Annotated in this window: 109 protein-coding genes, 1 tRNA gene and 3 pseudogenes (2 of these 113 running past the window's edge); 67 read left to right on the plus strand and 46 right to left on the minus strand. The window is 64.7% G+C overall.

Annotated features, from left to right (window positions below; all coding sequences use genetic code 11):
• Together ABIB91_RS03830 and ABIB91_RS03835 are read left to right on the plus strand one after the other, a co-directional pair.
• A pseudogene (locus tag ABIB91_RS03830) lies at positions 1-409 on the plus strand (VOC family protein) (its annotated part extends 335 nt beyond the left edge of the window); the annotation flags it as partial.
• Between the two features lie 192 nt (positions 410-601).
• Positions 602-2,716 carry an acetate--CoA ligase family protein gene (locus tag ABIB91_RS03835; RefSeq protein WP_354159824.1) on the plus strand — a complete coding sequence of 705 codons (2,115 nt, stop codon included), beginning with the start codon at positions 602-604 and terminating at the stop codon, positions 2,714-2,716.
• A 77-nt stretch (positions 2,717-2,793) separates the two neighbouring features.
• Here ABIB91_RS03835 and ABIB91_RS03840 read toward each other — a convergent pair whose 3' ends face one another.
• Genes ABIB91_RS03840 through ABIB91_RS03850 form a run of 3 tightly spaced genes read right to left on the minus strand, consistent with a single transcriptional unit; the run spans position 2,794 to position 5,870 of the window.
• Positions 2,794-3,612 (minus strand): enoyl-CoA hydratase/isomerase family protein, encoded by an 819-nt coding sequence (locus tag ABIB91_RS03840; RefSeq protein WP_018452966.1) that lies wholly within the window; start codon positions 3,610-3,612, stop codon positions 2,794-2,796.
• 15 nt (positions 3,613-3,627) lie between these two features.
• The gene (locus tag ABIB91_RS03845; RefSeq protein WP_027567948.1) at positions 3,628-4,788 is read right to left on the minus strand and encodes an acyl-CoA dehydrogenase family protein; all 1,161 of its coding nucleotides are present in this window, start codon (positions 4,786-4,788) and stop codon (positions 3,628-3,630) included.
• 17 nt (positions 4,789-4,805) lie between these two features.
• Positions 4,806-5,870, minus strand: a complete 1,065-nt coding sequence (locus ABIB91_RS03850) for an acyl-CoA dehydrogenase family protein (protein WP_354159821.1) — start codon at positions 5,868-5,870, stop codon at positions 4,806-4,808.
• Between the two features lie 250 nt (positions 5,871-6,120).
• Between ABIB91_RS03850 and ABIB91_RS03855 the strand changes: the two genes are divergently transcribed.
• Positions 6,121-6,906 carry an SDR family NAD(P)-dependent oxidoreductase gene (locus tag ABIB91_RS03855; protein WP_219684836.1) on the plus strand — a complete coding sequence of 262 codons (786 nt, stop codon included), beginning with the start codon at positions 6,121-6,123 and terminating at the stop codon, positions 6,904-6,906.
• A gap of 201 nt (positions 6,907-7,107) precedes the next feature.
• On the opposite strand, the gene ABIB91_RS03860 is transcribed toward ABIB91_RS03855, so the two are convergent.
• Together ABIB91_RS03860 and ABIB91_RS03865 are read right to left on the minus strand one after the other, a co-directional pair.
• Positions 7,108-7,380, minus strand: a complete 273-nt coding sequence (locus ABIB91_RS03860; protein ID WP_196236584.1) for a GlsB/YeaQ/YmgE family stress response membrane protein — start codon at positions 7,378-7,380, stop codon at positions 7,108-7,110.
• Positions 7,381-7,411: 31 nt separating this feature from the next.
• A complete protein-coding gene (locus tag ABIB91_RS03865; RefSeq protein ID WP_354159819.1) occupies positions 7,412-7,993 on the minus strand; it encodes a YidB family protein in 582 nt (193 codons plus the stop codon).
• A 158-nt stretch (positions 7,994-8,151) separates the two neighbouring features.
• Here ABIB91_RS03865 and ABIB91_RS03870 point away from each other — a divergent pair, with 158 nt between their 5' ends.
• Both ABIB91_RS03870 and ABIB91_RS03875 read left to right on the plus strand, forming a co-directional pair.
• Positions 8,152-9,153: a 2-dehydropantoate 2-reductase gene (locus ABIB91_RS03870; RefSeq protein ID WP_354159817.1), complete on the plus strand. Its 1,002-nt coding sequence runs from the start codon at positions 8,152-8,154 to the stop codon at positions 9,151-9,153.
• Positions 9,154-9,189: 36 nt separating this feature from the next.
• Positions 9,190-9,405 carry a hypothetical protein gene (locus tag ABIB91_RS03875; protein ID WP_354159815.1) on the plus strand — a complete coding sequence of 72 codons (216 nt, stop codon included), beginning with the start codon at positions 9,190-9,192 and terminating at the stop codon, positions 9,403-9,405.
• 115 nt (positions 9,406-9,520) lie between these two features.
• Here the strand turns inward: ABIB91_RS03875 and ABIB91_RS03880 are convergent, their stop codons facing one another.
• Positions 9,521-10,153, minus strand: coding sequence for a hypothetical protein (locus ABIB91_RS03880; RefSeq protein ID WP_219684833.1), 633 nt, complete (start codon positions 10,151-10,153; stop codon positions 9,521-9,523).
• 207 nt (positions 10,154-10,360) lie between these two features.
• Between ABIB91_RS03880 and ABIB91_RS03885 the strand changes: the two genes are divergently transcribed.
• The 7 genes from ABIB91_RS03885 (at position 10,361) to ABIB91_RS03915 (ending at position 16,438) form a co-directional block, all read left to right on the plus strand.
• Positions 10,361-11,878, plus strand: coding sequence for an AMP-binding protein (locus tag ABIB91_RS03885; RefSeq protein WP_354159813.1), 1,518 nt, complete (start codon positions 10,361-10,363; stop codon positions 11,876-11,878).
• A gap of 26 nt (positions 11,879-11,904) precedes the next feature.
• Positions 11,905-12,543, plus strand: a complete 639-nt coding sequence (locus ABIB91_RS03890; protein WP_354159811.1) for an RraA family protein — start codon at positions 11,905-11,907, stop codon at positions 12,541-12,543.
• Between the two features lie 135 nt (positions 12,544-12,678).
• The gene (locus ABIB91_RS03895; RefSeq protein WP_354159809.1) at positions 12,679-13,602 is read left to right on the plus strand and encodes a hypothetical protein; all 924 of its coding nucleotides are present in this window, start codon (positions 12,679-12,681) and stop codon (positions 13,600-13,602) included.
• A 20-nt stretch (positions 13,603-13,622) separates the two neighbouring features.
• The gene (locus ABIB91_RS03900) at positions 13,623-13,994 is read left to right on the plus strand and encodes a cupin domain-containing protein (RefSeq protein WP_106941607.1); all 372 of its coding nucleotides are present in this window, start codon (positions 13,623-13,625) and stop codon (positions 13,992-13,994) included.
• 47 nt (positions 13,995-14,041) lie between these two features.
• Entirely contained in the window at positions 14,042-14,998 is a 957-nt protein-coding gene (locus ABIB91_RS03905) for a tripartite tricarboxylate transporter substrate-binding protein (RefSeq protein WP_354159807.1), read from the plus strand.
• Positions 14,999-15,095: 97 nt separating this feature from the next.
• Positions 15,096-15,172, plus strand: a tRNA-Arg gene (locus ABIB91_RS03910).
• A gap of 126 nt (positions 15,173-15,298) precedes the next feature.
• Entirely contained in the window at positions 15,299-16,438 is a 1,140-nt protein-coding gene (locus ABIB91_RS03915; RefSeq protein WP_354159805.1) for an amidohydrolase/deacetylase family metallohydrolase, read from the plus strand.
• A 6-nt stretch (positions 16,439-16,444) separates the two neighbouring features.
• Here ABIB91_RS03915 and ABIB91_RS03920 read toward each other — a convergent pair whose 3' ends face one another.
• Genes ABIB91_RS03920 through ABIB91_RS03930 form a run of 3 tightly spaced genes read right to left on the minus strand, consistent with a single transcriptional unit; the run spans position 16,445 to position 17,943 of the window.
• Positions 16,445-17,041 carry a TlpA family protein disulfide reductase gene (locus ABIB91_RS03920; protein ID WP_354159803.1) on the minus strand — a complete coding sequence of 199 codons (597 nt, stop codon included), beginning with the start codon at positions 17,039-17,041 and terminating at the stop codon, positions 16,445-16,447.
• Positions 17,034-17,495, minus strand: coding sequence for a DsrE family protein (locus ABIB91_RS03925; RefSeq protein ID WP_354159801.1), 462 nt, complete (start codon positions 17,493-17,495; stop codon positions 17,034-17,036). Before ABIB91_RS03925 ends, ABIB91_RS03920 begins: the two co-directional genes overlap by 8 nt.
• Before the next feature lie 19 nt (positions 17,496-17,514).
• Positions 17,515-17,943 (minus strand): DoxX family protein, encoded by a 429-nt coding sequence (locus ABIB91_RS03930; RefSeq protein WP_354159799.1) that lies wholly within the window; start codon positions 17,941-17,943, stop codon positions 17,515-17,517.
• A gap of 103 nt (positions 17,944-18,046) precedes the next feature.
• Between ABIB91_RS03930 and ABIB91_RS03935 the strand changes: the two genes are divergently transcribed.
• The gene (locus ABIB91_RS03935) at positions 18,047-18,931 is read left to right on the plus strand and encodes a LysR family transcriptional regulator (protein WP_354159797.1); all 885 of its coding nucleotides are present in this window, start codon (positions 18,047-18,049) and stop codon (positions 18,929-18,931) included.
• A gap of 18 nt (positions 18,932-18,949) precedes the next feature.
• Here the strand turns inward: ABIB91_RS03935 and ABIB91_RS03940 are convergent.
• Positions 18,950-20,096 (minus strand): annotated as a pseudogene (locus tag ABIB91_RS03940) (acyl-CoA dehydrogenase family protein).
• A 121-nt stretch (positions 20,097-20,217) separates the two neighbouring features.
• On the opposite strand from ABIB91_RS03940, the gene ABIB91_RS03945 reads away from it, so the two are divergent.
• Complete coding sequence (locus ABIB91_RS03945) at positions 20,218-20,916, plus strand: alpha/beta hydrolase family protein (protein WP_354159795.1); 699 nt, start codon at positions 20,218-20,220, stop codon at positions 20,914-20,916.
• Positions 20,917-20,920: 4 nt separating this feature from the next.
• Here ABIB91_RS03945 and ABIB91_RS03950 read toward each other — a convergent pair whose 3' ends face one another.
• Complete coding sequence (locus tag ABIB91_RS03950) at positions 20,921-21,895, minus strand: ketopantoate reductase family protein (protein WP_354159793.1); 975 nt, start codon at positions 21,893-21,895, stop codon at positions 20,921-20,923.
• Positions 21,896-22,049: 154 nt separating this feature from the next.
• On the opposite strand from ABIB91_RS03950, the gene ABIB91_RS03955 reads away from it, so the two are divergent.
• The 3 genes from ABIB91_RS03955 to ABIB91_RS03965 all read left to right on the plus strand — a co-directional run bounded on the left by ABIB91_RS03955 (position 22,050) and on the right by ABIB91_RS03965 (position 26,055).
• The gene (locus ABIB91_RS03955) at positions 22,050-22,853 is read left to right on the plus strand and encodes an enoyl-CoA hydratase-related protein (protein WP_354159791.1); all 804 of its coding nucleotides are present in this window, start codon (positions 22,050-22,052) and stop codon (positions 22,851-22,853) included.
• Between the two features lie 162 nt (positions 22,854-23,015).
• The gene (locus ABIB91_RS03960) at positions 23,016-24,002 is read left to right on the plus strand and encodes a TRAP transporter substrate-binding protein (protein WP_007599336.1); all 987 of its coding nucleotides are present in this window, start codon (positions 23,016-23,018) and stop codon (positions 24,000-24,002) included.
• Positions 24,003-24,018: 16 nt separating this feature from the next.
• Positions 24,019-26,055 (plus strand): methyl-accepting chemotaxis protein, encoded by a 2,037-nt coding sequence (locus ABIB91_RS03965; RefSeq protein WP_354159789.1) that lies wholly within the window; start codon positions 24,019-24,021, stop codon positions 26,053-26,055.
• 46 nt (positions 26,056-26,101) lie between these two features.
• Here ABIB91_RS03965 and ABIB91_RS03970 read toward each other — a convergent pair whose 3' ends face one another.
• Positions 26,102-26,986: a LysR family transcriptional regulator gene (locus tag ABIB91_RS03970; protein ID WP_354159787.1), complete on the minus strand. Its 885-nt coding sequence runs from the start codon at positions 26,984-26,986 to the stop codon at positions 26,102-26,104.
• A gap of 114 nt (positions 26,987-27,100) precedes the next feature.
• Between ABIB91_RS03970 and ABIB91_RS03975 the strand changes: the two genes are divergently transcribed.
• The 4 genes from ABIB91_RS03975 to ABIB91_RS03990 are packed head-to-tail and all read left to right on the plus strand — an operon-like array spanning position 27,101 to position 31,110.
• On the plus strand, positions 27,101-28,465 hold the full coding sequence (locus ABIB91_RS03975) for an FAD-dependent oxidoreductase (RefSeq protein WP_354159785.1): 1,365 nt from the start codon (positions 27,101-27,103) through the stop codon (positions 28,463-28,465).
• 33 nt (positions 28,466-28,498) lie between these two features.
• A complete protein-coding gene (locus tag ABIB91_RS03980; RefSeq protein ID WP_354159783.1) occupies positions 28,499-29,503 on the plus strand; it encodes an ABC transporter substrate-binding protein in 1,005 nt (334 codons plus the stop codon).
• A 16-nt stretch (positions 29,504-29,519) separates the two neighbouring features.
• On the plus strand, positions 29,520-30,293 hold the full coding sequence (locus tag ABIB91_RS03985) for an ABC transporter ATP-binding protein (protein ID WP_354159781.1): 774 nt from the start codon (positions 29,520-29,522) through the stop codon (positions 30,291-30,293).
• On the plus strand, positions 30,286-31,110 hold the full coding sequence (locus ABIB91_RS03990; RefSeq protein ID WP_354159779.1) for an ABC transporter permease: 825 nt from the start codon (positions 30,286-30,288) through the stop codon (positions 31,108-31,110). The genes ABIB91_RS03985 and ABIB91_RS03990 overlap by 8 nt, the downstream gene beginning before the upstream one ends.
• A gap of 111 nt (positions 31,111-31,221) precedes the next feature.
• Here ABIB91_RS03990 and gtdA read toward each other — a convergent pair whose 3' ends face one another.
• Positions 31,222-32,262, minus strand: coding sequence for a gentisate 1,2-dioxygenase (gene gtdA, locus ABIB91_RS03995; protein ID WP_007599349.1), 1,041 nt, complete (start codon positions 32,260-32,262; stop codon positions 31,222-31,224).
• A gap of 90 nt (positions 32,263-32,352) precedes the next feature.
• Here gtdA and maiA point away from each other — a divergent pair, with 90 nt between their 5' ends.
• Positions 32,353-32,985 carry a maleylacetoacetate isomerase gene (maiA, locus tag ABIB91_RS04000; protein ID WP_354159776.1) on the plus strand — a complete coding sequence of 211 codons (633 nt, stop codon included), beginning with the start codon at positions 32,353-32,355 and terminating at the stop codon, positions 32,983-32,985.
• On the plus strand, positions 32,975-33,487 hold the full coding sequence (locus ABIB91_RS04005) for a MarR family winged helix-turn-helix transcriptional regulator (RefSeq protein ID WP_354159774.1): 513 nt from the start codon (positions 32,975-32,977) through the stop codon (positions 33,485-33,487). The genes maiA and ABIB91_RS04005 overlap by 11 nt, the downstream gene beginning before the upstream one ends.
• Positions 33,488-33,602: 115 nt before the next feature.
• Here ABIB91_RS04005 and ABIB91_RS04010 read toward each other — a convergent pair whose 3' ends face one another.
• The 4 genes from ABIB91_RS04010 to ABIB91_RS04025 form a co-directional block, all read right to left on the minus strand.
• Complete coding sequence (locus ABIB91_RS04010; RefSeq protein ID WP_354159772.1) at positions 33,603-35,216, minus strand: benzoate-CoA ligase family protein; 1,614 nt, start codon at positions 35,214-35,216, stop codon at positions 33,603-33,605.
• The gene (locus ABIB91_RS04015) at positions 35,213-36,352 is read right to left on the minus strand and encodes an FAD-dependent monooxygenase (RefSeq protein WP_219684556.1); all 1,140 of its coding nucleotides are present in this window, start codon (positions 36,350-36,352) and stop codon (positions 35,213-35,215) included. Before ABIB91_RS04015 ends, ABIB91_RS04010 begins: the two co-directional genes overlap by 4 nt.
• 269 nt (positions 36,353-36,621) lie before the next feature.
• Entirely contained in the window at positions 36,622-37,476 is an 855-nt protein-coding gene (locus ABIB91_RS04020; RefSeq protein WP_354159770.1) for a cysteine rich repeat-containing protein, read from the minus strand.
• Between the two features lie 151 nt (positions 37,477-37,627).
• Positions 37,628-38,629, minus strand: a complete 1,002-nt coding sequence (locus tag ABIB91_RS04025) for an NADP-dependent oxidoreductase (protein WP_354159768.1) — start codon at positions 38,627-38,629, stop codon at positions 37,628-37,630.
• A 208-nt stretch (positions 38,630-38,837) separates the two neighbouring features.
• Here ABIB91_RS04025 and ABIB91_RS04030 point away from each other — a divergent pair, with 208 nt between their 5' ends.
• Together ABIB91_RS04030 and ABIB91_RS04035 are read left to right on the plus strand one after the other, a co-directional pair.
• Positions 38,838-40,133 (plus strand): dicarboxylate/amino acid:cation symporter, encoded by a 1,296-nt coding sequence (locus tag ABIB91_RS04030; protein WP_354159766.1) that lies wholly within the window; start codon positions 38,838-38,840, stop codon positions 40,131-40,133.
• Positions 40,134-40,145: 12 nt separating this feature from the next.
• The gene (locus ABIB91_RS04035; protein WP_354159764.1) at positions 40,146-41,069 is read left to right on the plus strand and encodes an amino acid ABC transporter substrate-binding protein; all 924 of its coding nucleotides are present in this window, start codon (positions 40,146-40,148) and stop codon (positions 41,067-41,069) included.
• 362 nt (positions 41,070-41,431) lie between these two features.
• Here the strand turns inward: ABIB91_RS04035 and ABIB91_RS04040 are convergent, their stop codons facing one another.
• The 4 genes from ABIB91_RS04040 to ABIB91_RS04055 all read right to left on the minus strand — a co-directional run bounded on the left by ABIB91_RS04040 (position 41,432) and on the right by ABIB91_RS04055 (position 45,009).
• A complete protein-coding gene (locus ABIB91_RS04040; RefSeq protein WP_007599358.1) occupies positions 41,432-41,797 on the minus strand; it encodes a nuclear transport factor 2 family protein in 366 nt (121 codons plus the stop codon).
• Between the two features lie 166 nt (positions 41,798-41,963).
• Entirely contained in the window at positions 41,964-42,314 is a 351-nt protein-coding gene (locus tag ABIB91_RS04045; protein WP_007599359.1) for a RidA family protein, read from the minus strand.
• Positions 42,315-42,429: 115 nt separating this feature from the next.
• Positions 42,430-43,347: an extracellular catalytic domain type 1 short-chain-length polyhydroxyalkanoate depolymerase gene (locus tag ABIB91_RS04050; RefSeq protein ID WP_354159762.1), complete on the minus strand. Its 918-nt coding sequence runs from the start codon at positions 43,345-43,347 to the stop codon at positions 42,430-42,432.
• 3 nt (positions 43,348-43,350) lie between these two features.
• Positions 43,351-45,009, minus strand: coding sequence for an FAD-binding dehydrogenase (locus tag ABIB91_RS04055; protein ID WP_354159998.1), 1,659 nt, complete (start codon positions 45,007-45,009; stop codon positions 43,351-43,353).
• A 292-nt stretch (positions 45,010-45,301) separates the two neighbouring features.
• On the opposite strand from ABIB91_RS04055, the gene ABIB91_RS04060 reads away from it, so the two are divergent.
• The 5 genes from ABIB91_RS04060 (at position 45,302) to ABIB91_RS04080 (ending at position 49,593) form a co-directional block, all read left to right on the plus strand.
• Positions 45,302-45,823 (plus strand): Clp protease/crotonase-like domain-containing protein, encoded by a 522-nt coding sequence (locus tag ABIB91_RS04060; protein WP_007599362.1) that lies wholly within the window; start codon positions 45,302-45,304, stop codon positions 45,821-45,823.
• Positions 45,824-45,932: 109 nt separating this feature from the next.
• Entirely contained in the window at positions 45,933-46,127 is a 195-nt protein-coding gene (locus tag ABIB91_RS04065; RefSeq protein ID WP_219684563.1) for a hypothetical protein, read from the plus strand.
• Between the two features lie 24 nt (positions 46,128-46,151).
• The gene (locus ABIB91_RS04070) at positions 46,152-46,742 is read left to right on the plus strand and encodes an SCO family protein (protein ID WP_007599364.1); all 591 of its coding nucleotides are present in this window, start codon (positions 46,152-46,154) and stop codon (positions 46,740-46,742) included.
• A gap of 91 nt (positions 46,743-46,833) precedes the next feature.
• Positions 46,834-47,769, plus strand: coding sequence for a transporter substrate-binding domain-containing protein (locus ABIB91_RS04075; protein ID WP_354159759.1), 936 nt, complete (start codon positions 46,834-46,836; stop codon positions 47,767-47,769).
• 180 nt (positions 47,770-47,949) lie between these two features.
• Complete coding sequence (locus tag ABIB91_RS04080) at positions 47,950-49,593, plus strand: lysine--tRNA ligase (RefSeq protein ID WP_354159757.1); 1,644 nt, start codon at positions 47,950-47,952, stop codon at positions 49,591-49,593.
• 124 nt (positions 49,594-49,717) lie between these two features.
• Here ABIB91_RS04080 and ABIB91_RS04085 read toward each other — a convergent pair whose 3' ends face one another.
• Positions 49,718-50,464: a carbonic anhydrase gene (locus ABIB91_RS04085; protein WP_354159755.1), complete on the minus strand. Its 747-nt coding sequence runs from the start codon at positions 50,462-50,464 to the stop codon at positions 49,718-49,720.
• A gap of 139 nt (positions 50,465-50,603) precedes the next feature.
• Entirely contained in the window at positions 50,604-51,257 is a 654-nt protein-coding gene (locus tag ABIB91_RS04090) for a S24 family peptidase (protein ID WP_354159753.1), read from the minus strand.
• Between the two features lie 290 nt (positions 51,258-51,547).
• Between ABIB91_RS04090 and ABIB91_RS04095 the strand changes: the two genes are divergently transcribed.
• The gene (locus tag ABIB91_RS04095) at positions 51,548-51,892 is read left to right on the plus strand and encodes a DUF952 domain-containing protein (protein ID WP_354159751.1); all 345 of its coding nucleotides are present in this window, start codon (positions 51,548-51,550) and stop codon (positions 51,890-51,892) included.
• The gene (locus ABIB91_RS04100; RefSeq protein WP_007599377.1) at positions 51,889-52,986 is read left to right on the plus strand and encodes a quinone-dependent dihydroorotate dehydrogenase; all 1,098 of its coding nucleotides are present in this window, start codon (positions 51,889-51,891) and stop codon (positions 52,984-52,986) included. Before ABIB91_RS04095 ends, ABIB91_RS04100 begins: the two co-directional genes overlap by 4 nt.
• Before the next feature lie 100 nt (positions 52,987-53,086).
• Here the strand turns inward: ABIB91_RS04100 and ABIB91_RS04105 are convergent, their stop codons facing one another.
• The 5 genes from ABIB91_RS04105 to ABIB91_RS04125 form a co-directional block, all read right to left on the minus strand.
• Entirely contained in the window at positions 53,087-54,418 is a 1,332-nt protein-coding gene (locus ABIB91_RS04105) for an MATE family efflux transporter (RefSeq protein WP_354159749.1), read from the minus strand.
• Between the two features lies 1 nt (position 54,419).
• The gene (locus tag ABIB91_RS04110) at positions 54,420-55,154 is read right to left on the minus strand and encodes an MBL fold metallo-hydrolase (protein ID WP_354159747.1); all 735 of its coding nucleotides are present in this window, start codon (positions 55,152-55,154) and stop codon (positions 54,420-54,422) included.
• 78 nt (positions 55,155-55,232) lie between these two features.
• The gene (locus tag ABIB91_RS04115) at positions 55,233-55,535 is read right to left on the minus strand and encodes a DUF6460 domain-containing protein (RefSeq protein WP_354159746.1); all 303 of its coding nucleotides are present in this window, start codon (positions 55,533-55,535) and stop codon (positions 55,233-55,235) included.
• A 285-nt stretch (positions 55,536-55,820) separates the two neighbouring features.
• On the minus strand, positions 55,821-57,698 hold the full coding sequence (locus ABIB91_RS04120) for an ATP-dependent DNA ligase (protein WP_354159744.1): 1,878 nt from the start codon (positions 57,696-57,698) through the stop codon (positions 55,821-55,823).
• Complete coding sequence (locus tag ABIB91_RS04125; RefSeq protein WP_035993976.1) at positions 57,695-58,732, minus strand: ligase-associated DNA damage response exonuclease; 1,038 nt, start codon at positions 58,730-58,732, stop codon at positions 57,695-57,697. The genes ABIB91_RS04120 and ABIB91_RS04125 overlap by 4 nt, the downstream gene beginning before the upstream one ends.
• A 65-nt stretch (positions 58,733-58,797) precedes the next feature.
• On the opposite strand from ABIB91_RS04125, the gene ABIB91_RS04130 reads away from it, so the two are divergent.
• The 4 genes from ABIB91_RS04130 to pdeM all read left to right on the plus strand — a co-directional run bounded on the left by ABIB91_RS04130 (position 58,798) and on the right by pdeM (position 64,527).
• Positions 58,798-59,724 carry a methyltransferase domain-containing protein gene (locus ABIB91_RS04130; RefSeq protein ID WP_354159742.1) on the plus strand — a complete coding sequence of 309 codons (927 nt, stop codon included), beginning with the start codon at positions 58,798-58,800 and terminating at the stop codon, positions 59,722-59,724.
• A gap of 114 nt (positions 59,725-59,838) precedes the next feature.
• A complete protein-coding gene (locus ABIB91_RS04135; RefSeq protein WP_354159740.1) occupies positions 59,839-61,068 on the plus strand; it encodes an ABC transporter substrate-binding protein in 1,230 nt (409 codons plus the stop codon).
• A gap of 157 nt (positions 61,069-61,225) precedes the next feature.
• Positions 61,226-63,802, plus strand: a complete 2,577-nt coding sequence (locus tag ABIB91_RS04140; protein WP_354159738.1) for a ligase-associated DNA damage response DEXH box helicase — start codon at positions 61,226-61,228, stop codon at positions 63,800-63,802.
• 53 nt (positions 63,803-63,855) lie between these two features.
• Positions 63,856-64,527 carry a ligase-associated DNA damage response endonuclease PdeM gene (pdeM, locus tag ABIB91_RS04145; RefSeq protein ID WP_051058445.1) on the plus strand — a complete coding sequence of 224 codons (672 nt, stop codon included), beginning with the start codon at positions 63,856-63,858 and terminating at the stop codon, positions 64,525-64,527.
• A 238-nt stretch (positions 64,528-64,765) separates the two neighbouring features.
• On the opposite strand, the gene ABIB91_RS04150 is transcribed toward pdeM, so the two are convergent.
• Positions 64,766-65,629 (minus strand): LysR family transcriptional regulator, encoded by an 864-nt coding sequence (locus tag ABIB91_RS04150; protein WP_085384958.1) that lies wholly within the window; start codon positions 65,627-65,629, stop codon positions 64,766-64,768.
• 99 nt (positions 65,630-65,728) lie between these two features.
• On the opposite strand from ABIB91_RS04150, the gene ABIB91_RS04155 reads away from it, so the two are divergent.
• On the plus strand, positions 65,729-66,640 hold the full coding sequence (locus tag ABIB91_RS04155; protein ID WP_354159736.1) for a DMT family transporter: 912 nt from the start codon (positions 65,729-65,731) through the stop codon (positions 66,638-66,640).
• Positions 66,641-66,652: 12 nt separating this feature from the next.
• The gene (locus tag ABIB91_RS04160; protein ID WP_354159734.1) at positions 66,653-67,426 is read left to right on the plus strand and encodes an MBL fold metallo-hydrolase; all 774 of its coding nucleotides are present in this window, start codon (positions 66,653-66,655) and stop codon (positions 67,424-67,426) included.
• 144 nt (positions 67,427-67,570) lie between these two features.
• Here ABIB91_RS04160 and ABIB91_RS04165 read toward each other — a convergent pair whose 3' ends face one another.
• From ABIB91_RS04165 to ABIB91_RS04180, 4 genes and pseudogenes are all read right to left on the minus strand, one after another.
• Positions 67,571-68,341 (minus strand): TIGR02186 family protein, encoded by a 771-nt coding sequence (locus tag ABIB91_RS04165; RefSeq protein WP_354159732.1) that lies wholly within the window; start codon positions 68,339-68,341, stop codon positions 67,571-67,573.
• On the minus strand, positions 68,338-69,255 hold the full coding sequence (locus ABIB91_RS04170) for a sulfite exporter TauE/SafE family protein (protein WP_275174587.1): 918 nt from the start codon (positions 69,253-69,255) through the stop codon (positions 68,338-68,340). The genes ABIB91_RS04165 and ABIB91_RS04170 overlap by 4 nt, the downstream gene beginning before the upstream one ends.
• 279 nt (positions 69,256-69,534) lie before the next feature.
• Positions 69,535-73,011 carry a hypothetical protein gene (locus tag ABIB91_RS04175; protein ID WP_354159730.1) on the minus strand — a complete coding sequence of 1,159 codons (3,477 nt, stop codon included), beginning with the start codon at positions 73,009-73,011 and terminating at the stop codon, positions 69,535-69,537.
• A 364-nt stretch (positions 73,012-73,375) separates the two neighbouring features.
• Positions 73,376-73,525 (minus strand): annotated as a pseudogene (locus ABIB91_RS04180) (PadR family transcriptional regulator); the annotation flags it as partial.
• 117 nt (positions 73,526-73,642) lie between these two features.
• Here ABIB91_RS04180 and ABIB91_RS04185 point away from each other — a divergent pair.
• From ABIB91_RS04185 to ABIB91_RS04195, 3 genes are all read left to right on the plus strand, one after another.
• Positions 73,643-74,557: an enoyl-CoA hydratase/isomerase family protein gene (locus ABIB91_RS04185; protein ID WP_354159728.1), complete on the plus strand. Its 915-nt coding sequence runs from the start codon at positions 73,643-73,645 to the stop codon at positions 74,555-74,557.
• Between the two features lie 276 nt (positions 74,558-74,833).
• Complete coding sequence (locus tag ABIB91_RS04190; protein ID WP_354159726.1) at positions 74,834-75,274, plus strand: winged helix-turn-helix transcriptional regulator; 441 nt, start codon at positions 74,834-74,836, stop codon at positions 75,272-75,274.
• Positions 75,275-75,376: 102 nt separating this feature from the next.
• Positions 75,377-76,369 (plus strand): NADP-dependent oxidoreductase, encoded by a 993-nt coding sequence (locus ABIB91_RS04195; protein ID WP_354159724.1) that lies wholly within the window; start codon positions 75,377-75,379, stop codon positions 76,367-76,369.
• Positions 76,370-76,525: 156 nt separating this feature from the next.
• Here the strand turns inward: ABIB91_RS04195 and ABIB91_RS04200 are convergent, their stop codons facing one another.
• Complete coding sequence (locus ABIB91_RS04200; protein WP_007599404.1) at positions 76,526-77,116, minus strand: PadR family transcriptional regulator; 591 nt, start codon at positions 77,114-77,116, stop codon at positions 76,526-76,528.
• Positions 77,117-77,315: 199 nt separating this feature from the next.
• Here ABIB91_RS04200 and ABIB91_RS04205 point away from each other — a divergent pair, with 199 nt between their 5' ends.
• From ABIB91_RS04205 to ABIB91_RS04220, 4 genes are all read left to right on the plus strand, one after another.
• Positions 77,316-77,702, plus strand: a complete 387-nt coding sequence (locus tag ABIB91_RS04205) for a nuclear transport factor 2-like protein (RefSeq protein WP_354159722.1) — start codon at positions 77,316-77,318, stop codon at positions 77,700-77,702.
• A 38-nt stretch (positions 77,703-77,740) separates the two neighbouring features.
• Positions 77,741-79,531: an acyl-CoA dehydrogenase C-terminal domain-containing protein gene (locus ABIB91_RS04210; protein ID WP_354127137.1), complete on the plus strand. Its 1,791-nt coding sequence runs from the start codon at positions 77,741-77,743 to the stop codon at positions 79,529-79,531.
• A 68-nt stretch (positions 79,532-79,599) separates the two neighbouring features.
• Positions 79,600-80,808, plus strand: coding sequence for an acetyl-CoA C-acetyltransferase (locus tag ABIB91_RS04215; protein WP_354159719.1), 1,209 nt, complete (start codon positions 79,600-79,602; stop codon positions 80,806-80,808).
• 19 nt (positions 80,809-80,827) lie between these two features.
• On the plus strand, positions 80,828-83,041 hold the full coding sequence (locus ABIB91_RS04220; RefSeq protein ID WP_354159717.1) for an FAD-dependent oxidoreductase: 2,214 nt from the start codon (positions 80,828-80,830) through the stop codon (positions 83,039-83,041).
• Between the two features lie 70 nt (positions 83,042-83,111).
• Here ABIB91_RS04220 and gstA read toward each other — a convergent pair whose 3' ends face one another.
• The gene (gene gstA, locus ABIB91_RS04225; protein ID WP_007599415.1) at positions 83,112-83,726 is read right to left on the minus strand and encodes a glutathione transferase GstA; all 615 of its coding nucleotides are present in this window, start codon (positions 83,724-83,726) and stop codon (positions 83,112-83,114) included.
• A gap of 126 nt (positions 83,727-83,852) precedes the next feature.
• On the opposite strand from gstA, the gene ABIB91_RS04230 reads away from it, so the two are divergent.
• The 3 genes from ABIB91_RS04230 to ABIB91_RS04240 all read left to right on the plus strand — a co-directional run bounded on the left by ABIB91_RS04230 (position 83,853) and on the right by ABIB91_RS04240 (position 86,501).
• On the plus strand, positions 83,853-84,347 hold the full coding sequence (locus tag ABIB91_RS04230) for a MarR family winged helix-turn-helix transcriptional regulator (RefSeq protein WP_354159715.1): 495 nt from the start codon (positions 83,853-83,855) through the stop codon (positions 84,345-84,347).
• A gap of 99 nt (positions 84,348-84,446) precedes the next feature.
• Entirely contained in the window at positions 84,447-85,817 is a 1,371-nt protein-coding gene (locus ABIB91_RS04235; RefSeq protein WP_007605054.1) for a glutamate--cysteine ligase, read from the plus strand.
• A gap of 111 nt (positions 85,818-85,928) precedes the next feature.
• On the plus strand, positions 85,929-86,501 hold the full coding sequence (locus ABIB91_RS04240; protein WP_354159713.1) for a PAN domain-containing protein: 573 nt from the start codon (positions 85,929-85,931) through the stop codon (positions 86,499-86,501).
• 160 nt (positions 86,502-86,661) lie between these two features.
• On the opposite strand, the gene ABIB91_RS04245 is transcribed toward ABIB91_RS04240, so the two are convergent.
• Genes ABIB91_RS04245 through tldD form a run of 3 tightly spaced genes read right to left on the minus strand, consistent with a single transcriptional unit; the run spans position 86,662 to position 89,483 of the window.
• A complete protein-coding gene (locus ABIB91_RS04245) occupies positions 86,662-87,228 on the minus strand; it encodes a nucleotidyltransferase family protein (protein WP_354159995.1) in 567 nt (188 codons plus the stop codon).
• A gap of 54 nt (positions 87,229-87,282) precedes the next feature.
• Positions 87,283-88,059, minus strand: a complete 777-nt coding sequence (gene lepB / locus ABIB91_RS04250; protein ID WP_007599422.1) for a signal peptidase I — start codon at positions 88,057-88,059, stop codon at positions 87,283-87,285.
• Positions 88,056-89,483: a metalloprotease TldD gene (tldD, locus tag ABIB91_RS04255; RefSeq protein ID WP_354159711.1), complete on the minus strand. Its 1,428-nt coding sequence runs from the start codon at positions 89,481-89,483 to the stop codon at positions 88,056-88,058. Before tldD ends, lepB begins: the two co-directional genes overlap by 4 nt.
• A gap of 149 nt (positions 89,484-89,632) precedes the next feature.
• On the opposite strand from tldD, the gene ABIB91_RS04260 reads away from it, so the two are divergent.
• Together ABIB91_RS04260 and ABIB91_RS04265 are read left to right on the plus strand one after the other, a co-directional pair.
• Positions 89,633-89,857 (plus strand): DUF433 domain-containing protein, encoded by a 225-nt coding sequence (locus ABIB91_RS04260; RefSeq protein WP_354159709.1) that lies wholly within the window; start codon positions 89,633-89,635, stop codon positions 89,855-89,857.
• Between the two features lie 4 nt (positions 89,858-89,861).
• Complete coding sequence (locus ABIB91_RS04265; protein WP_354159993.1) at positions 89,862-90,185, plus strand: DUF5615 family PIN-like protein; 324 nt, start codon at positions 89,862-89,864, stop codon at positions 90,183-90,185.
• 11 nt (positions 90,186-90,196) lie between these two features.
• On the opposite strand, the gene ABIB91_RS04270 is transcribed toward ABIB91_RS04265, so the two are convergent.
• On the minus strand, positions 90,197-90,742 hold the full coding sequence (locus ABIB91_RS04270) for an invasion associated locus B family protein (RefSeq protein WP_354159707.1): 546 nt from the start codon (positions 90,740-90,742) through the stop codon (positions 90,197-90,199).
• 448 nt (positions 90,743-91,190) lie between these two features.
• Between ABIB91_RS04270 and coxB the strand changes: the two genes are divergently transcribed.
• From coxB to ABIB91_RS04315, 9 genes are all read left to right on the plus strand, one after another.
• Positions 91,191-92,030, plus strand: coding sequence for a cytochrome c oxidase subunit II (coxB, locus tag ABIB91_RS04275; RefSeq protein WP_007599432.1), 840 nt, complete (start codon positions 91,191-91,193; stop codon positions 92,028-92,030).
• A gap of 87 nt (positions 92,031-92,117) precedes the next feature.
• Complete coding sequence (ctaD, locus tag ABIB91_RS04280) at positions 92,118-93,743, plus strand: cytochrome c oxidase subunit I (protein WP_007605061.1); 1,626 nt, start codon at positions 92,118-92,120, stop codon at positions 93,741-93,743.
• A 60-nt stretch (positions 93,744-93,803) separates the two neighbouring features.
• A complete protein-coding gene (locus ABIB91_RS04285; protein ID WP_219684755.1) occupies positions 93,804-94,748 on the plus strand; it encodes a heme o synthase in 945 nt (314 codons plus the stop codon).
• Positions 94,745-94,921 carry a cytochrome c oxidase system small membrane protein gene (locus ABIB91_RS04290; protein WP_007599435.1) on the plus strand — a complete coding sequence of 59 codons (177 nt, stop codon included), beginning with the start codon at positions 94,745-94,747 and terminating at the stop codon, positions 94,919-94,921. Before ABIB91_RS04285 ends, ABIB91_RS04290 begins: the two co-directional genes overlap by 4 nt.
• Before the next feature lie 5 nt (positions 94,922-94,926).
• The gene (locus ABIB91_RS04295) at positions 94,927-95,577 is read left to right on the plus strand and encodes a cytochrome c oxidase assembly protein (protein WP_354159704.1); all 651 of its coding nucleotides are present in this window, start codon (positions 94,927-94,929) and stop codon (positions 95,575-95,577) included.
• 78 nt (positions 95,578-95,655) lie between these two features.
• Entirely contained in the window at positions 95,656-96,552 is an 897-nt protein-coding gene (locus ABIB91_RS04300) for a cytochrome c oxidase subunit 3 (RefSeq protein WP_007599437.1), read from the plus strand.
• Between the two features lie 99 nt (positions 96,553-96,651).
• On the plus strand, positions 96,652-97,053 hold the full coding sequence (locus ABIB91_RS04305) for a DUF983 domain-containing protein (RefSeq protein ID WP_007599438.1): 402 nt from the start codon (positions 96,652-96,654) through the stop codon (positions 97,051-97,053).
• The gene (locus tag ABIB91_RS04310; protein WP_354159702.1) at positions 97,050-97,811 is read left to right on the plus strand and encodes an SURF1 family protein; all 762 of its coding nucleotides are present in this window, start codon (positions 97,050-97,052) and stop codon (positions 97,809-97,811) included. Before ABIB91_RS04305 ends, ABIB91_RS04310 begins: the two co-directional genes overlap by 4 nt.
• Positions 97,812-98,140: 329 nt before the next feature.
• Positions 98,141-98,506: a nuclear transport factor 2 family protein gene (locus tag ABIB91_RS04315; RefSeq protein ID WP_354159700.1), complete on the plus strand. Its 366-nt coding sequence runs from the start codon at positions 98,141-98,143 to the stop codon at positions 98,504-98,506.
• 94 nt (positions 98,507-98,600) lie between these two features.
• On the opposite strand, the gene ABIB91_RS04320 is transcribed toward ABIB91_RS04315, so the two are convergent.
• On the minus strand, positions 98,601-99,941 hold the full coding sequence (locus ABIB91_RS04320; protein ID WP_354159698.1) for a histidine kinase: 1,341 nt from the start codon (positions 99,939-99,941) through the stop codon (positions 98,601-98,603).
• A gap of 85 nt (positions 99,942-100,026) precedes the next feature.
• Between ABIB91_RS04320 and ABIB91_RS04325 the strand changes: the two genes are divergently transcribed.
• The 5 genes from ABIB91_RS04325 to ABIB91_RS04345 all read left to right on the plus strand — a co-directional run bounded on the left by ABIB91_RS04325 (position 100,027) and on the right by ABIB91_RS04345 (position 105,369).
• A complete protein-coding gene (locus ABIB91_RS04325; protein ID WP_007599443.1) occupies positions 100,027-100,671 on the plus strand; it encodes a response regulator transcription factor in 645 nt (214 codons plus the stop codon).
• A gap of 587 nt (positions 100,672-101,258) precedes the next feature.
• Positions 101,259-102,677 carry a threonine synthase gene (gene thrC, locus ABIB91_RS04330; RefSeq protein WP_354159696.1) on the plus strand — a complete coding sequence of 473 codons (1,419 nt, stop codon included), beginning with the start codon at positions 101,259-101,261 and terminating at the stop codon, positions 102,675-102,677.
• A complete protein-coding gene (locus tag ABIB91_RS04335) occupies positions 102,674-103,963 on the plus strand; it encodes a M16 family metallopeptidase (RefSeq protein WP_007599446.1) in 1,290 nt (429 codons plus the stop codon). Before thrC ends, ABIB91_RS04335 begins: the two co-directional genes overlap by 4 nt.
• Positions 103,964-104,003: 40 nt before the next feature.
• A complete protein-coding gene (locus ABIB91_RS04340; RefSeq protein WP_007599447.1) occupies positions 104,004-104,591 on the plus strand; it encodes a GNAT family N-acetyltransferase in 588 nt (195 codons plus the stop codon).
• Between the two features lie 121 nt (positions 104,592-104,712).
• On the plus strand, positions 104,713-105,369 hold the full coding sequence (locus ABIB91_RS04345) for a hypothetical protein (RefSeq protein ID WP_354159991.1): 657 nt from the start codon (positions 104,713-104,715) through the stop codon (positions 105,367-105,369).
• 215 nt (positions 105,370-105,584) lie between these two features.
• Here ABIB91_RS04345 and ABIB91_RS04350 read toward each other — a convergent pair whose 3' ends face one another.
• The 5 genes from ABIB91_RS04350 to ABIB91_RS04370 form a co-directional block, all read right to left on the minus strand.
• On the minus strand, positions 105,585-106,070 hold the full coding sequence (locus ABIB91_RS04350) for a F0F1 ATP synthase subunit B family protein (protein ID WP_354159694.1): 486 nt from the start codon (positions 106,068-106,070) through the stop codon (positions 105,585-105,587).
• Positions 106,071-106,075: 5 nt separating this feature from the next.
• On the minus strand, positions 106,076-106,642 hold the full coding sequence (locus ABIB91_RS04355) for a F0F1 ATP synthase subunit B family protein (RefSeq protein WP_007599450.1): 567 nt from the start codon (positions 106,640-106,642) through the stop codon (positions 106,076-106,078).
• Between the two features lie 59 nt (positions 106,643-106,701).
• Positions 106,702-106,932 (minus strand): F0F1 ATP synthase subunit C, encoded by a 231-nt coding sequence (locus ABIB91_RS04360; RefSeq protein WP_007599451.1) that lies wholly within the window; start codon positions 106,930-106,932, stop codon positions 106,702-106,704.
• Positions 106,933-106,985: 53 nt separating this feature from the next.
• A complete protein-coding gene (locus tag ABIB91_RS04365) occupies positions 106,986-107,735 on the minus strand; it encodes a F0F1 ATP synthase subunit A (protein WP_007599455.1) in 750 nt (249 codons plus the stop codon).
• 114 nt (positions 107,736-107,849) lie between these two features.
• On the minus strand, positions 107,850-108,224 hold the full coding sequence (locus ABIB91_RS04370) for an AtpZ/AtpI family protein (RefSeq protein ID WP_007599457.1): 375 nt from the start codon (positions 108,222-108,224) through the stop codon (positions 107,850-107,852).
• Here ABIB91_RS04370 and ABIB91_RS04375 point away from each other — a divergent pair.
• From ABIB91_RS04375 to ABIB91_RS04385, 3 genes are all read left to right on the plus strand, one after another.
• Positions 108,105-108,542 (plus strand): hypothetical protein, encoded by a 438-nt coding sequence (locus ABIB91_RS04375; protein ID WP_354160007.1) that lies wholly within the window; start codon positions 108,105-108,107, stop codon positions 108,540-108,542. The genes ABIB91_RS04370 and ABIB91_RS04375 overlap by 120 nt on opposite strands.
• A 73-nt stretch (positions 108,543-108,615) precedes the next feature.
• The gene (locus ABIB91_RS04380; protein ID WP_354159690.1) at positions 108,616-109,152 is read left to right on the plus strand and encodes a hypothetical protein; all 537 of its coding nucleotides are present in this window, start codon (positions 108,616-108,618) and stop codon (positions 109,150-109,152) included.
• Between the two features lie 135 nt (positions 109,153-109,287).
• A complete protein-coding gene (locus tag ABIB91_RS04385; RefSeq protein ID WP_035995416.1) occupies positions 109,288-109,767 on the plus strand; it encodes a secondary thiamine-phosphate synthase enzyme YjbQ in 480 nt (159 codons plus the stop codon).
• Positions 109,768-109,894: 127 nt separating this feature from the next.
• Here ABIB91_RS04385 and ABIB91_RS04390 read toward each other — a convergent pair whose 3' ends face one another.
• Positions 109,895-110,731: the 3' portion of an MFS transporter gene (locus ABIB91_RS04390; protein ID WP_354159688.1), read on the minus strand. It continues 789 nt past the right edge of the window; only the last 837 of its 1,626 coding nucleotides appear in the window; its start codon lies beyond the right edge, outside the window — the gene reads right to left on this strand; the stop codon is at positions 109,895-109,897.

The raw sequence follows: 110,731 nt of genomic DNA on the forward strand, positions 1-110,731 counted from the left end.
CTATCACGGCGTGCAGCTCCACCCCCGCGACTGCCGCGCCGCTTTCATCGAGTTCAACCACACCGAAGGCAGCGACGACATTTTGGGGCCGTATCCACCTGCCGGCCCTGACTGGCAAAAATTCATCCGCAAGGACGTGACGCAGGCGCTGACGAGCGTGGAGATGCAGAGCCCGGATCCGCAAGGGCTGGCGGAGCATTGGGGCAAGATCATTGGGGTTGCGCCGAGTGGCGATGCCGAATTGAAGCTGCCCAATGCGACATTCCGCTTCGTGAAGGGCGTCAGCGAGATCATGAGCGCACTGGAGTTTCAGGTTGCGGATGCGGCGCGCGTGCTGCATGCCGCCAGGGCCAAGGGGCTCGCGGTTGCCGGCAATGAGTTTCTGCTGGGCGGAGTGACGTTCCGGCTGGTTGATTGTCTGATAGTGATCCGTCACCCTGAGGTGCTCGCCTCTTCGGCGAGCCTCGAAGGGCGACGGTCACCAGCGGGGCCGTTCGTCCTTCGAGGCTCCCGATGGGGCGCTCAGCGCCCCATCACTCGCACCTCAGGATGACGGGGTGGGAGAGCGCGGTGGGCCAAGAACAAGAAAAGGTATCACGTCGTGCCGCATCCGCTCGATAGCTTCTTTGCACCCGCGAGCATCGCACTGATCGGCGCCTCGCGCGATCATGAGAAGATTCCGGGCCGGCTGCTGTCGATGTTGCGCAAGAACGAGTACCCCGGACAAATCTATCCGGTGAACCCGAACTATGCCGAGATCGACGGGCTCATCTGCTACAAATCGATCACCGACGTCAGCGCGCCGATCGATCTCGCAATCATCCTCATTCCCGCCCGCGCGGTGCTTGCCGCGCTCGAGCAATGTGCCGCCGTCGGCGTGAAGAACGCCGTGATCATCTCCTCCGGCTTTGCCGAGGAGGGCGGGGAGAGCGCGGCGATGCAGGACGCGATCGCGGCGCTGGCGAGACGCACCGACATGCGGATTTCCGGCCCGAACGCCGAGGGCTTTTTCAGCCAGGTGCAGCGCGTGGCCGCGACGTTCAGTCCCGCCGTGGACGTCAAGTCGGGCGTGGTGCCGCTGGTCGCCACGACGAAGCGGATCGGCATCGTCGCGCAGAGCGGCGGCATCGGCTTTGCCTATTATCACCGCGCCAGCGCGCTCGGCATTGCCGTGAGCTATGTCGTCAGTGCCGGCAACGAATCCGATCTCGGGGCCGGCGAGTTCCTGGACTACATGGTGCAGGATGCTTCCACCGACGTGATCCTGCTGTTCATCGAAGGCATTCGCGACGTCGACAAGTTTCTCGCGGCAGCGCGGCGGGCCGCCGGCCTGAAAAAGCCAGTCATCGTGACAAAAGTCGGCCGCTCCGGCGCCGGGACGCGCGCGGCCGCCTCGCACACCGCGAGCATGGCCGGATGGTCGGCGGCCTACGACGCGGTGTTCGCCAAATATGGCTTCATCGTCTCCAACGATCTCGACGAGGCGCTGACGATCGCGGCGGTGCTTGCGAGCAATCCGTTGCCGAAAGGCGATCGCGTCGCCGTCGTTACCGTCTCCGGCGGTGCCGGCATCTGGGGCGCCGATGCCGTGGCGCTGCAAGGCCTGCAGGTGCCGGAGCTATCCGAAAAAGTCCAAGCGCAGGTCAGGACGCTGATGCCCTCCTACGGCACTGCGCGCAACCCGATCGACGTCACCGCGCAGGGCGTGACCTCGGGCGGCTTGCAAAAGAGCGTCGATGTGCTCACCGCATCCGACGAGATCGACGCGATCCTGGTCGTGCTGTCGCTGTCGAGCGAGATCCGCAAGCCCTTTAGGGAAGCCGAGCTGACGCCGGTGCTGGCAGCGCAGCACAAGCCCGTGGTGTTCTATTCCTACACGGTGCCGTCCGATTTCGCCCGGCGCGAGCTTGCCAAATCCGGCGTCGTGGTGCTCTCGGGCCTCACCCATGTCGGCGTCGCGATGCGGCAACTCGTGGACTACGCCAAGTTCAAGCTCCAGAAACCGTTGGACGTTGCGCAAGTCCCCGTGCGGGACATCTCTGCGCACCTGCAATCGCCGGCGCTCTCGGAAGCCGACAGCAAGGCGTTGCTTCGCGCCGCCGGCATCGCGCTGCCGGATGAAGTCCTGGTGAAGGACAAGGGCGGGCTCGACGACGCCGTCGCCCGCGTTGGCTTTCCGCTGGTGCTGAAGATCCAGTCGCCGGACATCGCGCACAAGAGCGAGGTCGGCGGCGTGCGCGTCAATATCACCACAAAGGGCGAAGTGTTTCTGGCGTTCGAGGCGCTGCTCAACAACGCGCGCAAGCACAGGCCTGAGGCAGCCATTCAGGGCGTGCTGGTCTGCCCGATGGCGAAGCAGGGTGTCGAGATCATCGTCGGCACGATGACGGACAAGACGTTCGGGCCGATGGTGATGGTGGGCCTTGGCGGCATCACGACAGAGCTATTCCGCGACGTCGTCTATCGTCCGGCGCCGGTCAGCGCAGAAGAAGCCGGCGCGATGCTGGCGCGCTTGAAAGCCGCACCGCTGCTGACAGGATTTCGCGGGGCCGCGATGGCGGATGTCGCGGCACTGTCGCAGTTGATCGCGGATATCTCTCTGCTTGCCGCGCAGCATGCAGAGGAGATCGCGGAGATCGAGCTCAACCCGGTGCTGGTGCACGCCGAAGGCCAGGGCGTGACCATCGTGGATGCGCTGGTGGTGGGGCGGAGATAACAGTCACAATTAACGCCTTCGCCGGGACGACATGGGAAGTTGTGGCGGCGCCAAAGTGATCCGGCCAAAAGTCGGAATCACCGCCCCCTGAAATTCGCCACGCGCCGCTCTTCCGTGGCCTTCACGCCTTCCTTGAAGTCTTCCGTGGCGCGCAGCCGGGTCTGCTCCTCGAGCTCGTGATTGGTCGCCGCCATGACGCGATCGGCGAGGCCAGCGCGCATGGTGGCGCGGGTGGAGACGAGGCCCAACGGGGAGCATTCGGCGATTTCTCCGGCGAGCTTCAGTGCGGCTGCCTTGACCTGGTCCTGCGGCACGAGTTCGTTGGCGAGGCCCCATTTGAAGGCCTCTTCGCCGGTGACGCGGCGGCTGGTGTAGAACATCAGCTCGGCGTTGTTCTTGCCGATCAGCTCGGGCAGCGTCACGGTCAGGCCGAAGCCGGGATGGAAGCCGAGTTTTGTAAAGTTCGCGGAGAAGCGCGCTTCGGGGCAGGTGACCCGGAAGTCCGCCGAGACCGCGAGGCCCAATCCGCCGCCGATGGCGGCGCCCTGCACGGCCGCGACGATCGGCTTCTTGGCGCGGAAGATGCGCACGGCCTGGATGTAGAGGTGATTGATCGCGCCGAGGCTGTCGGCCGGATCGCCCTTGGCCGTCTTATCGGCTTCGCGCGCCTCTTGCGCCTGCCGTGCAGGGTCCTGGAAATTGGCGCCGGCGCAAAACGCCTTGCCCTGCGCCGACAGCACCGAGGCGCGAATCTCGATGTCGCGATCGAACTCGTCGAGCGCGTCCGCGATCTGGTTGATCAGCGAAATGTCGAAGAAGTTGAGCGGCGGGCGGCGTATCTCGATGGTGCCGACGTGACCAACTTTTTCGACGCCGATATCTTTATAGGTGCTCATGATGTCCTCGAAGAGTTAGCGCAAACCAAGCCCGCGGGCGATGATGCCGCGCAGCACCTCGGTGGTGCCGCCCTGGATGGTGAGTTTCGGCGCGGTCTTGATGGCGAAGTCGAGCTGCCGCTCCAGCGTCTCGCGGTTGGTCGCGGTCTCCTCGACGAAGGCGGCGAGATCGCGCACGCGGTGCGGCAGCTGCTGCTCCCACACCGTGCCGATGTCCTTGACGATGGAGGCTTCGACGACCGGCTCCTTGCCGGCCTGCAGCATGCCCGCGACCGAGACCGACATGCGCCGCATGGTGTGGAGCTGCGCCACCAGCCGGCCGATGCCTTCGGCACTGCGGGTATCAGGATTGGGGCCGACCGCGCGAACCAGCTCGGTCAGCACGTAATAGGTCTCCAGGAAACGCTCGGGGCCCGAACGCTCATAAGCGAGCTCGCTCGTCGCCTGCTTCCAGGCGCCGTCGACTTCGCCGAGCACGTGATCGTCGGGTACGAAGAAATCGGTGAACACGACCTCGTTGAACTCGTACTGGCCGGTGATCTGGCCGATCGGGTTCACCTGGATGCCCGGCTGCTTCATCTTGACCAGGAACTGCGTCAGGCCGTGACGGCGGTTTTCATTGGTCGGCTGCGACGTCCGGAAGATCGCGATCATGTAATCGGCGATGTGCGCCGACGAGGTCCAGATCTTGGTGCCGTTGATGAGATAGCCGCCGTCGGTCTTGGTCGCGCGCGTCTTCGCGGCGAACAGGTCCGAGCCGGAGTTCGGCTCGCTCATGCCGATCGCGAAGCAGATCTCGCCGCGGCAAATGCGCGGCAGGATGTCCATCTTGATGTGCTCGGGCGCGTACTTGATCAGCACCGGCCCGCTCTGGCGGTCGGCAACGAAGAAGCGCCGCGTCGGCGCGTTGGCGACGCGCATCTCCTCGGTCACCACGTAACGTTCGAGGAACGAGCGCTCCTGGCCGCCATATTTTTTCGGCCATGTCATGCCGAGCCAACCCTTGGCGCCGACCCGGCGTGAAAATTCCGGCGCGTCGGTGTCTTCGCGGTTGGGCTTGTGCGGATCGAAGGTGCCGGCGGCGATCTCTTCCGCGAGGAAGGCGCGCACTTCCTTGCGCAATTGCTCGCATTTCTCGGGCAGGCGGATCGGATCGAAACGGAGGGCAGCGGTCATTGTTGTCTCGTCCCTGATCAGCGCGAAGCCACGAGCGGCCACAATTCGTCGGCGCCGCGGTTGGCAATGAGCTTGCCGAGCTCGACGGCCCAGTGGCTTTCCGAACCGAAATCGTCGCGCCAGGCCAATGCCCGCAGCGAATAGCGGTGCAGGATGTGCTCCAGTGTGAAGCCGATCGCGCCATGGACCTGATGCGCAATGGCGCCGCCCTTTTCCGCGGCTTCCGCGCAGCGGATTTTTGCCGAGGCGGCTTCGAGGTAGACCGCGTCGTCGAACGATCTTGCGTTCGCGATGGCATCGGCGGCCGAGGTCGCCGCGGCAAGAGCGGCAGCCGACTCGCCGGCGAGGCGGGCGAGATTGTGCTGCACCGCCTGGAATTTGGAGATCTTCTTCTCGAAGGCGACGCGCTCATTGGAATAGCGCACGGAGATGTCGAGCATCGATTCTAGCGCGCCCGCGATCTGAAGGCTGCGCGCGACGCCGCCCATCAGCATCATTGTGGTCTGGTCAAAGCCCTTCGGTGCGGGCTTGATGGCGACGGGCTGCACCTTGTCGAGTGTGACGGTGTCGCTGTGGTCGTAGCCGACATTGAGTCCGGTCTCGATCCGACCCTTGCTCGCGTCGACCAGCGCGATCGAGGCGCCGTCCTTGCCGTGGGCCAGCACTGCGAAGTGCTTTGCCGCCTTTGCGAACGGCACGCCGCGGGCACGGCCGGAGAGCGCGCCGTCGGCATCGCGGGTGATGCGATCCTTCGGCGACGCCGGCAGCACCGTCATCTCCCCCTCGGGGGATGCGATCTTCGCCTGCGCCAGCAGCCAGCCGGCCAGCATGGTTTCGGCCAGGGGAACCGCGACCGCGAAACGGCCGGCGGCGTTCAGCAGCGCAAAGCCGTCGGCAAGGCTCGCGCCGGAGCCGCCGAGATCGTCCGGCACCCAGGCCAGCGGCAAACCGGCCTCGTTCAGCGCGTGCCACAGAGGCGCCCGCCACGAATCCTTCTTGTCGTTGTTGACGGTCTGCGGATCGGCGAGATCGGCGAAGATTTTCTCCGCGGTCTCGACGACGATATTGTCACTCTCCGCCACAGCGTTCCCCGTGTTTTGCCATTGGCGCATCCGGCCCCGTGGGGCTGGGCGCGCAGGTTCTTCTTGCGCCCGATGATCCGAAAAAGCCATGGCCCTGACAAGCGTTGATCGCAGGTCAACCTGCGGCGCGGGCATGGGCGCAAGGGACTATAGAAGGCTAATTCCGCTTAGCGGAGTTTGCTCGATTTGCAGGGCGCGGCAAACTCGCTAAACAGGACGTCGATATTCAATCAAGGGGAAGGAAAGCCGGATGGCAAAGGACAGTTTGTGCGCAATCGTGACGGGGTCCGCCTCCGGCCTGGGTGCTGCGACCGCGGAAATTCTCGCACGGAGCGGGGCGCGGCTCGTCATCAACTATTCCTCGAGCGAGAGGGAAGCGGAGGCGACCGCGGAGCTTTGCCGCAAGGCGGGCTCACCGGAAGTTCTGGTCGCGCAGGGCGACGTCTCGAAGGATGACGATTGCCGCAAGATCGTTGCGGCAGCTGGCGGCTGGGGCCGGCTCGACGTGCTCGTCAACAATGCCGGCACCACCAAGCATGTCGCCCATGCCGATCTCGACGGATTGTCTGCGGAAGATTTCCAGCGCCTGTACGGCGTCAACACCATCGGCCCGTTTCAGATGGTGCGCGCGGCGCGCAGCCTGCTCGAGGCCGGCGCCAAGGCCTCTGGGCGGCCGTCCGCCGTGGTCAACATCTCCTCGGTCGCCGGCATTAGCGGTGTCGGATCGTCGATCGCCTATGCCGCGAGCAAAGGCGCGCTCAACACCATGACGCTGTCGCTGTCGCGTGCGCTGGCGCCGCTGATCCGCGTCAACACGGTATGTCCCGGCTATATCGATACGCCCTGGTTCACCAAGGGCCGTGGCGAGGCGGGCGCCAAGCAGGTGCGCGACAGCGTCGTGGCGAAGGTGCCGCTGAAGGTCGCATCATCGGCGGAAGACATCGCCCAGCTCGTCTGCTTCCTGGCGATGCCGGCCTCCAGCAACATGACCGGCGAGGTCGTGCGCATGGATGCGGGGATGCATTTGGTGACGTGAGGGCGCGCGGCTAGCGCGGCAAATACAACTGTCGTCCCGGCCTAGTGCGCAATTGCGCACGGGGGGCCGGGACCCATAACACAAGAGGTAGCGAGGCGCGAAACCGGGAATTGCCAGTCTTCGCCAAATTTAATTCGGTGGCTATGGGTCCCGGCCTTCGCCGGGACGACACCGAGTATGTTGATAGCTCACACTGGCGTGCTACCCCTTGATCACGCCGCTCGCGACCAGCCGGTGCCAGATGAAGAGCACCACCACGGCGCCGATGGTGGCCATGATGAATCCCGCGCCCTGGTCGGGACTGTAGTGCCCGATGGCCTGGCCGATGAACGTCGCGAGAAACGCGCCGGCGATGCCGAGGATGGTGGTGAGGATGAAGCCGCTCGGATTGTTCGGTCCCGGCGCCAGCCAACGCGCGATGAGGCCGGCGACGAAGCCGACGACGATGATCCACAACAAGCCACCCATGCTCATGTCCGTGCTCCCCTCGTTTGACTAAACTAAATCAGACTCTGCCCGCGATCTCTTGCTCGGTCGGCAGCCGTCCGTCCGGCGTCAGATGATCGACCACCTGCGGCAGATATTGGCTGAGGCCGGAGAGCAGCTCGTCACGCGACAAGCCGCTCTGGGCCGACAGGCTCTCGATCTGGTCGGCGCCGAGCGCATTGGCGAGATCGCCTGGTGCGATCGCCTTGTTCTCGCCCTTGCCGACCCAGGTATTGGCGGCGTCGCCATGACCGCTCTGCTGGAGCTGGTTGAGGAGATCGCCGAGACCGCCGCTGAGCACGCTGCCGGCCGCGCCGCCCGCGAGCAGGCCGCCAAGGCCACCCTTCAACAGGTCACCGAGGCCGCCGCCAGCGCCTGCATTCACCGACGGGGGGAGATGCGTCGGCGTCGGTGCCGGGGACGGCTGCGGCGCGCTGCCGGTTTGGTTGCCGCTCAAATGCTTGAATGCCTTCCAGGCGAGCAGGCCAAGGAGCGCCATGGTCATTGGCGACATGCCGCCGCTGGATGAGGATTGTGAACTCGGCGTGCTTGGGCCGCGCGGGCCGTTCTGCATGCCGTTGAGGACGTCGAGCAAACCCATGGCGTTCTCCCTTGGCGCTTTCTTGCTGGTAACAAGCCCCGATCGAAAACATATGAGGCCGTCATGACGGTTACAAGGCGATTGCGCCGCAACTGCGGGAATGGGCAGCAGGCAGCGCCTCTGCTATCGAGGGCAGACCGTTAAGGAGACAAGCCAAGGTGGTTACGGATCGACCGATCGTGGTGGCCGGCGCAGGCGCCATCGGATGTTTCGTCGGCGGCACCCTGGCGGCTGCTGGCCGCCGCGTCGCGTTCCTGGTGCGGCCGCGGGTGAAGGCCGAGATCGAGCGGTTCGGCCTGCTTCTGACCGATTTCGACGGCTCCGAGAAGAAGATCGGCGCGGGCCAACTCGCGCTGTCGGAAGATCCCGCGATCTTCCACAGCGCCGGCATCGTGCTGGTCACGGTGAAGAGCGCCGACACAGCCGGTATCGCGGACCAGATCGCGCAGCATGCGCCGCAGGAGGCCGTCATCGTCTCGCTGCAAAACGGCGTCGGCAATGTCGCGGTGCTGCGCGAGCGCCTCGGCGACCGCCGCGTGCTCGCCGGCATGGTGCCTTTCAACGTGGTCGCGATGGACGAGGGCCGCTTCCACCGCTCGACCTCCGGCGACATTCATGTTGGTCAAGATGATACGAACACGGCCGCAGCGCTGTCGGTGCCGGGGCTCACCATGCGCGCGAGCCGTGACATCATCGGCGTGCAATGGGGCAAGCTGATCATCAATTTGAACAACGCGCTCAGCGCCTTGTCCGACATGCCGCTCGCCGCGCAATTGGCGAACCGCGACTGGCGACGGCTGTTCGCCGATCAGATGGCGGAGGGGCTGGCTGCAATGAGGGCTGCCGGCATCACACCGGTCTCGGCGACGCCAATCCCGTCGTCCTGGACGCCCACCTTGCTGAGACTGCCCGATCCGATTTTCAACCTCATCCTGGGAAGGACCATGAAGATCGATCCCGAGGCGCGTTCCTCGATGTGGCAGGATTTGAAGCAGGGCCGCAAGACCGAGATCGACTATCTCCAGGGCGCGATCATCGCGCTCGCCGAGCAGAACAATGTCAACGTGCCGCTGTCGCGCCGCATTGTTGCGCTGATCAAACAGGCTGAGGCCGCGGGCAAGGGTCCGCCGCGGCTGACGCCGCAGCAGATTCGCGGGTAACGCATGAGTGCAAGCTGCGCGACCGGAGGAGCAACGATGAAGCGTCATCTGATGATCGGATTCGCGTTGGCCGCGCTCTGCGCCGCGTCCTCGGTCGCGGAGGCCCGGCCGCCGACGGTCATGAACTCTCCCGGCTATGACAGGCGATTGCAGGAGAGCCGCTCGCAACTGGGCAGTTCTCCGACGACAACGGCGCCTGCGAATTCCCCGGTAGCTCAACCGAAGCGCAGCAAGAAGAAGCCTCTGAACTGAGGATGTAAGCGCGATCTCCATCACACCCGTCATTGCGAGCGCAGCGAAGCAATCCAGAATCCCCACGCGGAAAGACTCTGGATTGCTTCGCTGCGCTCGCAATGACGGCGGTGACTCAGCCCTTCTTCGCGGGCTTGCTCGGCGTCGGGCTGAACAGCTTTTTGATGTCGTTCAATCCATCCGACAGCCGCGGCCATTCGCAGGAGAACGAGCCCTTGGTGCACGGGGCGCCTTTCGGCCGCGGTCGCGCGTCGCCGATGGCGGCCTGCTGGACCTTGGGCCGCTCGACCGGCACCGGCACGCGCTCGACCTCGGTTCGCAACGCGACCCGCTGGAGCTGCTGCACCTGTTGTTCCTGCTGCTCGCGCTGCTGGCGCGCGGTGGCCTGCGCGGCTTCATTGCTGCGGCGCTGATTTGCGAGATAGGCGGTGTAGGCTTCGTCGATCTTCTTCTGCTCCTCCGGTGTCGGATTGGGGCCGGCGATGTCGAAGGTGCGGTCCTGGAGGAAGTCGTAATAGGAATAGCCGCCGCCAGCCTTGCGCCGGCCGGCGAATTTGGCGTTGCAGTCTGCAAGCGCAGCCGTCTTCTCGGATTTGGTCGTCGCTTTCTCGGCGGCGTCGGCGCAGGCCTCGAAGTCGACAGGCGCGCGCTTCCACCATTGTGCCTGGGCATGCGACGGCGCCAGCAGGAAAAATCCTGCTGCGGCAGCGACAAGCGCCGCACGACGCGATGCAACTACGTCCGACATTCTACGAGAGCATTCCTTGCAAACTCAACCCGAACTGAGTCGGACTGATTTTTGCCCCTTTATGGCCGGCTTGTCACCCATGGAACCCGGGAATTTCATGGCTGCGATGCTGACATTTTTTGCTTGACGTGGCGCAGGAGTCACAGCGTCACTTCATCCTGCGCTCGCCTCATTGGCGACGCCAAGAAAACGAAGTGGAAACGCCTGATGCTGCTGCCCCTGTCCGATGTGCCACGCTGGTACGCCGAGCGCAAACCGCAAGGCACGATCGCCGTCCGTCACGGGCAGGATACGCTGACATGGGACGCGCTCGAACGCGGCGCCAACCGGCGCGCACGGGCGTTCATGGCCAAGGGCGTCAGGCCCGGCGATTTTATCGCAATCGGTTTGCCCAACGGCAATGCGTTCTTCGAGACCTCGTTTGCGGTGTGGAAATGCGGAGCGACGCCGACCTCGCTGTCATGGCGGCTGCCGCGCGGCGAAGCCGCCGCGGTGCTCGATATCCTGAAGCCGGCGCTGGTGGTCGGCGGCGAAGCCGATTGGAATGCGCCGAACCGTCTGCCCGCGGATTTCATGCCGGAAGGGTTTTCGGACGAGCCGCTCACCGCACCGGTGGCGCGCTATTGGAAAGCGATGACCAGCGGCGGATCGACCGGGCGGCCGAAGGTGATCCTCGATCACCAGCCGGCCGTGATCGACACGGTCGCCGCGCCGCCGCTCAATATTCCCTTTGGGGTCTCGCTGCTCAATCCCGGTCCGCTCTATCACAATGCGCCGTTCATCGTGTCGCATTACGCGCTGTTCACCGGCGGCCAGCTCACCGGCCTCGTCAAGTTCGACGCCGAGGAGGCGCTGCGACAAATTGCGCGCGAGCGCGTGCAATGGGTCAATTTCGTCCCGACCATGATGCACAGGATCTGGGCGCTGCCGGAGCACGTGCGCAACGCCTACGACGTGTCGAGCCTGCAGACCGTCTTCCACATGGCCGCTCCGATGCCGCCATGGCTGAAGGAGAACTGGATCGCCTGGCTCGGGCCTGAGCGGATCTGGGAGCTCTATGGCGGTACCGAGCGACAAGGCTCCTGCATCATCTCCGGCACGGAATGGCTGACGCACAAGGGCTCGGTCGGCAAGATCGGCGAGATGGCGCGCTTGCGCATCATCGGCGAGGACGGCAACGACGTCGCGCCGGGCGAGAGCGGCGAGATCTATTTCCTCAACAATGACGGCAAGGATGCCACCTATCACTATCTCGGTGCCGAGCCGAAGCGCCGCGCCGACGGCTGGGAATCGCTCGGCGATATCGGCAGGCTGGATGCGGAAGGCTATCTGTATCTCGGCGACCGCCTCGCCGACATGGTGCTGCGCGGCGGCGCCAACATCTATCCGGCCGAGGTCGAAGCTGCCGTCTCCGCCTGTCCGGGCGTGCGCTCCTGCGTGGTGGTGGGATTGCCCGATCCGGAATTGGGCCAGCGCGTGCACGCCATCATCGAGCCGGAGGGCGGTGCGGACGGTCAGGCCATCGCCGACGGCATGGCGGATTTTTTGAAGGACCGGCTCAGCCGCTACAAGCATCCAGAAACTTTTGAGATCGTCACCGCCCCGCCGCGCGACGATTCCGGTAAAGTGCGCCGCACGCTGTTGCGCGACGAGCGCGCAGCATGGATGAAGGAGGGGTGCGCCTTCCGGATCTGGCCGGCGAAGGCGCGGACGCACGCCGAGTAAAAGAATTCACGGGAAGGACTGAGATTATGACCATCACCATTGCTGCGAACGCTGTGCCGAAGCCGCCGGCCGAGATCATCGAAGGTTTTCGCGGTGCGCCGACCTCGGTCATTTCGGACAATCTCGGCCGGCTGCCGGGCGCAGTGGGACTCAAGCCCTATCATCGCGGTGCCAAGCTGGTGGGCACGGCCTTCACGGTCCGCACCCGTCCCGGTGACAATCTCGCCATCCACCGCGCGCTCGAATTGGTGGGCCCCGGCGACGTCATCGTGGTCGATGGCGGCGGCGATGAGACCCGCGCTCTGGTCGGCGAGATCATGAAGAACATCGCGCAGTGGCGCAAAGCCGAAGGTTATGTCATCGACGGCGCGATCCGCGACGTCGCGGCGTTCGCGGCCGATGACTTTCCCTGCTACGCTCGCGCCGTGATCCACCGCGGCCCCTACAAGAACGGCCCCGGCGAGATCAACGTGCCTGTGACCATCGGCGGCAGCGTGATCTCGCCCGGCGACATCGTCGTTGGCGACGAGGACGGCGTGGTGTCGTTTGCCGCCGCCGGTGCCGCAGCGCTGCTGGACGCCGTGCGCGCCCAGGTCGCGCGCGAGGAGGAGACGCTGAAGGCGATCCGCGAGGGCCGTTATCAGAGCTCGTATGGCAAATCCTGATCAACGCGAGGCTTTAGTCAAGCAATGGTCGGCTCGATCGCACGTCGATGTTGGCCATTGCCTCTTCAAAAGTGATCCCACAACTTTGTTTCGGTCAGACTTGCTTCATGCTTTTTGCTGCTGGGGATACTTCGAGTGACGAGGAATTACGCGATCGTCCTGCCTAGCTTCTTCGTTCTGCTGGTCTCTGGCAGCAACGAGGTTGGTTCGTGGAAGATGCCGCCTTTTGGCTCCGGCCGCGGGGCAGCGCCCATTTTCAATCGCGATCGCGTCACTGATAGTCATCTGGCAGTCGAGGTCGCTTCCACCGATACAGAGCGACGACTAACTGAAGGGGTCTACGCAAAAGCCAACGGTCTCCCTCCAGGTGAGGTGGAAAAGCGCTTTGCGGCAAGTGGAGTCCTGCGCTGTCCTGGTGGAGATAGCAGCGCTCAAGTGACTGGTGCGCGCGACGTGATTACCACGGCGGCTCACGCGTTTCGGGACCTTTGCAAACCCCATACGTCACCTGACAAGTGTATCTTCGAGTACTATCTCGGAGCCGAGAGGCGTACCATTCCTCTGTCATCGACCCTATGGATGGGCACATGCGTTGAGAGTGCGCCCAAGGCGATTGTCAGCGATTGGGCAGTGGCAAAGCTCGAGTCTGCCGCGGAAGTGACGCCTTACGAGATCAATGAACGGACTGAAAGTGTGGTCGAGCTGGAGCGTGTCCTGGTGGTTGTCGGTTACGACATCGAAGCCACGGGAAAGAGGGACAGGTACGGCCCCTTCAACAAGACGATTCAGGAGTGCCAGATACGCGACGTAAGGGACTGGTCGATATTCGAAACGAGCTGCGAATTCACAGTAGGGGCATCAGGTAGCGCTTTGTTTCGTCTGTTGGACGGTCGAATGACTCTGTTCGGCGTCCTTAATGGAGACTATCACGACAAAGAATATTGCCCACGAGGCAGCTGCGAGTTCAAGAGCCGGCATTGGTCGAGCGTGTATGTTACCGTGAAGGGTGAGTTCAAGGACCGCCTTCTGGCCGCCGTGAGCCAGTCTGCTGCAAAATAAAGCGTAAAGGGGAGAACGGCGTGAGCCAGAAGGACGAATTCCACAATCTCGACGATACCGGCGACGGATTGTTTCGCGAACTCGCGGCAGGCGTGACCACGCGCATCTTCTCCGGCGAGCAGGCGATGCTGTCGGTGGTGACGCTGGCGCCGCATGCGCAAGGCACGCTGCACCATCATCCCGAGGAGCAATGGGGCGTGCTGCTCGACGGCTCCGCCATCCGCGTCCAGGGCGATGAGGAGATTGCGGTGAAGAAGGGCGATTTCTGGCGTACGCCCGGCAACGTGCCGCACACCATGCGCGCCGGCCCCGACGGCGCCCGCGTGCTGGACATTTTCAGTCCGCCGCGGCCAGAATACCGAAAAGCGGGATCCGGTTTCGGGACGACCTAAAGCGCCAAGAGCAAAAAGCCGGGCACGAGAAAACAGGGGAGGGGACCATGACGATCACACGACGCGCGCTGCTCGCTGCGCCGGCTATTCTCGCGATGAAGCCGGCGTTGGCGCAGGCTTCGAAAATCACGCTGGTGGTGCCGTTTCCGCCGGGCGGATCGACCGATGCGATGGCGCGGCTGCTTCAGAGCCATCTGCAGACCAAGCTCAACCGCATCGTCATTGTCGAGAACAAGTCGGGCGCCGCCGGCGCGCTCGGCGCTGCGCAGGTCGCCAAGAGCCCGCCTGATGGCTCGACGTTCCTGGTCACCTTCGATTCCCACGCGGTGATCCCCTCCATCCTCGACAAGCCGCCGGTCGATGTCGAGCGCGAGCTGATGCCGGTGTTGCTGGTCGGCACCGCGCCTTACGTGATCGCCGCCGGTGCGGGCCGTCCCTACAAGACCTTCGCCGACGTGGTGGCGGCCTGCAAGGCGACGCCCGGCGCTGTGAAATATGCCTCCGTCGGCATCGGGACGCTCGGCCATCTCGCCATGACCGTGCTCGGCAACAAGGCGGGCGTCGAGATCGCGCACGTGCCCTATCGCGGCGGCGGCCCCGCGATGAACGACGTGCTCGGCGGCCATGTCGATCTGATCGCGGGATCGGCGGCGCTGGTCGCAGCCCAGCTCGGCACCAACATGCTGCGTCCGATCCTGCAGCTCGGCCGCGAGCGGCTGCCCGGCCTGCCGGATACGCCGACCGCGATCGAGGCCGGCTTCCCGGATTTCGAGACGCTGGCCTGGTGGGGCATCTTCGCGCCCACCGGCACGCCGCCGGACATCGTCGCAGCCCTCGCGACGGCGTCCAAGGAGATCCTGAGCGAGCCCGCCACCGCCGCCCAGCTCAAGGAAACGCAGCAGATGACGCTGCTGCTCGAGGATGGCCCCGCCTTCAAGACCTTCTTCGACAAGCAGGTCGCCATTTGGGGCAAGGTGGTCAAGGACAACAATATCAGGGCGTGAGATGACCGGCAGCCCTCCGCATTGAGCAACGCGGAGGGCTTCCGATCTCCCCTCCGCTTTGATATGAAGCCCCGGTAACCCGCTCTGCGGGTTCCGCGGTCCCGTAGCTCAGCCGGATAGAGCGACGGTTTCCTAAACCGTAGGTCGGAAGTTCGAGTCTTCCCGGGATCGCCAGTTTTTCAGTGAGCAATCGTCGCGTTTGCCACGCTTGTCGGCGCAAAAATTGCTAGAAGCATGAAGCTTCCTTCCTGGCCCGGGCTGACTGCCAGCCCCGCCTCGCTGCCATATCCGGAGACGACAATGCCCTTCGACTTGATCCTGCGCGGCGGCCGTGTGGTCGATCCGTCCCAGAAGCTCGATGCCGTGACCGATGTCGCCTTTGCGGGCGGCAAGGTCGCGGCCGTCGGCACCGGGCTCAAGGCCGATCCGGGCACCGATGTGCGCGACGCGTCACGCTACATCGTTACGCCGGGGCTGATCGATCTTCACACCCATGTCTATTGGGGCGGTACGTCGCTCGGCATCGATGCCGAGGAATTTTGCCGCCTCTCCGGCGTCACCACCGCGGTCGATACCGGCAGCGCGGGGCCCGGCAATTTCGCGGGCTTCCGCAAGCATGTGATCGAGCCGAGCCAGGTCCGCATTCTCGCCTATCTGCACGTCTCGCATGCCGGCATTTTCGGCTTCTCGCACCGGATCATGGTCGGCGAGAGCGAGGAGCTGCGGCTGATGAATCCGATCGAGGCGGCCAAGGTGGCCGATGCCAACCGCGACCTCATCGTCGGCATCAAGGTGCGCGTCGGCCTGCACTCCTCGGGCACCTCGGGCGTCGTGCCGCTCGACATCGCGATCGAGGTTGCGAACGAGGTCGGCATGCCCCTGATGGCGCATATCGATCATCCGCCGCCGAGCTACGAGGAGGTGCTGGCGCGCCTGCGCCCCGGCGACGTGCTCACCCATGCGTTCCGGCCCTTCCCCAACACGCCCGCGACCGCGCAGGGCACGGTAAAGCGGGCGGTGCTCGACGCGCGCGAGCGCGGCGTGCTGTTCGACATCGGCCACGGCAAGGGCTCGTTCGCGTTCAAGACCGCACGCGCCATGCTCGCCAACGGCTTCTATCCGGACACCATCTCGTCCGACATCCATCAGCTCTGCATCGACGGCCCGGCCTTCGACCAGGTCACGACCCTGTCGAAATTCCTGTGCATGGGCATGCCGCTGTCCGACGTCATCGCAACCTCGACGGTCAACGCCGCGATGGCGCTGCGGCGCCCCGAGCTCGGCAGCCTCAAGCCGGGCAGCGTCGGCGACGCCACGCTGATCTCGGTGAGGGAAGGCCAGTTCGACTATGAGGACGTCGTCGGCGAGCACCTGATCGGCGACCGCAAGATCGTCTCCGAGGGTGTCGTGATCGGCGGCCGCTGGTGGCATCCGAATTGAGCGGCGCTAGCCTCGCTCGCGATAGAATTGCAGCAGCCGCGCGCCTGCCGGAGAAAGCCAGTCGGGCGCACCGGCGATGTAGCCCTCGACGTGACCGCTTGTTCCAACGAGATAGGTGATGGGCATGCCGACGAGGGAGAATATCGCCGTCGATGCTTCGGCCGCCGCGCCATAGGCGTCGATATAGCAAGCGAGGTTCTGCACGGCGAGGCCGCCGAGAAATGTGCGGATCTTGCGCAGGTCTTTGGTATCGGTGCAGATCGCGACAACGTCGAGCCGGTCCGACCGTGATCCCGCGAGACTTGCGAGCACAGGGAGGTCGAGCCGGCAGGCCGCGCACCAGGTCGCCCAGAAATTGACGAGGGTGATGCGGCCCGGCTGCGCGCTCAACGCGACGTCCTTCCCGCCAATGTCTTGAACCCTGAGCGTTGGCATCGACGCGCGCGGCCGCACCAGCGTGAACTGACTGCGGCCGGCCTCGAACACCGGTGGCCAGCCTTCCTGCGCATGGGCCGCGCGCAAGGAGGCAACAAGCGCCGGCGCGGCCATCATGATCGATCGCCGCGACGGCAATGGACCGCTTTCGCGCGCGGTCTCACGCATGGATATAGGCCCAGCCCTTGAGCTGCAGATCGACCACGCGGCCGATCCCGAACGGCACGAGGATGGCACCTGCTATCAGCGGAATCGAGACCTGCTCCTTGGCTTCGGCGATCGCTTTTGACGATGCGCACATGCTGTAGGCGAGGTTTGGCAGCGACTGCCGCAGCGCCGCGAGCGGCTCGACCAGCGGAGTCCTGTCCGCCCGAAAGACGTCGATGCCCTTGCCGTTGGCGACGACCTCGATCAGCAATCTCGCACCCCTGTCCGCAAAGTGCTTCGAGAGGTTAGCCGAGTAGCTGATCGCATGACCCATCACATAGGGCTCGTTGCTGTCGATCAGGATCACGACGCCCTCGGTGAAACGATCCTCCTTGGCCGCGGCGGTGCCGCCGGCCGTGAGGATCGCAGTGCCGGCGAGCAGGCCCCTGCGGGACCATCCGCTGGCGGAGATCATGGTCGCGGCGTTCAGCTGTTCAGAACTGACGCGGCGCGATCGGCGCCTTGCGGTCGCGCCCCCACAGCACGAACAGGCTGAGCGCGAGCAAAAGGACGTTGAGCGGCGTGACGGGCGCCTCGCCGCGCGAGATGTGGAAGACGAGCGCCAACACCTGCAACATGGAGCAGCCCAGCGCGGCCAGCACCGTCAGCCGGGGCAGGACCCGCGTCAGTGCCGGCAGCAGGATGCCGATTCCGCCGGCGAGATCGACCAGCCCGATGAACCGGACGAACGTTGCGGAATACTGGCCGGCCCAAGGCATCATCGCGGCAAGTTCTGGAATCGGCGTCAGCAGCTTGACCAGCCCGGCCGCGGTGAAAACGAAAAAGAGCAGGCCCTGTGCGATCCAAAGGCCGATACGAATGGCGCGGCCGGGGGAGGCAGTCTCGAAGGCGGTGGTGGACACGGTGGTTCTCCAAATGATGACGGTCGCCACCATTTGATAGTTTCTTCATATTTGATCATTATGTGTCCCGGGATTAGTTCATTTCCTGGGTGTTGATGGTTTCATGGATTCCTTGGTCAGCATGAGGGTGTTCTGCCTGGTCGCCGAGCTGAAGAGCTTCGCGACCGCGGCGCAACGCCTGCGCATCTCGCCCGCGATGGCAAGCAAGCATGTGATGCAGCTCGAGAAGCGGCTGGGCACGCGACTGCTCAACCGCACCAGTCGGCGCGTCAGCCTGAGCGAAAGCGGAGCGCTCTATTTCGAGCAGGCGCGGCAGATGCTCGACTCGCTCGACGAGGTCGAAGCCGCCGTCAGCAATGCGACGGTCGTTCCGCGCGGCACGCTGCGACTGACTGCGCCGGTGTGGATGGCAAACGCGATCTTTGTGGGCATGCTGGCGGACTACCAGGCGAGCTATCCCGAAGTGCGCCTCGACGTCGATCTCAGCGGACGGATGGTCAATCTGGTCGAGGAGGGATTCGATCTGGCGCTGCGCGCAACGGCAGCAATCGACGAAGCGCTGATCGCGCGTCCCATCACCAAGGTTGCGTTCCATATGGTCGGCGCGCCCGCTTATCTCGATCGCGCGGGTCGCCCGACCAGGCTTGCCGATCTCGCCGGGCAGGCGATGCTGCACTACGCGCTGTACCCGGGTGAAAGCTTCTCCTTCGAGGGCGAGCACGGCACCGAGACCGTCAAGCTCAATCCGGTCCTGCGCAGTGGCAATGAAACGCTGCTGCACATGGCAGCGCTCGAAGGCATGGGCCTCGCCTTCCTGCCGAAATGGCTGGTCGCGGAGGATCTCGCCGCCGGCCGCCTCGAGCACGTCGTGCCCGGGCAGGTCATCTTCGAGGGCAAGCTGTTCGCGGTCTATCCGAGCCGCAAATATCTCTCTGCGAAGGTGCGGACCTTCATCGACTTTCTCGTGGCCGACCCGCGGATGAAATAGCCGCTCACAGCGATCTGATTACAGCGACCTCGCGATCAACAGCTTCATGATCTCGTTCGTGCCGCCATAGATCTTCTGGATGCGGGAATCGATGAAAATGCGCGAGATCGGATATTTCTGCATGTAGCCGTAGCCGCCGAACAGCTGGAGGCATTCGTCGGCGGTCTCGACCTGCTTCTCCGAGCACCAGTATTTCGCCATCGATGCCGTGACGGTGTCGAGGTCCTTTGCGACCAGCCGCTCGATGCACCAGTCGACGAAGACGCGCGCGATCATCGCTTCGGTCTTGCGCTCGGCGAGCTTGAAGGCGGTGTTCTGGAAATCCATCAGCGGCTTGCCGAAAGCCTTGCGCTCCTTGGTGTAGTCGACGGTGAGCTTTATCGCGCGTTCCATCGCGGCGACCGCGCCGACCGCGAGCGCGAGGCGCTCCTGCGGCAATTGCTGCATCAACTGGACGAAGCCCTGGCCTTCCTCGCCGCCGAGCAGGTTCTCCGGCGGAACCGCGACGTTGTCGAAGAACAGCTCGGACGTGTCGGAGGCATGCAGGCCGATCTTGTCGAGGTTGCGCCCGCGCTTGTATCCATCCGCGCCTGAGGTTTCGACCACGATCAGCGAAATGCCCTTGGCGCCGACATCGCCGGTGCGCGCGACCACGATGACGAGATCGGCGGCCTGGCCGTTGGTGATGAAAGTCTTCTGTCCGTTGATGACGTAGGAATTGCCCTGCTTCCTGGCGGTGGTCTTGACGGCCTGCAAATCCGAGCCGGTGCCGGGCTCGGTCATGGCGATGGCGCCGACCATCTCGCCCGAGGCCATCTTCGGCAGCCAGCGCTTCTTCTGCTCCTCGGAGCCGTAATTGAGGATGTAGTGCGCGACGATGGCGCTGTGCACGGAGACGCCGGTCGTCAAGCTCCGGCACCGTGCTTTCGAGGTCGTCGAGTACGGCGGCATCATAGGCGAAGGTCGCGCCGAGGCCGCCATATTCCTCCGGCACGCTTGCCAGCAGCGCGCCCATCTCGCCGAGCCCGCGCCAGGCAAAGCGGTCGACCATCTTCTGCTCGCGCCATTTTTCGGCATGCGGGGCCAGATCCTTGGCAAGATACTTCCGGAACTGATCGCGGAAGATTTCGAGCTCTTCGGTCATCCAGGAGGAGCGGTAGGACATGGTCACCTCGGTCAATGCGGCGTTCCGGCTTGGTTAGGCCAGCCTTTGGCGGCAATTATTGTGTTTTCAGGCTGTGCCGGTGACGCTACCAAGGCGACCGGAGCAGCGTCTATCGGGATCATTGATTGTGGCTGTCAAAACGCAAACCGTCAAAACCCAAGAGCTCAAGCTCGACATCGCGCGCATCGGCACGGTCTCGGCGATCCTGACACAGCCGGACCATGCGCGCGCCTGTTACGTGCTGGCCCATGGCGCCGGCGCAGGGATGCGGCATGCATCGATGGACAAGATTGCGGAGGGGCTCGCTGCTCGCGGCATCGCGGCGTTCCGCTTCAATTTTCACTACATGGAGAACAAGCTGGGCCGTCCCGACCAGCCGGCGGTCGCCCATGCGACGATCCACGCGGCAGCCGAGGAAGCCGCGCGGCTCTGCCCCGGTGTGAAGCTCGTTGCGGGCGGAAAATCCTTCGGTGGACGCATGACCTCGCAGGCGCAGTCCAAGACTCCGCTGCCTGATGTCAAAGGGCTCGCCTTCCTCGGTTTTCCCCTGCACGCCGACAAGAAGCCGTCGACGGAGCGCGCCGAGCACCTGGCCCGTGTCGAGATCCCGATGCTGTTCCTGCAAGGCACCCGCGACGGGCTCGCCGATCTCGGCCTCCTCAAGCCCGTCATCGCCGCTCTTGCCCCGAAGGCGACGCTGCACGAGGTCGAGGGCGGCGATCACTCCTTCGCGGTGCTGAAGAAGTCCGGCCGCACCAACGAAGAGGCGCTGACAGAGGTGCTTGATACGCTCGCGGTCTGGATCGACAAGCTCGCCTGAAATCTCACGCCGAATATAGCCCCTTGTCGCGCGCCTTCTGGATCGCCAGCGCGGCAATGAGATCGAGGGTCGGCGTCGACAGGCCGGCGGTGCGCGCGAAGGCTTGGGGCGCCTTCACCAGGACGTCGATCTCCATGGCGCGGCCGAGCTCGTAGTCCTGCAGCAGCGACGGCTTGTGATTGGGCGCGGGACCACTGCGGCTCACGCGCTTGACCTCGGGGATGAAATGCTGGGCGATCTCGTTGGCCTCGTTCAGCATCCGCGGGATGACCTCCGCGAACGCAGGATCGTCGCGCACGCCGCGCGCGGTCTGGCCGGTGAGCAGGCACAGCACCGACAACGACATGTTGGTCAGCAGCTTTGACCAGATCGCCTCGCGGATCTCGGCAACCGGCGGCGATTCCAGCCGCGCGTCGGTGAAGACACCGCGCAGCGTCGTGATGCGCTCGCAATTGCGGTCGTCGCATTCGCCGATCAGCAGGCGGTTGCGGTCCGGCGTCAGGTTCTGCACCACGCCAGGCGCGATCACCTCGTTGGAGGAGAAGACCACGCCGCCGACGATCCGCTCTTTCGGGATGCAGGCGCGCAAGCGCCCGCCCGGGTCGAGGAAGGAGATGTCCGGCGGGGTCGGGTGCCGCGGCGGCAGGCCGATCCCGTACCACCAGGGAATGCCGTTCTGCGCGAACACAATCGCGGTGTCGTCCTGCAGCAGCGGCTTGAGGCTGGAGACCAGCCCGGTCAACGCGGTTGCCTTCAAGGTGCTGATCACGACGTCCTGGGGGCCGAGTTGGGCCGGATCACCCGAGGCGTTCACCTTGGCGGAGACCTCGGAATCGCCGACGCGCAGCTTGAGGCCGTTGGCCCGTACCGCCTCCAGGTGCGCGCCGCGCATTACGCACGAGACCTCGTGGCCGGCGCGGGCCAGCCTGACCGCGAGCTGGCTGCCGACGGCGCCCGCGCCGAAAATGCAGATGCGCATGTGATGTCCGTCCCTGATCCCTTGATGCCGCCCCGCGACAGCATGACACAAGCCGCCATGCGATGGACGCGGCTGCCCTACGCTCGAAAGATATGGATCAAGGTGCGGAGCCTCGGCCATAGTACGCGCCAAACAAACGAGCGGAGGAACACCGATGACCGACAGCCCCGTCCTGTGGACCCTGGATGCGCGTGGGGTTGCGACCGTCACGTTGAATCGGCCCGAAGTGAACAATGCCTATGACGGTGCATTGATCGCGGGCGTGCTCGCGGCCATGGACGATCTCGGCAGCAAGCCCAACCTTCGCGTGGTCGTGCTCAAGGGCAACGGCAAGCATTTCCAGGCCGGCGCCGACCTCAAATGGATCAACGGCGTGCGGCCGCAATCGAGCGAGGCGAACGAGGCCGCGTCGCGTGCGACGTTCGAGGCCGTGCAGCGGCTCAACACGCTGCCGATCCCGACGGTCGCGCTGGTGCAGGGCGGCTGCTTTGGCGGCGGCACCGGCGTGATCGCAGCCTGCGACGTCGTGATCGCGGCCAACAACGCCCTGTTCTCGATCACCGAAGTGCGCTGGGGCCTCACGGCGGCGATCATCATCCCGCAGCTCTGCGATGCCATTGGTGTACGGCAAGTCCGCCGCTACGCGCTGACCGGTGAACGTTTCGGCGCCGAGGACGCCCGCCGCATCGGCCTCGTCCACGAGGTGGTGCCGCTCGCCGAGCTGGAAGCCGCCGGCGCGAAGGTGGTCGAGCAGTTGCTTGCCAACGGACCTGAAGCGATGGCCGAGACCAAGCGGCTGGCACTGGAGAGCTCGTTCGGCGGAATGGCGGTGGACGATGCCGCCTACGAGCGGCTCGTGCACCTGCATTCGGTCAAGCGCCAGAGTGCGGAAGCCGCGGAGGGGCTGGCGTCGTTCGCGGAGAAGCGCGCGGCGAATTGGAGTGGCGGCAAGGCCTGAGCGCGCCGCTCAGCAGCAACCCGATACGACCTGCATCGTGCACCTTCCCCAAATCCTGCACGCGGGATCGATTCGAATCCCCGTAATTCCGCGGGGCCATCCTTAAGAGTTCAATCATTCCCGACCATTATGGTTACGACAATTGTCACGCCATGGTGTCGGATGCACAGAGAAGTTCTGGGATTTTGGAAGGCCGGATCGATCGTCGCGGCGGCAACACTGCTGGTCCTGCATCCGGTTGCCGCTTCACCTCGGCTGGTCTCTCTGGCGTTCAATTCCCAGTTGGGGAGCCCGCAGCAGATCGGGGCGGATGAGTTTCGCCAGAAGCTGGTGGCATTGCCCGGCAAGCCCATCGTGATCGACCAGCGCGCCACCAATGCAGTCGGTAGCGAGAACGCCATTCTCGCCGCGACGCAGGCCGGCGCCGTCGATATGGCGGTGCTGTCGGGTTCGGTGGTCAGTGCGGTCGTCCCCGAACTCGGCGTGTTCGACATTCCCTTCCTGTTTCGCGATACGGCTCACGCCAAGGCCGTGGCGCAAGGTCCGGCCGGCGCGGCAATCGCCGCCAAATTCGGCGATAAGGGGCTGACCCTGCTGGCGATTGGCCGACAGGGCTTCCGCAACGTCACGAATTCCAAGCGGCCCGTTCGCAGCCCCGACGATATCAAGGGTCTGAAGATTCGCGTCATCCCGAACCCGATCTATCAGATGACGTTCAAGGCGCTCGGTGCCGAAGTGGTCCCGATGGAATTTCCGCTGGTCTATACCGCGCTCAAGGACGGCCGGCTCGATGGGCAGGAAAATCCCGTGCCGACCATTGCCGGCTCCCGTCTCTATGAAGTCCAGAAATACCTCACATTGACCGGCCACTTCTTCGCGCCGATCGTGTTCATCGCCAACCGCGCCATGTTCGAGCAGCTCACTCCGGCCGACCAGGCAACACTGATCGCGCAGGCAAAGGCGGGGGCGGAGGCGACATGGCAGGCGAAGCTCGATGCCGCGGCGCTCGAGCAGGTGCGCAGCGGCGGCATGGACGTGATCGAGAAATTCGATCGCCAACCCTTCGTCGACGCGGTCAAGCCGCTCGATCAGGAATTCGAGAAGCGGTTCGGCAAGGATCTGCTCGCCACCATCCGGTCCACCCAGTAAGAATTTCGGGATTCCCATGAAATTATCGCACATGATGTCCCGGGTCGGTGTCCGTCCGCGGGTGTTTGGCGGTTTCGCGCTGGTTCTGAGCTTCCTGGTCCTGCTCGCGGGCTTCGCCGTGGTTCAGGTCGAGCGGATCGGCGGAACGGTCAATGACCTCGTGACCAGCGCGGCTGGCGACGCCGGCATGTCGCAGGCGCGTGCCGCGCTCTTGGAAGCGAACTCGGCGGTCGAGAAATTCATCCGGACCTGGAATGTCGGCGACAAGGATGCCGCAGCCAAGGCGATCGACGGCGTGGGCAAACTGGCCGATCAGGCCGATCGGCAATTCGGCAAACTGCAAGCGATCGCGGAAGGCATCGGCCCGGTCAAGACGGCGCTGGAAACCTATCGTTCGTCCTTCACCGCGGCGGCAGATGCCGCGGATCGGCTGCGCGCCGCCACCACGAAGACCGACGCCCAGGGCGCGGCCGCCGGCCTCAATGTCGGCGGCATTCAGGTTGCGCTTGCCAATCGCCCGGAAGATGCGGAACGGCTTGTCAACCCGATGCGCCTGGCCGGCGTCGTCGACGCGCTGCGCGTCACCGTGATGCGCTATGGGTCCACTTTGTCGACGGGCGATGCCGACGACGCCAAGCAGGCGTTGTCCTACGCCCAGTTGGCGATCGCAGACACTGAGGCTGAGCTGGCGACGGCGGACGCCCCCAAATTGAAGACGCTGGTCGCAGCACTCAAGACCGCGATCGCCGCCGACACGACGGCGCTCGAAGAGGTCATCAAGGTTGCCGCCGATCTGCGCGCCAGGCAGGCCGAATTGAAGAAGGCGAGTGCGGCGATCGACGATCAGGTCAACAAGATCAATGCGAAGCTCGGCACCATGCGCGCCGAGCAGGGTGACAAGACCTCGGCAGCGGTCGATCAAACCAAACAGACCGTCATCGCGACTGCGGCCGGCGCGCTGCTGCTGGGAGCGGTGCTTGCATGGCTCATCGGCGCCAGCGTATCCGGCCCGATTCGCGGCATGACGGACCGAATGCAATCGCTGGCGGCAGGCGAGCTCGATGACCCCATTCCGGGCGGCGAATCGCGCGACGAAATCGGCCGCATGGCGCGTGCCGTCGAGGTCTTCCGCGAAAATGCACTGGCGGTTCGTCGCATGGAAGGCGAGGCCACGGCGCAGCGCGAAGCCACCGAGGCCGACCGTGCCCGCATGATGTCTGATCTTGCCGGCCGCTTCGAGCAGGGCATGCAGGGGGTGATTGCCGGTGTCGGTGGTCGCGCCGACGACATGGGGCGTAGCGCCGAGGAGTTGGCAAAGGTCGCCGAGCGCGGTCGCGGGCTCGCCGAAGCGGTCGCGACCCGCGCCGAGCAGGCATCGATGAACGTGCAGACCGTCGCCTCCGCCACCCAGCAGCTCGCGGCCTCGATCCGCGAAATCTCGAGCCAGGTGCACCGCTCCGTCGCGGTCTCGAACCGGGCGACCGACGAGACCAACCGCACCTCCGATTTGATCCATGGGTTGTCGGATGCGGCTGAAAAGATCGGTACCATCATTCAATTGATTCAGGCCATCGCCAGCCAGACCAATCTGCTGGCGCTGAACGCGACCATCGAAGCGGCGCGCGCCGGTGACGCCGGCCGGGGCTTCGCGATCGTCGCCAGCGAGGTCAAGAGTCTCGCGACCCAGACAGCGCAGGCGACCGAGCAGATCGCCAGCCAGATTGCGACGATCCAGAGTGCCACCGGCCAATCGGTCGAGGCGATCAAGCAGTTCGGCACCACCGTCAAGGAAATGGCCGACATCGCCACGGCGATCGCGGCGGCGGTCGAAGAGCAGGGCGCGGCAACGGGCGAAATCGCGCGCAATGTCGAAGAGGCGGCCAACGGCACCACGGCGGTGACGCAGGAAATCGGTCAGGTGCGCGCGGTGGCGGGCGAGACCGACGCCGGTGCCGAAGCCGCTCTTACGGTCGCAGCGGCCCTGAAGCAGCAGGCGGATTCAATGAAGTCGAACGTTGACGATTTCCTCCACACCATCCGCTCGGCGGCCTGAATTCCCGGAGAAACCGGCGATCCCGCGGGTGCAAACCAAACCGGCCTTACAGCACCGGCAGCAGCGAGCTCTTCAATTCGCGCAATAGCGCCTGAACCGCTGCGGCCTGGACCCGTCGCTCTGGAATGGTTGCCTTCACCCATAAATCCGGGATTGGAAAATCCGGCAACACGACCTGCAACGTGCCTTGACGTAGGGCCTCTTCCGCAAGGTAGTGCGAGATGAAGGCGATGCCGTTGCCGGCGATCGCGCTTTTCACGAGCACGTGGCCCTCGTTCGAACTCAACAGCGGCCGGACCTGAACCGTGATACGGTCGCGCGGCCCGTCGAACACCCAGTCCGGACCGGTGGGAAGAAAACTCAGGCAACGATGATCGACCAGATCGCGCGGATGTCGCGGCACGCCGTGCGCCCCGAGATAGGCCGGCGACGCGCACAACAAGCGCTTCAATCGGCATAGGGGCTCGTCGACCACACCGCCGAACGAATGCGGAAACGCGCCGATGGCGATATCGAAGCCTTCGGTCACCGGATCGACGGGACGGTCGATCAGGACGATCTCGAGCTTCAGCTTCGGGTTTTGAGTCTGGAAGGTGCTGAACACATCGGCAAGCCGGGCGATGGTCAGCGATGTCGGTGCCTTGATACGCAAATGATCGATAAGATCATGGCCTTTCTCGCCCATGCGCGACAGGAGATCGCCGACATCGGCGACCACGCTCCGCGCCCTCTGGACATATTCCTGACCCGCCGCGGTCAGCCGCAATTGCCGCGTCGAGCGATGAAACAGCGGCGTGCCGATCCGCGCCTCCAATTGGGTGACCCGCTTTGCGACCACCGAAGTTGCGACGTTGAGCTTTCTTGCCGCGGCGGAAAATCCGGCCGCGTCTGCGGTGGCGAGGAACGCCTGAAGGTTTACCAGGATGTCCATTTTCGGCCTTTCGCGATTCGAGAAAGGTGATCGCTTATTTTGGTAGATTGTAGCCCCACTTGCGTTAATTCATAGTCCGGCCCAAGCAAGAGATTTTCAGGGACGGGACGCGCCATGCAGGCCACCACGATCGAAGAACCGGCGCGCCATGTGCCGCTTTACGGCGAATATGAAGTCGTCGTCCTCGGCGGCGGTCCGGCCGGCATCGTGGCGGCGGCCTCAAGCGCGCGCGCGGGGCGGAAGACGCTCTTGATCGAGCGCTACGGCTTTCTTGGCGGCATGGGCACTGCCGCAGGCGTCACCAATTTCTGCGGCCTGCACGGCAATGTTTACGGCGAGGCCCACCGGCTGGTGCAGGGCATGGCGTCCGAGCTGCTGGCGCGGATCGATCATTTGAACGGCCTCAACGCGCCGCATCTGATCCTCGGCAAGGTCTTCGCCCAGGCCTACGACACCGCCGCCTACAAGATCGCGGCCGACCAGCTGCTCGCCAGCCACAAGGTGCACATCCTTTTCCACGCGCTCGGTGCCGGCGTCGTGATGGGCGATAACAGCCGCATCGATGCGCTGATGGTCGAGACCAAGGCGGGCCGGCAGGCGGTGCGGTCGGAGATCTTCATCGATTGCTCCGGCGACGGCGATCTTGCGGTGTGGGCCGGCGCGCCGTTCGAATTCGGCGACGAGCACGGTCATCCGATGTATCCCTCGATGATGCTCCGTCTCAACGGCATCGATCCCGCGAAGGCGGGCGATGCCTGGCGCACCATCCCGCAATTGATGGAGCAGGCCACCGCCGCCGGCACCCACACATTCCCGCGCAAGAGCGCGATCGTGCGGCCGCAAAAGTCCGGCATCGAATGGCGGGTGAATTTTACGCAAGTGGCGCGCGAGGACGGCCATGCCATCAACGGCATCGAGCCTGACGATCTCACCCGCGGCGAGATCGAGGGCCGTAAGCAAGCGCTGGCTGCGTTCGAATTCCTGCGCACCGTGCCGGGCTTTGAAAAATCCTACATCGTCGACCTGCCGCCGCAGCTCGGCATCCGCGAAACCCGCCGCATCAATGGCGGCTATCAGCTCAGCGGCGAGGACGTGCTCGGCTGCGCCTCGTTCGAGGATTCCATCGGGGTCAATGGCTGGCCGATCGAGGCCCATGTCCCCGGCGACGTCGTCTTCACCTTCCCGCCGATCCCGGAATCGCGCGGCTATAACGAGCTGCCTTACCGCATGCTGGTGCCCGAAGGTGTCGACAATCTGCTGGTCGCCGGCCGCTGCGCCTCGATGACCCATGAGGGCCAATCAGCGGCCCGGGTCTCCGGTGCCTGTTTCGTGATGGGGGAGGCGGCCGGTTCCGCCGCCGCGCTGGCGCTCTCCGGAAACCGGATCCCGCGTGACATCCCGGTTGAAAAGCTGCAGGAAACGTTGAAACAACAGGGCGCCTTCATCGGACGGGACCAGCCCGTGCCCGAGGGCCTGTAACCGACTGCAAGATAACGACGGCGAGGAAACGAAATGACCGGGATTGTGCGGCTCGCGCTAGCTAGCCTGATGGCGATCACAGCGATGGGCACGGCCCGAGCCGAGGACGCGCTGAAGGCCAGGATCGGCGTGCTCAGGCTGTCCTCCTCCGCGCCCGTCTTCATCGCGCAGGACAAGGGCTATTTCCGCGAGGCCGGCCTCGACGTCGAGCTGAAATTCTTCGACGCGGCGCAGCCGATCGCGGTGGCAACGACCTCGGGCGACATCGATTTCGGCGTGACCGCCTTCACCGCCGGCCTTTACAATCTCGCCGGCAAGGGCGTGCTGAAGGTGATCGGCGGCATGAGCCGCGAGAAGGCCGGCTATCCCCTGATCGGCTATTTCGCCAGCAACAACGCCTATGCGAGCGGTCTGAAGACGCCGAAGGACCTCGCGGGCAAGCGCGTGGCGATGACGCAGGTTGGCTCGTCCTTTCACTATTCGCTCGGCCTGCTTGCCGACAAATACGGCTTCAAGCTTGCCGACGTGAAGATCGTGCCGCTGCAATCGCTGTCGAATGCCGCGGCCGCGCTGAAGGGCGAGACCGTGGATGCAGCGCTGCTGCCGATCTCCACGGCGCGAAAGCTGATGGACGACGGCGGTGCGAAGTTTCTCGGCTGGGTCGGCGACGAGACACCCTGGCAACTGGGCGCGGTGTTCGCTTCACCGAAGACGCTGACCAACAAGGTGCTGGTGACGAAGCTGCTCAGCGCTTTGGCAAAAGCCGACCGCGAATATCACGACGTCATCCTTGCCGCGATGAAGGACGGTATCGCCCCGATCAACGACAAGACAAAGCCACTGCTGGAGATCATCGCAAAATATACCAATTTGCCGGTGGAGCAGGTGGTCGGCAACTGCGCCTATATCGATCCTGACGGCAAGCTGGATGTGAAGAATGTCGACAACCAGATCAAATGGCTCCAGGAGCAGGGTTTTGCCGACAAGGGCTTCGACGCGAACGCGATCATCGCAAAGGACTTTGTGAAGGCGGATTGAGAGTAGAACGCAACGCATGGACCTGATCGCCAACCACATCACCCATCGCTTCGGCGAGCTCGCCGTGCTCGACGACGTCTCGTTCACCGTCAGCGCGGGCGAGGTGGTGGCGATCGTGGGGCCCTCGGGCTGCGGGAAGAGCACGCTGCTGTCGATCCTTGGTGGGCTGTTGCTGCCGACCTCCGGCGCGCCCGAGCTGCGTGGATCGCCGCCGGCGGACAGTCTCAATCCGCTCACCTTCGTGTTCCAGGACTTTGCGCTGCTGCCCTGGGCCAATGTAGAGGAGAACGTCGAATTCCCGCTGCTGCACACCCAGCTCTCGCCCGTGCAGCGCCGCGCGCTGGTCGACGACGCCTTGCGCCGCACCGGCCTGACCGATTTTCGCAAAACCTATCCAAAGCAGCTTTCCGGCGGCATGCGCCAGCGCGTCGGCATTTCGCGCGCGCTCGCGGTCAGGCCGGCCATTCTCCTGATGGACGAGCCGTTGTCGGCGCTGGATTCGCAGACCCGCGAACTGCTGATGGAGGATTTCGTCCGGCTGCTCGCCGATGGCGGCATGGGCGCGGTCTATGTTACCCACAATCTCGAGGAAGCGGCGCGGCTCGCCGACCGCATCGTGGTGCTGTCGCGGCGTCCTGGCCGCATTCGCGAGGTCGTCACCGTGCCGATGACGCGCACTGAGCGCGGTGACATTGCAGCCCGTGAAAAGCTGCTCGCGCTTCAGAACCAGATCTGGTCGCTGATCCGCAACGAGGCGATCGATGCCGAGCGCGAGGTTCAGCATGCTTGATCGCGCTCCGGCGGGACCATCTGCGAAGGATGAAGCGGTCCGACGCGTCCGCTTTCGCGGCGCCGGTTTCGTGCCGGCGAGCAGCCGCTTCGGCGGCTGGATCGCGCTCGCGCTGCTCATTGCGGTCTGGCAGGCGGCGGGCAGCACCGGCCTCGTCAATCCGCTGTTCCTGCCGCCACCATCGGCGATCGCGCGGGCGATCTACCAGCTCGCGATCTCGGGCGCGCTGTGGCAGCACCTTTCCGCGTCGCTCCTGCGCATCGGTGTCGGCTGGCTGCTCGGCACGGCGGCCGGTGTCGCGGTTGGCTTTGCCATCGGCCTGTCGCGGCTGGCGCGCAGCGTCGGCATCACCTTCATCTCGGCGCTGTTCCCGATCCCGAAGATCGCGCTGCTGCCCCTGTTGATCCTCTGGCTCGGCATCGGTGAAGAGCCGAAGATCGCGACCATTGCGCTCGGGGTGTTCTTCTCGACCGCGATCTCGGTCTATAGCGGCGTCGACGCGGTGCCGCGCAACCTCATCCGCATGGCGCAGAGCTTCAACGTGCCGTTCGCCACCATCGTGCGCAAGGTGGTCTGGCCGGGCGCGCTGCCCGCGATCCTCGCCGGCTTCCGCATCACGTCGTCGGTGGCGCTGCTGCTCGTCGTCAGCGCCGAGATGATCGGCGCGCAGTACGGCATCGGCGCGTTCGTGCTTCAGGCCGGCAATTTGATGCAGACGGATCAGCTGCTCGCGGGCGTGGTGATTTTATCGGTGTTTGGGTTGATCGTGGGGCGGGTGATCAACTGGCTGGAGATACGGCTCTTGCACTGGCGATAGCCGCAGTCACTGCAGCCGTAGGGTGGGTTAGCGAAGCGTAACCCACCACCTTGTGTCGCCGTGGAGAAACCGATGGTGGATTACGCCTTCGGCTAATCCACCCTACGACATTCACGCATTCCCGCGATCTTCCCGGAACAAATCCAGCTTCTGCTGCACGGGTCGATCCGAGAAGCTGAACAGCACTGCATCCATGTCCGCCTCGTGCGTGACCCATTGCCAGCTCGGCACCACGAACAAATCGCGCGGGCCCCATTCGAAGGTCGAGTCCCCGATGCGGGTACGGCCGTGGCCTTCGATCGGACAGAACACCGTTGCGTCCGTCGAACGATAGCGCGCGGTCTTGAAGCCCTTCGGCAGCAACTGGATGAACGTGCCGATGGTCGGCATCGCGAAGTCGCCGGTCTCGGGGTTGCTGAATTTCAGCTTCAGCCCGTGACAGGCGTCCCACTCCTGGCTCGTGCGGGCTTTCTCCAGTGCCTCGCGCGTGTAGGCATAGGGATAGCTGAAGATCGGCGAGGTCTTCGAGCTTCGCTTTACGTCGACCGGCAGCAGATTGTGGCCGTAGCGCGCAAAGCTGTCGCCGGCGGGCCTTGTAATCTTTTGCTGATCCTCGTTGGAGCCTTCCGCGAAGGAGCAGTCGAAGAACTGCACCAGCGGAATGTCGAGACCGTCGAGCCAGAACATCGGCTGGTCGGTCTCGTTGGAATGATCATGCCAGGTCATCGACGGCGTGATGATGAAGTCGCCGGGCTCCATCGCGGTGCGCTCGCCGTCGACCGCGGTGTGGGCGCCCTTGCCTTCGAGCACGAAGCGCAGCGCCGATTGGCTGTGCCGGTGCGCGGGCGCGACGTCGCCGGGCACCACCATCTGCACGCCGGCATAGAGCGACGTGGTGATTTTCGACTGCCCGCGCAGGCCGGGATTTTCCAGCACCAGCACGCGCCGCTCGGCTTCTTTCGCCGTGATCAGCTTGCCGGCCTCGGTCATGTAGTCGCGGATGATGTCGAACTTCCACAGATGCGGCCGGCAGGCGCTCTTCGGCTCCGGCGTGATCAAATCGCTCATGACCGTCCAGAGCGCGGTGAGGTTCTCGCCGTCGATCTTCTTGTAGAACGCCTCGCGTTCCGGCGTCTTGGTCACGGCTTCCATGGTGCGGCTCCCGTCGTTTTGTTGATTGACAGTATACTTACGATCTAGGTAGCGTCAACGTGCGAACAAGAACGAAACGGGAGGTTTCCGATGAAGCTGCACGGCTATTTCCGCTCCAGCGCCGCCTACCGGGTACGGATCGCACTGAACCTGAAGGGTCTCGGTGCCGAGCACCTGCCGCATCACCTTCGTAAGGGCGAGCAATGCGCGCCGGCCTATCTCGCCATCAATCCGCAGGGCCTGGTGCCCGCGCTCGAGAACGATGCGGGCGCAGTGCTGACCCAGTCGGTCGCCATCATCGAATGGCTCGACGAGACCCATCCCAACCCGCCGCTGTTGCCGAGGGATGCGTTGCAGCGCGCCAAGGTGAGGGCGTTCGCGCTGGCGATCGCCTGCGACACTCACCCCGTGCAGAATCTGAAGGTGCTGGCGCGGCTGCGCGAGCTCGGGCTCCCTGAGGAAAAGGTTCAGGACTGGGCGGCCTGGGTCAACCGCGAGGGGCTTGCGGCCTGCGAGACGCTGATCAGGGCCGAGCCGGGCCCGTTCTGCTTCGGGCATGCGCCGACGCTCGCCGATCTCTGCCTGGTGCCGCAGCTCGCCAATGCGCGCCGCTTCGGCGTCGACGTCTCGGCCTATCCGCGTCTGCTCGGGGCGGAAGCCGCGGCCAAGGCGCTGCCGGCGTTCGTCAACGCCGCGCCGGAGAAGCAACCCGATGCCGAGTAAGCCTGCGCCTCCGATCACGATAGACGCGGTCTATGCCGCGCCGGGCTATCTGTTCCGGCGCATGCAGCAGATCGCGGTCTCGATCTTCATGGAGGAATGCAAGGCGTTCGACCTCACGCCGGTGCAATACGCGGCGCTGATCGCGATCCACACTCACCCCGGTATCGACGCGACGCGGCTGTCCGCGGTGATCGCCTTCGATCGCTCCACGCTCGGCAGCGTGATCGAGCGGCTTCAGGCCAAGGATTTCGTCGAGCGCAGGCCGGCGCCGGAAGACAAGCGGATCAAGCTGCTCTATTTGACCAAATCAGGCGCGGCGATCCTGCGCGACATCATTCCCGCCGTCGAACGCGCCCAGGCGCGGATGCTCGAGCCGCTCAAGCCGGCGGACCGTAAGGCGTTGATGGGGCTCCTGGTGCAGCTCGTGGATCTCAACAACGAAGCGTCGCGGGTGCCGCTCCGGGCCGAGGACGCGCTGGAGCATCTGGGGAAGGCGCCTTAATCCTGGTTGTCATTCCCCGCGAAGGCGGGGAATCCAGTACGCCGCAGCTTCTCTGCATAACTCGCCGTCTCGGAGTACTGGATCGCCCGCCTTCGCGGGCGATGACAGCGGAGGCTCACATCCGCAACAGCGCCTGCCGGTCGATCTTCCCCGTGCCGGTCTTCGGCAGCTCGTCGATGAAGATCACCTCGCGCGGATATTTGTACGGAAGCAGCTTGCCCTTCACGTAATCCTGCAGCCTGCGGGTCGCTTCGCTTTGATCGGCCGCGCGGCTGTTCATCACCACGACCGCCTTCAGGGTCATGCGCCGGTCCGGCAGCTCGGCGGCGAACACCGCGCATTCGCGGATGTCCGGGTGGTCGGCGAGGCACAGCTCGACCTCGAGCGGGTAGACCCACTGGCCGGAGATCTTGATGAGATCGTCGGCGCGGCCGCGGAAGAAGTGAAAGCCGTCGGCATCGCGGACGAAGCGGTCGCCGGTGTAGATCCAGCCGCCTTCGCGGATGGTCTCGGCGGATTTGTCCGGCCGGTTCCAGTATAGCGGCGTGTTGGAATCGCCGCGCACCCACAAGATGCCTTCCTCGTCGTCGGCGACATCGCGGCCGTCCTTGTCGCGCAGCGCGACCTCGTAGCCGGGCACGCGCAGGCCGGCGGCGCCAAGCTTCTTCCGCTCGGGACGGTTGGAGAGATAGATGTGCAGCACCTCGGTCGAGCCGAGGCCTTCGACGATCTCGAGACCGGTGAGCGTCTTCCAGCCGTTGAAGACGTCGGCCGAGAGCACCTCGGCGGCCGAGAGCGCCATGCGCAGGGACGAGAAGTCGGTCCTGTCGGCCCCCTCGGCCTTGGTCAGCGCTGTATAAAGCGTCGGCAGGCCGAAGAAGACCGTCGGCTTGTACTGCTCGATCGCCGAAAAGATCGCCGCGGGCTTCGGCTGGCCCGGCAACAGCAGCGTGGTCGCGCCCGCGGAGAACGGGAAGGTGATCGCGTTGCCAAAGCCATAGGCGAAGAAGATTTTCGGCACCGAGAAGCAGATGTCATTCGGCGTCAGCTTCAAGACGTTCTGCGCAAAGGCGGCCTCACTATAGGCCATGTCGTGCTGGAGATGCACGATGCCCTTGGGCCGGCCGGTCGATCCGGACGAGTACATCCAGAACGCCATCTCGTTGCGATGCGTGTCGGCTTCCGCGAGCTCAGTCGGCAATTGCGGGAGCCAGCCGGCGGCAGAGACGGCGTTCGGTGCGGCGTGATCGCCCACAGCGCCATTGACGACGACCAGGGTGTGCAGGGCCGTGTCCTTGCACGCCTCGGCGTTGAACCGTGCACAGAACTCGGCATCCGCCACCGCAACAGAAGCGCCGGAATCGGCGAGATAGAATTGCAGCAGATCCGGCGGCGTCAACGTGTTGATCAGCAATGGCACGAAGCCGGCGCGCACCGCGCCGAGGAACGCGGCCGGATAGGCCGGGGTATCGTCGAGGAACAGCAGCACGCGGTCGCCGCGCTTGAGGCCGAGCGAGGCAAAGCCGTTGCCCCAGCGGCAGGCTTCCGCGCAGAGCTCCGCGTAGCTGCGCGTCCCCGCGGGGCCAATGAGTGCGAGCTTGTCGCCGCATCCTCTCGCGAGATTGTCGAACAGCACGCGGCTGGCATTGTAGACCTGCGGAACGGAAAAGCCGATCTCGCGCGCGCCCGCGCAGTCGGCGGGCACCTGATCGTTAATCTGCTCGCTCATGCCTCGTCCCCACCGTTCTTGGCGGCTTCGTAGCGCGCCATGAAAGCCGGCGACATCGCGCGCAGGCGGGAGTCGTCGATGCGGCCCGAACGGGTGATGTAGCTGTAGGCAAAGTCCATCAGGCCCTGCTGCATATGCTGAGCAAAGTGCTCGTACCAGAAAGCGCTGGTCCGCGCGGCGTTGACGAGCTTCTGCACCACCGGCTTTCGCGCGGCCTGGTAGCGATGCAGGGCAGTGGACAGGTGCGCATCCGACTCCAGCGCCTTGACCAGCGCAATGGCGTCCTCGATCGCGAGCCGCGTGCCCGAGCCGATCGAGAAATGCGCCGAGTGCAGCGCGTCGCCGAGCAACACCATGTTCTTGAACGACCAGTGCTCGTTCCAGACCCAGGGGAAGTTGCGCCAGACCGATTTGTTGGAGACCAGCGAGCGGCCGCCGAGCGTGTCGGCGAACACCTCCTCGCAAACACCCTTGGACTGCTCGACGTCCTTGTAGGCGAAACCGTAGGCCTGCCAGGTCGCATGATCGCATTCGACCAGGAACGTGCTCATGGTCGGTGAGTAGCGGTAGTGGTGGGCGTTGAAGGCGCCGCGGTCGGTCTTCACGAACGTCTGCGACAGCGTGTCGAAGCGCTTCGAGGTGCCGTACCAGACGAACTTGTTCGAGGAGTAGGACAGCGAGGTGCCGAAATCGCCCTCGAAGGCGCGGCGCACCAGCGAGTTCAGCCCGTCGGCGGCGACGATCAGATCGTGGCCGTTGAGCTGATCGATCGCATGAATCGGAGTGTCGAAGCGCGGGGTGACGCCGGCATCGAGCGCGCGCTGCTGCAGGAACCGCAACAGCTCGAGCCGGCCGATCGAGGAGAAGCCGACGCCGTCGATGGCGACGCTGTCGCCGCTCAGGTTCAGGGTGATGTTCTCCCAGCTCTCCATATGCGGCGCGATCGCGTCGACCGTCTCGGGGTCGTCGGCGCGCAGGAATTCCAGGGCTTGGTCCGAGAACACGACGCCAAAGCCCCAGGTCGCGTCGGCCGGGTTCTGTTCGAACAGGTCGACTTGATCCTCGGGGTGACGCTTCTTCCAGAGATAGGCGAAGTAGAGCCCACCGGGCCCCCCGCCGATCACGGCGATCCGCAACGTCTGTCCTCCCTGATTGACAGTATACTTACTATCTAGGGGTAGACTAATGTGCTCGGGTCGCCCGCGCCAGCGGAATTATCGGGAAGGCGCGCGGCACGCCGAAGCTCACGTCCGGACGCGCGTTTGGCGCGTGTCCGAAGCAGTGACCTTGCGAAGCATAGCCAAACCGTGGCGGCTTGGCCATCCGCCCCGTCAGACGCAGCGCTTCACGTAGACCCCGTCCACCAGCACCCCTGGTAAAGCGGACCACCGGATGGCACGCTTCTCTAGCGTGCAGCGAACGGCGCCAGCACGTCCTTGCAGGCGGGCGACAGCGAGGCGGCATTGTTGGCAACGCATTGGATGATCCGACCGCCACCTGGCGCCACGCTGCCGCACAGCGTGCGGACATCCTCGCGACATGCGGACTGGACGATGAACAGCTCTTCGCGCGGCCGCAGCGGGCGCAGCACGATCACGGCAGGCGGGGCTGCCGGTGCAGCTGCCGCAGGAGCTGCGCCCGCAGGTGCCGCCGTTGCTGCCGCGCCACCGCCGGCCGCGGCGTTCACGGCCTTCTCGCAGGCCGGCGAAACCTTTGCCTTGTTCTTCTCCAGGCATTCGAGCGCAGGCGCGCCGCCCGGCGGCACGCTGGCGCACACCTTGGGATAATCGCCGCGGCACGCGCTCTTGACGGCAGCGACCTGCGCGCTGCTCGGCTGTTTGGCTGCAGCGGCGGCTGCAGCAGCCTTGGGCGCGGCCGCCGCAGCCGGCTTTGCGGCGGGAGCGGTTTCAGCCTTCGGCGCGGCAGGCGCGGCCTCCGCCTTGGGTGCGGCCTCCTTGGGTGCAGCCTCGGTCTTCGGCGCGGCTTCGGTCTTCGGCGCCGCAGCAGGCTCGACCGCGCGAACCGCGGTTTGGCATCCCGATGACAGGCTGGACATGTTCTTCTGCAGGCATTGATAGGCTTCCACGCCGCCGGGCGTGACGCTCGAACAGTGCGCCATGAAGTCCGAGCGGCATGCGGAGCGGATCGCGCTCTTCTGCGCCTCGGTCGGTGCCTGTGCGAATGCGCCTGCTGCAGTTGCGAACAGAGCCGCCGCCAGCAACGCCCCGCGTGCCGGCGCATGTTTCAACGTGTTGAACATCTGAGTGAATCCTGCCCTGTCGGTAACGCCGACTTTTTTTCAAAAGTGATGCAAACAATCGTCGCGGGTGATGCCGCGCGCTACATCATTGGCCGCCGCGACCTCTACCGCAAGTAGATATTGGCGTTGCAATTGCGACGTAACTAGGTCGTCAGAGCTTGACCATCCGCTTGCCGCGGTTCTCGCCCGCCAGCAATCCGATCAGCGCCTTCGGCGTGTTCTCGAGGCCGTCGATGATGTCCTCCTGCACCTTCAGTTTGCCGGACGTGACCCAGGCCTGGAGATCGGCGAGCGCATGCTGGCTTTCCTTCATGTAGTCCATCACGATGAAGCCCTGCATGACGAGCCGCTTCACCACGATCAGGCCGGGCACGCCGCGTGGGCCGTGTGCCGAGGGCGCGCCGTCATATTGCGAGATCGCGCCGCAGCACGCGATGCGGCCGTAATTGTTCATCTGCGGCAGGCAGGCTTCGAGAATGTCGCCGCCGACATTGTCGAAATAGACGTCGATGCCGTTCGGAGCCGCCGCGCGCAGCGTCTTGAACACCGCGCCGTCCTTGTAGTCGACGGCGGCATCGAAGCCGAGCTCGGAGGTCAGCCAGTTGCATTTGTCGGCGCCGCCGGCGATGCCGACCACGCGGCATCCCTTGATCTTCGCGATCTGCCCGACAATCGAGCCGACCGAGCCCGCGGCCGCGGAGACTACGACCGTCTCGCCCTCTTTGGGCTTGCCGATCTCCAGCAGGCCGAAATAGGCTGTGAGGCCGGCGATGCCGAACACGCTGAGCAGATGCGTCATCGGCTCGAGCTTCGGCATCTTGGTGAGATGTTTGGCGGGCACTGCCGCCAACTCCTGCCAGCCGGTGTCGCCGAACACGATGTCGCCCGGCGCAAGCCCCGACGCCTTCGAGCTGATGACCTCGGCGATGGCGCCGCCGGCCATCACGCTGTTGGCTTCGACGGCTGAGCGATAGGTCGCGCCGTGCATCCAGGCGCGGTTGGCGGCGTCGAGCGAGATGTATCGCACGCGCAGCAAGGCCTCGCCGTCCTTCGGCTCAGGTACCGCGCCTTCGACCAGCTTGAAGTGCTCGGGGCCGAGCTTGCCGCTTGGCTTTTCCACCAGAAGAATCTGACGATTGACGCTGCCGCTCATGATGTTTCCCCTCGGTCGCTTGACGATTATTGATGCAGCTGCCGCAAGAAAAACGTGCAAGCCGCTTTCGTTGTGCGCTGCATGCAGGCTAGATCGCGGGCGCCAGTTTCGCAATGGGAACATCCGCCCCGACGATCGCACGCCAAGCGTGTTGCGCAGCCGTCATATCTGCGACATCATGAAGCGATCGGTGTAGCGGGGGTGTTCAATGTCGAACAGGTTTACGCAATTCATTCTGGTGGCGATGGTGCTGGGCATCATCATGGGCGCGGCGATCTACAATTTCCTGCCCGACACGCGGGGCGACTGGGCCTCGTCCATCAACCTGATCGCCGTGATCTTCCTGCGCCTGATCAAGATGATCATCGCGCCGCTGGTGTTTGCAACCCTGGTCGGCGGCATTGCTCATATGGGCTCGGGCTCCAAGCTCGGCCGCATCTTCGCCAAGACCATGGGCTGGTTCGTCAGCGCCTCTTTCGTCTCGCTGATGCTTGGCCTCGTGATGGTCAATCTGCTCCAGCCCGGCGCGAATTTCCCCGGTACGCTGCCTGACAAGGCGCAGTCGACCGGCCTGCCGGTTTCCGCCTTCTCGATCGAAAAATTCCTGACCCATCTGATCCCGACCTCGATCGCGGATGCGATGGCGCAGAACGAGATCCTGCAGATCGTGATCTTCGCCGTGTTCTTCTCGGTGGCGATGGGCTCGATGCCCGAGCGCTCCAAGCCGATCCTGGCGCTGATCGACGACATCGGCCACATCATGCTCAAGGTGACGGGCTATGTGATGCTGTTCGCGCCGTTCGCTGTCTGGGCCGCCATCACCGCGACGGTTGCCAAGAACGGCCTGCTGGTGCTCTGGAAGCTCATCGTCTTCATGGGCGGCTTCTATCTCTCGCTCGCACTGCTGTGGGGCATCCTGGTGGTCGTGGGCTTCATCGTGATCGGGCCGCGCTACGCCCATCTGCTGAAGCTGATCCGCGAGCCGCTGATGATCGCGTTCTCCACCGCAAGCTCTGAAGCGGCCTATCCGAAAACCCTGGAGGGGCTGAACAAGTTCGGTGCTTCGTCGCGGATATCGAGCTTCGTGCTGCCGCTCGGCTATTCCTTCAATCTCGACGGCACGATGATGTACTGCACCTTCGCGAGCATCTTCATCGCGCAGAGCTATCACATCGACATGCCGCTCGGCACGCAGCTCGCGATGCTGGCGACCCTGATGATCACCTCGAAGGGCGTCGCCGGCGTGCCGCGCGCCTCCCTCGTGGTGATCGCCTCGACGCTGTCGCAGTTCGGCATCCCCGAGGCGGGGCTGTTGATGATCATGGGCATCGACACCTTCCTCGACATGGGCCGCAGCGCCACCAACGTGATCGGCAACACGCTCGCGACCTCGGTCGTGGCCAAGTGGGAAGGCGAGCTCGGGCCCGAGCACGAGCTTGGACCGAGCGATGCCGTGCCGGGGGACATGATTCCCGGCGAAGTGCCTGCGATGGCCGGCCATTGATTGGAGTGCATCATGCGCCTTTCAATGGCGATATCGGGCGGCCTCTTGCTGGCAGCGTGCCAGCTGGCCACGGGTGCCTCCGCCCAGACGACCGGCGGCAGCGAAGGGCTTAGCCCGACGCTGTCAGCCATCAAGACCGCGCACACCGTGCGGCTCGGCTATCGCGAGAGCTCGCCGCCGTTCTCCTTCCTCGACCAGGCCAACCGGCCGATCGGATACAGCCTCGAGCTCTGCGAGGCTGTCGTCGAGGAGATCGGCGTCGAAGTCGACGATCCCAATCTGAAGATCGCCTACGTCAAGGTCACCTCCGATGACCGCATCGACGCCGTGCTCCAGAACAAGATCGATCTGGAATGCGGCTCGACCACGGCTAATGCCGAGCGCGCCAAGCGTGTCGCCTTCTCGCCGCTGATGTTCGTCGCCGGCACCAAGCTGATGGTGCCGAAGGCCTCCAGCGTCCAGTCACTGACTGATCTGAAGGGCAAGACCATCGTGGTGACGAAGGGCACCACCAACGAGCAGGCGATCCAGGCGGCCGACAAGAAGTCCTCGTTGGGACTGACCATCGTTGTCGGTGCCGATCACGAGCAGTCATACCAGATGCTCGTCGACGGCAAGGCCGATGCGTTCGCGACCGACGACATCCTGCTGTCCAGCCTGATCGTGCGCCACAAGGCACAGGACAAGTTCCGCGTCACCGGCGATTACCTGTCCTACGACCCCTACGGCATCATGTTCCGCAAGGGCGAACCGCAACTGGCGGCGGTGGTCGACCGTACCTTCCGCAAGCTCGGCTCCAACCACGACCTCGTTCCGCTCTACAACAAATGGTTCACCGCACGGCTTCCGACCGGCGAGCGGCTGAACGTGCCGATCTCGCTGCAGCTGGAGGAAGCCTTCAAGGCGATGGACGATTCCGCGAGCGCGAATAACTAGCGCTTGTGCGACGAGCGCCGCTGCGTCCTCTCTCCTTACAAGGCAGGGCAATTGCATATCGGGTGCACGATGCGGCCGCATCGGCAGTGGGCTCCCTCTCCCGCTTGCGGGGGAGGGCTGGGGTGGGCTGGGGTGGGCTGGGGTGGGGTGTCTCCGCGTCGGGATTGCTGAGAATTGCGCAGGATGTCCCTGTGTGGTGAAGAGCCCTCACCCGCCCCGCGCGGGACGATGCTGCGCATCGCCCGGGGCGCCGGCCTCTCCCGCAAGCGGGAGAGGCGGAGCAAGCCCGCGGTCCTCGTGAAATCCATATGCGATTGCCCTGCCTTACCAGCGGAGAGGGCGCAGCAACGATCAGCGCGCGCTCACGCGCCGGCGGGCACCTGGTCCAGAAATCCCGTGATGCTCCTGATGCGGCCGTCCTTCAGCACGGCGAAATCCGTCCCCTTGATCGGGCTGTCGATGCCATCAGGACCAAGGCCCCAACTGAAGCGGACATGGTCGCCGTAGCCGTTGGGCTCGCCGATCAGCTTGAACTTGAAATCGGGAAAGCGCTGCTGCACGCCTGCGATCAGCGCATCGACGCCGTCATGGCCGTCGCCCTTCATCAGGGGATCGACATAGCTCGCATCCGCCGTCCAGTTCTGGCTCAGCAGTTCGCGCCGGCGATCGGCTGCACGTTCGTTCCAGAGGTCGATATAGCGGCGGGCGATGGTGATCGGGTCGGTCATTGTCGTCTCCTTCGATGGCGCCGTGTCGTTCGGCTGACATGACTATCGAAGGTTTGCGCGCGCTGATCGATTACCTCGGAGGTCATGCGCATGATCCGGGAAAGTGTGAAGCGGTTTCCCGATCGGATCATGCGCCGACAAGCGCGCGCAAATGTTTGTCGCGAACTTACTTCGCCGCAGTGACCATGATTTCGACGGTGTATTGTGCTGCCGCGAGCTTGGCTTCGACGGTGGCGCGTGCCGGCGTGTTGCCGGGCGAGACCCAGGCGTCCCACACCGCATTCATCTCGCCGAACGTTTTCATGTCGGTGATGTAGATCGTGGCCGAGAGCAGTTTCGACTTGTCGGTGCCGGCCTTGGCGAGATGGCTGTCGATGGTCGCCAGGATGTCCTGGGTCTGCTTCGTCACGCTTTCGCCGGCGGCGTTGTTGGCGACGACACCGGCGAGATAGACGGTGTTGCCGTGCACGACGACCTGGCTCATGCGCGGGCCGGTTTCAAGACGCTGAATGCTCATTGGGAGTCTCCTTTGAATGGCGGCCCTGTCTAGCGCAGCGGCTTGCCCTGTGCCACCCCAGGCACGCATGCGTTGCCAGGCACGCATGCGTCGGTGGCCATGCATGCGATGCACTTCAAGGAAACCGGCCGAAGAACGTCCAGATCGTCTCGGCGGCGTCGATGTCGCCGTTCTGCGTCCCGAGCAAGCTGGTTGCGACCTTCGGAAAGCGGGCATCCGGAGAAAATCCGGGCATGCGGTGACCGCCTTGATTGATGCGATAGAGCACGACGTCGTGCCCTCCAGGACAGCGCGAGGAGATCCGTGTCACCGTGGACTGGTCTGCGGGCGCCCTGTCGGGCAAATCGGTCATGTCGGAATTATCGGTCTCGCAGCCGTTGAGCTTGCGCCAGAACGCAAGCGTCTCGTCGGTGGACCAGAAGCCGTCTGCGGCATAATAGCTCGATCCGCGGCCGCCCTCGTAGGGGACCAGCGGATCGGCGGTGCCGTTCATCAGCAGCATAGGCAGCGGCCGCGACGGATGGCATGTGACTGCGGCCTCATCCGTGAGGTTCATGCTCACGCTCGCGCCGGCAGCAAAGAGATCGGCGCGGGCGCAAACGAGCGTCATGGCCATGGCGCCGCCATTGGAGATGCCGGTGACATAGACGCGGCGAGGGTCGGCGGTGCCGTTCGCCACCATCGTCTCCACGAGCTTTGCGATGAAGGCGACGTCGTCGGTGCCCGCGGGCGGGCCACGGAGCGCCGGTCCCGCCTTGGTCCTCGCATCGACCCATGCGTGGTTGAGGCCATCAGGAAAGACCACCGCAAACCCCTCGCGCTTTGCGACCTGCGGCCACGCCGTCCGCGTCATCATGTCGGCGCCGCGCTGGGTCTTGCCGTGCAGCACGACCACGAGCGGCACCAGCCGCTTCGCCGGCAATTGCACAGCGTAGGACCGCTTCACGCCGTCGATATCGATCGTATCGGCGGACGCAGCCGGGGCGGCGGCCAATGCCGCAACAAACGCCGCGATACGCAGCCGCCGCCGCATGATCTAGCCCACGGCCTGCGCCGCGGCGCGGCCTGCATTGCGGCCCGAGAACAGGCAGCCGCCGAGGAAGGTGCCTTCCAGCGAGCGATAGCCGTGCACGCCGCCGCCGCCGAAGCCGGCGGCTTCGCCCACTGCATAGAGGCCGGGAATGACGCTGCCCTCCTCGCCGAACACGCGCGAAGAGAGGTCGGTCTCGAAACCGCCCAGCGTCTTGCGGGTGAGGATGTTGAGCTTGACCGCGATCAGCGGCCCTTGCGCGGGATCGAGGATGCGGTGCGGGGAGGCGGTGCGGATCAGCCTGTCGCCGATATAGCGCCGCGCATTGTGGATGTTCATCACCTGCGCATCCTTGACGTAAGGGTTGGCGATCTCACGGTCGCGCGCCTCGATCTGCATCTTGATGTGCTCGAGCTTGAGGAGGTCGCTGCCGGCCAGCTTGTTCATGGCCGCAACGAGATCCTCGATCTTGTCGCGCACGATGAAGTCGACACCATGGCTTTTGAACGCTTCCACCGGCGCCGGTGCGCCCTTGTTGGTGGCGCGCTTGATTGTCATGCGCCAGCTCTTGCCGGTGAGGTCGGGATTCTGCTCCGAGCCCGACAGCGCAAACTCCTTCTTGATGATGCTCTGGGTCAGGATGAACCAGGAATAATCGTAGCCGGTGGACATGATGTATTGGAGCTGGCCGAGCGTGTCGGAGCCGGGAAACAACGGCGCCGGCAAGCGCGTGCCGGTGGCGTCGAACCACATCGAGGAAGGGCCGGGCAGAATGCGGATACCGTGGCGCGGCCAGATCGGTGACCAGTTCTGGATGCCTTCGACATAATGCCACATGCGGTCGCGGTTGATCAGCCGCGCGCCTGATTTTTCGGTGATGCCGATCATGCGGCCGTCGACATGCTCCGGCACGCCGGAGATCATGAATTTGGGCGGCGCGCCGAGCCGCTTCGGCCAGTTCTGCCGCACCAGCTCGTGATTGCCGCCGATGCCGCCGGACGCCACGATCACGGCTTGCGCCTTCAACGCAAACTCGCCGACGACGTTGCGCGATGAGCTCTTGCCGCGCTCGACATTATCCGGGGCGAGAATGGCGCCGCCGACGCCATCCACCGTGCCGTTGGTGATCGAGAGCGCGTCGACGCGATGGCGGAACCGAAAGCTCAGCCGGCCGCTCCTGACGGCCTCGCGCGCACGGCGCTCGAACGGCTCGACGATGCCGGGCCCGGTGCCCCAGGTGACATGAAAGCGCGGCACCGAATTGCCGTGGCCCATCGCATCATAGCCGCCGCGCTCGGCCCATCCGACCACGGGAAAGATGCGATGGCCCATCGCGCGCAGCCACGCACGCTTCTCGCCGGCCGCGAACGCCACATAGGCCTCGGCCCATTGCCGAGGCCAGAAATCCTCGTCGCGGTCGAAGCCGGCGGTGCCAAGCCAGTCCTGCATCGCAAGGTCGAAGGAGTCCCTGATGCCGAGCCGGCGCTGCTCCGGCGAATCGACCAGGAACAATCCGCCGAACGACCAGAACGCCTGGCCGCCGAGCGACTGCTCGCCCTCCTGGTCGACCACGATCACGCGCTTGCCGGCGTCCGCGATCTCGGTTGCGGCCACGAGGCCCGACAGTCCTGCGCCGACAACGATGACGTCAGTCTCTTCAGCCATCTGTTCGGCCATATGTTTCCCCCTCCATGTGTTCCCCCTCCACAGGTTCCTCCCTGTAGTTGCCCGGATTGAAGCCGGCGGTTGCAACTGAGATCAAGGGGACGGCGCGTAAGACATCGTTAACTTGTTCCACTTCGGGAAAAAGACCGGCTGAGTGCAGCGCCGGCGCAACACTGGATTTGAATTTGTTTTGAGCGAGCCGGCATGCCTAGACAAAACCGCGGTTACGACGGACCCTAGCAGGGCATCACCACCTGACACACAGATTCGAATTCGACTGGGGCGGGGGCCAATGAAGTTTCTGACGGGGTTGCTTGCGGCGGTTCTCCTGATCGCGAGCATGGGCGCTTCTCACGCGGTGGTTCGGATCGCGGATGACCGCGGCGGCCGGATCGGAACCTACGTCGACAAATACCAGGACCTGCGACAGTCGGGCGACACCGTCATCATCGACGGTCTCTGCGCCTCTGCCTGCACCATCGTCCTCGGCGCCATCCCGCCCGACCGCATCTGCGTGACGTCGCACGCGACATTGGGCTTCCACGCAGCGTGGGATTTCGGCAGCAACGGCCGTGCCGTCACCAATACCGAAGCGACCCAGATGCTCTATGCGATGTATCCCTCGCAGGTGAAGCGCTGGATCAATCAGCGCGGCGGGCTCACCCCGCATATGCTGTTCCTGAAGGGCCGGCAGCTCCAGGCCATGTACAAGCCCTGCTACCTCGACGCGCAGGCCTCGGCCAACAAGCCGTCGCGCGCGCCACTCCCGCAAGCGGATCGGCTCGAATCCGCCCGGGGCCAGCTCTTGCACTGACGTCCTCGGCCTGACGGGATTCTTTGCCAGCCAGTGCTGCCTTGCCCGCAGGCGGGGCAAAGCTTATCTGAACGCTCGGGAAACTCACGTTTTCACCCCGATCGTTGTCATGGCTCAACCACTGCACCCCGCCCATCCTGTATCGGACAATTCGCCCACTGCCGGCCGGATGCCGTTCGTGCTGCTGTTGGCGGGTGCCGGCGTCGGCGGCCTGGTCGTGCTCGGTGCGCTCGCGCTCTGGTTCCACTATGGCAGCCAGGTGTTCTTCGAAATGATCAGGACCGGTTTTGCCGCCTGCTTCTGACCCGCGACAGGAAGTTTTCCGCCCATGAGCTCCACCGCCCGTCCGCTGGTGATCGCGACCGCCTTCGCCGCAAGCCTCGTCCTCGGGCTCCTGATCGTATTCTGGGCCATGGGCGGGGTCAGCAAGGTGGCGCAGCCGGCCGCGATCGGCGGCCCGTTCCAGCTCACCGACCAGAACGGCAAGCCCGTCACCGACAAGAACCTGAAGGGCAAGCCGACCTTGATCTTCTTCGGCTACACCCATTGCCCCGATGTCTGCCCAACCTCGCTGTTCGAGATCTCGGAAGTGCTGCGCGCGATGGGCAAGGACGCCGACAAGGTCAACGCCGTCTTCATCTCGGTCGATCCCGAGCGCGATACGCCGGGGACGATGAAGGATTATCTGTCGAGCTTCGACCCGCACCTCGAAGGCCTCAGCGGCGATCCTGCCGAGACCGCCAAGGTGATCACCTCCTACCGGGTCTACGCCAAGAAGGTCCCGACCAAGGACGGCGACTACACCATGGACCATACCGCGCTGATCTATCTGATGGACCGCGACGGCCGCTTCGTCTCGCCGTTCAACCTGAAGCGCACGCCGGAAGAGGCCGCGGTGGACTTGAAGCGGTATCTGTAGGCTCCCTATTCGCCGCAATCCGCGCTCGCGTTCCCGGCCGGATGGGCTATAAGGCCCTCCGATCCCAACGAAAATCGTTCATTTTCAGCCGATGGCTCCATCGCAACAGGCGAAATCGTCCAAATCCGCCCGTGGCTTGCTGACCGGGCTGGTCGTCGGCGTCTGCCTGCTCGCTGCCGCGCCGTGCGCGCAGGCGCAGGCTCCGGCCAAGCAGCCCCCCGTGGCGCCGCAAGCCTCACCTCAGGTCGCGCCGCAAGCCGCACCCCAGGCCGTGCCAGGCTTCTGGGACCCACGGCGGCGGCCGGAGCGGCCGGACCTGTCGCGCCTGACAGTGATCCGTTTCCTGACCGAGACCGACTATCCGCCGTTCAACTATACCGGCGCCGACGGCAATCCGGCCGGCTTCAACGTCGACTTCGCCCGCGCGCTGTGCGAGGAGATCAAGGTCACCTGCACGGTGCAGATGCGCCGCTTCGAGACGCTGGTCGATGCACTCGCCTCCAACCGGGGCGACGCCATCATCGCCTCGATGGCGGTGAGCCCGCAGCTCCGCGCCCGGGTCGACTTCACCGATCCCTATTACCGCGTGCCGGCGCGCTTCGTCTCGCGCAAGGACGCGGTGATGCCGGAGATCCGGCCCGAATATCTCGAAGGCAAGAAGGTCGGCGTCATCGCCGGGTCCGCGCATGAGGCCTATCTCAAGGCGATGTTCACCGACGCCGAACTGCATCCTTATCCCAACGACGACGCCGTGCGCGGCGCGCTTCGCAAGGGCGAGGTCGATTTCATCTTCGGCGACGCCATCGCGCTTGCGTTCTGGATCAACGGCACCGATTCCGGCGATTGTTGCGCCTTCTCCGGCGGTCCCTTCGTCGAAAGCCGCTTTTTCGGCGAAGGCATCGGCATCGCGGTGCGCAAGGGCAACGACGTGCTGCGCCAGGCCCTGAACTGGGCGATGTTCCGCGTCTGGGAAAAGGGCCGCTACACGGATCTGTGGCTGCGGTACTTCTCGGTGAGCCCGTTTTAGTTCGCTGCCTCCTCGTTGTCATTGCGAGGAGCGCAGCGACGAAGCAATCCAGAGTGCTTCTGCGCGAAGATTCTGGATTGCTTCGCTTCGCTCGCAATGACGGTGGGTGCGGTTGCACCGTCTCGCAAAATTGCATTCTGCCCGGAAATCGCTATTTTCCGCGGCCCGGAGGCCCCTTAGATGTCCGTTATCGATCTTGCCGCGAACCCGAGCGATCTGCGTGCGCTCGCCGAACAATCCAACGCCTGGCCGTTCGAGCAGGCGAAGGCCATTGTCGCGCGGCTGAAGAAAAGCCCGAAGGACGAGGTGCTGTTCGAGACCGGCTACGGGCCATCAGGCCTGCCGCATATCGGCACCTTCGGCGAGGTCGCGCGCACCTCGATGGTGCGGCACGCCTTTCATGTGCTGACCGAGAACAAGATCAGGACCCGCCTGCTCGCGTTCTCCGACGACATGGACGGGTTTCGGAAAGTGCCCGACAACGTCCCCAACAAGGAGATGCTGGCCGCGCATCTCGGCAAGCCGCTGACGCGCGTGCCGGACCCGTTCTCCAACGAGTACCCGTCGTTCGGGCACCACAACAATGCGCGGCTGCGCGCCTTCCTCGATCATTTCGGCTTCGACTACGAATTCGCGAGCTCGACCGACTATTACACGTCCGGCCGTTTCGACGCGACGCTGCTTAAAATGCTCGCGGCCTACGACAAGGTGATGGCGATCATCCTGCCGACGCTCGGCCCCGATCGCCGCGCGACCTATTCGCCGTTCCTCCCCATCAGCAAGACCACGGGTGTGGTGCTGCAGGTGCCGATGATCCGCCGCGACGTTGCGGCCGGCACCGTGACCTATCTCGATCCCGATACCAACCAGGAAGTCGAGACGCTGGTCACCGGCGGCAACGTCAAGTGCCAATGGAAGGCCGACTGGGCGATGCGCTGGGTTGCGCTCGGCGTCGATTACGAGATGGCCGGCAAGGATTTGATCGACTCGGTCAAACTCTCCGGCGCGATCGCGAGGGCACTCGGCGCCACGCCGCCGGAGGGCTTCAACTACGAGCTCTTTCTCGACGACAAGGGCCAGAAGATTTCGAAGTCGAAGGGCAACGGGCTGACCATCGACGAATGGCTGCGCTACGCCTCGCCGGAATCGCTGTCGCTGTTCATGTATCGCGAGCCGAAGGCGGCCAAGCGGCTGTATTTCGACGTCATCCCGCGCAACGTCGACGACTACCAGCAGTTCATCGACGGCTTTGCGAAGCAGGACGCCAAACAGCAGCTCGGCAATCCGGTCTGGCATGTCCACAGCGGCCATCCGCCGAAGTTCGATATGCCCGTCACGTTCCAGCTCTTGCTGACGCTGGTGTCGTCGTCGAATGCGGAGAATGCCGAGACGCTGTGGGGTTTCATTGGCCGCTATCGGCCCGGCGTGAGCCCGCAGACGCATCCCAAGCTCGATGCGATGGTCGGCTATGCCATCAACTATTATCGCGACTTTGTCGCGCCGACGAAGACGTTCCGCGAGCCGACCGAGACCGAGCGCGCGGCGCTGCAGGATTTGCGCGATGCATTATCGCAGCTGCCGCAGGACGCCTCGGCCGAGGACATCCAGAATGTCGTCTACGAGATCGGCCGCCGCGAGCCGTTCCTCGATCCGGTCAAGAAGGGCAAGGACGGCCGTCCCGGCGTGACACTCGACTGGTTCAACATGCTCTATCAGGTGTTGCTCGGCCAGGAAAAGGGCCCGCGCTTCGGCTCCTTTGTCGCGGTGTATGGCGTGCAGAACGCGGTGAACATGATCGACGGCGCGCTGGCGCGGAGTGCGTGAGGCGGTTGTAGCGAACGCGTAGCCCGGATGAGCGAAGCGACATCCGGGGTTTTCGCTAGTTAGCCGCACCAGCGGTCCCGGATGTCGCTTCGCTCATCCGGGCTACGGACCTTCAGCCCCCCGCTCAGGTCGACCGCAGCACGTAGCGCCGGTTATCCTTCTGCACCGGGCGCGCGTTCATCGGGTAGAGCTTTGCGAATGCGGCGACGTCGGTGGCCGACACCTGGATGGGGGTCGTCAACAACAGCCACTCGACCACTTCTGAGCAAGGCGGCGTCGTCAGCGAGCCGGGATAGCGGAAGTAGCTGAGCCTCGTGGGCAGCATGGCGTGGGGATCGATGGTCGAATCCGCCTTCACGGCGGGGCCTTCCGCGGCCGGCATGGTCTTGACGATCTTGCCGAAGGCAGGGTTCGGCTTGCCCTCGGCCATCAGCACGCCGACCACGGCGAGCCCGCCGGCATCGTTGCGGTGAACGAAATGCGCCTCCATCGGAAAATTCTTGCCGCCGATCATGTGCTCGCTCGGCCGGTGGAAATGCACCTGGAGCAGCTTGTATTTGACGTCGCCGAGCGTGAGCGTGCTGCCCTCGGTGAAGTTGAGCTGGATCGTGTGCCCGTTGTTGACGATGGTGTCGGCGCTCTTGCCCCAGTTCAGCTTCAGCGCGGGCAGTTGCGATTTGACCGTCGCCTCGATGTCGATCGGCGATTGTTGCAGGCCGACCGCGCAGGCCTTGTTGGCCGCGTCGAGATCGCCCCATTTGGCGCCGGCGCCTTCATAACTCCAATGCGCACCTTCGGCGGCGAAGGCCGGCTTGCAGAGCGGACAAAGCGCAAGACCTGCGAGGGCCTTCAATGCGTGACGGCGATCCATCATATTCCCCCTGACATGAATTTGCTCGGCAATGAGTGGCCGCAACCTATGCGAGAGAGACGCTGAGTCGCAAGGCTGCCTGCGGCGGATGCGGCGCGGCTGACATCATCGCCCGGTCACGACGCCAAGCGAGACGCGATCACTGGCTTGCCCACACGATCCGCGCGATCCAGCCGACCTCGCTCACCGCCATCCTGCGCTCGGCCTGGGAGGCATCGAGCGGCTGCAAATCCACAGCCTTTGCGGTGCGGCGCTTCAGCGTCGCCACCGTCACCTCGCCCGCCTTAGTCTTCACCACCACGCGATCCCCTTTACGGATCGGCACGCCGGGCGCGACCAGGATGATATCGCCGTCGCGATAGGCGGGCGCAAGCGCGTCGCCGGAAATCTGCAGCGCGAAGCTGTTGTTGCCCTCGGCGGCGGGAAGGGCAAATTCGCTCCATCCCTTGCCGATGGGAAAGCCGGACTCGTCGAAGGCGCCGCTCGCGCCCGCCAGCGCCAAGCCGAGCAGCGGCACCGAGCGGCCGCCGCCTGCCTCATCGCCGACCAGCCTGGCAAAAATGTCGATCGAGGAATCTGCCGCCGCCAGCGCTTTCGCGATCGATTCGGTCGAGGGCCAGCGCTCGCGGCCGTCGGAGGTGACGCGCTTGGACTTGTTGAAGGTGGTGGGATCGAGCCCGGCGCGCTTGGCGAGGCCCGACGGCGACAAGCCGGCGCGCGCCGCCAGCCGATCCAGCGCGCCCCAGATCTGGTCGTGAGTGAGGATCCTCTGCGCTTTGGCCTGCCTGACCATGAAAGGTCCAGCCCGTCGCAACTCAGGAAAACTATCCTCGAATCAACCGGTTTTCCGCTTTTTGCGCAAGGGGCGCGCTGAGCGCGTTTTCAAGCGAACCGGTTACCGGTTCGCACCAGGAAACGCGTCAAAGCAGGAATTTGGCGCTCCGCTTCGATTTCATCGGAACGGAAATGGCTCTAAGTCTTGAGTTCGGAGGGGGCGGCCATTACGGTCGCGCCCGGGTTTCAGGGACCCGCACGACCCAAAAACCCCAAAAGACTCAACGAGCAAACAGGGCTGCGTAAGCGGTGGTCAAGATCTACAAAATCTGTCCGGCCTCGGCCTGGCGCGAGGCGGAACGGCAGGGTGTCTACCGCGGCAGCGCGGACGATTCGCGCGACGGATTCATCCATTTCTCGACCGCCGTCCAGGTTCCCGAGACCCTGCAGAAGCATTACGTCGGGCAGCGCGCGCTGTTCCTGGTCGAGGTCGACGGCGATGCGCTCGGCAGCGCATTGCGCTGGGAGCGTTCGCGCAATGAGGAGCTGTTTCCGCATCTCTATGGCGAACTCGATCTCGGTGCGGTGATTGCCGTGATGAACCTCAACACGCGCTCCGACGGTGGCCACGATGTTCCGGAGCTTGCCCCGTGATCCGCGCTTTCGACGCTCTCTCGCTGCCGGTGTTGCGTTGGCTCGATCCGGAGGATGCGCATCGCCTCGCGATCCAGGGCCTGCGCTTCCTGCCGCCGGGCAAGCCGCACGCTGACGATCCCAAGCTTGCGGTGCGTGCGTTCGGGCTCAACTTCCCCAATCCGATCGGCATGGCAGCAGGTTTCGACAAGAGCGCCGAAGTGCCGGATGCGCTGCTGCGGCTCGGCTTCGGCTTCGTCGAGATCGGCTCGGTGACGCCGAAGCCGCAAAGCGGCAATCCGCGACCGCGGCTGTTTCGTCTGGAACGCGACGAAGCCGTGATCAATCGCATGGGCTTCAACAATGACGGCGCGGAGACAGCGCTGCGCAGGCTCGCGGCGCGCGCGCAGCACGGCGGCATCGTCGGCGTCAATGTCGGCGCCAACAAGGATTCGCCCGACCGCGTCAATGACTACGTCAAGCTGATCGAGACCTTTGCGCCGGTCGCGAGCTATTTCACCGTCAACGTTTCCTCGCCGAACACGCCGGGCCTGCGCAATCTGCAGGAAGGCGCGCTGCTCGACGATCTCCTCGCCAGGGTGATCGACGCGCGCGAGCGGGTGCGGCAAAAGGCCGGCGACACGCCGGTGCTGCTCAAGATCGCGCCGGATTTGAGCCTCGCCCAGCTCGACGACGTCGTGCAGGTCGCACGCTCGCGCCGGGTCGACGGCATGATCGTGTCGAACACCACGATCGCGCGACCGAGCACGCTGCGCGAGGAGATGCGCGCCAAGGAGCAGGGCGGCCTGTCCGGCCGGCCGCTGTTCCGGCTGTCGACGCGGATGGTCGCGGAAACCTATGTGCGGGTCGAGGGCGCATTCCCCCTGATCGGCGTCGGCGGTGTGGACTCGGGCGGCGCCGCGCTGACGAAAATCCGCGCCGGCGCGAGCCTGATCCAGCTCTATTCGTCGCTGGTCTACAAGGGCCTCGGCCTCGTCGACGAGATCAAGCGCGATCTCGCCTCGACCCTATTGCGCACCGGGCGGGATTCTCTCTCCGAGATCGTCGGCTCCGACGCCGCCACGTTGACGGCGGAAGCCTGGCCGGGGATGTAGCTCTTCGCCGCGTAGCCCGGATGGAGCGAAGCCCAATCCGGGATTCTATCCGCGGACGCGAAGGTCCCGGATTACGCTTTCGCTCCATCCGGGCTACGCGTTACAGCGACTGCTTCGAAAACGTCTTCCTGTACAGCGCCGGATAGCGCGCGGCCTGCAAGCCGCCGCGCGAGACGTAGGAGGCGATCAGCGCGCTCCACAGCCCGGCATTGCCGAACGATTGCAGCGCCCACCATGTGGCGAGGAAGATCGCGAGCGAGGCCAGCATCAGATTGCGCATCTCGCGCGCCCAGGTCGCGCCGATATAGATGCCGTCGAAGCCGAAGGCGAACACGCCGGGAATGGGCGCAAGCACGACGAACGGCAGGAATTCCCGGGCGCCGCGACGGACGGCTTCGCTCGCCGTCATGAAATCGATCAAGTTCGGTCCGAACAGCGCAAACAGCGCGGACACGACCAGCGCGAAGCCGAGCCCCCATAGCAGCACCAGCCGGGTCGAATCCGCAAATCCCCTGGCGTCGCGTGCGCCAAGCGTACGGCCGCAAAGCTGCTGGGCTGCGTTCGCAAGACCGTCGAGGAAGAAGGCGCTGACCAGCAGAAAATTGTTGAGCACGGAATTGGCGGCCAGCGTGACGTCGCCAGCCCGCGCGCCCTTGGCGGTGAAAAACAGAAACACCGCGATCAGCGCCGCGGTGCGGATCAGGATGTCGGAATTCACCGCCAGCAGCCGCATCAGCTTGGCCCGGTCGAACAGCTCTGCGTATGGCACCGCGAACCCACCGTCCGCATAGCGGCGGCAGACCATCATGCCGAGCCCGAATCCGGCCGCTTCGGACAGCAGCGCGGCGATCGCAGCACCCGCGATGCCGGTGTCGTAGACCAGCACCAGCAGGATCGTCGCCGCCGCGTTGACGAGATTGATGACAATTTGGAGCGCGAGCGCCGGATTGGCGTGGGCCTGGCCGACCAGCCAGCCGAGGATGACATAGTTGGCGAGCGCCAGCGGCGCCGACCAGATCCGGATCACGAAGTAGGTTTTCGCCGCGCGCGTAACGCCTTCGCTGCCGCCCATCAGGTCGAACAGCCCGGCGGCCAGCGGCAGTTGCAGCACGATCAGGGCTACGCCGATCAAGCCGGCGACGATGAAGCCGCGCACCAGGATCGCGGTCAGCTCGCGCGTCTCGCCGGCGCCGAGCGCCTGCGCCGTGAAGGCGAGCGTGCTCATGCGCAGGAAGCCGAACAGCCAGAACAGGCAATCGAAGATGACGGACGCTATTGCGACGCCGCCGAGCAGCGCGGCATCGTCGAGCCGGCCGATCGCGGTGGTCGAGACCACCCCGATCAACGGCGTGGTGAGGTTGGCGACCATCGCCGGGCCTGCGATGGCGAAGACCTGACGGGAACCGATCTTCAAGTGAACGGGTGCGTGCATGTCAGAACACGAGCACCATGCCGTCTTCGGCGGCGAGATGGGCGATGTCGTCGAGGCGCGACAGCACGTCTTCGCTCATATGGGTGAGGACGAGGCGTTTTGCGCTAATTTCGGGCAGGTGCTGTTCCAAGGTCTTCAGGCTGAGGTGATTCTTGACCACCTTCTCGTACATATAGGCTTCGGCGATGAAAAGATCGGCGCCATGCGCCAGCGGAATGAGCGTCTCCGTCCATTCGGTATCGGCGCTGTAGGCCAGCGTGCGGCCCTCGGCCTCGATACGATAGGCGAGGAACGGTCCGCCGGATTCGCCGTGCACGACCGGATAGGGCGTCACCGTCACCGCGCCGAAGCTTTGGCTCTGCCCGGGCGCGAGCTCGACGACCGACAGCTCGAAGCGCCGGTCCGTCTTGGAGGAATGCTCGAACAGAGCCTCCATCACCGTACGCAGCCGCGTCTCGATGCCTTTGGGGCCGGCGATGGTGAGCGGCCGCGTCCGCCGCGAGAATTGCGCGTCGAGGAGGACAAACGGCAGCCCGGCAAAATGGTCGCCGTGGAAATGCGTGATCAGGATGAGATCGATCTCATTGCAGTCGATCTCGAGTCGCTTCAGCGCCGGCAGAGCCGACGCGCCGCAATCGATCAGGAAGTTGGCCTCGCGCCCCGAGACGTGGAAGCAGGTGTTGAGCCTGCCGCCGGATCCGAAGGCGTCGCCGCAGCCGACAAAGCGCAATTGCATCGGCCGCCGGCTCCCTAGAGCATGATCCGGAAAAGTGTGAAGCGGTTTTCCGACAAGATCATGCTCAAAACTAACGACTTACCTGCGCGGCGCACCGAAAACGCGCATCAGCAGCCAGATCGGAATCACGATGACAGCGCCGAGCAGAAAGTAGCGCCACAGCCAGTTCACGGTGTCGAAGCCGAGATCCCACAAACGCTGGAACAGAAGACGAATGCTTAAGATGATATTCCAGGGATCGAAGCCGATCGCCGTCAGCACGACGCCGACGAGGATCGAGAGCAGCACCAGGCGAAACGCGACCGCCAGCGGCGAGCCGCCGAGAAAGCGGTTCAGGCCATCAGCGCGGCCGGCCGGCAAATCTCTGACGTCGTGGGCCATCTCAAACTCCTCAGGGGATTCGACTCTATCATAGGGCAAGGCGGGGGACATGGGGAACCCGCGATGGCGCGTCAATCGGCTTACGGGATTTTAATTCGGGCAGGGCGGGTACGCCTTCGTTGCGAGATGATCGTGCCGCAGGCTCGCTGCAACCTCTCCCGCTTGCGGGAGAGGTCGCGCCGAAGGCGCGGGTGAGGGCTCTCTCCTATTGGGGATTCCCAATGGGGAAACACCCTCTCCCCGACCCTCTCCCGCAAGCGGGAGAGGGAGCGCACCTAGTACGCCTCACGCCTCAATCTCCGCCGCCTCCGCTTTCAGCATTTTTTCCAGCGTTTCGAGCCGGTCGGCATCCCGCGGCGGCTTGTCCCAGCGTAAGCGGCTGATGCGGGGGAAGCGCATCGCGACGCCAGATTTGTGCCGCGGCGAGCGCTGCAGCCCCTCGAAGGCGACCTCCAGCACCAGGCCCTTGTCCGGCTCGTGCACGACGTGGCGGACGGGGCCGAATTTTTCGGTGGTATTGCGACGCACGAAGCGGTCGATCTGGAGCAGCTCTTCGTCGGTGAAGCCGAAATAGGCTTTTCCGACCGGCACCAGCTCGTCGCTGCCCGCGCCTGCGGTCCAGACGCCGAAGGTGTAGTCGGAATAGTAGGACGAGCGCTTGCCGTGGCCGCGCTGCGCATACATCAGCACGGCGTCGATGATGTGCGGATCGCGCTTCCACTTCCACCACTGTCCCTTCGGCCGTCCCGGCAGATAGGGTGCATCGCGCCGCTTCAGCATCACGCCTTCGACGGCGTCCGCGTCCTCGCCCGCACCGGCGCTCGCGGGATCGGCGCGTGCGGCGGTCAGCGCCTCCCAGCTTGCGAAGGCGACGGTGGGCGACAGATCGATGCGGGGATCGTCAAGCTTGCCGATGAAGGTCTCCAGCCGTTCGCGCCGCTCCGCAAAGGGTAGCTCGCGCAAATCGTTCTCGTCGTCGCCGAGCAGATCGTAGGCGCGCAGATGAATCGGAAACTCCTTGATCAGCTTCGGAGACACGAGCTTGCGGTTGAGCCGTTGCTGCAGAACATTGAAACTCTGCACGCGCCCTTCGCGCAGAATCAGAAGCTCGCCGTCGATGGCGCCGGGCATGCGCAATGACGGCACGAGGTCCGGAAAGCTGCCGGTGATGTCCTCGCCGGTGCGCGAATAGAGCCGCGCCGTGATGTGGCCGTGCTCGTCTCGGCCGGCCACCGCCTGCACGCGGATGCCGTCCCATTTCCATTCGGCGATGTAATCGGCGGGATCGAGCGCGGCGAAATCGGTGTCCTCGATCGCGTGCGCCAACATCACCGGGCGGAACGGGGCGGGATCGCGATTGACCGGCTTGTCGCCGCGGCCTTCCAGCCAGGCGAACAGGTCGAGATAGGGCGGCGCGAGACCGGGCCAGATCAGCTCGACCTCATGCGGGTCCTTGTCACCGAGTGCCGCGGCCGCGGTCTTGGCCAGCCGCGCGGAGATGCCGATGCGCAACGCGCCGGTGACGAGCTTCAACAGGGCCCAGCGGCCGGTCTCATCCAGCTCGTCGAGCCAGCGCTCGAGCTGTTTTGGCAGCTCGGTCTTGCCGAGTGTGCGCAGCGTGGTGACGACCTCGGTCAGCGTCGGCGGCGGTGGATTGTTGTGGTTGCTCGGATGGAGCGCATCGCTGGCATCTCGCCCGCGGTACCCCCCTCCCTGACCCTCCCCCACAAGGGGGGAGGGAACGGTGAGGTTCGTGCATCCATCACTTTGGGAATCGCTGTTCGCTCTCGCGCTCACTGATAGCGCCGCGCGCAACTGCGCTCCCTCCCCCCTTGTGGGGGAGGGCGGGGGAGAGGGGTAGCCCGGAAAAGATTCGTCCTTGTGTGCATTCCGCTTCGGCCACATCAGCGCCACCGTTTCCGAGAGGTCGCCGACATAATCGTAAGACAATCCGAACAGCACCGGATCGGTGCGCGACGCGATCAGATCTCGGATCAGCGCGGGCTTGGCGTGCTTGAAGCTCAGCGCGCCGGTCAGCGCGGCCAGGGCATAGCCGCGATCAGGATCGGCGACCTCGCGAAAATAACTTGTGATCAGCCGCAGCTTGTTGTTGCGGCCGGGCTCGTAGGCGAGGCGGTCGAGAAGTTCGGCGAAGCGGTTCATGCTTCGGCCTCGTCAGCGAGCGGCGTCTCGGTCTCCTCCTCGTCGCCATAGCCGACCAGATCGAGCGGCCGTGCCTGCAAACCCTTGCTTTGGCACCAATGCACCAGCGCGTCTTCCTGGCCGTGGGTGACCCAGATCTCGCCGGCGCCGGTCGCGGCGATCGTGGCGGTGAGGCCGTCCCAATCGGCGTGATCCGAGATCACCAGCGGCAGCTCGATGCCGCGTTGCCGCGCGCGGGCGCGCACCCGCATCCAGCCGGAGGCGAATGCCGTGACTGGATCGGGAAACCGCCGGGTCCAGAGATCGGACGTCGCAGAGGGCGGCGCCAGCGTGATGGTGCCGGCAAGTGCCGCCTTCTTGACGCCCTTCACCGGCCTGAGATCGCCGAGCTCGATTCCGCGGCTCTGATAGTAATGCGTGATCTTCTCCATCGCGCCATGCAGATAGATCGGCACGTCGTAACCCGCTTGGCGCAGCAGTGCGATCACGCGTTGCGCCTTGCCGAGCGAATAGGCGCCAACGAGATGCGCGCGCTCCGGAAACAGCGCCACCGATGCCAGCAGCTTCTTGACCTCGTCGGCGGCATCGCCATGGCGAAACACCGGCAGGCCGAACGTCGCCTCGGTGATGAAGACGTCGCAGGGCACGAGCTCGAACGGCGTGCAGGTCGGGTCGGGTGCATCCTTGTAGTCGCCGGAGGCGACGATGCAGGTGTCCTTGCAGGTCACCGCGACCTGCGCCGAACCGAGCACATGGCCGGCCGGGTGAAACTTCACGCTGACATCGCCGAGCCGGATCTCCTCGCCATAGCGGATCGCCTGCGTCGAGCCGGCGAAATTCTCGCCATAGCGCAGCCGCATCATGTCCAGCGTTTCCTGCGTCGCCAGCACCGCGCCGTGGCCGGCGCGGGCATGGTCGGAATGGCCGTGGGTGATCACGGCCCGCTCGACCGGCCGGACGGGGTCGATATGGAAGCCGCCCGGCTTGCAGCATAGGCCGGCGGCAACTGGCAGCAGGATGTCTTGCGGACGCATGCCTGTTATATAGGTTGCGACCCCGCGTCTTCGAGTCATCACCGCTTCGTTCCCTGGTTCCCCCAATGCCCCTGCGTCTGTTCCTGACCTCCGGCGATCTCATGGCCGACCGCCGCTTCGAGTTCGCGCGCGACCTCCAGCTCAAGGGTGATCTGGCGGCCGCCGCCGACCTGCTGGAGCAGACCATCGAGCTTGCGCCGAATTTCACCTCGGCCTGGTTCACGCTCGGCGAAATCCGCGCGCAACTCGGCGAGCGCGACAAGGCCATTGCGGCCTTTCGCAAATCGCGCGAGTCCGACCCGGGCGATCAGCACGGCGCTCATCTGCATCTGATACGCCTCGGCGATGCGCAATTGTCGGAGATGCCGAAGGCCTATGTGCAGGCCTTGTTCGATCAATACGCGCCGCGCTTCGAGCACGTGCTGATCAACGATCTCGGCTATCGCGCGCCGTCGCTAATCTTCAAGGCAGTGGTGGCCGCCCGCGTCGCCGCGAAGAAGCCCGCCCTGTTCAAGCGCGCCGTCGATCTCGGATGCGGGACGGGGCTCGCGGCCGCCGCCTTCGCAAAACAGGTCGACCAATTCATCGGCATCGACCTGTCGCCCGGCATGGTCAAGGAGGCGCGCGCAACGGGCCTCTATGCCGAGCTCGAAGTCGCCGACATGATCGAAGGCCTGCGCAGCAGGAGCGAGGCGAGCGCAAACCTCGTCGTCGCTGCCGATGCGTTCGTCTATCTCCCCGATCTCGCGCCAGTGCTCAGTGAGGCCAGGCGCGTGCTCGCGCCCGGCGGCGTGCTTGCGTTCACGCTGGAGACCCATGACGGCAGCGGGATCGTTCTCGGCGAAGGCCTGCGCTATGCCCATTCGGCGGAATATGTGCGCGATGCGATGGCGCAGGCCGGCCTCAAGGTCCTCACATTGGAGCGGGCCTCGCCACGCACCGAGAACAATGAGCCGGTGCGCGGCCTCGTCGTGGTCGCCGAGAAAACTTGAGTCTAGGCGCTATAAGCGGCGCTTTAAGCGTCATTGCGTCGCAAAGCCGTGACTTCCCACTTGCGAGCCGTGCGGCGATGCCAGCACAATGCGCGCACCAGGGAGAAACGAACAATGACGAAGAATCCATCGCGGCGCGATTTCAGCGCCGCCGCGCTCGCGACCATCGCGGCATCCACCTTGCCCGCGCCCTATGTCTGGGCCGCGGAAAAGAAATACGATGCCGGCGCCAGCGACACCGAGATCAAGATCGGGCAGACCGTGCCGCATTCCGGCCCCGGCTCGCTCTACGGCGTGCTCGGGCGCGTCGGCGAAGCCTATTTCCAGATGCTGAACGAGAAGGGTGGCATCAACGGACGCAAGGTCAAATTCCTCACCATGGACGATGCCTACAGCGCGCCGAAATGCGTCGAGGCGACGCGGCGCCTGGTCGAGCAGGAGGAGGTGCTCGCGCTCTACGGCTCGCTCGGCACCGCGCCGCAGACCGCCGTGCACAAATACCTGAACTCGAAGGGCGTGCCGCAGCTGCTGCTCAACACCGGCGCGTCGAAGTGGAATAATCCGAAAGAGTTCAAATGGACCATGGCGGGCCTGCCGCTCTATCCGACCGAGGCGCGCATCCTGGCGCGGCACGTCGTCAGCGTGAAGCCGAACGCGAAGGTCGGCATCCTCTACCAGAACGACGATTTCGGCCGCGACTTCCTCGGCCCCTTCAAGAAGGTTCTGGAAGATGCCGGCGGCACCGCCAAGGTGATCATGGAGCAGACCTACGATCTGACCGATCCGACGGTTGATTCCCAGCTCATCAACCTCTCGAAGTCGGGTGCGGACGTCTTCTACAACATCTCCACCGGCAAGGCGTCGTCGCAGTCGATCCGGAAAGTGGCCGAGCTCGGCTGGAAGCCACTGCAGCTGCTCTCGGCCGGCTCGACCGGCCGCTCGATCCTCAATGCAGCGGGCCTCGAGAACGCCGCCGGCATCGTCGCCATCCGCTACAACAAGGAAGTCGGCCTGCCCAAATGGGAGAAGGACCCCGACGTGATGGCGTTCGAGGAGCTGCGCAAGAAGTACACGCCGGCGATCGATCAAGACAACACCATCGCCTTCGCCGGCTACGGCCAGGCCGTCACCATGGGCGAGATTCTGCGCCGCTGCGGCGACGAGCTCACGCGCGCCAACGTGCTGAAGCAGGCCTCCAACCTCAAAGGCTTCCACTCGCCTTATTTCCTCGACGGCGTCACCTACGACTACACACCTGACGACTACACGCCGATGAAGACGCTCTTCATCTCCACGTTCACCGGCAAGGACTGGGACATCTCCGACAAGCCGATGTCGGAGTAGGGGCGGGCGGGATGCTGTAGGGTGGGCAAAGGCGCACTTGCGCCGTGCCCACCATCTCTCCATGCGTTTGGGTGCACATGGTGGGCACGCTTCGCTTTGCCCACCCTACGGGACCTCCCCCTCGACGAACCCACCCCCACGGCTTACCTGTGATGCCGTGCCGCCCCGCATCCGCAAATCTCCGGCCGAACCTGCCGCGCTGCTGCCCGACCACTTCCAGGCGTGGTTCGCAGCCCGCGGCTGGTCGCCCCGCGCGCATCAATTGGCGCTGCTGGAGAAGGCGCGCGAGGACCGGTCCGCACTGCTGATCGCGCCCACCGGCGCCGGCAAGACGCTGGCGGGATTTCTGCCGACGCTGGTGGAGTTGAGTTCTGCGCCCAAAGCTTCGGCGAAATCGGTGATCTCCACCGGCCGCAGTCTGCAACGCACCGGCGGCCTGCACACGCTCTACATCTCGCCGCTCAAGGCGCTCGCGGTCGATATCGCGCGCAACCTCGAGCGTCCCGTCGCCGAGATGGCGCTGCCGATCAAGATCGAGACCCGCACCGGCGACACGCCGACGTCGCGGCGGCAGCGGCAGCGACGCTATCCGCCTGACATTTTGCTGACGACGCCCGAACAACTCGCGCTGCTGCTGTCCTCAGACGACGCGCCGTTCCTGTTCTCCTCGCTGAAGCGCATCGTGCTCGACGAGCTGCACGCGCTGGTGACGTCCAAGCGCGGCGATCTTCTCTCCCTCGGGCTGGCGCGGCTGTGGCGATTGGCGCCGCAGATGCGCGCGATCGGCCTGTCGGCGACCGTGGCCGAGCCGGAATCGCTGGCGCGCTTCCTGGTGCCGCAGCCCGGCGGCAAGGAAGCGGCCGCCGACATCGTCATTGCCGGCGGCGCGGCGCCGCCGCTGGTCGAAATGATGGACACGCGCGAGCGCCTGCCCTGGGCCGGCCACAGTGCGCGCCATGCGCTTCCCGAGATCTACGAGCTGATCAAGGCGAACAAGACCACGCTGGTTTTCGTCAACACCCGCAGCCAAGCCGAGATGCTGTTCCAGAATCTCTGGAGCATGAATGATGACAATCTCGCCATTGCCCTGCATCACGGCTCGCTCGACGTTGCCCAGCGCCGCAAGGTCGAAGACGCGATGTCGGCGGGCAAACTGCGCGGCGTGGTCTGCACCTCCTCGCTCGACCTCGGCGTCGACTGGGGCGACGTCGACCTTGTCGTCAATATCGGTGCGCCCAAGGGTTCCTCCCGCCTGATGCAGCGCATCGGCCGCGCCAACCACCGGCTCGACGAAGCCTCGCGCGCGGTGCTGGTGCCGGCGAACCGCTTCGAGGTGCTGGAGTGCCGCGTCGCGATCGACGCCATCGCGGAGAATGCGCAGGACACGCCGCCGCTGCGGATCGGTGCCCTCGACGTGCTGGCCCAACACGTTCTCGGCTGCGCCTGCGGCGAGCCATTTTTCTCCGACGAGCTCTACGACGAAGTGCGCACCGCCGCACCTTACGCCGATCTCACGCGGCAGGATTTCGACGACGTGGTCGATTTCGTCGCCTCCGGCGGCTACGCGCTGAAGACCTATGAGCGCTTCGCCCGCATCAAGCAGGACAAGGAGGGGCGCTGGCGCGTCGCCAATCCCAAGGTGCGGCAGAGCTACCGGATGAATGTCGGCACCATCGTCGAGGACGACATGCTGAAGGTGCGGCTGGTTCGCTCGCGCGGCGGTGGTCAAGGAAAAGCAGGCGGGTCGACGGGCGTGATCGCGCGCGGCGGCAGGCTGCTCGGCGAGATCGAGGAAGCCTTCATCGAAGGCCTCAGCCCGGGCGACACCTTCGTGTTCTCAGGCGAGGTGGTGCGCTACGAGACCCTGGTCGAGGACCAGGTCTATGTCTCGCGCGCCAACGACAAGGACCCGAAGGTGCCGTCCTATATGGGCGGCAAGTTCCCGCTCTCGACCTATCTCGCCGAACGGGTCCGCCGCCTGCTCGATGACGGGCGCGCGTGGGGCGCCTTGCCGGAGCAGGTGCGCGACTGGCTGTCGCAGCAAAAGGACGTCTCGCGTGTGCCTGAAGTGCGCGAGCTGCTGGTCGAGAGTTTTCCCCGCGCCAACAAGCACTACATCGTCTGCTATCCCTTCGAAGGCCGTCTCGCGCACCAGACGCTGGGCATGCTGTTGACGCGCCGGCTGGAGCGTGCCCGCGCCCGACCGCTCGGCTTCGTCGCCAACGAATATGCGATCGCGGTCTGGGCGCTCGGCGACCTGTCCTCCATGATCCGGGACGGCAGGATCGACCTCGATGCGCTGTTCGACCCTGATATGCTCGGCGACGACCTCGAAGCCTGGCTTGCCGAATCCGCGCTGATGAAGCGCACGTTTCGCAATTGCGCGATCATCTCCGGCCTGATCGCGCGCCGTCACACCGGCGAGGAGAAGAGCCGCCGCCAGGTGCTGTTCTCGACCGATCTCGTCTACGACGTCCTGCGAAAACATCAGGCCGACCACGTGCTGTTGCGCGCCGCGCGGGCCGATGCCGCCACCGGCCTGCTCGATCTGCGCCGCCTCAGCGACATGCTCACCCGCATCCAGGGCCACATCACGCATCGGGAACTCGACCGTGTCTCCCCGCTCGCGGTCCCCGTGATGCTGGAAATCGGCCGCGAGTCAGTCTATGGCGAAGCGGGAGACGAGCTCCTGGCTGAAGCCGCCGACGAGCTGGTCAAAGAGGCGATGGGATAACAGCAGGTTTTGACGTGACGGCAGGCGCGCTGGTTTCAGGAGATAACGAGGACATGCGCGTTTCGAATGTCAGCATCAGCAGCGTGACGTTCGTGGCCGATCTTTCCGGGGCACTGTTCTGGGAAGAGCAGCGCCTGCTCGTCGTCTCCGACCTGCATCTGGAAAAAGGTTCCAGCTTCGCCATGCGCGGCGTGCTGCTGCCGCCTTACGACACCATCGCGACGCTCGGTCGTCTCGCTGCTGTCATCTCCCGCCATGATCCCCGAATCGTCATCGCGCTCGGCGACAGCTTTCACGATCGCACCGCGCATGGACGGCTGTCGGCGGAGGATCGCGACGCGGTCGCTGCCTTGCAGGCCGGCCGCGACTGGATCTGGATTTCGGGCAATCACGATCCGGCGCTGCCGCGTGATCTCGGCGGCACCGTCGCCGACGAAGTCGCGATCGGCCCGATCACCTTCCGCCACGAGCCGACCGGCGCGGGCGGCGAGATCGCCGGCCATCTCCATCCCAAGGCCCGCGTCTCCGCGCGCGGCCGCTCGATGGAGCGCCGCTGTTTCGCCTGTGATGGGATGCGCGCCGTGATGCCCGCCTTCGGCGCCTATGCCGGCGGCCTCAGCATCCGTGACGTGGCGTTTGCAAAGATCTTTCCAAAGAACGGTTTTGTCGCGCATTTGCTCGGCGACCGCCGCGTCCATGCGATTGCGGCGTCGCGGTGTTATTGACTAGCTATCGCTTCGATCGGGCTGAACCCTCTCACCACGCGCACACTGCGCTCCCTCCCCCCTTGTGGGGGAGGGCAGGGGAGGGGGGTAGCCCAGGAAAAGTTGCGCGTTGGCGTCGCGCAAACGCGTGTGCGAATCGAGATAGTCCCCGTGTGGTACCCCTCTCCCTAACCCTCCCCCACAAGGGGGGAGGGAACGTACCGGTCTCGCAGCCGCAGATCGCGACTATCGCAACGGTTCACGCCGCCTTCGCCTGCACGTCATCGCAGAACTCTGCCAGCCGATCGGCGAGCCGCAGCGTCGCGGGACTTGCGCCCGGCGCGGCCATCAACGCCACCTCGGTCCGGTTGATTGGCGCAAAGCCGTCCTTTGCGGTCAGCACGCGGTGGTCGGACTGGATCGCCATCTCCGACAGGATGCTCAGCCCCATGCCGGCGGCAACGGCGGCCTGGATGCCGGCGAGGCTCGATGACGTGTAGGACATGTGCCAAATGCGGCCCGCGCTTTCCAGCGCGTGGATGGCGCCGGCGCGGTAGAGGCAGCCGAGCGGAAAGCCGATCAGCGGCACCGAGGCGACATCGGCGTGGATCGGATGGCTCTTGCTGGTGACCCAGTGCACCTGCTCCGGCCACACCGCGATCGCGCCCTTCTCACCGGCTGCGCGCTTGAACAGTGCGAGGTCGAGCTCGCCGCGATCGAGGTCCCGCGCCAGGTTCTTGCTCTGATCGGCGCGCACATCGAGCCGCAGGCCCGGATGCGAACGCGAGAAGGCGCCGAGCAGTTTCGCCAGCCGGTACGCCGCAAAGTCTTCGGGGATGCCGAGCCGGATCGCGCCTTCGCCGTCGGGCTGGCGCAGCACGTCGCGGGCCTCTTCCGCAAGCGACAACAGCCGCCGCGCATAGGACAGCAGCCGTTCGCCGGCTTCGGTCGGGCGAACGTCCTTGCCGTCACGATGCAGCAGGACCTGGCCGACATCCTCCTCCAGCCGCTTGATCTGCTGGCTGACGGTCGATTGCGTGCGATGGACGCGCTCGCCGGCGCGGGTGAAGCCGCCGGCATCGACCACCGAGACGAAGCTGCGCAGGAGCTCCAGATCGAGCATGGATGCCTCCATTCGAAAATCCACTGACTAGAAGTTAATCATTTAATTTCCAAATGACAAGCCGGCTCCCTAGATCGAGGGCTCAGGAGAATGTCCCTCATGTCGCTCGCCCCCTCGCTTGCCGCTTCCCGCAGCCGCTTCAATACGCTGCCGCTCGCCATCGGCGCGTTCTGCCTGCTCTGGAGCTACGCCTTCGTCGCCGGCAAGATCGGCGTAACCCATTGCCCGCCGCTGATCCTCCTCGCGGCCCGCTTCTCGCTCGCCGGCATCCTGATCCTCGGTGCCACGCTGGCCCGCGGCAACGACTGGTCGCTGTCGTGGCGCGATGCCGCGATCTTCGCCGCGCTCGGCGTTGCCAACAACGCGCTCTATCTCGGCCTCGGCTACACCGGGCTGCAATCGGTCTCCGCCGGCCTCGGCGGCCTGATCGTGTCCGCCAATCCGGTGTTCACGGCGGGCCTCGCCGCGCTTCTGCTCGGCGAAGGCATGACGTGGCGCAAGGCGAGCGGCCTCCTGCTCGGGATCATCGGCGTGACCTTGATCGTCTGGCACCGCCTGTCGGTCGGCACCGACTCGCTGCACGGCATCGTGTTCACGCTGGCCTCGCTTGCCTCCCTCGTCGCTGGCACCATTTTGTTCAAGCTGCTCGCGCCAAAGGGCTCGTTGTGGATCGGCAATGGCGTGCAGAATCTCGCCGCCGGCATCGTGCTGACGCCGGTGGCGCTGACCTTCGCCGATATTCATGCCATCGACCTCACGCTGGGCTTGATCGGCGCCTTCGCCTTCCTCGTGCTCGGCGGCTCGATCATGGCGTACTGGCTCTGGTTTCATCTCCTGAAAGTGTGTGGCGCGACGGCCGCCAGTGCCTATCATTTCCTGATGCCGCCGCTCGGCATGCTGTTCGCGTATCTCGTGCTCGGCGAGCATGTCGAGGCCCGCGATCTGCTCGGAATCATCCCGGTCGCACTTGGCATCTATCTGGTGACGCGGCCCGCAAAATCCGTCTCGTAACAGGAGTCCATCATGCCCATTTCCATCACCCTGATCGGCGGTCCCACTGCGCTGATCGAGATCGATGGCTTCCGCCTGCTCACTGACCCGACCTTCGATGCGCCCGGCGCCTATCAACTGCCGCATGTGAAGCTGGAGAAGACGATTGGACCCGCGCTGAAGGCCGACGCAATCGGCCCGGTCGACGCGGTCCTGCTCAGCCACGACCAGCATTCCGACAATCTCGACAATTCCGGCCGCGACTATCTGCTTAAAGCGCCGCGCGCGCTGACGACCGAGGCCGGCGTCAAGCGCCTGGGCGGCCATGTCGAAGGCCTCGCGCCATGGGCGACCTCGCATCTGAAAGACGGTGACGGCAATACGCTGACGATCACCGCCACGCCCGCGCGTCACGGCCCGGCCGGCATCGAGCCGTTGTCGGGCGACGTCATCGGCTTCGTGGTGTCGTCGAGCCGGACCGACACCACTTCGGTTTATATCAGCGGCGACACCACCTGGTTCGACGGCGTCGCCGAGGTCGCGCGCCGCTTCAAATGCGGCGTGGTGATGCCTTTCGCCGGCGCCGCGCAAACGCGCGGGCCGTTCCATCTCACCATGGACACCAACGACACCATCGAGACCGCACGCGCCTTCCCCGATGCGATGATCGTGCCGGTTCATACGGAGGGTTGGGCGCATTTCCGTCAGAACGGCGAGGATCTGCGCAAGACGTTTGATGTGCTGGGTTTTGGCACAAGGCTGCGATTGCTGGAGCCGGGGGTGCCGACCGTGGTGCAGGCGCCGTAGCCCCAACTGTCATGCCCCGGCTTGACCGGGGCATCCAGTACGCCGCGGCGGTAGTTGTGAGAGCGAACTGCCTAACGCCAGCCTCTGGAATACTGGGTCGCCCGGTCAAGCCGGGCGACGACGAGAGGAGAGAGCGTAGTTCCCTCAATCCTTCCTGAAAACAATCGACGCCATCCAGCCCGTCATCAGCGCCATCGCGGCGGTGACGAGGCCGTAGATCAGCCCGTTCTGGCGCGCCGTCGTCGCGACGAACTGCTCGAAGCCGACCTTGACGATCTCGAACGCGGTCTCGGTCTTGCCGATGAACGCGCCGTCGGCAAACAGCTTGATCTCCACCTCATAGGTGCCGATCGGCACCTCCGCGGGCAGTGGAATGCCGGTGCGGAACAGGGTCGGTGTCAGGAACGTCACCGCGCTCGGATCCTCGCGGTAGAGACCGCGCTGGGTGCGCAGGCGGATGAAGGCGGAGCGGAACGCGTCGTTCGGCACCACATCGGCATAGTCGCCGCTGACGCGTTGGGTCAGCAGCACGTTGTTGAGCCCGATCTGCTGGCGTCGCGCGATCTCGGGCGAGGTTATGACATCGAAGGAGCGGTTGGCGAACAGCGCGAGATAGCTCGGCACCTCCAGAAACTGGCGGTAGTCGGTGTTGATCCAGATCCCGAAGGTACGCTCCTTGCGCCGCGTCACCATGTCGGCGCGCGGGCCCATCACGGTGACGACGAGATCGTAGCTCTTGCGGTCGACGGGCGTGGAGGCGTCCTTCTCGACCGAGCCGAACAGCACGAGCTCCTCGCCGGAATAGTTCGGAGTCACCGTGACGCGATGGTTGGAGACCGACACGATCAGGCGCTCGGCCCGTGCGGCGGAGCCGAGCAGCAGGACAACCAGGACTGCGAGAGCTGCGCGCATCATCCGTTCACCCCCAGCTCGCGAATGGTGAAGAGATCCTCTGGCCGGATCACCAGCTCGATGGCGAAGCGGACGCCGACCGAGAGGATCAAGAGGCCAAGCAGCAGCCGCAACTGCTCGCCGCGGATCTTCTGGCCGGCGCGGGCGCCGAATTGGGCGCCGGTGACGCCGCCGACCATCAGGATCAGCGCCAGCACCGCGTCGACCAGATGATTGGTCACGGCATGCAGCAGGGTCGCAAACAGCATCGTGACCAGCGTCAGGACCATCGACGTCCCGATCACCGTCGAGGTCGGCACCCGCAGCAAATAGATCATGATCGGCACCAGGATGAAGCCGCCGCCGATGCCCATGATGGCGCCGATGAAGCCGATCAGGATGCCGACGATCACGACCGGAATGACCGAGAGGTAGATCTTGGAGCGCTTGAACCGCATCTTCAGCGGCAGGCCATGGATCCAGTTATGCGTGCGTCGCGGCGGCACCGCGCCGCGCCGGGTCCGCATCAGGGCACGCAGGCCTTCGGAGAACATCAGGCTGCCGACGGTGGTGAGCAGCACGACGTAGGACAGTGCGATCATCAGATCGAGCTGGCCAAGCGCGCGCAGCTGCGTGAAGGTCCACACCCCGAGAGCCGTCCCGGTTACGCCGCCGCATAACAGCACGCTCGCCAGCGCCGGGTCGATCGCGCGTCGCCGCCAATAAGCGAGGGCGCCGGAAAAGGACGAGGCCGCGATGTGGCTTGCGACGGAAGCGACCGCGACCGCCGGCGTGATGCCGATGAAGATCAAAAGCGGCGTCATCAGGAAGCCGCCGCCGATCCCGAACATGCCGGAGACGAAGCCGACCGCCGCGCCCATCGCCAGCACGAGGAAGACGTTGACCGGAAGATCGGCGATCGGGAGATAGAGCTGCATCGAGAGACCACGCTTCCGGCGAGACGGATCGATTGCGCGGAATGCTCGCAGGAGAGCAGAACGATTGCCGCGTCCCTCAATAGCGGAATTCGACGGCGGGCGGGACCAGGAATTTCGGGCGTGGTGAATGGGGGTGTCGGCGGCATCGACGCTTTAGCTCCTCACCCTGAGGAGCCTGCGCAGCAGGCGTCTCGAAGGGCGAGGCCCGGATCAAGAGGCGGGCCTGCATGGTTCGAGGCGCGCGCAAGAGCGCGCTCCTCACCATGAGGGGAGAGGGCCTCAGTGCGCCGCCGACGCCGACTTCTTGCTCGCGACCGGCTTCGGCGCAGGCTTCGCGTTGGCCTGCGGGGCGCTGTCCCAGCCGCCGTTCGGGGCCGCAACGTTGACGGCGTCGTCGGGCTGCGGCTCGGCGCTGAAGGTCTGGATCGCGAGCTTGGCGGCGGCGAGCGATTGCGGGTCGAGCCGCTTGGCGACGTCGTCGCGCTTGGTTGCTGCGTCGGCGTCACCCTGGGTGGCGGCGAGTGTGAACCATTTGTAGGATTCGGCGAGGTTCTGTTCGACGCCGATGCCGCGGGCATAGAGGATGCCGAGGTTGAACTGGCTGTCGGCGACGCCGCGATCGGCGGCCTTCCGGAACCACAGTGCCGCGCTCTTGTAATTGGCGCCGCGTCCGCCGCCGTCGGCATCGAGCACCGCGAGGTTGTGCATCGCCTTGGCGTTGCCGCGCTCGGCGGCTTGCGTGTAGTAGCGGCGGGCGATGTCGGCGTCCTTCTTCACGCCGAGACCCTTTTCGTAGAGTGTCCCGAGGCGGAAGGTTGCGGGCACCACGCCGGCCTGTGCCGCGCGGTCGTACCATTTGGCGGCTTCGTCGTAATTCGCGGCCACGCCCTTGCCCTCGGCAAAGCGCACGCCGATCTCGTAGGCCGCGGTCGCATCGCCCTTCATCGCGGCGGTGCGCAAGCCGGGGCCACCGATGCCGTCAGGCAGCTTTTCGCTCGGCGGCACCTGGATCATCGCGAGTTTCGCACGGCTCGTGCCCGACAGCGCGCCGGTGACGTCGCTGGAGGCCGCAGGCGGGGTTGGCGCCGCGGTTTGCGGGATTTCGACCGAAGCGGTGCCGCTCGGGCTCGTCACGGGCCCCGGCGCGGCATTGTTCTGCGACTGTTTTCCGATCGGGGTCGGCGAGGTCATCGACGGCGTGACCTGCTCGGGCGTGGCGGGCTTGTTCTCGACCGGCGGCGGAGCCTGCGGCGCGGGCGCGGGTGACGAATTCTCCATCGCCTGCGGCGACGGCGACGGGCTGCTGCCATCGAGCAGGTTCATCGCCATCTTGAAGGTGCCGAGCACGATCACGACCACGCTCGCGCCGACCAGCAGCGAGCGGATCTTCGAGGTGATGGTCGAGCCACCTTCCTGGCCCTTGTCCTTGGCGCGGGCGATTGCGGCCTTGGCGCCACGGGCCGGCTTCTCGGGCGGCTGCGCGGCGGCGGCCTGGGCTGCGCGGCGCGCGGCGGCGATGAAGCTCGACGACGACACCGGCTCCTTCGGCGCGGCCGGGATTTCGCTGATTGCGCTTTCGGACGCGGCAATGCGCTCGGAAGGCGTGGCGATGCGTGCACCCGGCCGGGTGCCCGGCTCGAGCGGATGATCCGGCGGCAGTTCGGGCGCAAGCGCGGCGCGCGTGGGCGCCGTATGCGGCTCCAGGATTTCGCTGATCGCGCGTGGCGGAAGCGGCGGTGCCATCGGCATCGGCATCGGCGGCGGCGGCGCCGCCGGCGCGGCGGCATGGAATTCGCGCGGCGCGGCGGCGAAGGCGGCTTGCGCCGCCTGCGCGGCGGCCGGATTGGGCAGCTCGGGCTTCGGATCGTATTTCGGGTGCTGCTGTTGCTGCGGCCGCGGCTCGTGCGCCATCGGCGCGGGCGCCATGGGAGCGGCCATCGGCATCGGCTGCGGCGCTGGGGCGGGCGGCGCGGTGCGCACATTGCGCAGATCGCCCTCGATCATCGAGAGACGATCGACCACGTGGCCAAGTGCGTTGTGGACGGCCTCCAGCGAATCCTGGGTGGTCCGGTTGGTCTCGGCCTGACTGAAGCGGATGTCGGAGAGCTCGCGCTTGACGAGATCGACCATGCCGGACTCGGAAGGCGGCGTGGAGTTGCGGCTCTCGGCCAGCGCGGAATAGGTCGCCTGCTGCCGCTCCAGGTGGCGCAGGATGTCGTGCAGCCCGTCCTCGACGCGGCTGAAATTGCCGTTGCGCGGATCGGAGGCGGCCTCGAGCCGCTCCAGCAGATACGAGACCCGCTGTTCAAGATGAGCAAAGGTCGAAGCCGAGTCGTTGCCGACCTGCATGCGATCGAAACGGTCGGACAGGGCGCGGATCGCGCTTTCGAGCTGCTCGCTGCTCTCGGACGGCTGAGGGCGCTCGCGCGTTTCCAGAGCGGCGGTGAGCGCGGCGATGCGCTGCTCCAGCACCGCAAAACTGTCGCCTTGGCCGGACGCGCGGGTGACCTGGTCGACCTTGGACGACAGCAGCTGCACGTCGTCCGAGAGCCGTGCCAGCGCATCGTTGGAGGCGACGTTGGAGACGATGCCGCGCAGCGCCGAGATCGCGCCCTCGAGCTGGCGGACCGTCGAGGGATCGTCATTGGCGCGCAGGATCAGATCGAGCTTGGCGCCGAGATTGCGGATCGCCTCGTCATAGCCGGTGAGCTGCTCGGCCGGCGTCAGCGTGCGGAGCACCTGCTTGATCTCGGACAGCGCGTGCTCGATGCCGGACAGGACCTGACCGTCGGTGCCGTTGGAGCGGGTCTCGTCGATGCGCCGATGCAGCGAGCGGATCTCGTTCTCGATCGATTCGATCGCCCGGCGCGGCATCGCCTCGGTGATGGCGTTGCGGATCTCCGCAAGCTCGCTGCGGAAACTGTTGATCGCCTGCTCGGTATTGTCAGGACGCTGGAGCGATTCGATCTGGCTCGTGATCTTGAGCAGATGGCGCTCGAGCGCGGAGAAATCCGGCCCCGGCTGCGGTGGCGGCGGAGCGTAGGCAGGCGGCGCGGGGGGCGCGTAAGGAGCTGCCGCAGGCGCGATCGAGGGTGCTGCGCGCGGCGGCATCTGCCTGGGCGTAAAGCCGTCGAGCTCGCTCTGCCGTGCCGTGATCTCGGCGACCGCGACGTCGAACGAAGCGGGGCTCAGGGGCGGTGAGCTGCGATAGACCTGCGCTACCGCACGCTCGACCGCATCGGCCTGACGCTGGCGCGTTTCAACGGGAGCCTGTCGTGGTGCCGGAGCCTGCTGCGGCTTCGAGATTTGCGACAGCCTTGCATCGAGCCGCGAGATCGCGTCGTTGAGCTGGCGCGCAACGCCCTGCTCGCGCGACACGTCTGGTCGCGAAGTGTCTTGCCGCGAAGTGTCTTGCCGCGAAGTGTCTTGTCGCGAAGGATCTTGGCGCGAAGAATCTTGCCGCGGCGCCGGCTTCGAAATCCGTTCGATCTGCTGGGTGATGGCGTCGAGCCGCTGGTGGATGTCGGCGACTTCGCGGCTTTCCTGGCTCGGCACGTGACTCGGTGCTTGACTCGGGACGTGCTGGGCTTGCGGACGCTGGTCGTAGAGTCCGCGAAAGTTTGGCGGCGCGGTCTCGCCGAGCGTGGAGTTCAGCCAATCGTTGAGTGACATGCCGGCGCGACGCGCAGCAGCTTCGGCCCGCTCCCGGACGGAGGGATCGATGCCGTCAACACTCCACGATACGCGCGAATTCATGACTCTGTCCGGTCCCGACTCCGGCGCCTCACCCGGCGCCTCCAGCCTCCCCACGCGTGCCCGTTGCAAAGACAATCGAATTTCGCGTGGGTCGTCTGCCTCGAAAACCGACTTTTGTCTGTTACGGTAAATAACGGGTTAAGGAACCCGTTGACGGTGTCTTAAAGTTGGGCGGCGGTGTGCGACACCCACCGCTGTCATGCTCCGCGAAAGCGGGGCATCCAGTACGCCGCAGCCCCTCGATTCAGCCGCGCAGCCTCTGGAATGCTGGATCGCCCGCCTTCTGTTTAGACCGGACAGATCACTGACAGGTGTTCGGAGACATTAGCTGACACATCAAACTGGGCTGGAATGGTCGACTCGCTCAGCCCTTGCCCTCGCGCTTGCCGTCCTCCAGCGGCACCACGGTGCCGCTTGCGCTCATCGCCGACAGGGCCTCGAGCGCCTCTTCGCAGAAATCGGCCACCATCTGCTCATGCCGGGCGCCGAGCTGAAGCAGCAGCAGGTTACCGACCGGTCAGCTGGCGATAGTCGTGAGGCATACGAACGCCTTAAACAACTTCGCTCACGCTAATTAGTCTTGTTATTGAACTTTTAAAGCGATAGAACTTCCCGCAATCAAGGGATCAACATGAGCTTCAAAAACGCGATCAAACTCATCTTTGCTGCCGCGGTGGCGGCAAGCGCTCTTTCCACGTCTCTCACGCATGGCCAGGGGACCACAAAAATGACTGAGCAACAGAAGGCGCTAACCACCGATAAGTCCGTGCCCGGCTATTGGCGGGTCACGCTGAATAACCCTCCCATCAATACTATTACCGATCGCATGTACGATGAGTTCTATGATCTGGTGGGTGAAATCGAAGCTGACCAGTCGCTCAAGGTCGTCAGCTTCGAGAGCGCCAATCCGGACTTCTTCATTGCCCATTACAGTACTGCTGAGCCGCGTAGCCGGTTCGGTGTGCCGCGCTGGATCGAGGCAGCCGATCGTCTCTCCAAGAGCAGTGTGCTGAGCATTGCCGTTGTGCGTGGCCGCGCGCGTGGTGGCGGAAGTGAATTCACCATGGGCTGCGATATCCGGTTTGCCAGCCGGGAAAAAGCGATCTTCGGCCAACCCGAGGTCGGCACTGGACTGATCCCGGGTGGCGGCGCACTTGACAGGCTGCCGCTTCTCGTGGGCCGTGCGCGAGCGATTGAGATCATCCTTGGGGCGGATGATTACGACGCCGACACCGCCGAACGGTACGGCTGGATCAATCGGGCAATTCCTGATGCTGAACTTGACGCGTTCGTGGCGAATTACGTCCGCCGTGTCCTCTCGTTCGACAAACAAGCCTTGAGCACTGCGAAGGCAGCTATCAATCGAACTGGCTTGGCCGATCCGGTACAGTTGAAGGCCATACAGGACACCTTTTTCACGTCATTCGCGTGGGATGGCGCAAAGAAGCGCATTCCGATCGTGATCCAGCGGGGAATAGGAAAGCCCGGCGAGTTCGAGCTGAATCTGGGAAAGAACGTCGGAAATCTGGTTTCTGAGTCCAAGTGATCACCGACTGCCTTCGACACTCGATCATGGAGTGGCGCTTTGTCGAAGCGCCACTCCACTCAATATCAGAATTCCCAGAGGCCGCAGACCGGTTCACGTGCAACGAACTTACGACCAAGATTTTCAAGAACAGTCAGCGGACTTCTTCGAAGGACGGGATATTGAAAGTACAAGTCGTCAGGCTATCGTATCTGGCATTAATTCCTGTCCAGGCGACACCGGCGAGAAGGAGATCAGTCCATGCAGCGGAAAAGTTGGGCCTCGTACGAGTGCCCCATGGCCCGCTCCGTTGACGTCATTGGCGACTGGGGCAGTTTGATGATCCTGCGGCAAGCCTTCGGGGGCACGACCCGATTCGACGATTTCCAGAAGGAGCTGGAGATCTCGCGGAACCTGCTGACCGCGCGACTGAAGAAACTCGTCGCCTGTGGCATTCTCGAACGCCGGCCGATCGCCGAGGAAGCGCGGCGGCACGAGTACGTTCTGACCGAAATGGGCAAGGATCTCTTTGCGACCATCATCGCACTCCGCCAATGGGGCGATCGATGGCTGTTCCGGCCCGATCCGCCGCCTATTCGAATGCTTGACGGCGTCGACGGCAGCGAACTGGAGCCGATAAAGGTCCGCTCCTCCCATGGGCGCGAGATCACGCTTGCCGATATTCGCTTGCGCCGGCGCGCCGCGGGCAAGCCGAAGGCTCGGGCCGGCAACCGCTAATTCACGCCGGCGCCGCGACGGGGCTTGTCAACATTCATTCATGCGCATAAAAGTTCAATAATGAGACTAATTGGTCGGGCGACCTAGAGCGAGGAGAATGAGATGCGGGCAGCGTATATCACCGGCTATGGCGACAACTCCGTGGTCACCTGCGGGGAGGTCAGCGACCCCGTTCCGGGCGCCGACGAGGCGCTGCTCGAGGTTCGGGCGGCCGGTGCGAATCCCGTCGAGATCGCCATGCGCCAGGGTCTATTCCATGCCGCCCTTCCATTCACCTTTCCGCAGGTGATGGGCTACGACGTCGCGGGCGTCGTTGTCTCCGCGCCCTCGGGCGGGGCGTTCAAGGCAGGCGACGAGGTTTACGCCCGCCTGCCTAACCGGCGTCCCGGCGCCTATGCCGAGCGCGCAGCCGTTCCACTCAGTCTTCTGGCCCACAAGCCGCGCACCCTTTCCTTCGAGGAGGCGGCGAGCCTACCGACGGTCGCCTTGACCACCTGGCAGGCATTCGTGGAGCGCGCGCGGCTCAAGGCCGGCGAAAGCATGTTGATCCAGGCAGGGGCGGGCGGCGTCGGCGCCTTCGCCATCCAGCTCGCCAAGCACCTCGGGGCCTACGTCGTTGCGACGGGCGGACCGCACAGCCAGACGTTCATGGCTGGGCTCGGAGCGGACCGCACGATCGACTACACAACCGAAAGCTTCGAGGCTGCCGGCCCGTTCGACGTGGTCTATGACGGCGTGTGCGGTCCGCTGACCGAGCGTGGCATCGACACCCTGCGCGAAGGCGGCCGCTATGTCGGCCTCGTGCGCACCGCCGACGCCCAGAGCTATCGCGAACTAGGCTTCCCGCCTCCCGTGGCCGAGCAAGCTTCGGCGGGCGTTCGACCGTTCATCGAGCGCGCCGCCGCCCGCAAGGCGGAGTTCCATGGCCCTCTCACCCGGCCGGACGGCGCTCAACTGGCGGAGATCGCGGCCCTGATCGACACCGGCGCCATCCGCGCCTCCGTGAGCGCGACCTATGGTCTCGATCAGCTCCCTGCCGCCTACCAGAGTCTAGTCGGCGGACACACGCGCGGGAAGCTCGTCATCGTCCCCTGAGGCAAGGGTCAGGGCTGATCCGTGCTGGTTGATCGTCGCTTTGCAGGTGCTCAGCGGCTGTTGGTCGAACGACAGGATGCGTCGCACGAAGTTCGCGATGAACTTATCCACGTGGGCCTCGGGGATGGCTCGGTTTGAGTCCGTGACCTAGCGGCCTCAGCCCTTGCCCTCGCGCTTGCCGTCCTCAAGCGGCACCACGGTGCCGCCAGCGCTCATCGCCGACAGGGCCTCGAGCGCCTCTTCGCAGAAATCGGCCACCATCTGCTCATGCCGGGCGCCGAGCTGAAGCAGGAGGAGATTACCGAGGTCGAGCACGCCGGACGCCGCCCCTTCGGGAAAGCGCTTCTTCAGGATGCGCTCGTAGTTCTCGTGGCGATCGCGGTGATGCTCGAGCCGGGCCATCAGGTCGGTGCGCATGGGCTCGAGGCCGATGCTGTCGAGTGCATGCAGCCGCACCAGGAGGTCGTCCTTGATGGAGGGGGGCGTGCTTGGCCGCGCGGCCCAGTGCCGCAGCGCTGTTCGGCCCTCCGGAGTCAGCGTATAGATCAGTTTATTGGGTTTGCCGGTCTGCACGACCTCGCGGCCCTGGATGTAGCCGCGGTCGCGCAGCTTGGAGAGCTCGCGGTAGATCTGCTGGTGGTCGGCCTTCCAGAAGAAGCCGATCGAGGAATCGAATGTCTTGGCGAGCTCGTAGCCCGTCATCGGACGTTCCGTCAGGCATGCGAGGATTGCGTCGCCCAGTGCCACAACCGGTCCTCCTGTTCTCGACCTTAACCAATTGGCTTGACTTTATGCGCATCGGCGCATATGCGTCAATGTGCATATGAGGCGACCCAAGAACGAGGGCAAACATCGCCCCGAAAATCCCAGTGGAATCAACCTTCGCGCTACTGTGCATGGGGTTGTTTTCGCGTTTTTTTGCCGAAGCCTTTAGGGAGGCAGCTGAATGACCGGCCTCGAGTCCTGGTACGGCTACATAAAGTCGCATGACCGGGCAGCGCTCTGGGACCTGCTCCATCCCGACGCAATCTTCGAAAGCCCTGTCGTGCACGCGCCGCAGCGCGGCCGCGACATCACCTTCAAATATCTCGCCAGCGCCGAGAAGGTGCTTGGCGGTCCCGGCTTCATTTATGTCGGCGAATGGAAGAGTGAGAGCGGCGCCGTGCTCGAATTCAAGACCATGATCGACGGCATCGAGATCAACGGCGTCGACATCATCAGTTTCGACGGCGAGGCACGCATCACGCATTTCAAGGTGATGGTGCGGCCGCTCAAGGCCATCAACATGCTGCATCGCCTGATGGCGGAGCAGTTGGCCGCCGCTCAATCCTAAGCCAGCATCATCACTTCAAGGCCTGCCGGGAGACCACCATGCCGATCTACAAAGCCCCCGTCGAAGACGTGAACTTCCTGCTCAACGACGTCTTCCAGATCGACCGCTACGACAATCTGGCCGGCTTCTCCGATGCGTCGAGCGACGTGCGTGAAGCCATTCTCGGCGAAGCCGCCAAGCTTGCCGAGGAGGTGCTGCAGCCGCTCAACCGCGTGGGCGATCTCGAAGGCTGCAAGCGCGCCGATGACGGCAGCGTCACCACGCCTAAGGGCTTCAAGGAGGCGTTCAAGCAGGTCGCCGAGGGCGGCTGGCTCGGCCTGTCGGCGCCGACCGAGTTCGGCGGCCAGGGCCTGCCGGTGACGCTGAGCCAGGCGGTCAACGAATTCCAGATCTCCGCCAACATGGCGTTCTCGATGTATGGCGGCCTCACCATGGGCGCGACCGCGGCGCTGATCGTCCACGGCACGCCGGAGCAGAAGCAGACCTATGTGCCGAAGATGGTGGCGGGCGAGTGGACCGGCACCATGAACCTGACCGAGCCGCATTGCGGCACCGACCTCGGCATGCTCCGCACCAAGGCGGTGCGGCAGGCCGACGGCAGCTTCAAGATCACGGGCACCAAGATCTTCATTTCGGCCGGGGAGCATGACCTCGCGCCCAACATCATCCACCTCGTGCTCGCCCGCATCGAGGGCGCGCCCGCCGGCATCAAGGGCGTGTCGCTGTTCGTGGTGCCGAAATTCATGGTCAATGCCGACGGTTCGGTGGGGCAGCGCAACGGCGTCGTCTGCGGCTCGATCGAGCACAAGATGGGCATTCACGGCAATTCCACCTGCGTGATGAATTACGACAACGCCGTGGGCTGGCTGATCGGCGAAGAGAACAAGGGCATGCAGGGCATGTTCGTGATGATGAACGAGGCCCGCCTCGGCGTCGCCGTGCAGGGTCTCGCGCAGTCGGAAGTGGCCTATCAGAACGCGGTCGCCTATGCCCGGGATCGCATCCAGGGCCGTTCGCTCACCGGTGCCAAGGCGCCGGACAAGCCGGCCGATCCGATCATCGTCCATCCCGACGTGCGTCGCACGCTGCTGTCGATCCGCTCCTTCAACGAGGCCGCGCGCGCCTTCGTGATGTGGACCGCGCTGAAGAGCGACGTCGCCCATCGCTCCGAGGATCCCAAGGACCGCCAGGCCGCCGACGATCACATGGGCCTGATGACGCCCGTGCTGAAGGGCTTTCTCACCGATTACGGCTTCGCCAACGCGGTGCAGGCGCAGCAGATGTATGGCGGCCACGGCTACATCGCCGAGCAGGGCATGGAGCAGTTCGTGCGCGATGCCCGCATCGCCATGATCTACGAAGGCGCCAACGGCATCCAGGCGCTCGACCTCGTCGGCCGCAAGCTGCCGCGCGATGGCGGCCGCGCCATCATGGCGTTCTTCGGCGAGGTCATGGCCTTCGCTAAGGAGAACGGCGGCGACGAGGCGATGAAGCCCTTCATCACCCCGCTCTCGGCTTCGCTCGGCCATCTCCAGCAGGCCACGACGTGGCTGATGCAGAACGCGATGGCGAAGCCCGACAATGCCGGAGCCGCCGCGACCGATTACCTAAATCTCTTCGGTTTCGTCGCGCTCGGCTACATGTGGGCGAAGATGGCGAAGGTGACGCAGGCCAAGATTGCCGAGAGCGGGACGACGCCCTATCTCTCGACCAAGCTCGTCACCGGCCGCTTCTTCATGGAGCGGATGCTGCCGGAGACCGCCGCCAATCTCGCGCGCATCCAGGCCGGCTGCGCCACCATCATGGAACTGCCGGCGGAAGCGTTCTGAAGCTGCTTTCGCTGCGACCCGTCCAAAACCAGATCAAGACCAGAAGATCATCACATCAGGAGGGCGTCATGCCTGAGGCATTCATCTACGACCACGTCCGCACCCCGCGCGGCCGCGGCAAGGCGGACGGCGCGCTGCACGAAGTCACCGCGCTCGCGCTCGCGACCGTGCCGCTCAAGGCGCTCAAGGACCGCAACAACCTGCCGGAAGATTCCGTCGATGACGTCATTCTCGGCGTAGTCGATCCGGTCGGCGAAGCCGGCTCCGACATTGCGCGCTTTGCCGCGCTGAAGGCGGGCCTCGGCGAAGCGGTGCCGGGCGTGCAGATCAGCCGCTTCTGCGCCTCCGGCCTCGATGCCGTGAATTTTGCCGCAGCCCAGGTGATGAGCGGCCAGCACGAACTCGTGATCGGCGGCGGCGCCGAATCGATGAGCCGCGTCGGCATCGGCGCCTCCGGCGGCGCGTGGCCGATGGACCCGTCGATGGCAGTGCCGGCCTATTTCATGCCGCAGGGTATCTCGGCCGATCTGATCGCGACCAAATACGGCTTCTCGCGCGACGATGTCGACGCCTATGCGGTGCAGAGCCAGCAGCGCGCGGCGAAATCCTGGGATGAAGGCCGCTTTGACAAGTCGGTCGTCCCGGTGAAGGACATCAACGGCCTCACCATCCTCGCCAAGGACGAGCATATGCGTCCGTCGACGACGATGCAGTCGCTGGCGCAGCTGCAGCCGGCGTTCACGATGATGGCGCAGATGGGCGGCTTCGACGGCGTCGCGGTGCAGTCGCATCCGGAAATCGAGCGCGTCAATTACGTGCACCACGCCGGCAATTCGTCGGGCATCGTCGATGGTGCCGGCGCGGTTCTGCTCGGCAGCAAGGAAGCGGCTAGCAAATACGGCCTGAAGCCGCGTGCAAGAATCCGCGCATTCGCCAATATCGGCTCCGAGCCCGCGATGATGCTGACCGGCCCGGTCGACGTCACTGAAAAGCTGTTTGCGCGCTCCGGCATGAAGAAGTCGGACATCGACCTGTTCGAGCTCAACGAGGCGTTCGCTTCCGTCGTGCTGCGCTACATCCAGGCCTTCGACATCGACAACGCCAAGATCAACGTCAATGGCGGTGCGATCGCGCTCGGCCATCCGCTGGGTGCCACCGGCGCCATGATCCTCGGCACCGTGCTCGACGAGCTCGAGCGCACCAACAAGGCGACTGCACTGGTGACATTGTGCATCGGTGGCGGCATGGGCACTGCCACCATCATCGAACGCGTCTAAGGGTAGGGGAGCAACCAGCATGGCTTACAAGAACTTCAAGGTTGAGACCGATTCCGACGGCATCGCGCTTGTCACCTGGGACATCCCGGGCCGTTCGATGAACGTGCTCGACGAGACCTCGACCAGCGAGCTCGACGCGATCGTCAAGGCGACCACGGCCGATGCTACGGTGAAGGGCGTCGTCATCACCTCCGCCAAGGAAGCGTTCTGCGCGGGTGCCGATCTTTCCATGCTGGAGAGCATGAATCAGGCCTACGCGAAACTGTTCAAGGAGCAGGGCGAGACCGCGGCGAACCAGATGCTGTTCGAGCAGAGCCGGCGCTTCTCGCAGGTGCTGCGCTCGATCGAAACCTCCGGCAAGCCGTGGGCGGCGGCGATCAACGGCCTCGCGCTCGGCGGCGGTTTCGAGATCACGCTGTGCTGTCACTATCGTGTGGCGGCCGACAATCCCAAGACCCGCCTCGGCCTGCCCGAGGTCAAGGTCGGCCTGTTCCCGGGCGCTGGCGGAACGCAGCGCGTGCCGCGCCTGGTGCCGCCGCAGGACGCGATGACGATCCTGCTCAAGGGCGATCCGGTCACGATCGAGAAAGCCAAGGCGCTGAATCTGATCCACGCCATCGTTCCGGCCGCCGATCTCATCAAGGCGGCAAAGGACTGGATCAAGGGCGGCGGCAAGGCCGTCGCGCCCTGGGACGAGAAGGGCTTCAAGCTGCCGGGCGGTCCGGTGTTCTCCAAGGCCGGCATGATGATGTTCCCGGCCGGCAATGCGATCTATCGCCGCGAGACCTACGACAATTATCCGGCTGCGCGCGCGATCATGAGCTGCGTCTACGAGGGCTTGCAGTTGCCGATCGACGCCGCATTGCGGGTGGAGTCGCGCTACTTCACCTCGGTGCTGCGCTCGAAGGAAGCGGCCGCGATGATCCGCAGCCTGTTCCTGTCGATGCAGGAGCTCAATAAGGGTGCGCGCCGTCCGAAGGATGTGCCGCCGACCAAGGTGAAGAAGATCGCCGTGATCGGCGCCGGCTTCATGGGTGCGAGCGTCGGCTATGTCTCGGCCCGTGCCGGTCTCGACGTCGTCCTGATCGATCGCGACCAGGAGAGCGCCGACAAGGGCAAGGCGCATGCGCAAAAGGTGATCGAGGAGCAGATCAAGAAGGGCCGCGCCAAGCCCGGCGACGCAGAAGCCCTGCTCGCGCGCATCACGCCGACGGCGGACTATTCCGCACTGAAGGACGTCGATCTCGTCATCGAGGCCGTGTTCGAAGACCGCAAGGTCAAGGCTGATACCTTTGCCAAGGCGCAGGAGCATATGAAGCCGGACGTGATCTTCGCGTCCAACACCTCGACGCTTCCGATCACCTCGCTGGCGGAATCCTTCAAGGACCAGGGCAGGTTCGTCGGCATCCACTTCTTCTCGCCCGTCGAGAAGATGATGCTGGTCGAGATCATCCAGGGCAAGAACACCGGCGATCTCGCGATCGCGACCGCGCTCGACTACGTCCGGCAGATCGGCAAGACGCCGATCGTCGTCAACGACAGCCGCGGCTTCTTCGCCAATCGCTGCGTCGGCCGCTACGTCGCCGAAGGCAACGAGATGTTCCTCGAGGGCGTGCCGCCCGCGATGATCGAGAACTGCGCCAAGATGGCCGGCATGCCGGTCGGCCCGCTCTCGCTGTCGGACGAGGTCGCGCTCGACCTCGGGCTCAAGATCATGAAGGCGACGGAAGCCGACCTCGGCCCCAACGCCATCAATCCCGATCAGAAGAAGCTGATGGTGGAAATGGTCGAGAAGCAGGGCCGACTGGGCCGCAAGAACAGCAAGGGTTTTTACGACTACCCCGAGAAGGGCAAGGGTCAGAAGAGCCTCTGGCCGGGCCTGTCCGCACTGCAGCCCAAGCAGCTCGATCCTGATACGCTCGACGTCGAGGAGCTGAAGCAGCGCTTCCTGGTGGTGCAGGCGGTGGAGGCCGCGCGCACGGTGGAGGACCACGTCATCACCGATCCGCGCGAGGCGGATGTCGGCTCGATCCTCGGCTTCGGCTTCGCGCCGTTCACCGGCGGCACGCTGTCCTATATCGACTTCATGGGCACGAAGAAGTTCGTCGAGCTCTGTCACAAGCTGGAGGCGAAATACGGCTCGCGCTTTACCCCGCCGAAACTCCTCGAGGAGATGGCCGCGAAGGGAGAAACCTTCTACGGCCGCTTCGCTCCGAACAAGGCGGCGGCGTGATTCTCCGAACCGTAGCCGGGACGAAAATTACGAAAGGCCGGATTCTCGATCCGGCCTTTCGCATGTGCGCTCAGGCCGCCTGGATCAATCCTTCCTTCTTCATCGCTTCCTGCACCTGCGGCCGCGCCGCGACGCGGGTCTTGTACGCGGCAAGGTTCGGCATCGCCGACAGGTCGAACTTCATCCGGTCGGCCCAGGTCAGCATCGTGAAGAGATAACCGTCGGCCACCGTGAACTGCTTGCCCATGAGGTAGTCGCGGCCGGCGAGCTGGCTGTCGATGTATTTCAGCTTGCCCATGACGCGGTCCTTGAAGAAGGCCTTGGCCTCGTCGTTCAGCGCCGGCGCGAACATCGGGCCGAAGCTCTTGTGGACCTCCGAGGTGAGGAAGTTCAGCCATTCGAGCAGCTTGTAGCGCTCGGAGCTGCCGTGGGCCGGCGCCAGCGCCTTGGCCGAGGCCTGATCGGCGATCATCTGGACAATCACCGGGCCTTCGGTCACGATCTCTCCGCTATCGAGGCCCAGCGCAGGGACCTGGCCCTTGGGGTTCAGCTTCAGATAATCCTCACCGTTTTCGAGCTTCTTGGCCCGGATATCGACCTTGACCAGTTCATAAGGCAGGCCGGCTTCCAGCAGCGCGATATGGGGGGATAGCGAGCAGGCACCGGGCGAATAGTACAATTTCATGGAATTTCCTCCTCTTGTTGCTTGGTTCAGGCGAAAGAACGACTACATGCATCTGCTTGAAATAGTCAAGATTGATGCAGGTGCATCGAATAGGGTAAGAGACGGGCGACGAGCTTGAGCGGGACCATGAAACGCAAACCATCGACCGAGGCGACTTCCGCCTGGATCCGCTTGATGCGGGTACAGAGCCGCGTGCTCAATTGCGTCGAACAGGACCTGAAGAAGGCCGGCTTCCCGCCGCTGGCATGGTATGACGCGCTGCTCGAACTGTCACGGGCGCCCTCGGGCGAGCTCCGGCCGGTCGAGCTCGAACGGCAGATGCTGATCCCGCAATATTCGACATCGCGGCTGATCGACCGCCTGGTCGACGAAGGCCTCGCCTCGCGGCGTGAATGCAAGATCGACAAGCGTGGCCAGTTCGTGGAGATCACGGAAGCCGGGCGCGAATTGCAGAAGCGGATGTGGGGCGCCTATTCGGCCGCGATCGAGAAATATGTCGGTTCGAAGCTGTCCGATGCGGATGCCGTGAAGCTCAGCGGTCTGCTCGACCGTCTGGGCTGCTCGTGCGGCGAGACGAAACTGCCGCCTGCCCACGTCAACGAAACCACGCCGTTGCGATGATCGCGCGGCACACCAGCTCGTCCGTGCAGCCGGTGGCTGCGCGGACCATCCCTGTCACCCACGCGCGTTCGATCGAAGCGCTTTTGATTAGAGTCTGATATGGCGCGAGACCAGATCGATATGACGCCGTTGCAATCGCGTGACGAACTCGTCAAGTGGTTCGAGGAAGGCTGCAAGGACCCGTCCGAATTCCGCATGGGCACCGAGCATGAGAAGACGCCGTTCACGCTCGAAGGCCACCGCCCGGTGCCCTATGAGGGCCCGCGCGGTATCGGCGCGCTGCTCGAAGGCATGAAGCTCCTGCTCGGCTGGGAGCCGATCATGGAGAAGGGCAACATCATCGGCCTCTACGACGTCACCGGCGGCGGCGCGATTTCGCTGGAGCCCGGTGGGCAGTTCGAGCTTTCGGGCGCTCCGGTCGAAAACGTGCACCAGACCCAGAGTGAGCTGATGGCGCATCTGGCGCAGGTGCGCGAGATCGCAACGCCGCTCGGCATCGGCTTCCTCGGGCTCGGCATGACGCCGTCCTGGTCGCGCGCCGACATCCCGGTGATGCCCAAGGGCCGCTACAAGATCATGACCAATTACATGCCGAAGGTCGGCCAGTACGGCCTCGACATGATGTACCGGACCTGCACCGTACAGACCAATCTCGACTTCTCCTCCGAAGCCGACATGGTCAAGAAGCTGCGTGTCTCGCTCGCGCTCCAGCCGGTCGCGACCGCTTTGTTCGCCAATTCGCCGTTTACCGAGGGCAAGCCGAACGGCTTCCTCTCCTTCCGGTCCGAGATCTGGCGCGACACCGACAACGCGCGCGCCGGCATGATGCCGTGGGCATTCGAGGATGGCATGGGCTTCGAGCGCTATGTCGACTATGCGCTCGACGTGCCCATGTATTTCGTCAAACGCGACGAGGACTACATCGACGTCTCAGGCTCGTCGTTCCGCGCCTTCTTCGATGGCCGCAACAACAATCTGCCCGGGGAACGTCCGACGTTGTCGGATTGGGCCAACCATCTTTCGACGATTTTCCCGGAGGTGCGGCTCAAGCGCTATCTCGAGATGCGCGGCTCCGATGGTGGCCCGTGGGGCCGTCTGCCGGCGCTATCAGCGTTCTGGGCCGGGCTGCTCTACGACGATGTCTCGCTGGATGCCGCCTGGGACCTTGTGAAGCACTGGAGCGCGCATGAGCGTCAGGCCCTGCGCGACGACGTGCCGCGCTTCGGCTTCAAGTCGCGGATCAAGGACCGCTATCTGTTCGAGATCGCCAAGGAGTGCCTCGTTCTGGCACATGCCGGCTTGCGCCGGCGCGGCCGGATCGACCAGCTCGGCCGCGACGAGACCAGGCATCTGGAGCCGCTCGATCGCATCATCGATTCCGGCCGCACGCCGGCTGAGGAGATGCTCGACAAGTTCAAGGGTCCTTGGAACGGCTCGGTGGAACCAGCCTACGCGGAATACGCGTTCTAGACCCAAGGCCAGCGATCGGGAGCCGAGCCGTTCATCGCCCGTACAGGTTTGCGGCGATCAAATGGCCGGCTGAAAAACCCGAGCGTCGTCAATAACTCGAAAGCTGTTCCGATGGGGAAGGGCCGCCTGGCCGTCATGGCAAGCGTCCTGGCAAGCGTCGTGGCCTGCGCTGCGCTGCTTTCGCTCGCGTTTTCGAGCTGGCCTGCGCGCGCCCAGACGGCGTTCGACCGGCCCGGCGGAGACTATTTCAGCACCCCGGTCACGTCGGGCGATCCGGAGGATTGCGCGCTGCTGTGCGAGCGCGACCGCCGGTGCCGCTCGTGGAGCTTCAGCTATCCGGACGTCGAAGGCGGCTCGGCCGTGTGCTGGCTGAAGAACACGGTGCCTGCGCGCGTGCCGGGAAGCTGCTGCATCTCCGGTGTGCGCGGCGCCGGCGTGATCGAGCCGCGTGTCGAAGGCGTGGAGACTTCGATCGACCGCCCCGGCGGCGATTTGCGCAATTTCGAGATGAAGGACGGCGAAGGCGAAGAGGCCTGCAAGGCCGCCTGTACCGCCGACAACAAATGCCGCGCCTTCACCTATGCCCGCCCCGGCTACACCGGACGCGAAGCGCGCTGCTTCCTGAAAAAGGAAATCAAGCCGCCGCGGCGGAAGGCGGGCTTCACGTCGGGCGTGGTGAGATAGCATGCAGCTCTCACCACCGTCCTTGCGAGCCACCGGGTCCGCGCGAAGCGCGGCCCGATGACAGGCTCCGCGAAGCAATCCAGAATTGCTTCCGCGGCGGCACTCTGGACTGCTTCGTCGCTTCGCTCCTCGCAATGACGAGGAGGGTAAAGCGGACATCTCACTCCGCCGCGATCACCGTGATCTCGGGCCACAGCGTCTTCCAGCGTGCCGCCTTCGCCGCGTAATTGGCGGCGGAAAAATTCGGCGTCCGATTGGGTCGCACAATCAGCTTCGCGACGTCGTCGAACCCGTGCCGCGCGTAGACGTCGAAATCCCCTCCGGCAGGGCGGATGCCCACCTGCGTATTCTCCGTGAGGAAGCGGTCGATACCGTCGGTCGCGCGCATCAAGGGCGGATAGGGCAGACCGTGCTTGCCGGGATACCAAAGGTGCACGCGCGCCTGGTTGCGGATTTCGACCTTGGGGCCGAGATGCGCGAGCTGTGCGTGCAGCTTGCGGATCACCGCGTCTTCCGCCTCCCATGAGGTGTCGGAATCGAAATAGAACACGTCGTAATCGGCGATGCCGTGATCGATCGGGCGGCCCGTGAGCACGTTCCACGCCGTCTGCACCAGGCAGCCCGCGACGAGCCACGCATCCGGCAGCGCGAGGCGATGGATTTCATCGAGGATCGCCGCGTTCAACGGATTTCGCAGGGCAAGAGCCAGAAATTCGTCGCGGATCATCACTGTTGCGCTTCCTCTCCCGCGTGCAGGAGAGAGGTGAGGGCATTCCGGCCTTCAATGTACGGCGGTGAAAAACCGCGCCATGCGAAATCCGGACAGCCAGGTCCACACCGGCTGGCCCCGGATGCCGAGATCCCAGGAGCCGAGCACGGCATCCGCGCGGCCGACCAGATTGTCGATCGGCAACATGCCGACGCCGCCGGAGCGCAGGGGCACGCGGCTGTCGGCGGAGTTGTCGCGGTTGTCGCCGAGCACGAAAAGATGGCCCGCCGGCACCGTCACTTCCTGCGTGTTGTCGAGCGGACCGTTGTCGCGCATCTTGAAGATCAGGTGCGAGACGCCATTCGGCAGCGTCTCGACATAGCGATAGGCGGGTTCGCTGCCGCCATTGTCGTCCTCGGCGGCGCCAACGCCGTCCGGCTTCAGCTCGGCGGGGCGGTCGTTGACGAAGAGCTGGCCCTGGCGCAGCTGGATGCGGTCGCCGGGCAGACCCACGACCCGCTTGACCCAGGCCTGCGAGCGGTCGCCGGGCCAGCGGAAGACCACGACGTCGCCCTGCTTCGGCGTCTCCGCGAACACGCGGCCGCTCTCGGGCAGGTTGATCTGGATCGGCAGCGACGAGGTGCCGTAGCCGTAGGGGAATTTCGAGGCGATCAAGGCGTCGCCGATCAACAGCGTCGGCTCCATCGAGCCCGACGGCACGTAGAACGGCTCGGCCAGCGCACCCTTGGCGATGAACACCGCCGCCACGATGCCCGCGAGCTGCACGAGCTGGCCTGCCCAGCCGCTGCCCTTCCGCTTGGTGGTGACAGTTATCTTCTCGACGCTCATCCGCCTGTTCCACCCACCGTAATGCGTTCCATCAACAGCGACGGCTGGCCGACGCCGACCGGCACGCCCTGACCGTTCTTGCCGCAGGTGCCGATGCCGGTATCCAGCGCGAGGTCGTTGCCGATCATGCGGATGCGATGCAGGTCGGTCGGCCCGTTGCCGATCAGCATGGCGCCCTTCAAGGGCGCACCGATCTTGCCGTTCTCGATCTTGTAGGCCTCGGTGCACTGAAACACGTATTTGCCCGAGGTGATGTCGACCTGACCGCCGCCGAAATTCGCGGCGAAGACGCCGTTCTTCACCGACGCGAGGATCTCGGCCGGATCGCGGTCGCCCGCGAGCATGTAGGTATTGGTCATGCGCGGCATCGGCACATGGGCATAGCCCTGGCGGCGCCCGTTGCCGGTCGGCTTCATATTCATCAGGCGCGCGTTCTGGCGGTCCTGCATATAGCCGACCAGGACGCCGTCCTCGATCAGCACGGTGCGGTTGGTCGGCGTGCCCTCGTCGTCGATCGACAGCGAGCCGCGGCGCGAGGCAATGGTGCCGTCGTCGACCACGGTCACGCCCTTGGCCGCGACCTGCTGGCCCATCAGGCCGGCAAACGCCGACGTCTTCTTGCGGTTGAAGTCACCTTCGAGGCCATGACCGACCGCCTCATGCAGCATCACGCCGGGCCAGCCGGCCCCGAGCACGACGTCCATCTCGCCGGCGGGGGCGGGAATCGATTCCAGATTGACCAGAGCCTCGCGCAGCGCGCCGTCGGCGGCGTCGCGCCAGGACTTAGCTTCGATGAATTCGGCGTAGCCGGCGCGGCCGCCATAGCCCTTGCTGCCGCTTTCCTGGCGGTCGCCCTGACCGGCGACGACGGAGACGTTGACGCGCACGAGCGGGCGGATATCGCGATAGCTCTCGCCGTCGGGCCGCAGGATCTCGACCACCTGCCAGGTCGCGCCCAGGCTGACGCTGACCTGCCGCACCCGCGGATCCTTGTCGCGCAGATAGGCGTCGATCTCGGCGAGCAGCTTGACCTTGGTCTCGAAGCCGGGGGCATCGAGCGGATTGTCGTCACTGTAAAGCCGCACGTTGGTATGCGCTGGAGGCGCGGCGAAGTTGCCGGAATAGCCACCGCGCACGGCCGCGACCGCGTCCGCAGCGCGAATCAGCGCCGGCAGCGACACGTCCGAGGAATGCGCGTAGCCGACCGCGTCGTCCTTGACGGCGCGCAGGCCAAAACCTTGCGAGGTGTCGTAGGTCGCCTGCTTCAGCCGCCCATTGTCGAACATCAGCGCTTCGGTCTGGCTGTATTCCAGGAACAATTCGCCGTCGTCGGCACCGGCAAGCCCGCGCGCGAGCTCGTTGCGAACCTGATCGCGGTCGAGATTGGCGCGGTCGAGCAGGGAGGTTGTGGCAGGGTCGGTCATGCGTCCGTCCATTATCGGGGGATGTGAGGCAAGATAATGGTTTCCCGGCAGTTCCGCGAGGGGCTTGGCCGTCACATTACGGAAACGATAGGATTGGCACGGGAGTAAGGGGCCCTGACGCGGATGCCGATCGGTGCTATGCTAGTTTCATGAATTACCGAGATATCATCTCGATTGAACCTGGCAAACGCGGTGGGCGACCCTGCATCCGCCACATGCGGATCGCTGTGGCAGATGTGCTCGGCTGGCTGGCTGCTGGCCAGACCCACGCTCAAATCCTCGACGGCTTCCCCGAACTGACCGAGGACGATATCCGCGCTTGCCTGGCCTATGCCGCCGACCGCGAGAGGCGATTGGTGACCGCACCGATATGAGGCGCTGTTCGATCAGAACCTCAGCTTCAAACTTTGCCAGATGATCGACGACCTTTTTCCGGATTCGAGTCACGTCCGGTCTCATGGTCTGTCCGAAGTCGCCGACGGTGCGCTTTGGGAGTTTGCGAAGGCAAATGGTTTCGCGATTGTGACCCAGGACGTCGATTTTGCCGAGCTGGCGGGCCTGTTGGGCTCTCCACCCAAAGTGATTTGGCTTCGGGCGGGCAATCAAACGACCGCGACGATTGCGGCTCTGCTTCGCCGGCACGCGCGGACGATTGAGTCTTTCGAGAGCGATGACAGCACTGCCTGCCTTGAGATCTATTAGGCCGTTAGAGCCTATGGCAGCTTGTCATATCCCTCGCCGAGCCCGTTCAGGCTGAGCGGGAAGCCGATGCCTTCTTCCGGGGTCTCGAAGATGATGAAGGTCGCGGTCTTGGCGGTGCGGAGCTGGCCGAGCAGCTTGTCGTCCATGACGACTTCGGCGACGCAGCCATTGGGCAGGCAGCGGACAAAGCCGGCACGGCCGACATCCTGGTTGTCGAGCTTGAGGCCGAGGCCGGAGGGCAGGAGAACACCGAGGGGGGCGACGACCCGCATCAGGCGGCTCTTCTGGTCGGCGGTCTTGAGAACGATCACGGTCAGGCCGGCGTTGGAGCGGTCTTCGGCCACCACGCTCTGGATCAGGGCGCATTGCTCGGACTGGGCGCCCGGCGGGGTGTCGCAGCGGATCTGCCAGTCGCCATGGACGGAGCGCACCGCGCCCTGCGCATGGGCGAGGCCCGGAAGCGCCAGGACGACGACCGCCGCCAGCACGGCAGCCAGCATCGTAAGGCCGCCAGCCTGGCTTTTAGCCCGCCTTGCCATGGATCTCGAAAACCCCATCGGGTCGGTCCCTCTGCTCGCCTGGGTCGCTCGCACCCGGCGGACTGATACGGGAATGACGGCGTCTTGAAGGCGATTCGCAAGCAAATTCCACGCCGCCCCGGCCGCCGTCGCCCGCACGAATCAGGTTCCTGTGCGGCTGTCCGCCAGTGCCTACCGCGGGCAATTCCGCTGTCAAGCGGCAGCATCCCGGGAAATGGTATTTTTGTCTGATGTTACTAGGAAATATCTTGCGGGTGATGGCTGACAGACGAGGCTCAAGACTGCATTGCGATAGATCAAGAATTATGGTTTGAGAGGCTTGATTTCGGCGTTCTAGCGATCTGGCCCCAATTCCTCTTAGAGGTATTCTTGCGCGGCGGTTTGTCAGACGGGGGGATCGAATAAAGCGTTTCCCGAAAATAGGGGAATGCACTTGGGGTGATTTCGTTAGGGGAGCGCGAACGGCATGAAGATGTCGATGGGCCCGGTGGGCCGGCACTTGCTGGGATTGGCCGTAGCGGGTCTGACGCTGGCGACGGGCGGTGCGGCATTTGCCGAGCTCGGGCAACCGGCTGCGTGGGAGTGGACGCTGCAGCAGTCCGGATCCCCGGTGATGGACAACATCGTCTGGTTCCACAATTTCCTGTTCGTGCTGATCACGCTGATCACGCTGTTCGTTCTGGCGCTGCTCGTGATCGTGGTCGTGAAGTTCAACGCGCGAGCCAATCCGGTGCCGTCGCGGACCACGCACAACACGCTGATCGAGGTAGCGTGGACGCTCGTTCCGGTGCTGATTCTGGTCGGTATCTCGGTGCCGTCGTTCCGGCTCCTGTTCCTAGAGCTCGACGTGCCGAAGGCGGATTTGACCATCAAGGCGACCGGCAAGCAGTGGTACTGGTCCTACGCCTATCCTGATAACGGCAAGTTCGAGTTCGACTCGCTGATGGCCCAGGACAAGCAGCCCCGCCTGCTCGGCGTCGACAACGAGATGGTGGTGCCCGTCAACAAGGTGGTCCGGGTTCAGGTGACCGGGGCCGACGTGATTCATGCCTTTGCGCTGCCGTCCTTCGGCGTCAAGATCGACGCTATTCCGGGCCGGCTCAACGAGACCTGGTTCAAGGCCACCAAGACCGGCATGTTCTACGGCCAGTGCTCGGAATTGTGCGGCAAGGACCACGCCTTCATGCCGATCGCCATCCGCGTGGTGAGCGACCAGGAGTTCGCCTCCTGGGTCGAGACGGCGAAGAAGAAGTACGCGAGCGGCGGCACCAGCACCTACGCCTCCACTGCCGGCCCGACGCAGTGAGCGCCGGGCGAAGGGTTCGAGGAAACTGAAAGCGACATAAGGCGGGACCTCCAGAGGTCCGATCGGGACGCAAGGCAGGATTAGAAAATGGCAACGAGCGCAGCGGCACACGGCGATCACGCGCAAGACCACGGACATGACGAGCACGCCCATCCGACCGGATGGCGGCGCTACGTCTATTCGACCAACCACAAGGACATCGGCACGATGTACCTGATCTTCGCGGTCATCGCCGGCGTCATCGGCGCCGCGATGTCGATCGCGATCCGTGCCGAGCTGATGTATCCGGGCGTGCAGATCTTCCACGAGACGCACACCTACAATGTGTTCGTGACCTCCCATGGCCTGATCATGATCTTCTTCATGGTCATGCCCGCGATGATCGGCGGCTTCGGCAACTGGTTCGTGCCGCTGATGATCGGCGCGCCCGACATGGCGTTCCCGCGCATGAACAACATCTCGTTCTGGCTGCTGCCGGCCTCGTTCGCGCTGCTGCTGATGTCGACCTTCGTCGAGGGCGAGCCGGGCGCCAACGGCGTCGGCGCCGGCTGGACCATGTACGCGCCGCTGTCGAGCTCGGGCCATCCGGGCCCGGCCGTCGACTTTGCGATCCTGTCGCTGCATCTGGCGGGCGCCTCCTCGATCCTCGGCGCCATCAACTTCATCACCACCATCTTCAACATGCGCGCGCCGGGCATGACCCTGCACAAGATGCCGCTGTTCGTGTGGTCGATCCTGGTGACGGTGTTCCTGCTGCTGTTGTCGCTGCCGGTGCTCGCCGGTGCGATCACGATGCTGCTCACCGACCGCAATTTCGGCACAACGTTCTTCAACCCCGAAGGCGGCGGCGATCCCGTGCTGTTCCAGCATCTGTTCTGGTTCTTCGGTCACCCCGAAGTGTACATCCTGATCCTGCCCGCCTTCGGCATGGTCAGCCAGATCGTCTCGACCTTCTCGCGCAAGCCCGTGTTCGGCTATCTCGGCATGGCCTACGCCATGGTCGCGATCGGCGGCATCGGCTTCGTGGTGTGGGCGCACCATATGTACACGGTCGGCATGTCCTCGGCGACGCAGGCCTATTTCGTCGCCGCCACGATGGTCATCGCGGTCCCGACCGGCGTGAAGATCTTCTCGTGGATCGCCACGATGTGGGGCGGCTCGATCGAGTTCCGCGCGCCGATGATCTGGGCGGTGGGATTCATCTTCCTGTTCACCGTCGGCGGCGTCACCGGCGTGGTGCTGGCGAATGCCGGCGTCGACCGCGTGCTCCAGGAGACCTACTACGTCGTCGCGCACTTCCACTACGTGCTGTCGCTGGGCGCGGTGTTCGGAATCTTCGCTGGCTGGTACTACTGGTTCCCGAAGATGTCGGGCTACATGTACAATGAAGGGCTCGCCAAGGCGCACTTCTGGGTCACCTTCATCGGCGTGAACCTGGTGTTCTTCCCGCAGCACTTCCTCGGCCTGTCAGGCATGCCGCGCCGCTATGTCGACTATCCCGACGCGTTCGCGGGCTGGAACCTGGTCTCGTCTGTCGGCTCCTACATCTCCGGCTTCGGCGTGCTGATCTTCCTCTATTGCGTGATCGACGCCTTCGCGAAGAAGGTGCCGGCTGGCGACAATCCGTGGGGTGCAGGTGCGACCACGCTGGAATGGACGCTGCCCTCGCCGCCGCCCTTCCACCAGTTCGAAGTGCTGCCCCGCGTGCAGTAAGCAAATGCTCGCGGCGCCCGTGACGGGCGCCGCGGCTCGACAACCAAGCGAGTCAGTCTAGTGTCCGTCCTCGACCACAACGCCGTCGACATCAATCCCCGCATCTCCGAAGCGGAGGTTGGCGATTACATCGCGCTCCTGAAGCCGCGGGTGATGTCGCTTGTGATCTTCACCGCGCTGGTCGGAATGGCGATGGCACCCGGGCATTTCCACCCGGTGCTGGCCATCACCTCGCTGCTCTGCATTGCGGTCGGCGCCGGCGCGTCCGGCGCGCTCAACATGGCGCTCGAAGGCGACATCGACGCCAAGATGTCGCGCACGGCGAACCGGCCGATTCCGCGCGGCCGCATCACCCGCCCCGAGGCGATGACCTTCGGCATGACGCTCGCCTTCTTCTCGGTGATGACGCTCGGCATCCTGGTCAACTGGATCGCGGGCGCGCTGCTCGCCTTCACCATCTTCTTCTACGTCGTGATCTACACGATCGGTCTGAAGCGCTGGACCGCGCAGAACATCGTGATCGGGGGTGCCGCCGGCGCGCTGCCGCCGGTGGTGGCCTGGGCCGCGGTCACCGGCACGGTCGACGTCGAGCCGCTGCTGCTGTTCGCCATCATCTTCTTCTGGACGCCGCCGCACTTCTGGGCGCTGGCGCTGTTCCGCTCCGACGATTACGCGCGCGCCGGCATTCCGATGCTGCCCAACGTCGCCGGCCCCGACGCAACCCGGCTTCAGATCCTGCTCTATACTATCGTGCTGATCGCGGTCGCTGCTGCGCCCTGGGCGCTTGGTTATTTCGATGCCATCTATGGCATCGTCTCGCTGATCCTCGGCGCCGGCATGCTGGCGTTCGCCGTCAACGTCTACGTGCGTCGCGAGCGTAGCCAATCGCTGCGGGCGACCCGCAAGCTGTTCGCGTTCTCCATCCTTTATCTGTTCGCGCTGTTTGCGACCTTGCTGGCCGAGGTCGTGTTCCGGGCGCTCGCGCCGATGGTAGGGGGCGCATGATCGCAGGAATGGCCGACAAACCCGAGATAGATGGAATCGTCCTCACCGAGGCGCAGAAGAAGAGCCGTCGTCAGCGCTCGATCGCGATCGCACTCGCGCTCGGTGTGCTCGTGGTGCTGTTCTTCGCCGTCACCATGGTCAAGGGGCCGGCCGTGCTCGTCCGGCCGATGTAGGAAACATGGATCAGAAGCCGACCATATCGCAGGATCAGAGCCGGACGGCCGCCAAAGGCCGCAGGCCTTCCAAAGGGCTTGGCCGCGACGTGGTGGTCGCCTCGATCTGCGGCGGCGTGGTCGCGCTGATGGTCGGCGCCTCCTACGCGGCGGTGCCGTTCTACAACTGGTTCTGCCGCGCCACCGGCTTCAACGGCACGACCCAGGTCGCGACCTCGGCGCCGGCCAGCGGTCCGATCGCACGAAAGATCGCGGTGCGCTTCGATTCCAACGTCGCGCCCGGCCTGCCCTGGAAGTTCGAGCCCGAGCAGAGCGAGATCGAGGTCAATATCGGCCAGGTCGTGACCGTCTTTTACACGGTGACCAACCAGGCCGCGCGGACCACCGCAGGCCAGGCCGCCTACAATGTCGCGCCGCTGACGGTCGGATCCTATTTCCAGAAGATCAACTGCTTCTGCTTCACCGAGCAGACCATGGCGCCGGGCGAGAAGCGAGAGATGCCGGTGGTGTTCTACGTCGATCCCTCGATCACCGACGACCACGAGAACGACGGTCTCAACACGATCACGCTGTCCTACACGTTCTATCCGGTGAAGGATCCGGTGGTGAAGCCGCTCGCGGCCAGCGAAGACGACAAACGCAAGGGAAATCTCTGATCTCCGGGCTCACGCGCCGGGGTTGGACATAAGGGGATAAGTGCCTGACAGGCACGGGATTGAGGAGCGAGACCGCAAATGGCAACGGCGCACACCAAGCATCACGACTACCACCTGGTCGATCCCTCGCCATGGCCCGTCGTCGGCTCCATCTCCGCCTTCATCATGGCGGTCGGCGCGATCACCTGGATGCACCACATGTTCTCGGCTGCGCCGATCATCTTCGGTGTCGGCACCGTCGGTGTGCTCTACACCATGGCGAGCTGGTGGGGCGACGTGATCAGGGAAGCCCAGTACAAGGGTGACCACACCCGCGTCGTGCAGCTGCATCACCGCTACGGCATGATCCTGTTCATCGCTTCGGAGGTGATGTTCTTCGTCGCCTGGTTCTGGGCCTATTTCAACGCGGCGCTGTTCCCGGCCGACGCCGTCCACGCCACCCGCGATGCGGTGTTCGGCTGTGGTCTCGGGACAGCGGCCGGCGCCTGCGCCGTGCCGGGCACCTGGCCGCCGCACGGCATCGAGACCTTCGATCCCTGGCATCTGCCGCTCCTGAACACGCTGATCCTGCTCACCTCCGGCACCACGGTGACCTGGGCCCACCATGCGCTGCTCGAGAACGATCGCCAGGGCCTGAAGTATGGCCTGATCCTCACCGTCGTGCTCGGCGCGCTCTTCACCTGCGTGCAGGCCTATGAGTACAGCCACGCGGCATTCTCCTTCGGCGGCAACGTCTACGGCGCGACCTTCTTCATGGCGACCGGCTTCCACGGTTTTCATGTGCTGGTCGGCACCATCTTCCTGCTGGTGTGCCTGTTCCGCGCCTATGCCGGCCACTTCACGCCGACCCAGCATCTCGGCTTCGAGTTCGCCGCCTGGTACTGGCACTTCGTCGACGTGGTCTGGCTGTTCCTGTTCCTCTGCATCTATGTCTGGGGACACGGCGCCGAGACCATGGCCCACGGCGCGCACTGAGCGGGCTGACTTCGGATCGAGAAAGGGCGGCCCCGGGGCCGCCCTTTTGCTTTTCTGCGCGCAGGGGTTTCGGCAGAAACTGTGATAGACCCTGTCATCATGAACAAAGCCGACGACACGTCCGAGTCGCAAGCCACCGTCCTGCAGAGCGCGCTGCGCGGGCTTGCCTGCAAATGCCCGCGCTGCGGCCAGGGCAAGCTCTATGCGGGCTTCCTGACGCTTGCGCCGTCCTGCGAGCATTGCGGCCTCGACTACGCCTTCATCGATTCCGGTGACGGTCCGGCGATCTTCATCATCATGCTGGCCGGTGCGATCGTGGTCGGCTGCGCGCTCGTCGTCGAGGTCAAGTACCAGCCGCCGTACTGGCTGCATGCGGTGCTGTGGCTGCCGCTGATCCTTGCGACCACCCTGCTGCCGTTGCGCGCTATGAAGTCGCTGCTGATCGCGCTGCAATTCCACCATAAGGCGGCACCGGGCCGGCTGGTCGACCGCGCGAAATGAACGAGACCGTGCGCAAGCCCCGCGTGGCCGGCTTCGCGCTGTTCACGCTATTCCTGACTGCGGTCTGCATCGTGCTCGGTATCTGGCAATTGCAGCGCCGCATCGCCAAGCACGAGCTGATCGCCGCACTCACCGAGCGTCTCGCGGAGGCACCGGTCGCTCTGCCGCCGCCGGCGCGATGGGCCGCGCTAAGTCCCGCGCGCGATGAATTCCGCCGTGTCAGCTTTACCGCGACCTATGCGCCGTTGCCCGATGCGATGGTCTATTCCCCCGGATCCGCCGTACGCAAGGATGCGTCAGGCCCCGGCACCTGGGCGTTCCTGCCGGCGCGGCTGCCGAGCGGAGAGACGGTGGTCATCGATGCGGGCTTCGTCGAAAACACCATGCAGGATCGCAGCGTCGAGGATCGCGCGGTCAAGAAGCTCGTCACGGGGCAGGCGGTCTCGTTCACCGGCTATCTGCGCTTCCCCGAGGCACCTGGCTGGCTGACCCCGGCGGCGAACCGCGACAAGCGGCTGTGGTTCGTGCGCGATCACGTGGCGATCGCGAGCGCGCTGGGCTGGGGCGCGGTTGCGCCGTTCTATGTCGACCTCGAGCAGCCCGCGCCCGGGAACGGCATTCCGCGGCCGGGGCCGCTCGACGTGCATCTCAAGGACGATCACCTGCAATACGCCATCACCTGGTTCACGCTTGCAGGCGCCGTGCTCATCGCCTTCGCCGTTTGGGCAAGAGGGCGGCGACGGGGCCGAGCTCCGTAGATCCACTCAGGAAACCCAGGGCTATCGCATATGACGTCTCGGCGGCGCCAGAGCGAACGCCTCATCCTTCGAGACGACCGCTTCGCGGCCTCCTCAGGATGAGGCTCAGCTGCATCCATCCGCGTTGAAATGCTGCCGCATACTCATCCCTCATCCTGAGGGCCCGCCGCAGGCGGGCGTCTCGAAGGATGGCCGCAGTCGAATATGTTTCTTCATATGCGACAGCCCTGCCAGGGAACCCGGTATCGCCCGGGGTTTACCATTCAGCGCACATTCACGAGTGTGGTCCTAAGCCGCCATCGTTTTTCCGCGGCCGACAGGATTGCAGCGTGAGCGATTTCGACCAGATGGGAATTGTCGTCGACTGGGTGGATGCCTGCAGGAAGGGCGACCTCGCGGCGCTCCTCGACCTCTATGCGGACGACGCCCATGTCGAATGCACGTGCAACGGCACGCAGCGCTATCGCGGCCGGAGCGAGCTCGAAGCCTATTGGCAGCCGCGGCTCAGCGCTTTCTCGTCGGTCGTTTTCGGGCTGGAGGAAATCCATCCTGCGCCACACGGCGTCGATCTCGAATATTCCGTCGCCGGCGCGCTACGCTTCCGCGCCTCGTTTTGTTTTAGTCCGGACGGCAAGATCCGCACCACGCTGTGCGAGCCGGCGCGACAGAACGCGCAGCTTGGCTGGGCGTGCTAGAGTTTCCGTCCTGATTAAATCAGAACCGAACACCAGATTCTGTTTTGACGCGTTTTCTTCACGCGAACTGGTATCCACTTCGCTCGAAAAGGCTCTAGCCGGTGACCGGCGCCTCGCGTGCCGGCTCGGCGGGAAGGCGGCAGCGCACATAAGTCCTGTCGTCCACGCGCAGCAGTGACAGCGATCCGCTGAGTGCGCGCACGCGCTCATGCATGCCGGTCAGGCCGCGGCCGAACACATTACCTTCGGGAAAGCCGCCGCCATCGTCGGAAATCTCGATGACGACCGTCTCCCCGGCGAAGGTCGCCTGCACATGGGCATTGCTGGCGCCGGCATGACGCAGCACGTTGGTCAGCGCCTCCTGAATCACGCGATAGACGGTCTGAGCCAGCGGCCCGCCGATCGCGTTGAGATCCGGATCGATCGTGTCCGTCAGGTCGATAGACGGCGCCTGCTTGCGAAAATTCCGGAGCAGCGTCTGCACGGTGGTCTCCAGACCCAATTCCTCGATGTAGAGCGGTCGCAACCGGTCGAGGATGCGGCGGTTGGTCTGCTGGAGCGCCTCGACCGATTGCAACACATCCTGCGCCGAACTGCCGGGATTTCCCGCCGGGGGCGAGGCGTCGGCCAATGCGATCGTGCCGGCGCGGATGCTGAACAGCAACGGACCGAGTTCGTCGTGCAGTTCGCGCGCGAGATCGCGCCGCTCGTCGTCCTGAAGCGACACCAGGCGGTGCAGCAGGTCGCGATTATCCTGGCTCAATTGCGCCAGCGTTTCGGCCAGCGCATTGGCCTCCTCGCAGCTTTGCCGGATTTCCGGCGGTCCTCTGACCGGGATCGGCGTTGCGTAGTCGCCGCGCCGCATCCGCGTGAGTCCTTCGCCGAGATCTTGCAGCGGGCGCAGGGCCGATCCCGCGAAAACATAGGCAATGGTGCCGGTGAGCACCATCAGCACGGCAACGAGGATGGTCAGCGCGAGAAAGCCGATCCACTTCTCGAACAGGTCGGCCGACAGGTCCGGCAGGAAGACGAGATCGCCGACACGCTGGCCGCCGATCGTCACCGGAGCCGCCGCGTCCATGTCCGGAATGGTGAGCAGGTCGACAAACCATTGCGGTACGCCATGCGGCTTGCGCAGGCCGTCCCTCGCTGAGGACGCGGGACCCGTCTCCACGGCACGGAATTGGATATCGGAGGAGGTGTCCAGAGAATGGACAAAGGCGTCGAGCGTCTGCCGCGGGTTGTTCGAGGTGCGCAGGGTATTGTTGAGCGCGGCGGCAATGGTCTGAATCGAACGCCGCCCCGGCTCGTTCTCGTCCGCCAATTGGCCGGTCGCGAAGGTTTGGAGCAGCACGCCGCCCATGATCAGCGCGGCGAGGAAGCTCAAGCCGAGCGGCAGAAACAGTTGGGTCCTGAACGAGAAGCGTTGCCACATTAGGTCAATTCTAACGCGCGTCAGGGGATTTTGCTCTTTCCATTTGTTCCCGTCGGTTTATGAGTCGAAAAACTAGAGAATTACAATGCAAGATACTGCCAAGCCGGCGACCCGCGTCCTGATTGTCGACGACCATCCCGTGGTGCTGTCCGGTTGCCGCACCCTGTTCGCCACCGACCATTCGATCCGGATCGACGAGGCGACCGACGCCAAATCCGGGCATCGCGCCTATGTCAGCAAGCGGCCCGACGTCACTGTGATCGACATCAGCCTGCCCGACGTCTCCGGCTTTGAACTGATGCGGCGCATTCGCAAGGACGATCCTGACGCCAAGATCATCATGTTCAGCATGAACGACGATCCGGCCTTCGTGGTGCGGGCGGTCGAGCTTGGGGCGCAAGGCTACGTCTCAAAGGGCGACGATCCCCGGATCCTGCTCAAAGCGGTGCGCAAGGTGGTTGCGGGCGACAATTTCATCTCACCGCAGCTCGCGGAAGCCGTGACGTTTTCCGGCGCGGCGATCAAGGCCAATCCTGCCTCGCAGATGACGCCGCGGGAGCTCGAGATTCTTCGCCTGCTGGGTCGAGGCGACAAGATCGTCGAGGTCGCCGAGGCGCTCGGTATCTCCTACAAGACCGTCGCCAACACCACCTCCCTGCTCAAGCAGAAGCTCGGTGCCAAGAACCATTCCGACCTGATCCGGATCGCGGTGGAAATCGGGATGAATTGACGCCCGGGCGCCGAACCGGCTGCTCCAGGATGCTGCCGGTTCGGCGGGCGGACCGGTCTCGGCGCTCAGCCGGGCAATGCATGGATAGCGCCGATACCATCCGCCGACACAATGAGCGCAGCCATCGTTCGTTCCCGAACTGTCCGATCGTTCGGGATATAATGGCAGTGCGTGACGCAAGACCGCTCGCGAACGTTTGCCCGCGCCGAAGCGTGTCGGGAAAAACAGGAACATTTTCTCGCACATCCCGTTTTGTCCCTTGACGATGTCGTGACAGCCGACGAAAGCTTGCGCGAACAGTTTTTGCGGGTCGGTGACCCCAAGAGGCCGAACCGGTCTGCACACAACGACAGACCTTCCAAGAGAGGGCTGCGGCATTGCCGCAGCCCTTTTCGTTGGCAGCCCTTTTCGTTGGCAGCGTTTTTCGTTGGCAGCCTTTTTCCTTGAATGGCCCCAGGCGCGAAGCGGTTTCCTGATGCCGCAAAACACTTTATGGTGGCCCAAAGCCTCTGGCTGTTAACAAGTAATTTCGTAAAATCAAAGGCTTGCGGATCGAGCCCAGGCTCGGCCGGCCTTTGGAGGGCAGTTTGACTCGTTATATCTCGACCCGGGGCGAGGCCCCCGAACTCGGCTTCTGCGACGTGATGCTGACCGGGCTCGCTCGCGACGGCGGCCTGTATGTGCCGGCCACCTGGCCGCAACTCTCGCCTGACGCCATCGCCGGCTTCTTCGGTCGTCCCTATTGGGAGGTCGCGGTCGAGGTGATCCGCCCCTTCGTCGCCGGCGAGATCTCGGACGCCGAGCTCGGCCGCATGGCGAACGAGGCCTACGCCACCTTCCGCCATCCGGCGGTGGTGCCGCTGCGCCAGATGGCGCCGCACCAGTTTGTGCTTGAGCTGTTCCACGGTCCGACGCTCGCCTTCAAGGACGTGGCGATGCAGCTGATCTCGCGGCTGATGGACCACGTGCTCGCCAAGCGCGGCCAGCGCACCACCATCGTGGTCGCGACCTCGGGCGACACCGGCGGTGCTGCGGTCGACGCGTTCGCAGGGCTCGAAAATGTCGATCTCATCGTGCTGTTCCCGCATGGCCGCATCTCCGAGGTGCAGCGGCGGATGATGACGACCACGGGCGCGGCCAACGTCCATGCGCTCGCCGTCGAGGGCAATTTCGACGATTGCCAGGCCATCGTGAAGGCGATGTTCAACAACCATCGCTTCCGCGATGCGACCTCGCTGTCCGGTGTCAATTCCATCAATTGGGCGCGCATCGTCGCCCAGGTGGTCTACTATTTCACCTCCGCCGTTGCCGCCGGCGCACCCGCGCGCGCGGTGGACTTCGTCGTGCCGACCGGCAATTTCGGCGACATCTTTGCCGGCTATGTCGCCAAGCGCATGGGTCTTCCGGTGCGGACCCTGGGCATCGCCGCCAACGTCAACGACATCCTGGCGCGCACGCTGAAGACCGGGATCTACGAGGTACGCGAGGTCCACGCGACGGCGTCGCCGTCGATGGACATCCAGATCTCCTCGAATTTCGAGCGGCTGCTGTTCGAGGCCGGCGGGCGCGATGCCGCCGGCGTGCGCCGTCTGATGGATTCGCTGAAGCAATCCGGCCGCTTCGTGCTGCCCGATGCGACGCTGGCCGCGATCCGCGAGGGGTTCGACGCAGGCCGCGCCGACGAGACCGAGACCGCGGCCGCGATCCGCGCCGCCTGGCGCGAGGCGGGCGAGCTGGTTGATCCCCACACCGCGGTCGCGCTTGCGGTCGCCGACCGCGACACCACGGACAGGACGGTTCCCAGCATCGTGCTGTCCACCGCGCATCCTGCCAAATTCCCCGATGCGGTCGAAGCGGCCTGCGGCCAGCGGCCGCAACTGCCGGCCTGGCTCGATGGTCTGATGACCAAATCCGAACACATGAAGGTGATGAAGAACGACCAGGCCGAGGTCGAGCGGTTCGTGCTGTCGGTCAGCCGCGCCGCGAAACAGGGAGTTGCCGGATGAGCGTCGAGATTTCCAAGCTTGCGTCCGGCCTGACCGTCGTCACCGACAAGATGCCCCATCTCGAGACCGCGGCGCTTGGCGTCTGGGCCGGCGTCGGCGGGCGCGACGAGAAGCCCAACGAGCACGGCATCTCGCATCTCCTGGAACATATGGCGTTCAAAGGCACGACGAAGCGCTCGTCGCGCGAGATCGTCGAGGAGATCGAGGCGGTCGGCGGCGACCTCAACGCCGGCACCTCGACCGAGACCACGTCCTATTATGCGCGGGTGCTGAAGGCTGACGTGCCGCTCGCGCTCGACGTGCTCGCTGACATCCTGGCCAATCCGGCCTTCGAGCCCGACGAGCTCGAGCGCGAGAAGAACGTCATCGTGCAGGAGATCGGCGCGGCGCAGGACACGCCTGACGACGTCGTGTTCGAGCACCTCAACGAGCTCTGCTATCCCGACCAGCCGATGGGCCGCTCGCTGCTCGGCACCGCGAAGACCTTGCGTGCCTTCAGCCGCGACTCGCTGCGCGACTATTTGTCGACGCATTACCGCGGGCCGGACATGGTGGTGGCGGCCGCCGGGGCGGTCGATCACAAGCAGGTGGTCGCCGAGGTCGAGCAGCGCTTTGCCAGTTTTGAGGGGACAGCGGGTCCCAAGCCGCAACCCGCGCAGTTCGGCAAGGGCGGCACCAAGGTGGTGCATCGCGAGCTCGAACAGGCGCATCTGACGCTGGCGCTGGAGGGCGTGCCGCAGACCGATCTGTCGCTGTTCTCGCTCCAGGTCTTCACCAACATCCTCGGCGGCGGGATGTCGTCGCGGCTGTTCCAGGAGGTGCGCGAGAAGCGCGGCCTCTGTTACTCGATCTACTCGTTCCACGCCCCCTATACCGACACCGGCTTTTTCGGCCTCTACACCGGCACCGATCCGGCCGACGCGCCCGAGATGATGGAGGTCGTGGTCGACATCATGAACGATTCGGTCGAGACCCTGACCGAGGTCGAGATCGCGCGGGCGAAGGCGCAGATGAAGGCGGGGCTGCTGATGGCGCTGGAGAGCTGCTCGTCCCGCGCCGAGCAGCTCGCCCGGCATGTGCTGGCCTATGGCCGGCCCCAGACCGCCGAGGAGCTGGTGGCCCGGATCGACGCCGTCAGCGTCGAATCGACCCGGGATGCGGCGCGTGCACTGCTTTCGCGCAGCCGCCCCGCGGTTGTCGCATTAGGCAGTGGCAGGGGTCTGGACACGGCGGTGTCTTTTGCGGAAGGATTGACCCGGGCACGCGCCAAGGCGCGGCTGCATTAGGAGCCGCGCACGGGTTGATCCGCCCCCGGGAAGCATCACCATGGCCCTCTTTCGCCTGCCATCCAGTGGACCCGCCGCTCTCGCGCCGCGCGGCAACGGCCTGTTGCTACGCGCGCCGCAGATGTCGGACTTCCTGCAGTGGGCCCATCTGCGCGAGTCCAGCCGCGATTACCTGACGCCCTGGGAGCCGATCTGGCCGTCGGACGATCTCACGCGCTCCGGTTTCCGCCGTCGCCTGCGCCGCTATTCCGAGGACATCGCCGCGGACCGGTCCTATCCCTTTCTGATCTTCCGGGAGCTTGATGGCGCCATGGTCGGCGGCATCACGCTCGCCAATGTCCGCCGCGGCATCGTCCAGGCCGGCACCATCGGCTATTGGGTCGGGAAGCCCCACGCCCAGCGCGGCTACATGACGGCCGCGCTGCGTGTGCTGCTGCCGACGCTGTTCGGCGAGCTCAATCTGCACCGGGTCGAGGCGGCCTGCATCCCGACCAATGCGCCCTCGATCCGGGTGCTGGAGAAGTGCGGTTTCTCGCGCGAGGGGCTGGCGCGCCGCTATCTCTGCATCAACGGGGTCTGGCAGGACCATTTGCTGTTCGGCCTGCTGCACGAGGATTTCCGCGGCTGAGCCGTTCGTTGATGTGACCAAAGTCTCCTGTGTGCCTGCCTTGGGTTCGCCGGTTTTGACGATATAACGGCGCAACCCGGCCGGTGATCGGCCGTGATGTTGTCATGGAGTGTGGGTGTTGATGGTGCAGGAGCTTCGGTCATCGCGGAATGCGTTGCGGCGGGGGGCGGCGGTCGCGCTGGCGTTGTCGGTTGCACTCGTCTCCGTCTCGCCGGTTGCGGCGCAGTCGCTGACCGATCGATTCAAGGGCCTGTTCGGCGGCAAGTCGGACGAGCCGGCTCAACCCAAGCCGGCACCTGCGCCAGGCCAGCCGGCGGCCGATGACGATCTTGATTGCCCGCAGGTCACGGTGCGTGCCGGAGCCTCCACCTATGCGGTCGGTGCCACCGGCAAGCCGGCCGTCGGCAACGAGATCCGCTTTCAGGCCACCATCACCAAGATGGCGCGCGAATGCGCCCGCGATGGCGGCGATATCACGGCCCGGATCGGCATCCAGGGCCGCGTCATTGCCGGTCCCGCCGGCGCGCCTGCGACCGTCGAGGTGCCGCTGCGCGTCGCCGTGGTGCAGGGCGGCGTCGGCGAGAAGGTGATCGCTTCCAAGGCCTACCGGACCACGGTCGGAATGTCGGAGGGCGGCAGCGTGCCGTTCACCTTCGTGGCCGAGGATCTGGTCTATCCGATGCCTTCGGCCAAGGACGCCGATAGCTATATCTTCTATGTCGGCTTCGATCCGCAGGCGCTGTCGCCCGAGCCGAAGGCGCGGGTGAAGAAGAAGTAGGGCGGTCTCGTGCCCCGGACGCGGCGCAGGCGCGCAGCGGTGCGACGCAGAGCCGGGGCCCATGTTGCGGTCAGCGTTATCGTGTGAGGCATGGGTCCCGGCTCTGCGGAGCAGCGTTACACGCTGGGCCGCGTCCGGGACACGAGAAGAAGCCATACCAACAAAAAAGCCGGCGCTCATCGCGCCGGCTTTTTGATGGGTGAAGGCGAAGCCCCTCAGTTCAGCTTCTGCCGGACCTCGGTGATGCCCTTGGCGAGCAGATCGTCGGCGACCTGGCCCCTGACCGACTGCGACAGGATGGTGGAGGCGGCCTGGACGGCGGCTTCGGCGGCTGCGGCGCGGACATCGGCCACCGCCTGGGCCTCGGCGAGCGCGATCTTGCCCTCCGCGGTCTTGGTGCGGCGAGCGACGAAATCTTCCACCTTGGCCTTGGCCTCGGTTGCGATGCGCTCGGCTTCGCTCTTCGCGTTGGCGATGATGTCGGCGGCCTCGCGTTCGGCCGAGGCGGTGCGCGCCTTGTAGTCGGCGAGTACCTTGGCGGCTTCCTGCTTGAGGCGCGTCGCGTCGTCGAGCTCGGCCTTGATGCGATCGGCGCGATGGTCGAGCGCAGTCATGGCCTTCTTGAAGACACCGAGATAGCCGAACCCGACCATCAGGATCACGAAGGCGATGGCGACCCAGGTTTCAGGATCGAAGAACATATCGATTAACCCTTCAAGGACGCATCAACGGCGGCATTGACCAATGCCGCGTCCGGAACCACGCCGGTGAGCTGCTGCACGATGGTGCCTGCCGCATCGGCCGCGATGCCGCGGACGTTGCTCATGGCGGTCGCACGGGTCGAGGCGATGGTCTTCTCCGCCTCGGCGAGCTTGGCCGCCAATTGCTCTTCCAAAGCCTTGCGCTCGGCGTCCGCCTGCGCATTCGCCTTGTCGCGGGATTCGTTGCCGATGGCCTGCGCGCGCGAGCGTGCCGAAGCAAGCTCGCTATCATAGGCCTTCAGCGCCGCTTCGGACTGGTCCTTCAGCTTCTGCGCTTCGGCGAGGTCGCCCTCGATCTTGTTCTGACGCGCCTCGATCGCACCGCCGACGCGCGGCAGAGCGAGCTTGGACACGATCACGTAAAGCGCGACGAAGAAGATCGCGAGCGACACCAGCTGCGAAGCATAGGTGCTGCTCTCGAACGGCGGAAAACCGCCACCGTGGTGACCACCGTCAGCCTCGGTGTGAGCGCCCGCCGCCGGACCTTTTGCGCCGCCATGACTTTCAGCCATGGAGTACTCCTGTTGCTGTCATGCGCGTCGCTTCGGTTGAAGCGGCGCGAAAATCGTCCTCAGAGCGGAACGAACAGCAGCAGCAGCGCGATCAGCAGCGAGAAAATGCCGAGCGCTTCGGTCACGGCGAAGCCGAAGATCAGATTGCCGAACTGGCCCTGAGCGGCCGAGGGGTTGCGAACGGCTGCGGCGAGGTAGTTGCCGAAGATCACGCCGACGCCGACGCCCGCGCCGCCCATGCCGATGCATGCGATGCCCGCGCCGATAAGTTTTGCTGCTGCCGGATCCATTTTAGACTCCTTGGAAGAAAGATTGGGTTTTGGGTGGAAATTCCCCGGACCGCTCAGTGTCCCGGATGAATGGCGTCGTTGAGGTAGATGCAGGTCAGGATCGCAAACACATAGGCTTGCAGGAACGCGACCAGAATCTCGAGAGCGTACAGCGCGACCGTGAGCGCCAGCGGCAGCACGCCGCCGACCCAGCCGAGGGCGCCGAGCGAGAAGCCGAGCATGGCGACGAAGCCCGCGAAGACCTTCAGCGCGATGTGGCCGGCCAGCATGTTGGCGAACAGACGGACGCTGTGGGAGACCGGCCGCAGGAAGAACGACAGGATCTCGATGAACATCACCAGCGGCAGGATGTAGCCGGGGACGCCGTGGGGCACGAAGATCGAGAAGAATTTCAGGCCGTTTTTGGCAATGCCGTAGATCAGCACCGTGAAGAAGACCAGCAGCGCGAGGGCCGCGGTGACGATCAGATGGCTCGAGATCGTGAAGGTGTAGGGGATGATGCCGACCAGGTTCGAAACGCAGATGAACATGAACAGCGAGAAGATCAGCGGGAAGAACTTCATGCCTTCCGAGCCGGCCGTCGAGCGGATGGTCGAGGCCACGAACTCGTAGGAGATCTCGGCGACCGACTGCAGGCGGCCGGGAACCAGCTGCGTGCCGCTGGCGAGCATCAGGATCGAGATGATCGCGACCGCCACCAGCATGTAGAGCGACGAATTGGTGAAGGCGATCGTGTGGTTGCCGATATGGCCCAGGGTGAAGAGAGGCTCGATGTTGAACTGGTGGATCGGATCGATTTTCATCAGCGCGGCATCTCTTGGTCTGCCGGGCGATGCCGGCGGGTCTCGGTCTGCCGGTCGGGCCCGGCCCGTACCGGCTCAAGCCGGCACGATCATTCCTCTCCTGGAGTGGATCGCTTAAGAACCACCGCGCCTGTTTTGACCCGCGCCTGCCGTTCTCACCACATTCACCACGCCGGCGACGAAGCCCAGCAGCAGGAACACGATGAATCCGAAAGGCGACGTCGACAGCAAGCGGTCGAAACCCCAGCCAATCCCCGCTCCGACAACGACCCCGGCGACCAACTCGGAGGATAACCGGAAACCAAGCGCCATCGCCGAGGCTCTGGCCGCTCTGTCCTCACCGTCACCTGCGGGTTGCTCGGTCTTAACGTGGCGGCCGCGAAATTCGGACAACCGCTGATCAAGATTTCCGAGCCGATCGGAAAGCGCAGCTTCCTCGGGCGATCTATCGCGATCTCCATTCTCGCCGTGTCCCGTGCCCTGTGTCATGCAACGAAGACCCGAAACGCCGCGGCTGAATGGAAATTGCGCCCGCCACCCTCAAAAGCCGCGCGGACCATACTGATGGCCCATAATCAAGTCAAGCCAAGTCACGATTGCGTCCATTCCCGTTATGTATCTGATTTCTTTGGAAATATCGGCGCGAGCGGCGGCGCTGCGCACAGCGTGACGCCGCACCGCAGCAGGTCTCCGCTTGATCGGCGGACGCCGTCGCCATTTCGCCCGGCTGCCGGGATCAAAGCGGGCGCCGAGATCGTTCATGTCAAGGGCGCGTTTTGGGCGGCGGATCGCCTCGCCGGGGTGTAGAATTTGCGAGACGTGCCACCTTTATGAGCGCCACCTTTGGAAGTGCTGCCGGCGCGTCGTGGCGGAGAACGCGATGAGACCAACGAATTCATCCACAGCATCATGGCTTGCGGCGGCGGCGTTCGCCGCGGCGATGGCGGTCAGCGCCGGCTGCCTCGCCGCGCAATCCGCGCCCGACAGCGAAAACGGCCGCTACAGCATGACCCCCATCCCCGAGGGCGTGCTGCGGCTCGACAGCCGCACCGGGACGGTGTCGACTTGCACCAAGAGCGGCGCCGGCTGGGCCTGCTACGCGGTGCCCGATGAACGTAGCGCGCTCGACGCCGAGATCGGCAGGCTCCAGGCCGAAGTCGAGACGCTGAAGGGACGGCTCGCAGCGGGGCCGACCGTGTCAGGCAAGATCGACGAGGCGCTGCCGAAAACCGATCCGCTCAAGAAGGCGGAGCCGCAAGCACGAGAACCAAAGGCCGCCGAGGGCGAGCGCAGGATCGAGATCCCGCTGCCGAGCGACCAGGACGTCGATCGCGTGATGTCGTTCCTGGAAAAAGCCTGGCGTCGCCTGATCGACATGGCCAACCGCGTGCAGAAGGACGTCTCGGGGAAGATTTAGCGCGTGGTGAGATGCCGTAGGGTGGGCAAAGGCGCGAAGCGCCGTGCCCACCATTTGCGTCTCCGTTGAGTGAGTCGGTGGGCACGCTTCGCTTTGCCCACCCTACGGCAGCTTTCCGAATTGAGAGTGATGATGATGACATCAGCCAAATCCATCTCGCGCTCGGCGCCGTCGTCAGGGCCGGCCACCACCATCGCATCTTCGCTGCTGACCGTGCAGACGCCGGGGTGCGGCTTCAGCGACCTCACCGCCGAGGCGGCGCGGTTCATCGCCGACGTTCATGCGCGGGACGGCGTGCTCACGCTGTTCATCCGTCACACCTCGGCGTCTCTGACAATCCAGGAGAATGCCGACCCGTCGGTGCTGGTCGACCTCACTACGGTGCTGGCGCGGCTCGCGCCCGACGATGAAGATGCGGGCTGGACTCACGACACCGAAGGGCCGGACGACATGCCGGCGCATATCAAAACCATGCTGACGGGGACATCGCTCCAGGTGCCGGTGCTGAACGGCAGGCTGGCGCTTGGCACCTGGCAGGCGATCTATCTGATCGAGCATCGCGCCCGCCCGCATCGGCGCGAGGTGGTGCTGCAATTTCTCGGCAGCAATCAGTAGCGCGTTTTCGAGCGAAGTGGCTGCCGGTTCGCGTCAAGAAAACGCGTCAAAACAAAGAATCTGGAGTTCAAAACAAAACCGGCCGCGGAAACCGCGGCCGGTTGGTGTTGATCTCGACCTGCGTCGATCAGGTCGACTTGATGTCGACGTCCTTGGTCTCCGGCAGGAAGAACAAGCCGATCACGACGGTAATCGATGCGAAGATGACCGGATACCAGAGACCCGCATAGATATCGCCCGTCGAGGCCACGATGGCGAAGGCGGTCGCCGGCAGCAGGCCGCCGAACCAGCCGTTACCGATATGGTAGGGCAGCGACATCGAGGTGTAGCGGATGCGGGTCGGGAACAGTTCGACCAGCATCGCGGCGATCGGGCCGTACACCATGGTGACGAAGATCACCAGGACGAACAGCAGTCCGACGACCGCCGCCACCTGCGGACGGAAGATGTCGAACGGATGCGCCATCTTCACAATGCCCGCATCGCCGGCCTTCGGATATCCGGCTGCCTGCACGGCGGCGAGGACTGCCGGATTGCCGTCCTTGGCGTTGGCGTAGGCAACTTCCTTGCCGTTGACCATCACCTTCACGCCGGAGCCGGCCGCACCTGGCGTGGTCGAGTACTTGACCGACGATTGCGACAGGTAGGCACGCGCGGTGTCGCAAGGCGAGGTGAAGACGCGGGTGCCGACCGGGTTGAACAGGTCGCCGCAACCTGCGGGATCCGCCACGACGTCGACCTTGACCGACTCGATCGCCTTTTCCAGCGCCGGGTTGGCGTTGGTGGTGATCATCTTGAAGATCGGGAAGAAGGTCAGCGCCGCGATCAGACAGCCGCCGAGGATGATCGGCTTGCGGCCGATCCTGTCGGAGAGCATGCCGAACACGATGAAGAAGCCGGTCCCGAGCAGGAGCGACCAGGCGATCAGCAGGTTGGCGGTGTAGCCGTCGACCTTGAGGATCGA

This window comes from Bradyrhizobium sp. JR4.3, from assembly GCF_040547695.1.
GTDB lineage: Bacteria > Pseudomonadota > Alphaproteobacteria > Rhizobiales > Xanthobacteraceae > Bradyrhizobium > Bradyrhizobium canariense.

Excerpts from the sequence above, each read along its gene's own strand:
- ABIB91_RS03840 (WP_018452966.1), bottom strand. The coding sequence starts at position 3,612 with ATGAGCACCTATAAAGATATCGGCGTCGAAAAAGTTGGTCACGTCGGC.
- ABIB91_RS03845 (WP_027567948.1), bottom strand. The coding sequence starts at position 4,788 with ATGACCGCTGCCCTCCGTTTCGATCCGATCCGCCTGCCCGAGAAATGC.
- ABIB91_RS03855 (WP_219684836.1), top strand. The coding sequence starts at position 6,121 with ATGGCAAAGGACAGTTTGTGCGCAATCGTGACGGGGTCCGCCTCCGGC.
- ABIB91_RS03860 (WP_196236584.1), bottom strand. The coding sequence starts at position 7,380 with ATGAGCATGGGTGGCTTGTTGTGGATCATCGTCGTCGGCTTCGTCGCC.
- ABIB91_RS03865 (WP_354159819.1), bottom strand. The coding sequence starts at position 7,993 with ATGGGTTTGCTCGACGTCCTCAACGGCATGCAGAACGGCCCGCGCGGC.
- ABIB91_RS03875 (WP_354159815.1), top strand. The coding sequence starts at position 9,190 with ATGAAGCGTCATCTGATGATCGGATTCGCGTTGGCCGCGCTCTGCGCC.
- ABIB91_RS03880 (WP_219684833.1), bottom strand. The coding sequence starts at position 10,153 with ATGTCGGACGTAGTTGCATCGCGTCGTGCGGCGCTTGTCGCTGCCGCA.
- ABIB91_RS03885 (WP_354159813.1), top strand. The coding sequence starts at position 10,361 with ATGCTGCTGCCCCTGTCCGATGTGCCACGCTGGTACGCCGAGCGCAAA.
- ABIB91_RS03890 (WP_354159811.1), top strand. The coding sequence starts at position 11,905 with ATGACCATCACCATTGCTGCGAACGCTGTGCCGAAGCCGCCGGCCGAG.
- ABIB91_RS03905 (WP_354159807.1), top strand. The coding sequence starts at position 14,042 with ATGACGATCACACGACGCGCGCTGCTCGCTGCGCCGGCTATTCTCGCG.
- ABIB91_RS03915 (WP_354159805.1), top strand. The coding sequence starts at position 15,299 with ATGCCCTTCGACTTGATCCTGCGCGGCGGCCGTGTGGTCGATCCGTCC.
- ABIB91_RS03920 (WP_354159803.1), bottom strand. The coding sequence starts at position 17,041 with ATGCGTGAGACCGCGCGCGAAAGCGGTCCATTGCCGTCGCGGCGATCG.
- ABIB91_RS03925 (WP_354159801.1), bottom strand. The coding sequence starts at position 17,495 with ATGATCTCCGCCAGCGGATGGTCCCGCAGGGGCCTGCTCGCCGGCACT.
- ABIB91_RS03935 (WP_354159797.1), top strand. The coding sequence starts at position 18,047 with ATGGATTCCTTGGTCAGCATGAGGGTGTTCTGCCTGGTCGCCGAGCTG.
- ABIB91_RS03950 (WP_354159793.1), bottom strand. The coding sequence starts at position 21,895 with ATGCGCATCTGCATTTTCGGCGCGGGCGCCGTCGGCAGCCAGCTCGCG.
- ABIB91_RS03955 (WP_354159791.1), top strand. The coding sequence starts at position 22,050 with ATGACCGACAGCCCCGTCCTGTGGACCCTGGATGCGCGTGGGGTTGCG.
- ABIB91_RS03960 (WP_007599336.1), top strand. The coding sequence starts at position 23,016 with ATGCACAGAGAAGTTCTGGGATTTTGGAAGGCCGGATCGATCGTCGCG.
- ABIB91_RS03965 (WP_354159789.1), top strand. The coding sequence starts at position 24,019 with ATGAAATTATCGCACATGATGTCCCGGGTCGGTGTCCGTCCGCGGGTG.
- ABIB91_RS03970 (WP_354159787.1), bottom strand. The coding sequence starts at position 26,986 with ATGGACATCCTGGTAAACCTTCAGGCGTTCCTCGCCACCGCAGACGCG.
- ABIB91_RS03975 (WP_354159785.1), top strand. The coding sequence starts at position 27,101 with ATGCAGGCCACCACGATCGAAGAACCGGCGCGCCATGTGCCGCTTTAC.
- ABIB91_RS03980 (WP_354159783.1), top strand. The coding sequence starts at position 28,499 with ATGACCGGGATTGTGCGGCTCGCGCTAGCTAGCCTGATGGCGATCACA.
- ABIB91_RS03985 (WP_354159781.1), top strand. The coding sequence starts at position 29,520 with ATGGACCTGATCGCCAACCACATCACCCATCGCTTCGGCGAGCTCGCC.
- ABIB91_RS03990 (WP_354159779.1), top strand. The coding sequence starts at position 30,286 with ATGCTTGATCGCGCTCCGGCGGGACCATCTGCGAAGGATGAAGCGGTC.
- gtdA (WP_007599349.1), bottom strand. The coding sequence starts at position 32,262 with ATGGAAGCCGTGACCAAGACGCCGGAACGCGAGGCGTTCTACAAGAAG.
- maiA (WP_354159776.1), top strand. The coding sequence starts at position 32,353 with ATGAAGCTGCACGGCTATTTCCGCTCCAGCGCCGCCTACCGGGTACGG.
- ABIB91_RS04005 (WP_354159774.1), top strand. The coding sequence starts at position 32,975 with ATGCCGAGTAAGCCTGCGCCTCCGATCACGATAGACGCGGTCTATGCC.
- ABIB91_RS04010 (WP_354159772.1), bottom strand. The coding sequence starts at position 35,216 with ATGAGCGAGCAGATTAACGATCAGGTGCCCGCCGACTGCGCGGGCGCG.
- ABIB91_RS04020 (WP_354159770.1), bottom strand. The coding sequence starts at position 37,476 with ATGTTCAACACGTTGAAACATGCGCCGGCACGCGGGGCGTTGCTGGCG.
- ABIB91_RS04025 (WP_354159768.1), bottom strand. The coding sequence starts at position 38,629 with ATGAGCGGCAGCGTCAATCGTCAGATTCTTCTGGTGGAAAAGCCAAGC.
- ABIB91_RS04030 (WP_354159766.1), top strand. The coding sequence starts at position 38,838 with ATGTCGAACAGGTTTACGCAATTCATTCTGGTGGCGATGGTGCTGGGC.
- ABIB91_RS04035 (WP_354159764.1), top strand. The coding sequence starts at position 40,146 with ATGCGCCTTTCAATGGCGATATCGGGCGGCCTCTTGCTGGCAGCGTGC.
- ABIB91_RS04040 (WP_007599358.1), bottom strand. The coding sequence starts at position 41,797 with ATGACCGACCCGATCACCATCGCCCGCCGCTATATCGACCTCTGGAAC.
- ABIB91_RS04045 (WP_007599359.1), bottom strand. The coding sequence starts at position 42,314 with ATGAGCATTCAGCGTCTTGAAACCGGCCCGCGCATGAGCCAGGTCGTC.
- ABIB91_RS04050 (WP_354159762.1), bottom strand. The coding sequence starts at position 43,347 with ATGCGGCGGCGGCTGCGTATCGCGGCGTTTGTTGCGGCATTGGCCGCC.
- ABIB91_RS04055 (WP_354159998.1), bottom strand. The coding sequence starts at position 45,009 with ATGGCTGAAGAGACTGACGTCATCGTTGTCGGCGCAGGACTGTCGGGC.
- ABIB91_RS04060 (WP_007599362.1), top strand. The coding sequence starts at position 45,302 with ATGAAGTTTCTGACGGGGTTGCTTGCGGCGGTTCTCCTGATCGCGAGC.
- ABIB91_RS04065 (WP_219684563.1), top strand. The coding sequence starts at position 45,933 with ATGGCTCAACCACTGCACCCCGCCCATCCTGTATCGGACAATTCGCCC.
- ABIB91_RS04070 (WP_007599364.1), top strand. The coding sequence starts at position 46,152 with ATGAGCTCCACCGCCCGTCCGCTGGTGATCGCGACCGCCTTCGCCGCA.
- ABIB91_RS04075 (WP_354159759.1), top strand. The coding sequence starts at position 46,834 with ATGGCTCCATCGCAACAGGCGAAATCGTCCAAATCCGCCCGTGGCTTG.
- ABIB91_RS04080 (WP_354159757.1), top strand. The coding sequence starts at position 47,950 with ATGTCCGTTATCGATCTTGCCGCGAACCCGAGCGATCTGCGTGCGCTC.
- ABIB91_RS04085 (WP_354159755.1), bottom strand. The coding sequence starts at position 50,464 with ATGGATCGCCGTCACGCATTGAAGGCCCTCGCAGGTCTTGCGCTTTGT.
- ABIB91_RS04090 (WP_354159753.1), bottom strand. The coding sequence starts at position 51,257 with ATGGTCAGGCAGGCCAAAGCGCAGAGGATCCTCACTCACGACCAGATC.
- ABIB91_RS04105 (WP_354159749.1), bottom strand. The coding sequence starts at position 54,418 with ATGCACGCACCCGTTCACTTGAAGATCGGTTCCCGTCAGGTCTTCGCC.
- ABIB91_RS04110 (WP_354159747.1), bottom strand. The coding sequence starts at position 55,154 with ATGCAATTGCGCTTTGTCGGCTGCGGCGACGCCTTCGGATCCGGCGGC.
- ABIB91_RS04115 (WP_354159746.1), bottom strand. The coding sequence starts at position 55,535 with ATGGCCCACGACGTCAGAGATTTGCCGGCCGGCCGCGCTGATGGCCTG.
- ABIB91_RS04120 (WP_354159744.1), bottom strand. The coding sequence starts at position 57,698 with ATGAACCGCTTCGCCGAACTTCTCGACCGCCTCGCCTACGAGCCCGGC.
- ABIB91_RS04125 (WP_035993976.1), bottom strand. The coding sequence starts at position 58,732 with ATGCGTCCGCAAGACATCCTGCTGCCAGTTGCCGCCGGCCTATGCTGC.
- ABIB91_RS04130 (WP_354159742.1), top strand. The coding sequence starts at position 58,798 with ATGCCCCTGCGTCTGTTCCTGACCTCCGGCGATCTCATGGCCGACCGC.
- ABIB91_RS04135 (WP_354159740.1), top strand. The coding sequence starts at position 59,839 with ATGACGAAGAATCCATCGCGGCGCGATTTCAGCGCCGCCGCGCTCGCG.
- pdeM (WP_051058445.1), top strand. The coding sequence starts at position 63,856 with ATGCGCGTTTCGAATGTCAGCATCAGCAGCGTGACGTTCGTGGCCGAT.
- ABIB91_RS04150 (WP_085384958.1), bottom strand. The coding sequence starts at position 65,629 with ATGCTCGATCTGGAGCTCCTGCGCAGCTTCGTCTCGGTGGTCGATGCC.
- ABIB91_RS04155 (WP_354159736.1), top strand. The coding sequence starts at position 65,729 with ATGTCGCTCGCCCCCTCGCTTGCCGCTTCCCGCAGCCGCTTCAATACG.
- ABIB91_RS04160 (WP_354159734.1), top strand. The coding sequence starts at position 66,653 with ATGCCCATTTCCATCACCCTGATCGGCGGTCCCACTGCGCTGATCGAG.
- ABIB91_RS04165 (WP_354159732.1), bottom strand. The coding sequence starts at position 68,341 with ATGATGCGCGCAGCTCTCGCAGTCCTGGTTGTCCTGCTGCTCGGCTCC.
- ABIB91_RS04170 (WP_275174587.1), bottom strand. The coding sequence starts at position 69,255 with ATGCAGCTCTATCTCCCGATCGCCGATCTTCCGGTCAACGTCTTCCTC.
- ABIB91_RS04175 (WP_354159730.1), bottom strand. The coding sequence starts at position 73,011 with ATGAATTCGCGCGTATCGTGGAGTGTTGACGGCATCGATCCCTCCGTC.
- ABIB91_RS04185 (WP_354159728.1), top strand. The coding sequence starts at position 73,643 with ATGAGCTTCAAAAACGCGATCAAACTCATCTTTGCTGCCGCGGTGGCG.
- ABIB91_RS04190 (WP_354159726.1), top strand. The coding sequence starts at position 74,834 with ATGGCCCGCTCCGTTGACGTCATTGGCGACTGGGGCAGTTTGATGATC.
- ABIB91_RS04195 (WP_354159724.1), top strand. The coding sequence starts at position 75,377 with ATGCGGGCAGCGTATATCACCGGCTATGGCGACAACTCCGTGGTCACC.
- ABIB91_RS04205 (WP_354159722.1), top strand. The coding sequence starts at position 77,316 with ATGACCGGCCTCGAGTCCTGGTACGGCTACATAAAGTCGCATGACCGG.
- ABIB91_RS04210 (WP_354127137.1), top strand. The coding sequence starts at position 77,741 with ATGCCGATCTACAAAGCCCCCGTCGAAGACGTGAACTTCCTGCTCAAC.
- ABIB91_RS04215 (WP_354159719.1), top strand. The coding sequence starts at position 79,600 with ATGCCTGAGGCATTCATCTACGACCACGTCCGCACCCCGCGCGGCCGC.
- ABIB91_RS04220 (WP_354159717.1), top strand. The coding sequence starts at position 80,828 with ATGGCTTACAAGAACTTCAAGGTTGAGACCGATTCCGACGGCATCGCG.
- gstA (WP_007599415.1), bottom strand. The coding sequence starts at position 83,726 with ATGAAATTGTACTATTCGCCCGGTGCCTGCTCGCTATCCCCCCATATC.
- ABIB91_RS04230 (WP_354159715.1), top strand. The coding sequence starts at position 83,853 with ATGAAACGCAAACCATCGACCGAGGCGACTTCCGCCTGGATCCGCTTG.
- ABIB91_RS04235 (WP_007605054.1), top strand. The coding sequence starts at position 84,447 with ATGGCGCGAGACCAGATCGATATGACGCCGTTGCAATCGCGTGACGAA.
- ABIB91_RS04240 (WP_354159713.1), top strand. The coding sequence starts at position 85,929 with ATGGGGAAGGGCCGCCTGGCCGTCATGGCAAGCGTCCTGGCAAGCGTC.
- ABIB91_RS04245 (WP_354159995.1), bottom strand. The coding sequence starts at position 87,228 with ATGATCCGCGACGAATTTCTGGCTCTTGCCCTGCGAAATCCGTTGAAC.
- lepB (WP_007599422.1), bottom strand. The coding sequence starts at position 88,059 with ATGAGCGTCGAGAAGATAACTGTCACCACCAAGCGGAAGGGCAGCGGC.
- tldD (WP_354159711.1), bottom strand. The coding sequence starts at position 89,483 with ATGACCGACCCTGCCACAACCTCCCTGCTCGACCGCGCCAATCTCGAC.
- ABIB91_RS04260 (WP_354159709.1), top strand. The coding sequence starts at position 89,633 with ATGAATTACCGAGATATCATCTCGATTGAACCTGGCAAACGCGGTGGG.
- ABIB91_RS04270 (WP_354159707.1), bottom strand. The coding sequence starts at position 90,742 with ATGGGGTTTTCGAGATCCATGGCAAGGCGGGCTAAAAGCCAGGCTGGC.
- coxB (WP_007599432.1), top strand. The coding sequence starts at position 91,191 with ATGAAGATGTCGATGGGCCCGGTGGGCCGGCACTTGCTGGGATTGGCC.
- ctaD (WP_007605061.1), top strand. The coding sequence starts at position 92,118 with ATGGCAACGAGCGCAGCGGCACACGGCGATCACGCGCAAGACCACGGA.
- ABIB91_RS04290 (WP_007599435.1), top strand. The coding sequence starts at position 94,745 with ATGATCGCAGGAATGGCCGACAAACCCGAGATAGATGGAATCGTCCTC.
- ABIB91_RS04295 (WP_354159704.1), top strand. The coding sequence starts at position 94,927 with ATGGATCAGAAGCCGACCATATCGCAGGATCAGAGCCGGACGGCCGCC.
- ABIB91_RS04300 (WP_007599437.1), top strand. The coding sequence starts at position 95,656 with ATGGCAACGGCGCACACCAAGCATCACGACTACCACCTGGTCGATCCC.
- ABIB91_RS04305 (WP_007599438.1), top strand. The coding sequence starts at position 96,652 with ATGAACAAAGCCGACGACACGTCCGAGTCGCAAGCCACCGTCCTGCAG.
- ABIB91_RS04310 (WP_354159702.1), top strand. The coding sequence starts at position 97,050 with ATGAACGAGACCGTGCGCAAGCCCCGCGTGGCCGGCTTCGCGCTGTTC.
- ABIB91_RS04320 (WP_354159698.1), bottom strand. The coding sequence starts at position 99,941 with ATGTGGCAACGCTTCTCGTTCAGGACCCAACTGTTTCTGCCGCTCGGC.
- ABIB91_RS04325 (WP_007599443.1), top strand. The coding sequence starts at position 100,027 with ATGCAAGATACTGCCAAGCCGGCGACCCGCGTCCTGATTGTCGACGAC.
- ABIB91_RS04335 (WP_007599446.1), top strand. The coding sequence starts at position 102,674 with ATGAGCGTCGAGATTTCCAAGCTTGCGTCCGGCCTGACCGTCGTCACC.
- ABIB91_RS04340 (WP_007599447.1), top strand. The coding sequence starts at position 104,004 with ATGGCCCTCTTTCGCCTGCCATCCAGTGGACCCGCCGCTCTCGCGCCG.
- ABIB91_RS04345 (WP_354159991.1), top strand. The coding sequence starts at position 104,713 with ATGGTGCAGGAGCTTCGGTCATCGCGGAATGCGTTGCGGCGGGGGGCG.
- ABIB91_RS04350 (WP_354159694.1), bottom strand. The coding sequence starts at position 106,070 with ATGTTCTTCGATCCTGAAACCTGGGTCGCCATCGCCTTCGTGATCCTG.
- ABIB91_RS04355 (WP_007599450.1), bottom strand. The coding sequence starts at position 106,642 with ATGGCTGAAAGTCATGGCGGCGCAAAAGGTCCGGCGGCGGGCGCTCAC.
- ABIB91_RS04360 (WP_007599451.1), bottom strand. The coding sequence starts at position 106,932 with ATGGATCCGGCAGCAGCAAAACTTATCGGCGCGGGCATCGCATGCATC.
- ABIB91_RS04365 (WP_007599455.1), bottom strand. The coding sequence starts at position 107,735 with ATGAAAATCGATCCGATCCACCAGTTCAACATCGAGCCTCTCTTCACC.
- ABIB91_RS04370 (WP_007599457.1), bottom strand. The coding sequence starts at position 108,224 with ATGACACAGGGCACGGGACACGGCGAGAATGGAGATCGCGATAGATCG.
- ABIB91_RS04380 (WP_354159690.1), top strand. The coding sequence starts at position 108,616 with ATGAGACCAACGAATTCATCCACAGCATCATGGCTTGCGGCGGCGGCG.
- ABIB91_RS04385 (WP_035995416.1), top strand. The coding sequence starts at position 109,288 with ATGACATCAGCCAAATCCATCTCGCGCTCGGCGCCGTCGTCAGGGCCG.